At 60.6% G+C, this 113,774-nt stretch carries 96 protein-coding genes, 5 tRNA genes and 1 riboswitch (1 of these 102 running past the window's edge); of the genes, 48 read left to right on the top strand and 53 right to left on the bottom strand.

All coding sequences use genetic code 11. From position 1 onward, the window contains the following. Positions 1-79: 79 nt before the first annotated feature. The 8 genes from ABNP46_RS06185 to ABNP46_RS06150 form a co-directional block, all read right to left on the bottom strand. Positions 80-325: a hypothetical protein gene (locus ABNP46_RS06185; protein ID WP_349921538.1), complete on the bottom strand. Its 246-nt coding sequence runs from the start codon at positions 323-325 to the stop codon at positions 80-82. Positions 326-863: 538 nt separating this feature from the next. Continuing rightward, positions 864-1,271 (bottom strand): hypothetical protein, encoded by a 408-nt coding sequence (locus ABNP46_RS06180; RefSeq protein ID WP_349921537.1) that lies wholly within the window; start codon positions 1,269-1,271, stop codon positions 864-866. 15 nt (positions 1,272-1,286) lie between these two features. Next, positions 1,287-1,487, bottom strand: coding sequence for a hypothetical protein (locus ABNP46_RS06175; protein WP_349921536.1), 201 nt, complete (start codon positions 1,485-1,487; stop codon positions 1,287-1,289). 1,005 nt (positions 1,488-2,492) lie between these two features. Further along, entirely contained in the window at positions 2,493-2,894 is a 402-nt protein-coding gene (locus ABNP46_RS06170) for a YybH family protein (protein WP_349921535.1), read from the bottom strand. A 94-nt stretch (positions 2,895-2,988) separates the two neighbouring features. Continuing rightward, positions 2,989-4,263 carry a threonine synthase gene (gene thrC / locus ABNP46_RS06165; protein WP_349921534.1) on the bottom strand — a complete coding sequence of 425 codons (1,275 nt, stop codon included), beginning with the start codon at positions 4,261-4,263 and terminating at the stop codon, positions 2,989-2,991. Continuing rightward, positions 4,260-5,240, bottom strand: coding sequence for a homoserine kinase (gene thrB / locus ABNP46_RS06160; RefSeq protein WP_349921533.1), 981 nt, complete (start codon positions 5,238-5,240; stop codon positions 4,260-4,262). The genes thrC and thrB overlap by 4 nt, the downstream gene beginning before the upstream one ends. Positions 5,241-5,242: 2 nt before the next feature. Further along, a complete protein-coding gene (gene thrA, locus ABNP46_RS06155; protein ID WP_349921532.1) occupies positions 5,243-7,702 on the bottom strand; it encodes a bifunctional aspartate kinase/homoserine dehydrogenase I in 2,460 nt (819 codons plus the stop codon). A 271-nt stretch (positions 7,703-7,973) separates the two neighbouring features. Next, positions 7,974-8,666: a tRNA/rRNA methyltransferase gene (locus ABNP46_RS06150; RefSeq protein WP_349921531.1), complete on the bottom strand. Its 693-nt coding sequence runs from the start codon at positions 8,664-8,666 to the stop codon at positions 7,974-7,976. 194 nt (positions 8,667-8,860) lie between these two features. Between ABNP46_RS06150 and aceK the strand changes: the two genes are divergently transcribed. Further along, the gene (gene aceK, locus ABNP46_RS06145) at positions 8,861-10,588 is read left to right on the top strand and encodes a bifunctional isocitrate dehydrogenase kinase/phosphatase (RefSeq protein WP_349921530.1); all 1,728 of its coding nucleotides are present in this window, start codon (positions 8,861-8,863) and stop codon (positions 10,586-10,588) included. 109 nt (positions 10,589-10,697) lie between these two features. Here aceK and ABNP46_RS06140 read toward each other — a convergent pair whose 3' ends face one another. Next, positions 10,698-11,087 carry an META domain-containing protein gene (locus tag ABNP46_RS06140; protein WP_349921529.1) on the bottom strand — a complete coding sequence of 130 codons (390 nt, stop codon included), beginning with the start codon at positions 11,085-11,087 and terminating at the stop codon, positions 10,698-10,700. A 168-nt stretch (positions 11,088-11,255) separates the two neighbouring features. Between ABNP46_RS06140 and ABNP46_RS06135 the strand changes: the two genes are divergently transcribed. Next, positions 11,256-11,732 (top strand): hypothetical protein, encoded by a 477-nt coding sequence (locus tag ABNP46_RS06135; RefSeq protein ID WP_349921528.1) that lies wholly within the window; start codon positions 11,256-11,258, stop codon positions 11,730-11,732. A gap of 4 nt (positions 11,733-11,736) precedes the next feature. On the opposite strand, the gene ABNP46_RS06130 is transcribed toward ABNP46_RS06135, so the two are convergent. Both ABNP46_RS06130 and ABNP46_RS06125 read right to left on the bottom strand, forming a co-directional pair. Beyond that, complete coding sequence (locus ABNP46_RS06130) at positions 11,737-12,216, bottom strand: putative 4-hydroxy-4-methyl-2-oxoglutarate aldolase (RefSeq protein WP_349921527.1); 480 nt, start codon at positions 12,214-12,216, stop codon at positions 11,737-11,739. A gap of 57 nt (positions 12,217-12,273) precedes the next feature. Further along, on the bottom strand, positions 12,274-12,690 hold the full coding sequence (locus ABNP46_RS06125; protein ID WP_349921526.1) for a DUF3293 domain-containing protein: 417 nt from the start codon (positions 12,688-12,690) through the stop codon (positions 12,274-12,276). A gap of 377 nt (positions 12,691-13,067) precedes the next feature. Between ABNP46_RS06125 and arcA the strand changes: the two genes are divergently transcribed. Continuing rightward, on the top strand, positions 13,068-13,787 hold the full coding sequence (arcA, locus tag ABNP46_RS06120; protein ID WP_349921525.1) for a two-component system response regulator ArcA: 720 nt from the start codon (positions 13,068-13,070) through the stop codon (positions 13,785-13,787). A 172-nt stretch (positions 13,788-13,959) separates the two neighbouring features. Here the strand turns inward: arcA and ABNP46_RS06115 are convergent. Continuing rightward, positions 13,960-14,034, bottom strand: a tRNA-Gly gene (locus ABNP46_RS06115). Positions 14,035-14,137: 103 nt separating this feature from the next. Beyond that, positions 14,138-14,211: transfer RNA gene (locus tag ABNP46_RS06110), tRNA-Gly, on the bottom strand. A 201-nt stretch (positions 14,212-14,412) separates the two neighbouring features. Between ABNP46_RS06110 and cydD the strand changes: the two genes are divergently transcribed. The 4 genes from cydD to ABNP46_RS06090 all read left to right on the top strand — a co-directional run bounded on the left by cydD (position 14,413) and on the right by ABNP46_RS06090 (position 18,911). Further along, the gene (gene cydD / locus ABNP46_RS06105) at positions 14,413-16,194 is read left to right on the top strand and encodes a heme ABC transporter permease/ATP-binding protein CydD (RefSeq protein ID WP_349921524.1); all 1,782 of its coding nucleotides are present in this window, start codon (positions 14,413-14,415) and stop codon (positions 16,192-16,194) included. Beyond that, positions 16,187-17,947 (top strand): heme ABC transporter ATP-binding protein/permease CydC, encoded by a 1,761-nt coding sequence (gene cydC / locus ABNP46_RS06100; RefSeq protein ID WP_349921523.1) that lies wholly within the window; start codon positions 16,187-16,189, stop codon positions 17,945-17,947. Before cydD ends, cydC begins: the two co-directional genes overlap by 8 nt. 198 nt (positions 17,948-18,145) lie before the next feature. Beyond that, positions 18,146-18,520: an Rcs stress response system protein RcsF gene (gene rcsF / locus ABNP46_RS06095; RefSeq protein WP_349921522.1), complete on the top strand. Its 375-nt coding sequence runs from the start codon at positions 18,146-18,148 to the stop codon at positions 18,518-18,520. Between the two features lie 4 nt (positions 18,521-18,524). Next, positions 18,525-18,911, top strand: coding sequence for a DUF488 domain-containing protein (locus tag ABNP46_RS06090; protein WP_349921521.1), 387 nt, complete (start codon positions 18,525-18,527; stop codon positions 18,909-18,911). Positions 18,912-19,019: 108 nt separating this feature from the next. Here the strand turns inward: ABNP46_RS06090 and ABNP46_RS06085 are convergent, their stop codons facing one another. Further along, positions 19,020-20,015, bottom strand: coding sequence for an NAD-dependent epimerase/dehydratase family protein (locus ABNP46_RS06085; RefSeq protein WP_349921520.1), 996 nt, complete (start codon positions 20,013-20,015; stop codon positions 19,020-19,022). A 223-nt stretch (positions 20,016-20,238) separates the two neighbouring features. On the opposite strand from ABNP46_RS06085, the gene tsaA reads away from it, so the two are divergent. Beyond that, on the top strand, positions 20,239-20,943 hold the full coding sequence (gene tsaA, locus ABNP46_RS06080) for a tRNA (N6-threonylcarbamoyladenosine(37)-N6)-methyltransferase TrmO (protein ID WP_349921519.1): 705 nt from the start codon (positions 20,239-20,241) through the stop codon (positions 20,941-20,943). An 85-nt stretch (positions 20,944-21,028) separates the two neighbouring features. On the opposite strand, the gene ABNP46_RS06075 is transcribed toward tsaA, so the two are convergent. Genes ABNP46_RS06075 through ABNP46_RS06060 form a run of 4 tightly spaced genes read right to left on the bottom strand, consistent with a single transcriptional unit; the run spans position 21,029 to position 25,708 of the window. Next, positions 21,029-22,510 (bottom strand): HD domain-containing phosphohydrolase, encoded by a 1,482-nt coding sequence (locus tag ABNP46_RS06075; protein ID WP_349921517.1) that lies wholly within the window; start codon positions 22,508-22,510, stop codon positions 21,029-21,031. Between the two features lie 13 nt (positions 22,511-22,523). Next, complete coding sequence (locus tag ABNP46_RS06070; RefSeq protein WP_349921516.1) at positions 22,524-23,645, bottom strand: beta-ketoacyl-ACP synthase III; 1,122 nt, start codon at positions 23,643-23,645, stop codon at positions 22,524-22,526. A gap of 53 nt (positions 23,646-23,698) precedes the next feature. Further along, complete coding sequence (locus ABNP46_RS06065; RefSeq protein ID WP_349921515.1) at positions 23,699-24,865, bottom strand: vWA domain-containing protein; 1,167 nt, start codon at positions 24,863-24,865, stop codon at positions 23,699-23,701. After that, the gene (locus ABNP46_RS06060; RefSeq protein WP_349921514.1) at positions 24,866-25,708 is read right to left on the bottom strand and encodes an AAA family ATPase; all 843 of its coding nucleotides are present in this window, start codon (positions 25,706-25,708) and stop codon (positions 24,866-24,868) included. It lies immediately after the preceding gene. A 163-nt stretch (positions 25,709-25,871) separates the two neighbouring features. Here ABNP46_RS06060 and cysK point away from each other — a divergent pair, with 163 nt between their 5' ends. The 4 genes from cysK (at position 25,872) to crr (ending at position 29,863) form a co-directional block, all read left to right on the top strand. Then, complete coding sequence (gene cysK, locus ABNP46_RS06055; protein WP_349921513.1) at positions 25,872-26,840, top strand: cysteine synthase A; 969 nt, start codon at positions 25,872-25,874, stop codon at positions 26,838-26,840. A gap of 441 nt (positions 26,841-27,281) precedes the next feature. Next, complete coding sequence (locus ABNP46_RS06050) at positions 27,282-27,539, top strand: HPr family phosphocarrier protein (protein WP_005303128.1); 258 nt, start codon at positions 27,282-27,284, stop codon at positions 27,537-27,539. Between the two features lie 44 nt (positions 27,540-27,583). Next, positions 27,584-29,311, top strand: coding sequence for a phosphoenolpyruvate-protein phosphotransferase PtsI (gene ptsI / locus ABNP46_RS06045; protein WP_349921512.1), 1,728 nt, complete (start codon positions 27,584-27,586; stop codon positions 29,309-29,311). 42 nt (positions 29,312-29,353) lie between these two features. Further along, on the top strand, positions 29,354-29,863 hold the full coding sequence (gene crr, locus ABNP46_RS06040) for a PTS glucose transporter subunit IIA (RefSeq protein ID WP_042061931.1): 510 nt from the start codon (positions 29,354-29,356) through the stop codon (positions 29,861-29,863). 216 nt (positions 29,864-30,079) lie between these two features. Here crr and ABNP46_RS06035 read toward each other — a convergent pair whose 3' ends face one another. From ABNP46_RS06035 to ABNP46_RS06020, 4 genes are all read right to left on the bottom strand, one after another. Next, positions 30,080-33,832, bottom strand: coding sequence for an AAA family ATPase (locus ABNP46_RS06035; protein ID WP_349921511.1), 3,753 nt, complete (start codon positions 33,830-33,832; stop codon positions 30,080-30,082). Between the two features lie 4 nt (positions 33,833-33,836). Further along, the gene (locus tag ABNP46_RS06030) at positions 33,837-34,010 is read right to left on the bottom strand and encodes an exonuclease SbcC (RefSeq protein WP_349921510.1); all 174 of its coding nucleotides are present in this window, start codon (positions 34,008-34,010) and stop codon (positions 33,837-33,839) included. After that, a complete protein-coding gene (locus ABNP46_RS06025) occupies positions 34,007-35,233 on the bottom strand; it encodes an exonuclease SbcCD subunit D C-terminal domain-containing protein (protein ID WP_349921509.1) in 1,227 nt (408 codons plus the stop codon). Before ABNP46_RS06025 ends, ABNP46_RS06030 begins: the two co-directional genes overlap by 4 nt. A 118-nt stretch (positions 35,234-35,351) precedes the next feature. Beyond that, positions 35,352-35,780 (bottom strand): GNAT family N-acetyltransferase, encoded by a 429-nt coding sequence (locus ABNP46_RS06020; RefSeq protein ID WP_349921508.1) that lies wholly within the window; start codon positions 35,778-35,780, stop codon positions 35,352-35,354. Between the two features lie 180 nt (positions 35,781-35,960). Here ABNP46_RS06020 and rdgC point away from each other — a divergent pair, with 180 nt between their 5' ends. Further along, positions 35,961-36,872: a recombination-associated protein RdgC gene (gene rdgC / locus ABNP46_RS06015; RefSeq protein WP_349921507.1), complete on the top strand. Its 912-nt coding sequence runs from the start codon at positions 35,961-35,963 to the stop codon at positions 36,870-36,872. An 81-nt stretch (positions 36,873-36,953) separates the two neighbouring features. On the opposite strand, the gene ABNP46_RS06010 is transcribed toward rdgC, so the two are convergent. Continuing rightward, entirely contained in the window at positions 36,954-37,550 is a 597-nt protein-coding gene (locus tag ABNP46_RS06010; RefSeq protein WP_349921506.1) for a GDSL-type esterase/lipase family protein, read from the bottom strand. A 132-nt stretch (positions 37,551-37,682) separates the two neighbouring features. Here ABNP46_RS06010 and ggt point away from each other — a divergent pair, with 132 nt between their 5' ends. Together ggt and ybaL are read left to right on the top strand one after the other, a co-directional pair. After that, positions 37,683-39,464, top strand: coding sequence for a gamma-glutamyltransferase (ggt, locus tag ABNP46_RS06005; RefSeq protein WP_349922402.1), 1,782 nt, complete (start codon positions 37,683-37,685; stop codon positions 39,462-39,464). A gap of 360 nt (positions 39,465-39,824) precedes the next feature. Then, complete coding sequence (gene ybaL, locus ABNP46_RS06000; RefSeq protein WP_349921505.1) at positions 39,825-41,450, top strand: YbaL family putative K(+) efflux transporter; 1,626 nt, start codon at positions 39,825-39,827, stop codon at positions 41,448-41,450. 105 nt (positions 41,451-41,555) lie between these two features. Here the strand turns inward: ybaL and ABNP46_RS05995 are convergent, their stop codons facing one another. Beyond that, positions 41,556-42,857 carry a sigma-54 dependent transcriptional regulator gene (locus ABNP46_RS05995; RefSeq protein WP_349921504.1) on the bottom strand — a complete coding sequence of 434 codons (1,302 nt, stop codon included), beginning with the start codon at positions 42,855-42,857 and terminating at the stop codon, positions 41,556-41,558. A 369-nt stretch (positions 42,858-43,226) separates the two neighbouring features. Here ABNP46_RS05995 and ABNP46_RS05990 point away from each other — a divergent pair, with 369 nt between their 5' ends. The 5 genes from ABNP46_RS05990 (at position 43,227) to ABNP46_RS05970 (ending at position 47,672) form a co-directional block, all read left to right on the top strand. Then, the gene (locus tag ABNP46_RS05990; RefSeq protein WP_349921503.1) at positions 43,227-43,808 is read left to right on the top strand and encodes a hypothetical protein; all 582 of its coding nucleotides are present in this window, start codon (positions 43,227-43,229) and stop codon (positions 43,806-43,808) included. A gap of 192 nt (positions 43,809-44,000) precedes the next feature. Then, positions 44,001-44,990, top strand: coding sequence for a hypothetical protein (locus ABNP46_RS05985; protein WP_349921502.1), 990 nt, complete (start codon positions 44,001-44,003; stop codon positions 44,988-44,990). Positions 44,991-45,045: 55 nt separating this feature from the next. Next, positions 45,046-45,723, top strand: coding sequence for a C39 family peptidase (locus ABNP46_RS05980; protein WP_349921501.1), 678 nt, complete (start codon positions 45,046-45,048; stop codon positions 45,721-45,723). A gap of 67 nt (positions 45,724-45,790) precedes the next feature. Next, entirely contained in the window at positions 45,791-46,390 is a 600-nt protein-coding gene (locus tag ABNP46_RS05975; protein WP_349921500.1) for a hypothetical protein, read from the top strand. Positions 46,391-46,451: 61 nt separating this feature from the next. Beyond that, positions 46,452-47,672, top strand: a complete 1,221-nt coding sequence (locus ABNP46_RS05970) for a transporter (protein WP_349921499.1) — start codon at positions 46,452-46,454, stop codon at positions 47,670-47,672. Positions 47,673-48,067: 395 nt separating this feature from the next. Here ABNP46_RS05970 and ABNP46_RS05965 read toward each other — a convergent pair whose 3' ends face one another. Next, a complete protein-coding gene (locus ABNP46_RS05965) occupies positions 48,068-49,345 on the bottom strand; it encodes an NAD(P)/FAD-dependent oxidoreductase (RefSeq protein WP_349921498.1) in 1,278 nt (425 codons plus the stop codon). 49 nt (positions 49,346-49,394) lie between these two features. After that, positions 49,395-50,042: an HTH-type transcriptional regulator PuuR gene (gene puuR, locus ABNP46_RS05960; RefSeq protein WP_349921497.1), complete on the bottom strand. Its 648-nt coding sequence runs from the start codon at positions 50,040-50,042 to the stop codon at positions 49,395-49,397. A gap of 302 nt (positions 50,043-50,344) precedes the next feature. On the opposite strand from puuR, the gene ABNP46_RS05955 reads away from it, so the two are divergent. From ABNP46_RS05955 to ABNP46_RS05935, 5 genes are all read left to right on the top strand, one after another. Beyond that, positions 50,345-51,808, top strand: coding sequence for an NAD-dependent succinate-semialdehyde dehydrogenase (locus ABNP46_RS05955; RefSeq protein WP_349921496.1), 1,464 nt, complete (start codon positions 50,345-50,347; stop codon positions 51,806-51,808). A 231-nt stretch (positions 51,809-52,039) separates the two neighbouring features. Next, positions 52,040-53,341 (top strand): 4-aminobutyrate--2-oxoglutarate transaminase, encoded by a 1,302-nt coding sequence (gene gabT / locus ABNP46_RS05950; protein WP_349921495.1) that lies wholly within the window; start codon positions 52,040-52,042, stop codon positions 53,339-53,341. 234 nt (positions 53,342-53,575) lie between these two features. Next, positions 53,576-53,713, top strand: a complete 138-nt coding sequence (locus ABNP46_RS05945) for a hypothetical protein (protein ID WP_349921494.1) — start codon at positions 53,576-53,578, stop codon at positions 53,711-53,713. Continuing rightward, positions 53,713-55,056: an APC family permease gene (locus ABNP46_RS05940; protein WP_349922400.1), complete on the top strand. Its 1,344-nt coding sequence runs from the start codon at positions 53,713-53,715 to the stop codon at positions 55,054-55,056. The genes ABNP46_RS05945 and ABNP46_RS05940 overlap by 1 nt, the downstream gene beginning before the upstream one ends. Before the next feature lie 509 nt (positions 55,057-55,565). Next, positions 55,566-56,909: an APC family permease gene (locus ABNP46_RS05935; protein WP_349921493.1), complete on the top strand. Its 1,344-nt coding sequence runs from the start codon at positions 55,566-55,568 to the stop codon at positions 56,907-56,909. An 88-nt stretch (positions 56,910-56,997) separates the two neighbouring features. On the opposite strand, the gene ABNP46_RS05930 is transcribed toward ABNP46_RS05935, so the two are convergent. Further along, complete coding sequence (locus tag ABNP46_RS05930; protein ID WP_127464653.1) at positions 56,998-57,447, bottom strand: hypothetical protein; 450 nt, start codon at positions 57,445-57,447, stop codon at positions 56,998-57,000. A 304-nt stretch (positions 57,448-57,751) separates the two neighbouring features. Here ABNP46_RS05930 and ABNP46_RS05925 point away from each other — a divergent pair, with 304 nt between their 5' ends. The 4 genes from ABNP46_RS05925 (at position 57,752) to ABNP46_RS05910 (ending at position 64,070) form a co-directional block, all read left to right on the top strand. Next, entirely contained in the window at positions 57,752-58,900 is a 1,149-nt protein-coding gene (locus ABNP46_RS05925; RefSeq protein WP_103859023.1) for a Na/Pi symporter, read from the top strand. A 157-nt stretch (positions 58,901-59,057) separates the two neighbouring features. Continuing rightward, complete coding sequence (locus ABNP46_RS05920) at positions 59,058-59,528, top strand: FKBP-type peptidyl-prolyl cis-trans isomerase (RefSeq protein ID WP_349921492.1); 471 nt, start codon at positions 59,058-59,060, stop codon at positions 59,526-59,528. A 385-nt stretch (positions 59,529-59,913) separates the two neighbouring features. Next, positions 59,914-60,681, top strand: coding sequence for a DODA-type extradiol aromatic ring-opening family dioxygenase (locus tag ABNP46_RS05915; RefSeq protein ID WP_349921491.1), 768 nt, complete (start codon positions 59,914-59,916; stop codon positions 60,679-60,681). Between the two features lie 176 nt (positions 60,682-60,857). Beyond that, positions 60,858-64,070, top strand: a complete 3,213-nt coding sequence (locus ABNP46_RS05910; protein WP_349921490.1) for an ATP-binding protein — start codon at positions 60,858-60,860, stop codon at positions 64,068-64,070. A 74-nt stretch (positions 64,071-64,144) separates the two neighbouring features. On the opposite strand, the gene ABNP46_RS05905 is transcribed toward ABNP46_RS05910, so the two are convergent. Then, entirely contained in the window at positions 64,145-64,345 is a 201-nt protein-coding gene (locus ABNP46_RS05905; RefSeq protein ID WP_349921489.1) for a YbfA family protein, read from the bottom strand. A gap of 215 nt (positions 64,346-64,560) precedes the next feature. Between ABNP46_RS05905 and ABNP46_RS05900 the strand changes: the two genes are divergently transcribed. Next, positions 64,561-64,848, top strand: a complete 288-nt coding sequence (locus tag ABNP46_RS05900; RefSeq protein WP_349921488.1) for a hypothetical protein — start codon at positions 64,561-64,563, stop codon at positions 64,846-64,848. 58 nt (positions 64,849-64,906) lie between these two features. On the opposite strand, the gene ABNP46_RS05895 is transcribed toward ABNP46_RS05900, so the two are convergent. Beyond that, positions 64,907-64,980, bottom strand: a tRNA-Cys gene (locus ABNP46_RS05895). A 56-nt stretch (positions 64,981-65,036) separates the two neighbouring features. After that, positions 65,037-65,112: transfer RNA gene (locus ABNP46_RS05890), tRNA-Gly, on the bottom strand. A gap of 248 nt (positions 65,113-65,360) precedes the next feature. Here ABNP46_RS05890 and ABNP46_RS05885 point away from each other — a divergent pair. Further along, positions 65,361-68,798: an ATP-binding protein gene (locus ABNP46_RS05885; protein ID WP_349921487.1), complete on the top strand. Its 3,438-nt coding sequence runs from the start codon at positions 65,361-65,363 to the stop codon at positions 68,796-68,798. Positions 68,799-68,880: 82 nt separating this feature from the next. Here ABNP46_RS05885 and ABNP46_RS05880 read toward each other — a convergent pair whose 3' ends face one another. Both ABNP46_RS05880 and ABNP46_RS05875 read right to left on the bottom strand, forming a co-directional pair. Further along, a complete protein-coding gene (locus ABNP46_RS05880) occupies positions 68,881-69,933 on the bottom strand; it encodes an alpha/beta hydrolase (protein WP_349921486.1) in 1,053 nt (350 codons plus the stop codon). A 93-nt stretch (positions 69,934-70,026) separates the two neighbouring features. Then, positions 70,027-72,183 (bottom strand): TonB-dependent siderophore receptor, encoded by a 2,157-nt coding sequence (locus tag ABNP46_RS05875; protein WP_349921485.1) that lies wholly within the window; start codon positions 72,181-72,183, stop codon positions 70,027-70,029. A 218-nt stretch (positions 72,184-72,401) separates the two neighbouring features. Between ABNP46_RS05875 and ABNP46_RS05870 the strand changes: the two genes are divergently transcribed. Continuing rightward, entirely contained in the window at positions 72,402-73,277 is an 876-nt protein-coding gene (locus ABNP46_RS05870; protein ID WP_349921484.1) for a helix-turn-helix transcriptional regulator, read from the top strand. A gap of 368 nt (positions 73,278-73,645) precedes the next feature. Here ABNP46_RS05870 and ABNP46_RS05865 read toward each other — a convergent pair whose 3' ends face one another. The 3 genes from ABNP46_RS05865 to ABNP46_RS05855 form a co-directional block, all read right to left on the bottom strand. Beyond that, entirely contained in the window at positions 73,646-74,932 is a 1,287-nt protein-coding gene (locus ABNP46_RS05865; RefSeq protein WP_349921483.1) for an anaerobic sulfatase maturase, read from the bottom strand. 49 nt (positions 74,933-74,981) lie between these two features. Then, entirely contained in the window at positions 74,982-76,514 is a 1,533-nt protein-coding gene (locus ABNP46_RS05860; protein ID WP_349921482.1) for an arylsulfatase, read from the bottom strand. A gap of 577 nt (positions 76,515-77,091) precedes the next feature. After that, positions 77,092-77,181, bottom strand: a tRNA-Ser gene (locus tag ABNP46_RS05855). A gap of 350 nt (positions 77,182-77,531) precedes the next feature. On the opposite strand from ABNP46_RS05855, the gene ABNP46_RS05850 reads away from it, so the two are divergent. Further along, the gene (locus ABNP46_RS05850) at positions 77,532-78,449 is read left to right on the top strand and encodes a L,D-transpeptidase family protein (RefSeq protein ID WP_349921481.1); all 918 of its coding nucleotides are present in this window, start codon (positions 77,532-77,534) and stop codon (positions 78,447-78,449) included. A gap of 7 nt (positions 78,450-78,456) precedes the next feature. Further along, positions 78,457-79,443, top strand: coding sequence for a DUF481 domain-containing protein (locus tag ABNP46_RS05845; RefSeq protein ID WP_349921480.1), 987 nt, complete (start codon positions 78,457-78,459; stop codon positions 79,441-79,443). Positions 79,444-79,527: 84 nt separating this feature from the next. Here the strand turns inward: ABNP46_RS05845 and ABNP46_RS05840 are convergent, their stop codons facing one another. The 3 genes from ABNP46_RS05840 to ABNP46_RS05830 all read right to left on the bottom strand — a co-directional run bounded on the left by ABNP46_RS05840 (position 79,528) and on the right by ABNP46_RS05830 (position 82,076). Beyond that, positions 79,528-80,244: a MaoC family dehydratase gene (locus tag ABNP46_RS05840; protein ID WP_349921479.1), complete on the bottom strand. Its 717-nt coding sequence runs from the start codon at positions 80,242-80,244 to the stop codon at positions 79,528-79,530. Between the two features lie 251 nt (positions 80,245-80,495). Continuing rightward, a complete protein-coding gene (rlmF, locus tag ABNP46_RS05835) occupies positions 80,496-81,437 on the bottom strand; it encodes a 23S rRNA (adenine(1618)-N(6))-methyltransferase RlmF (RefSeq protein WP_349921478.1) in 942 nt (313 codons plus the stop codon). 150 nt (positions 81,438-81,587) lie between these two features. Continuing rightward, complete coding sequence (locus tag ABNP46_RS05830) at positions 81,588-82,076, bottom strand: C40 family peptidase (RefSeq protein ID WP_349921477.1); 489 nt, start codon at positions 82,074-82,076, stop codon at positions 81,588-81,590. A gap of 277 nt (positions 82,077-82,353) precedes the next feature. Between ABNP46_RS05830 and ABNP46_RS05825 the strand changes: the two genes are divergently transcribed. Both ABNP46_RS05825 and ABNP46_RS05820 read left to right on the top strand, forming a co-directional pair. Continuing rightward, positions 82,354-83,076, top strand: a complete 723-nt coding sequence (locus ABNP46_RS05825; RefSeq protein WP_349921476.1) for a 4'-phosphopantetheinyl transferase family protein — start codon at positions 82,354-82,356, stop codon at positions 83,074-83,076. Then, entirely contained in the window at positions 83,073-83,921 is an 849-nt protein-coding gene (locus ABNP46_RS05820) for a tetratricopeptide repeat protein (protein ID WP_349921475.1), read from the top strand. The genes ABNP46_RS05825 and ABNP46_RS05820 overlap by 4 nt, the downstream gene beginning before the upstream one ends. A 165-nt stretch (positions 83,922-84,086) precedes the next feature. Here ABNP46_RS05820 and ABNP46_RS05815 read toward each other — a convergent pair whose 3' ends face one another. Continuing rightward, the gene (locus ABNP46_RS05815; RefSeq protein ID WP_010634682.1) at positions 84,087-84,329 is read right to left on the bottom strand and encodes an Lpp/OprI family alanine-zipper lipoprotein; all 243 of its coding nucleotides are present in this window, start codon (positions 84,327-84,329) and stop codon (positions 84,087-84,089) included. Between the two features lie 223 nt (positions 84,330-84,552). Then, positions 84,553-85,206, bottom strand: coding sequence for a 3,4-dihydroxy-2-butanone-4-phosphate synthase (gene ribB, locus ABNP46_RS05810; protein WP_349921474.1), 654 nt, complete (start codon positions 85,204-85,206; stop codon positions 84,553-84,555). A 103-nt stretch (positions 85,207-85,309) separates the two neighbouring features. Continuing rightward, positions 85,310-85,468: riboswitch (FMN riboswitch) on the bottom strand. Positions 85,469-85,690: 222 nt separating this feature from the next. Here ribB and purU point away from each other — a divergent pair. Next, positions 85,691-86,530 (top strand): formyltetrahydrofolate deformylase, encoded by an 840-nt coding sequence (gene purU, locus ABNP46_RS05805; protein WP_349921473.1) that lies wholly within the window; start codon positions 85,691-85,693, stop codon positions 86,528-86,530. A 52-nt stretch (positions 86,531-86,582) separates the two neighbouring features. On the opposite strand, the gene ABNP46_RS05800 is transcribed toward purU, so the two are convergent. Together ABNP46_RS05800 and cls are read right to left on the bottom strand one after the other, a co-directional pair. Further along, the gene (locus tag ABNP46_RS05800; RefSeq protein WP_349921472.1) at positions 86,583-87,851 is read right to left on the bottom strand and encodes a DUF945 family protein; all 1,269 of its coding nucleotides are present in this window, start codon (positions 87,849-87,851) and stop codon (positions 86,583-86,585) included. A gap of 103 nt (positions 87,852-87,954) precedes the next feature. Further along, complete coding sequence (cls, locus tag ABNP46_RS05795; RefSeq protein ID WP_349921471.1) at positions 87,955-89,436, bottom strand: cardiolipin synthase; 1,482 nt, start codon at positions 89,434-89,436, stop codon at positions 87,955-87,957. Between the two features lie 96 nt (positions 89,437-89,532). Between cls and ABNP46_RS05790 the strand changes: the two genes are divergently transcribed. After that, positions 89,533-90,075, top strand: a complete 543-nt coding sequence (locus tag ABNP46_RS05790) for a DUF1439 domain-containing protein (RefSeq protein WP_349921470.1) — start codon at positions 89,533-89,535, stop codon at positions 90,073-90,075. 3 nt (positions 90,076-90,078) lie between these two features. Here ABNP46_RS05790 and ABNP46_RS05785 read toward each other — a convergent pair whose 3' ends face one another. Further along, a complete protein-coding gene (locus ABNP46_RS05785; protein WP_349922398.1) occupies positions 90,079-90,519 on the bottom strand; it encodes a GNAT family N-acetyltransferase in 441 nt (146 codons plus the stop codon). A gap of 625 nt (positions 90,520-91,144) precedes the next feature. Here ABNP46_RS05785 and ABNP46_RS05780 point away from each other — a divergent pair. Next, the gene (locus ABNP46_RS05780) at positions 91,145-92,542 is read left to right on the top strand and encodes an alpha-amylase family protein (protein WP_349921469.1); all 1,398 of its coding nucleotides are present in this window, start codon (positions 91,145-91,147) and stop codon (positions 92,540-92,542) included. A 152-nt stretch (positions 92,543-92,694) separates the two neighbouring features. Further along, entirely contained in the window at positions 92,695-93,456 is a 762-nt protein-coding gene (locus tag ABNP46_RS05775) for a lytic transglycosylase domain-containing protein (protein WP_349922397.1), read from the top strand. Between the two features lie 323 nt (positions 93,457-93,779). Here the strand turns inward: ABNP46_RS05775 and aqpZ are convergent, their stop codons facing one another. The 3 genes from aqpZ to ABNP46_RS05755 all read right to left on the bottom strand — a co-directional run bounded on the left by aqpZ (position 93,780) and on the right by ABNP46_RS05755 (position 96,369). Next, entirely contained in the window at positions 93,780-94,466 is a 687-nt protein-coding gene (gene aqpZ / locus ABNP46_RS05765) for an aquaporin Z (protein ID WP_349921468.1), read from the bottom strand. A 285-nt stretch (positions 94,467-94,751) separates the two neighbouring features. After that, positions 94,752-95,273, bottom strand: a complete 522-nt coding sequence (gene ruvC, locus ABNP46_RS05760) for a crossover junction endodeoxyribonuclease RuvC (protein WP_349921467.1) — start codon at positions 95,271-95,273, stop codon at positions 94,752-94,754. Between the two features lie 181 nt (positions 95,274-95,454). Beyond that, positions 95,455-96,369, bottom strand: coding sequence for a Gfo/Idh/MocA family protein (locus tag ABNP46_RS05755; protein WP_349921466.1), 915 nt, complete (start codon positions 96,367-96,369; stop codon positions 95,455-95,457). A 229-nt stretch (positions 96,370-96,598) separates the two neighbouring features. Here ABNP46_RS05755 and ABNP46_RS05750 point away from each other — a divergent pair, with 229 nt between their 5' ends. Continuing rightward, a complete protein-coding gene (locus ABNP46_RS05750; protein ID WP_349921465.1) occupies positions 96,599-97,102 on the top strand; it encodes a DinB family protein in 504 nt (167 codons plus the stop codon). A 35-nt stretch (positions 97,103-97,137) separates the two neighbouring features. Here the strand turns inward: ABNP46_RS05750 and ABNP46_RS05745 are convergent, their stop codons facing one another. Continuing rightward, positions 97,138-97,365 carry a hypothetical protein gene (locus ABNP46_RS05745; protein WP_349921464.1) on the bottom strand — a complete coding sequence of 76 codons (228 nt, stop codon included), beginning with the start codon at positions 97,363-97,365 and terminating at the stop codon, positions 97,138-97,140. A gap of 474 nt (positions 97,366-97,839) precedes the next feature. Between ABNP46_RS05745 and ABNP46_RS05740 the strand changes: the two genes are divergently transcribed. Further along, entirely contained in the window at positions 97,840-98,079 is a 240-nt protein-coding gene (locus ABNP46_RS05740; protein ID WP_349921463.1) for a hypothetical protein, read from the top strand. An 11-nt stretch (positions 98,080-98,090) separates the two neighbouring features. Then, on the top strand, positions 98,091-98,639 hold the full coding sequence (locus ABNP46_RS05735; RefSeq protein WP_349921462.1) for a hypothetical protein: 549 nt from the start codon (positions 98,091-98,093) through the stop codon (positions 98,637-98,639). A 117-nt stretch (positions 98,640-98,756) separates the two neighbouring features. On the opposite strand, the gene ABNP46_RS05730 is transcribed toward ABNP46_RS05735, so the two are convergent. The 4 genes from ABNP46_RS05730 to ABNP46_RS05715 form a co-directional block, all read right to left on the bottom strand. Beyond that, a complete protein-coding gene (locus ABNP46_RS05730; RefSeq protein WP_349921461.1) occupies positions 98,757-101,147 on the bottom strand; it encodes a YgiQ family radical SAM protein in 2,391 nt (796 codons plus the stop codon). A 145-nt stretch (positions 101,148-101,292) separates the two neighbouring features. Further along, positions 101,293-101,664, bottom strand: coding sequence for a hypothetical protein (locus ABNP46_RS05725; protein ID WP_349921460.1), 372 nt, complete (start codon positions 101,662-101,664; stop codon positions 101,293-101,295). A 97-nt stretch (positions 101,665-101,761) separates the two neighbouring features. Then, complete coding sequence (locus ABNP46_RS05720; RefSeq protein ID WP_349921459.1) at positions 101,762-104,944, bottom strand: efflux RND transporter permease subunit; 3,183 nt, start codon at positions 104,942-104,944, stop codon at positions 101,762-101,764. Beyond that, positions 104,944-106,008 (bottom strand): efflux RND transporter periplasmic adaptor subunit, encoded by a 1,065-nt coding sequence (locus ABNP46_RS05715; RefSeq protein ID WP_434476180.1) that lies wholly within the window; start codon positions 106,006-106,008, stop codon positions 104,944-104,946. Before ABNP46_RS05715 ends, ABNP46_RS05720 begins: the two co-directional genes overlap by 1 nt. Before the next feature lie 192 nt (positions 106,009-106,200). On the opposite strand from ABNP46_RS05715, the gene ABNP46_RS05710 reads away from it, so the two are divergent. Both ABNP46_RS05710 and rssA read left to right on the top strand, forming a co-directional pair. Continuing rightward, a complete protein-coding gene (locus ABNP46_RS05710) occupies positions 106,201-107,757 on the top strand; it encodes a sensor domain-containing diguanylate cyclase (RefSeq protein WP_349921457.1) in 1,557 nt (518 codons plus the stop codon). Between the two features lie 33 nt (positions 107,758-107,790). Continuing rightward, the gene (gene rssA / locus ABNP46_RS05705) at positions 107,791-108,660 is read left to right on the top strand and encodes a patatin-like phospholipase RssA (RefSeq protein ID WP_349921456.1); all 870 of its coding nucleotides are present in this window, start codon (positions 107,791-107,793) and stop codon (positions 108,658-108,660) included. A gap of 55 nt (positions 108,661-108,715) precedes the next feature. On the opposite strand, the gene ABNP46_RS05700 is transcribed toward rssA, so the two are convergent. Both ABNP46_RS05700 and ABNP46_RS05695 read right to left on the bottom strand, forming a co-directional pair. Beyond that, the gene (locus tag ABNP46_RS05700) at positions 108,716-110,077 is read right to left on the bottom strand and encodes a sodium-dependent transporter (RefSeq protein WP_349921455.1); all 1,362 of its coding nucleotides are present in this window, start codon (positions 110,075-110,077) and stop codon (positions 108,716-108,718) included. 198 nt (positions 110,078-110,275) lie between these two features. Next, positions 110,276-110,542 carry a helix-turn-helix domain-containing protein gene (locus ABNP46_RS05695; protein WP_010673503.1) on the bottom strand — a complete coding sequence of 89 codons (267 nt, stop codon included), beginning with the start codon at positions 110,540-110,542 and terminating at the stop codon, positions 110,276-110,278. Between the two features lie 258 nt (positions 110,543-110,800). Here ABNP46_RS05695 and ABNP46_RS05690 point away from each other — a divergent pair, with 258 nt between their 5' ends. The 3 genes from ABNP46_RS05690 to ompA (ABNP46_RS05680) form a co-directional block, all read left to right on the top strand. Then, the gene (locus tag ABNP46_RS05690; RefSeq protein WP_349921454.1) at positions 110,801-111,394 is read left to right on the top strand and encodes a hypothetical protein; all 594 of its coding nucleotides are present in this window, start codon (positions 110,801-110,803) and stop codon (positions 111,392-111,394) included. A gap of 303 nt (positions 111,395-111,697) precedes the next feature. Continuing rightward, a complete protein-coding gene (gene ompA, locus ABNP46_RS05685) occupies positions 111,698-112,717 on the top strand; it encodes a porin OmpA (RefSeq protein ID WP_349921453.1) in 1,020 nt (339 codons plus the stop codon). Between the two features lie 447 nt (positions 112,718-113,164). Beyond that, a protein-coding gene (gene ompA / locus ABNP46_RS05680) for a porin OmpA (protein WP_349921452.1) crosses the window boundary here: on the top strand, positions 113,165-113,774 show its 5' portion. The gene runs 392 nt beyond the window's last position; 610 of the gene's 1,002 nt are visible here — the first part of the coding sequence; its start codon is at positions 113,165-113,167; the stop codon falls past the right edge of the window.

The following is a 113,774-nucleotide window of genomic DNA, read 5'->3' as shown; positions in this document are numbered from 1 at the left end:
CCCGAGGTCGGCTGTTGGACATGAATAACGGCCATCACAGGGCTTTGCTCAAGGCCGCCGATCAACAACGGCCCCTGCATCACCACTCGCCGCGGGGATGACTCTTGTTTTTCGCCTCCACCATGGCGATCAGGATGGCCATGAGGCTCGATATCAGCATCAACACCATGGCTATGGGCAGCAAGAACAGGATGACATATGCCCCACCCAGAACCGACCCGTACAAGCCCGAAAACATCATCATCGGTAGTGGCGCCACCATTAACAGGGCGAGGTAAAAAAGGATCCTGGCGATCGCCAGCGGCGTCTTGAGGGACTGGGTCACTATCTTTCGGTACGGCCACATGATGGTTTGCTCCCTGCACTGTGGTTTTGTTGTTGTCAGTCGGCCGCGCCCATGGGAAGTCTGCGGCCTTGCTCGTCCATGATGGTTTTCAAGCAGCACCCTGATTAACAGCCGGGAGGGATAAGGTCAATAGGTCGAGAATCGCTGTATTTTCGCCCATGCACGCATTATCCCGCCTCTCTAACCCTTCACGATACAAGAGATCATCAGACCACCACTTATCAGCAGCAATCACTGCCTAATGACATAATGACCACGGGTTATTCTGCCATATCATCCGGGGCACTTGTGTGGGAGTACACTCTGTTGGCTTGCTTTTATTCAGGGTTTTTCGATGGAAGAGTATTTGATGACTCTGCGTCAGAGGTTTTTTTACCCACTCATTTTGCGCAGACCAGTCTTCGGTGATGGCAGAAACACATATAAAAAGCCGCCTTGGTCGCTATTCAGGAGTCGCGTCGCAAGGCGGAAAGTTCCAATAACAAAGTGTGCCAAAGAATGTTGGTGTTGGAAGTGCTTACTCTACCGTGACGCCCTCCAGTCGCCCCGATGAGTCCATATCAAAATCAACGACATAACCGGATTTTACCCAGCGGGTGCGCTCTTCATTAGCATGATGCCACCCTTTCCTGGCCATATAATCTACGGCCTGCCCCTGATATTTACCCGCAATATGCGAGTTAAGATCCCGCGCAACCTTTCTGACTGACTGCAGATATGCTGCCTCGTCGCTATCGGTAGCGTCTGATTCGACATCGTCCCTGTGATATCTGGGGCGACTTGAATCGCACTCCCCATTGGCTTCACTCAGCTGAGTACAACCCGATTTCTCCAACTGATCCCGGTATGCCTGGCTAATGGCAAATGCCGGCTGGGCAAGAAAGCCCGCGACACATGCCACCAATAAAAGAGAACTGTTTTTCATAAGTAATCCTTTATATCAGCGATACCAGCAACGGGAGCCATTATCGGCCTGGCTTGCATCGGGCAAAGTTCCACAATCCGGCAGTGTTACCCCATCGCGTGTAATCATCTCCGCGCCTTGTTGAGCACCATCATGTCCTCCCGGAGGGACTACGATGCAGCCCGCCAGAGACATCAGCAAGCTGGCAGCAGCCAGCATCATGACCCATTTTTTCATCAGCAAAACTCCATATGACATTTGTTGAGAAGATGTAGCGCTTGAGATTCATTCCGCGCCACGAACTTGTATCCATCAAACAAGAGACGCGGCGCATACAACTTGATTTTCCGTGCAAATGAACATTAACCAACTTGAATAAATATGAGAAGAGAAATGAACTGGTGTTTTATACCGTTTTATGACATTGAATTAATTTCATTTAATTTATTTAATCGATAAATTGTTAATGCATTATTTCATTTATCAGTTTAACTTGTTGGATGTTGATTAATATTACTAGAGCATTAACTTCAAACAAGAAATCGATTTCATTATTTTGTTATCAGATATTTAAAAACACAGAATTGGCACACATAAATGCATTGAAATGGTGCATATATTTGGGAATGATTTTTATTACTGCATTTCAGAATGTATCAAAACATTACCCATCAACATGAGAGCCCTTCTTCAATCAGGAGCGAAAAATATATCAACCCAAGCACCAATAACAATAAAAGACCCATTACACCAATATAATTGGCGTCACCCATAACTATTAATAATTTATATTTCGAAGTAGCGGCTGATGGTAACCATGTGATCGATGTTCATGACGTTACAAATAGAGACAATCAATCATCTATCGACACAGCAAGTTACCCTGACGAAATAAGGTGGCGACATCGCAGCACGAGTTTTCGGCAAGCCCACATCCCAGGATCCGCACCTGACTCAACCACATCCACGGCGAACGAGTGAAAGAAGAGTCGAAAAAGGCTGAATATAAGAACCAATGCGATGGATGGGATGGATGGATTGTCCTGCGCCACTTCGCCTTGTGCTCTGTGGCACCGCAGGAAACACACTCTCTGTTTGGCAGCTCTGGGGACGCTGCTGGCGGTAATGGCATAAGCCGTCTGAACCGATGACAGTGAGCGGCAGGGACAAAGGTTAGGCCGACACAGTGCATACCAGACCTTGGATGAGTCAAGCCTCATCAGGCATCTTGTGGCTGCACTCTTACAAGGCTGCCGCCAGCAGCGCAGTGCCGTAGGAGTTGTCGATGGTGCAGCGCCACTGCCCATCGGCTTCTTTGCGAAACACATAGGTGGCGCGGCGGGTTTCATCGATCCAATAGCCTTGCCCGTCCGGGTAACGCAGCCGGGTCTCCATGATCACCAGGGCATTGTCGGCCCCCTCGATCACCTCCATGGCGCCCTGAGTGACCTCTAGCTGCCCGTCAAAGTAATCCGAGATGGCCCCGAAGGCGCGGCGGATGGCGGGGATGCCGCGTACCACCATGCCGGGTTTGACCACCAGGGCGGCGTCCTCGGCGTAGAAGGCCATCAGGGCATCGAAGTCGCGCCGGGAGATGGCGGCGTCGCAGGTCTCGATAAGTGAACGTAGGGGATGCTGGCTCATGCTCTGCTCCTCAATCCTCTGGGTTAATCCAAGACGGTTTCAGCCTCTGCCCAAAAACAAACATCCCCCGGGGCCGGGGGATGTTTCAGGTCGCTTAACCGAGCAGGAAGGCCCGTAGCGGGGCGAACTCCGCCGGCAGGTTGTGGGACAACAGCGGCAACACGGCGTGCTTGGCGAGCGGTGCTGGCAAAGGCACATCCAGCCCCAGGATCTCGTCCACCGACTCCTTGAACTTGGCGGGATGGGCGGTGCACAGGAACACCCCCACTTCGTCTTGCCCAAGCTGCTCACCCAGCAGATCCCAGGCGATGGAGCCGTGGGGCTCGCACAAGTAGTCCAGCTGGTGCAGGCGTTTGAGCGCATCACGGGTCTGGACATCGTCACGCATGCCTGACCCTAAGGTTTCCAGCGCCCAGCCGTTGCGGCGGCACAGCTCCTCTACCCTAGGCCAGTTGTTGGGGCGGCTCACGTCCATGGCGTTGGAGAGCGTTGCGACCGTCTGGTGCGGCTCCCACTGGCCGGATTTGAGGTAGCGCGGCACGGTATCGTTGGCGTTGGTGGCGGCGATGAAGCGTTTCACCGGCAGCCCCAGCGCCTTGGCAATCAGACCTGCGGTCAGGTTGCCGAAGTTGCCGGACGGCACGCTGATGACCGCCTTGGCACGATCGGCTTTCGGCAGCTGGGCCACGGCCTCGAAGTAGTAGCAGACCTGCGCCAGCAGGCGGCTGATATTGATGGAGTTGGCGGAGTTCAGGCCGATGGCCTTTTTCAGCGCTTCATCGTCGAAGGCCTGTTTCACCAGCGCCTGACAGGCGTCGAAGTCGCCGTCGATGGCGATGGTGCGGATGTTGCCGCCCAGGGTGCAGAACAGCGCCTCCTGCAAGGGGCTGATCTTGCCCTTGGGGTAGAGGATGACCACCTCTATTCCCTCCAGCCCGTAGAAGGCGTGGGCCACGGCGGCGCCGGTATCGCCGGAGGTGGCGGTGAGTATGGTGATCTTGTCGTTGGTTCTGAACGCGGCCAGGCACTGGGCCATGAAGCGGCCGCCGAAGTCCTTGAACGCCAGGGTCGGGCCGTGGAACAGCTCCAGGGCATAGGTATTGTCTTTGAGCTTCACCAGGGGCGCGGGGAAGGTGAAGGCTGCGTCGATCAACTCACTCACTTTAGCGGCAGGTACTTCATCCCCCAGCAGGTGGCTGATGATGCGCACCGAGCGCTCGGCCAGCGGCAAGTCCAGCAAGGCATCCACATCGGCCAGCGGTTCCAGTTTCTCGGGGAAGAAGAGCCCCTGTTCACGGCCCAACCCCTGGCGCACCGCCTGGGCGAAGCTGACCTGTTCACTCTTGTCCTTGATATTGTAAAGATTCATAGCTCGCTTCCTGTTACCCGTGCCCCGGCCATGTCCAATTTGCAGACCCGGGCAAATCCATCTTCGTTCTGCACGAAATGTGCGTCCATCCAATCCTTCATGCGCTCGGCCTGGGCCAGATCCTTCATCACCACGAAGACGCTGGGGCCGGAGCCCGAGATGCCGGTGGCAAGCGCCCCGTTCTGGGCGGCCTGGGCCCGCACCTCGTTGAAACCCTCGATCAGGGCCGCGCGGTAGGGCTCGGCAATCACGTCTTTCAAGACGCTGGCGGCCAGCCCTTCCTGGCGGGTGTAGCTTGCATGCACGAAGGCCGCCAGTCGACGACCGTAGGTGAGGCAATCCTGACGGCGATACTGGGCCGGCAGGATGGCGCGGGCGGCGGCGGTGGAGACCACGGTGCCCGGGTAGCAGACCACCCAGTACCACTCCTCGAACACCGGAATACCCTGGCTGATGACGCCTGCTTCTTCCACGATCAGCTGCATACCGCCGAGATAGCAGGGGGCCACGTTGTCGTAGTGCACGGAGCCAGAGATACGTCCTTCCATCTCCCCCATCAGCAGCAGAAGATCGTGCTCACTCAGCGGGTTGTCGTGGAAGGCGTTGAGCCCCTCCAGGGCCGCCACCACGCTGCAGGCGCTGGAGCCCATGCCGGAACCCACCGGCAGGTTCTTCTCCAGCACCATCTCCAGCGGCCGCAGTGCCTTGCCCAGCTTGGCGAGCGCCTCGCCGTAGCCGACCCAGCAGTCGTAGAGGATGTTCTTTTTGGGATCGTCCGGCAACTTGTGGGCATAGCGCCCCACAGCCGACAGCTCAAACGGCACCTCTGCCGCCTTGACCTGGACACGATCCCCCAGGAGGGAGCCATCCACGGGGGCGAGCGCCGCCCCCAACACATCGAAGCCCACGCTCAGATTGGCGCTGGAGGCCGGGGCATAAGCCACTACACTGCGGCTCTGGTACATGTCTGAACTCATGCTTATAGCTCCTGCTTCCAGTTCTGGGTGCGCAGCACGTCGGCGAAGACACCGGCGGCGGTCACCTCGGTGCCCGCGCCATAGCCACGCAGCACCAGGGGGATGGGCTGGTAATAGGTGGAGAAGAAGGCGAGCGCGTTCTCCCCGTCCTTGACCTTGAACAGCGGTTCATCGGCGCCGACCGCCTTGATGGCGACCTTGCACTTGCCCCCCTCGATGGAGCCCACGTAGCGCAGCACCTTGCCTTCACGCTGGGCAGCCGCGAACTGGTCACGGAACCAGCCGTCTGCCTCCGGCAAACGGGCCATAAAGGCCTCCACGTCGCCACTGACGTCAAAGCCCGGCGGCAGCGCCTGCTCCACTTCCACGTCGGAGAGCTCCAGCGCCATGCCGGCCTCACGGGCCAGGATCAAGAGCTTGCGGGCCACGTCCATGCCGTTCAGATCGTCGCGGGGATCCGGCTCGGTGAAGCCGTTGCCACGGGCGATGCCGGTGGCCTCGGAGAAGCTCATCCCCTCGTCCAGCTTGCCGAAGATGAAGGAGAGCGACCCGGACAGCACGCCGTCGAAGGCGCGCAGCTTGTCGCCGGCCTTGATGAGGTTCTGCAGGTTCTCGATGACCGGCAGACCGGCGCCGACGTTGGTCTCGTACAGGAACTTGCGGCGAGTCTGGCGGGCGGTGCGGCGCAGCGCCTTGTAGTAATCGAGCGACCCGGTGTTGGCCTTCTTGTTCGGGGTGACCACGTGGAAACCGGCGGCCAGGAAGTCCGCATATTGGACGGCGACCGCTTCGCTGGAGGTGCAATCGACGATCACAGGGTTGATGAGATGACTCTCTTCCACCGCTTTTTTCACCGACTCCAGGCTGAAGCTGTCCCGGGCCTCCACCAGTTGCTCGCGCCAGTTGGCGAGGTTGAGACCATCCTTGTTGACCGCCATCTGGCGGCTGTTGGCGATGCCGACCACCCGCAGGCCGGTGCCCTGCTCGGCCAGCACGGGTTGCTGACGGGCAATCTGATCCACCAGGGCCGCACCGACGCCGCCGACGCCGACCACGAACAGATCGATGAACTGCTGGCTGCCGAAGAAGTTCTGGTGGCAGGCCTTGATGGCTTCCGCCACCTTGCGATCCCGCACCACGGCGGAGATGGAGCGCTCGCTCGACCCCTGCGCGATGGCGACGATGTTGATGGAAGCCTGGGCCAGGGAGGTGAAGAAGCGCGCCGCCATCCCTTTGGATGTGCGCATGCCGTCCCCGATGAGGGAGATGATGGCGAGATCGGTCATGATCTCGAGGGGATCCAGCAGCTGGTTCTTGAATTCCAGTTCGAACTCGCGCTCCAGCACCTTGCGGGTCTTGTCGCAATCGTAGCTGTGGATGCAGAAGCTGACGCTGTACTCGGAGGATGACTGGGTGATGAGGACGATGCTGACCCCGGCGCGGGAGACGGCGGAGAAGATCCGGCCCGCCATGCCCACCATGCCCTTCATGCCGGGGCCGGAGACGTTGAACATGCACATGCCGGAGAGATCCGAGATGGCCTTCACTTTCAGGTCATCATCCCCCTGCTCGACCCCGATAAGCGTCCCCGGCCCTTGCGGGTTGAAGCTGTTCTTGATGAGACAGGGGATGTGGAACTGGGCCACGGGGGCGATGGTTTTCGGGTGCAGCACCTTGGCACCGAAGTAGGAGAGCTCCATCGCCTCCTTGTAGGAGAGGGTTTTGAGCAAGTAAGCGTCCGGCACCAGGCGCGGATCGCAGTTGTAGCAGCCCTCCACATCGGTCCAGATCTCGCAGCACTCCGCATCGACACAGGCGGCCAGCACGGCGGCGGAGTAGTCGGAGCCGTTACGGCCCAGCAGCACGGTCTCACCCTTGTCGCTGCCACCGGTGAAGCCCGGCATCAGATAGAGACAATCGGAACGCAGGCCCTTGGCGGCGAAGCGCAGGCGGGAGGCCTCGATGTCGACGTGCGCCTCCAGATAGCCGCCGTCGGTGACCAGCAACTGTTCCGGCACGATGAGATCCAGTTCGAGACCACGTACCCGCAGCAGCTCGTGCATGAAGGCGATGGAGAGGTTCTCGCCCCGGCTCAGGATGCGGGCCTGCACGTTGTCCGGGCAGAGCCCGAGCAGCCGGATGCCCTGCATCAACCGCTCGACCTGATCCAGTTCGCTGGTCAGACGGGCCAGCAGGGCCTTGTCATCCAGGGCCGGATAGGCCGCCTTGAGCCCCGCCAGCAGGCGGGAGAAGATACCGTTGATCTCGAACAGGGTACTACTGGCATCCATGCCGCGACTGGTCTGTTCTACCAGGGCCACCAGATGATTGGTCACCTTGGCCGGGGCCGACAACACCAGGGCGACCTGGGACTGACCATGGGTGTTCACCGCGATATCGGCAACCCGTAGGAAACGTTCTGCATCGGCCAGTGACGACCCGCCAAACTTCAACACTCTCATCGCTTTCTCTCCCTGTATTTTTTTGCAAACCGACCGACAAATTGACCCGAAAATCATCCAACAAAAAGGCCCGTACTGGGTGGGTACGGGCCTTTTCTGATTTCTGTGCTTGTTCGTCAGCGCATCAACCGGCCCCAGTGCCACCTGTGGTGGTACCGGTAATAATGGTGGTGGTGATGACGTTGATGAATGACTGCATGACGAACACTCTTGAACGAAGCTGGCTTTTAGCAATACCGCGCCGGGCGATGGGCTGTCAACTTAAACCGCTTCACTCCTTGCGTTCAAAACGGCGAACGAGGTCTTTGCAGAGCAGATGCAGCATATTCAGATCCCGCTGCGGCAGCATGGGCACTCGGTCCATCACCCATTGATGCAGTTTTTCATCCTGCGAAACACCGAGTTCACCGAGAATTTCTGCTGTTTTTGATTTCAGTACCCGAACCTGTCCAAGGTTATCAAAATTTTCTGCTACGGCTTCGGGCTCATCCAGCAGCGGACTCATCTCGTAGGCATACAGCATGATCGCCTGCCCCAGGTTCAGGGAGGGGTAGCTCACCTTGAGGGGCAGGTAACTGATGAGATCCACCTGGGCGAGTTGCTCGTTGGAGAGACCCGACTCCTCGCAGCCAAACACGATGGCAACCTTGTTCAACGACGGTTTGGCACGGATCTGATCGCGGATCTCGGCCGGGGTGAGGTAGTGCTGATAACGGCCACGCTGGCGGGCGGTGGTGGCAATCACCAGATCCATGTCCGCGAGGGCCGCCTCCAGGGTATCGAACGCCTCGGCCTCGGTCAGGATCTCCTGCGCCCCGTGCGCCACCCAGCCCGCCTCATCCTCTTCATGCACCCGGCTCGCCACCAGGCGCATGGCATCGAAGCCCATGGTCTTCATGGCGCGGGCGGCGGCCCCCACGTTGGCGGCGCGGGCCGGTGCCACCAGTACAAAATAGAGTTTCATCGGGTTTTCTCCTGGAGGGGCCGCGGTCGAAAAGGGCGTGGGACCATCGGCAAAACAGGGGCGCAATCTACCGTTTATCCCCGAAAAATGCCACTTGAACGGATGTTTGAATGTTGCCATAGTGGCCCGATATGTGAACAAACTGCAGACAAGTGCAGACGCCATCGGATGGACAGATCACAAGGAAGAGAGAGATGCAGCAGCCATTGGAACAGGCGGTCGCCGAGACGATCTTGCAGCGCTTCGAGTCGTTTTACAGCCGCTTTCTCGAGATAACCCAGGGCAGCAAGAGCCGCTTCGAGAACAGCGACTGGCTGGGCGTCCAGCTCGCAGGGCGCGAGCGCATCCGCCTCTACGATCACCACGTGGGCGCCACCACGACCCAGATCAAGCAGATGATGGGCGAACAGTTGCCAAGCCAGGGACTGCTCAAGCAGGTGAAGGGGGCCTTCAGCGACCTGTTGCCCCAGTGCGAGAACTTCGAGGTGGCGGAGTCCTTCTTCAACTCCGTCTACCGTCGCATCTTCCGCCATCGCAACATCCGCGACGAGAACCTCTACATCCACCCCTTCGTGAGCCGGGGGGAACACCCGGATCTCGGCAGCCTGCTGCGAATCTATCGCACCGATCTGGCCCATTTGCCCCAGACCCTGAGCAAGCTGCTGGGGGATTACAGTTTCACCCTGCCCTATGAGGACAAACAGCGGGATATTGTCGACATCCACCGCCATCTGGCCGAGAACGGCCCGGCCATCTTGCACGAGGAACCCTTCGCCATCGAGCTGCTCAGGGAGGTGTTCTACCGCAACAAGGGGGCCTATCTGGTGGGGCTCATCCGGGTAAAAAAGGAGGTGCATCCCTTCATCCTGCCCCTGCTCAGCACCGGCCAGAGCATCTATGTGGATACCGTCATCTTCGAGCCCGAGCTCGCCTCCATCGTCTTTGGCTTCGCCCGCGCCTATTTCATGGTCTATGCCCCGGTGCCGGCCCTCTATGTGCTGTTTCTGCGCCAGATCATGCCCCGCAAGCCCGATTACGAAATTTACAACGCCATCGGCTGCCAGAAACACGGCAAGACGGAACTCTATCGCCACTATCAGCAGCACCTCGGCGAGAGCCGGGAGCAGTTCATCATCGCCCCCGGTATCAAGGGCATGGTGATGAGCGTGTTCACCCTCCCCTCCTACGACGTGGTGTTCAAGGTGATCAAAGACGAGTTCACGCCCCCGAAAGACGTGAGCCACGAGCAGGTGAAGGCGAAATACCGGCTGGTCAAGCAGCACGACCGGGTGGGCCGCATGGCCGATACCCAGGAGTTCACCAACTTCGAGTTTCCCCTCGATCGCATCTCCCCCGAGCTGCTGGCGGAGCTCAAGACGGTGGCCCCCTCTGCGCTGACCATCACCGCCGACAAGCTGGTGATCAAGCACCTCTACACGGAGCGCAAGATGATCCCGCTCAACCTCTACCTGGACAGGGCGGACGAGCAGCAGACCCGGCTCGCGCTGGAGGAATACGGCAACGCCATCAGACAGCTCGCGGCCGCCAACATCTTCCCGGGTGACATGCTGTTCAAGAACTTCGGCGTCACCCGCCACGGCCGGGTGGTGTTCTACGACTATGACGAGATCTGCTACATGACGGAGTGCAACTTCCGCCAGATCCCGCCGCCGCGCTACCCGGAAGACGAGTGGAGCGCCGAGCCCTGGTATTCGGTGGCACCGAACGACATCTTCCCCGAGGAGTTCGCCACCTTCCTGCTGCAAAAACCCCAGGTGCGGGAGATCATGATGCAACTGCACAAGGAGCTGTTTGATGCCAACTACTGGAAGATGCTGCAAAGCAACATCAAGGAGGGGGTATTCGAGGACGTCTATCCCTACCGGCGCAAGAAGCGGTTTCGCTTCCAGCGCGGGGGATGAAGAGGTCCGATAAGGCTCTTCACGAAATGCAAAGAGGGACGCTGCGGCGTCCCTCTTTGTGTGCACGACATGGCGGCCGGGTTGCGACAGCCATTGACGGTACCTCGACTTATTTCATCGCATCGAAGGTGAGCAGGGGTGCCTTGCTGGCATCACGCAGTACCAGCTGCTGACCCTTGATCTCGAAGCTCGCGACCTTCTCCAGGGCCTGCAGGTAATTCATCTCCTTGCCTGCCAGATCCCCCATGCACATCATGCGGGTCGCCCCCATGGGACCGAGAGCCAGTACGCCGTCCCCCTGCTGCTTGATGGCGCCGAAGTAGCGGTTGCAGCCGCCCTTGCCGGCCACCTTGTCCCCTGCCAGTTGCAAGGTGAAGGTATCGCCGCTCGCCCCTTGCAACTGCCAGGTCGATGCTTGCAAGCTAGCCAGATTGGAACCCGTTGCCATGGCGCAGCCTCCCAGGGCCAGGGCGGCCAGCAGGGTCAGTTTCTTGTTCATGAGATCGCCTCTTGATGAAGAAAATTAATGAAGACTCAGAGTGACCGGGCCTGTGTAGCATGAGTCGGGTGCCAATTTAAACTCTTTTATTGTGACGAAAGTAGCCTTTACAGGTAGAAGCGATGTGCCATGCTTGTAGTCCTGTTCGGACCCAGGGAGGGGAAACGAATGGTCAAATCTCTCGCCATCGCACTCGCATCTGCATTCGCGCTTTCGGCCCAGGCGGCCGACTGGAGTTTTCTCCAGGACGATACCGACAGCCAGCTCTACGTCAAAAGCTATTCCGGCGTACTGCTCGGTACCCAGACCCACCCCAGCGACAGCTTCGACATCTGGCTCATCAATACCGGCTATCAATATCCGCTTGAAGAGGACATCAGCCTCTACATGGAGGCAGGCCCCGCCCTCGGTGCCCGCAGCGATCAGGCAGGTTTCAACATCAGTTCCGGGGTGCGCTATCAGCTCTCCCCGTCCCTCAACATCGGCAGTCAGGTCAAGCAGCTGGAGACGAGCAAGCCCAGCACCCTGGTGGAGCTCAACAGCAGCCTGCTGCTGACGCCCCAGCTGGCGCTCACCGCCAACTACGGTGTCAGCGCCTTCAGCACGGAACAGTTCCTCATGCTGGGGCTCGGGCTGCATTTCTAGCCTTTCAGATCAGCCGGCTGGCACTCACCAGCACGCCGTTGAGATCGGCATAGACATAATTCCCCGGCGATATGGTCACCCCCGCGAAGGAGACGGTAGCATCGAGCTCGCCCAGACCACGCTTTTCCGTCTTGACCGGGCAGGCCGCCAGCGCCTTGACCCCGAGCGACAGGGTGGCCAGGGTGCCCACATCCCGCACTGCGCCATAGACGAGGATCCCCTCCCATCCCTGCTCCGCGGCCTTGATGGCCAGTTGATCCCCGAGCAGGGCACGGCGCAGGGAACCGCCACCGTCGATGACCATCACCTTGCCATGGCCCGGGCGATTCACCAGCTCCCGCACAAGGCTGTTGTCCTCGAAACAGGAAAGCGTCACCGCCTCCCCATGAAACAACGGCTTGCCGCCATAATCGCGAAACAGCGGCTCGGCCACTTGCACATTATCGAGGTGTTCATCACAGAGATCGGGCAGTAAATCCAGCATCATCGTCATCCTTCCATGGGTGAGTGATAAACACACAGGTGAGTCGCCATTCTTCCATCATGTCGGCGCTCTGACAATCCAGTGAGCGGCAAGGGGCCCCAGATAGCAGGGAGGCACATTCAGCAGCGCAGGCTCCAGCCAGAGTTCTCCCCGCTCGACCCGGTAGAGGGCATATTGTCCAAAGGCGGCCGCCAACCGGGTGGCATCAAGGCGAGAAGCGCGCAGCAGCCAGGACTCCTCCTGCCAGTTCTCATCAAGAGCACTGCCCCATACCGGCCCCATGGCAGGCAAGGTGCCGAAGCGATGGATGACACGCAGAAGAGCATGCTGACGACGGGTGTTGCGACGCCTTCCCACGGGCTGACTTCCCGGATTCCAGGCCGTGACGATGGCATAATCAGGCCAGTCCGGCGGCGAAAAAGGGGCAATAAAGCACACTTTTCTGTAGTTTTCCCACAAAGTCATGTCAACCATATGTTGCATCTCATTACATTTCATAGGGGCGAAAATGGAGCCAAGCCCAAGTATCATGCAGATAACTCAGGGTTTGACTTATATCAAGCCAGAGTTAAAAAGTTGCTATCTGACAGCAAAGAGTGTTGTTATGCGCCTGTTAACTGATAAAATGCAGCAACTTTTGCAATGGACTACCTTTCAGGGCACCGCTCAATCAGGCTTGTTGAGACCCCGTCTGTGGCATATGGATGTTTGCCGGCACAGTGACCAAATTCGCGATGATTCGACCCGATATTCATACCCAGGATGACGTAATAAATTTTCAGGGCCGGTCGGATAACGCCAAAGAGTGTTAAAATTTCGAAAATTAACTGATAAGAATCTGGGAATACTCAATGCAAACACCACACATACTGATCGTCGAAGACGAACTGGTTACCCGCAATACCCTGAAGAGCATTTTCGAGGCAGAGGGTTACATTGTGCTCGAAGCCAACAATGGCGACGAGATGCACCAGGCCCTGACCGCCCACACCATCAACCTGGTGATCATGGACATCAACCTGCCGGGCAAGAATGGCCTGCTGCTGGCGCGCGAGCTGCGTGAAGATGACAACATCGCCCTGATGTTCCTCACCGGTCGTGACAACGAAGTGGACAAGATCCTGGGTCTGGAGATCGGTGCCGATGACTACATCACCAAGCCCTTCAACCCCCGCGAGCTGACCATCCGTGCCCGCAACCTGCTGAGCCGCACCATGAACGTGGCTGCCGGTGGCGAAGAGAAGAAGCTGGTCGAGCGTTACCTGTTCAACGGCTGGGCCCTGGACATCAACAGTCGCGCCCTGGTCAGTCCGGCTGGCGACATGTTCAAGCTGCCGCGCTCCGAGTTCCGCGCCATGCTGCACTTCTGCGAAAACCCGGGCCAGATCCAGACCCGCGCCGAGCTGCTCAAGAAGATGACAGGCCGTGAGCTCAAGCCCCACGACCGCACCGTGGATGTCACCATCCGCCGCATTCGCAAGCACTTCGAGAGCGTGGGCGACACCCCGGAAATCATCGCCACCATACATGGCGAAGGCTACCGCTTCTGCGGCGAGCTGGAGCAGGAATAATCCCTGTTCGCCAGATCCCTGTGTGGTAAGAAGAGGCGCCGTTGGCGCCTCTTCTGTTTCCGGCGAGCCGTCGGTGGCTGCCTTGCACAGAGCCGCGGCAGCGAATGCCTGTCAGGCAAGGATGCGGCAAACAAAAAGCCCACTCGCAGGAGTGGGCTTTTTGCATGAAAGCTGGAGCGGGCAGCGGGAATCGAACCCGCATCATCAGCTTGGAAGGCTGAGGTAATAGCCATTATACGATGCCCGCGAGGCATCAAAGCTAGCAGTAAGTACCGGATATGGGGTCAACGTCAGGATGGCGTGCTAGGCAGAGGCAGGAACGAGACTGGCGCTTTATCAGGTCTTGAGATTGGAGCGGGTGATGGGAATCGAACCCACGTATGCAGCTTGGGAAGCTACCGTTCTACCATTGAACTACACCCGCGTCAGTGGCCTCTACTATATGCATTTTGCCGGCGAGCGCAATCACCACCCTGGTATTTTTTGCCGTAAATCAAGCTGTTCGACCAACTAATGAGCATGAAGTCTATTTTTCAGGCAACCGACTCCAGCCTCCCGCATCGACAAGGTTGCCAAGCCCTGGGGGCGACGATAGTCTTGCGCCACTCGTTTGAGGAGGGTGGTAATGGACAAAGGTACGCAGAAACATCTCTATGGCTGGTTGCGCAAGCAATCGAGCCATGGCCGACGCTGGATCGGTCTCTCCATCGGCCTGGGCCTGGGTCAGGGCATGCTGATGGTGGCACAGGCGTGGCTGCTGGCTACCCTGCTCCATGGCTTCATCATCGCAGGCAGCACCCCGGAGCAATCCATTCCCCTCTTCATCAGCCTGTTGCTGGTCACTGCTGCCAAGGCGCTGCTGGCCTATGGTCGTGAAGTGGCCAGTTTCAAGGCGGGCAGCGCGGTGCGCCTGGCCATCCGTGAACTGGTACTCACCCGCCTCGCCCGCCTCGGCCCCGCCTATATCCAGCGTCGCCCCGCCGGCAGCTGGGCCAGCCTGTTGCTGGAACAGATCGAAGAGATGCAGGATTTCTTCTCCCGTTATCTGCCCCAGATGGCGGTCGCCGTCTTCATTCCCCTGGTGATCCTGGTGGCCGTGTTCCCGGTCAACTGGGCCGCCGGCATCATCTTGCTCGGCACGGCTCCCCTGATCCCGCTGTTCATGATCCTGGTGGGGGTCGGCGCCGCCGATGCGAACCGCCGCAACTTCCTCTCCCTGGCGCGCCTCTCCGGCCACTTCCTCGACCGGCTCAAGGGATTGCGCACCCTGCAACTCTTCATGCGCACCCAGGCCGAGGGGGAAGCCATTCGCGATGCCTCGGAAGATTTTCGGGAGCGCACCATGGAGGTGCTGCGACTGGCCTTCCTCAGCACCGCCGTGCTGGAGTTCTTCGCCGCCCTCGCCGTGGCCCTGGTGGCGGTCTACTTCGGCTTCTCCTACATCGACCACCTGAACTTTGGCAGCTACGGCGTCAAGGTCACCCTGTTCACCGGCCTGTTCGTGCTCTTCCTCGCACCCGAGTTCTATGCACCGCTACGAGAGCTCGGTGCCCACTATCACGCCAAGGCCCAGGCCATCGGCGCCGCCGAACAGTTGCTGGAATTCCTGGAGGCCGAGGTCAGCGAACCCGCCTCCGGCACGGCCCCCTTCCATACCCGGGGACCTATCCGGGTTGAGGCCAGCGCACTCGAGGTATTAAGTGCCGAGGGCAAGGTACTGGTCGGCCCCATCGACTTCCAGCTGGAACCCGGTTCACGCACGGCCCTGGTCGGCATCAGTGGGGCGGGCAAGAGCTCCCTGGTCAATGCCCTGCTGGGCTTCACCCCCTACCGCGGTTCCCTCAGGGTCAACGGCCAGGAGCTCGCCGAGCTCGACATGGGCCAGTGGCGATCGCAGCTCGGCTGGCTCTCCCAGAGTCCCCAGCTGTTCCACGCTTCCTTGCGCGACAACCTGCTGCTGGCAAAGCCCACGGCCAGTGACGCCGAGCTCGAAGCCGTGCTCAAACGGGCGCAGGCTTGGGAGTTCGTACAGGAGAAAGGCTTTGACTATCGGGTCGGGGATCAGGCCGGCGGGCTCTCGGTGGGCCAGGCCCAACGCATCGCCCTCGCCCGCACCCTGCTCAAGACCACCCAGATGATGGTGCTGGATGAACCCACCGCCAGCCTGGATCGCCACTCCGAGCGCGCCATCATGAGCACCCTCGAGCAGGCGACGACGGGTCAGACCCTGCTGATGATCACCCACCGCCTCGATCAACTCAGCCAGATGGACAACATCCTGGTGCTGGAGCGCGGCCAACTGGTGGAGCAGGGCAGCTTCTCCTCGTTAAGCCAGGCAGCGGGCCCCTTCGCGAATCTGCTGTCGCAACACCAGTCCCAAGCCAATGGAGACTCTCTCGATGCGTGATCTGTTGCCCTTCCTGCGCCTCTATCGCCAGCACTGGCTGAGCCTCTCCACCGGTCTGCTGCTGGCCCTGGTGACTCTGGTGGCCGGCATGGGGCTCTTGTCCCTCTCCGGCTGGTTCCTCTCCGCCGCGGCCGTGGCCGGGCTGGCCGTCGCCACCCGCGACACCTTCAACTACATGACCCCGGCCGGGGGCGTGCGCTTCTTCTCCATCATCCGCACCGCCAGCCGCTGGGGAGAGCGGGTGGTGAGCCATGATGCCACCTTCCGGGTGCTGACCCGGCTGCGCGTCTGGTTCTGGCAAAAGCTCTCGCCGCTCTCCACCGGCACCCTGGCCAGCTTCCGCCAGACGGATCTGCTCAACCGGCTGGTGACCGACATCGATGCACTGGATCACGTCTACCTGCGCCTCATCACCCCCATAGGGGCGGCCCTGCTCAGTACCGCCGGTCTGGTGTTCTTCCTCTCCTTCTTCGACAGCGAACTGGCCCTGACCCTGGGAGCCATCTTGCTGGTCGGCATGCTGGCCCTGCCCCTGGTGTTCTACTTCCTCGGCCGCAAACCCGGTCAGGCCCTGATCGCCGAGAAGTCCCGCCTGCGTACCCGACTGGTGGACTACCTGGACGGCCAGGCCGAGCTGCAGATGTTTGCCGCCGCCCCCCAGGCCCTCGATGAACTGCAACAGGCCGAGCAGGCCCTGATCCGCGCCCAGGCCCGCATGGCCAGCGTGAGCGGGCTGGCCAATGCCTCCGTCCAGTTGCTGAGCGGCTGGACCCTGACCCTGATGCTCTGGCTTGCCGGTCACGGGGTCGGCGGTGCCATCCCGGATCCCATCACGGCGCTCATGGTGTTCGCCACCCTGGCAAGCTTCGAGGCCCTGTTGCCGCTGGCGGGGGCCTTCCAGCATCTCTCCACCAGCCTCACCTCGGCCCGTCGTCTCAACGAGATCCTGCAGGAGGCCAAGGCCCCGGAATGGGGTAGCGAGCAACAGCCTGCCACTGCGGGCAGCCTGCAGATAAACGACCTCACCTTCGCCTACCCCAGTGCCCATGCTGATGCAGACGCCAGTCCCGTGCTGCGCGGCTGTTCCCTGCAACTGAAGGCCGGGGAAAAACTCGCGCTGCTCGGCCAGACCGGCTGTGGCAAATCCACCCTGATGGGGCTGCTGACCCGGGAGTGGACTCCAGTGAGCGGGGAGATCCTGCTGGATGGCAAACCGCTGACCCATTACAGCGAAGAGGCGCTGCGGGCTTCCTTCTCGGTGGTGAGCCAGCGGGTACACCTCTTTGCCGATACCCTGCGCGGCAACCTCAAGCTGGCGGCGCCGACAGCCAGCGACGAGCAACTCGTCGCCGTGCTGGAGCAGGTGGGCCTCGCTGGCCTCCTGGACAACCCGGAGGAGCTGGCGGAAGGGGGACTGGATGCCTGGCTCGGGGATGGCGGTCGACCGCTCTCCGGCGGGGAGCGTCGTCGTATCGGCCTCGCCCGCGCCCTGCTGCACGACGCCCCGCTCTGGCTGCTGGACGAGCCCACCGAGGGGCTCGACAGCCAGACCGAGCGGGAGATCATGGCCCTGCTGTTCAGGTTGGGCGCTGATCGCACCCTGCTGTTCATCTCTCACCGCCTGCTGGGGCTGGAGCAGATGGACAGGATCGCCCTGATGGAAGAGGGGCGCATTCGCCTGTGCGCCCCTCACGCAGAGCTGCTGAGCGATGACTACTACCGCAGTCTGCACCAGCGGCTCGCGCCGGTCTGAATCCGTTAAGTGCAAAGGGGGGCATCATGCCCCCTCTCTACTTTTGGCAAGACGCCATTCTCATGACAACCTGCCGACCCCGATGTCGCGCCAGGCCAGCTCTTGGTCACCCCCCGTCCCGGTGGCTAAAAATGGGGCTGGTCGCCAGCCGCGACTGGCCCCTATAATGACCCCCTCACTGTTCAACAAGACATCGCCATGAAACGCCTGACTCTATTGCTGCTGCCCCTCTTCGCCTCCGGTTGCTCCTACTTCTCCTTCAACAGCAACCTGGACAAGGAAAACTTCGACGAGTACTTCAAGCCCGGGAGCGTGCGGATCTATGAACAGGGCGAGCTGGCCGATCTCAACTACCTCTATCTCGGTACCGTCGAGGGGGAATCCTGCCAGAGCGATGCCAACCAGGCGGTGCCGAATGCCGGTGAAGCCCGCACCCTGGCTCGCCGCCGGGTGGCGGACATGGGGGGCAACGGCGTGAGCTTTGACAAGTGCGCCGAGTTCAGCGATGTGCCGGGCTGCCTCAAGCAGGTGATCTGCTATGGCCAGGCGCTGAAAGTCGCCGAAGAGAAATAAGCCTGTGGCTCTCGCCGTCGTCCGTCTCGGCACCCCTCGCCTGCCCGGTGAGGGGCTTCGCATCGGCACGGTGCGTCGCCCGCCCCGGGGCGTGCCCAAAGCTGAATTTGCGAGCCAGGATTGGTACGACGTCTGGTTCCCCAACTTGGCTCCCAGCCCCGAGACCATGAAGCTCGGTCAGGGTGCCGAGACGCCGGCCCAGTGGGCCGCCTTCTGCAAACAGTACAAGGCCGAGATGACCACGCCGACGGCAAAGCACGATTTGGCCCTGCTGGCAGCGCTCTCCCACCACACGGATCTCTCGGTGGGCTGCTACTGCGAACATGAATCCCGCTGTCATCGCGGCATCCTGAAAGAGTTGCTGGCCGGCTGTGGCGCTGTCTTGCGCTAAATCCTGCAGTCCCATTGCAAAAAGAGAGGGCGCCCCATGGGGTGCCCTCTCTTTGATTCGGCTTTCCGGTACACATGGCGCCGTGCTCAGGCTGCAAGCATGACTTGCCTACTGCATGGCGTGTGCAGCCAGCACCCGTTGGCGCAGCGTCGCCTCCTCTTCAGCCGTCATGCCTGCGGCCTCCCCTTGCCCCCCTTCCGCCAGCCAGAGGGCGACATCCGCCACCGTCTCCTCCAGGGGACGGAAGTTGAGCCCTTGCACGATGGCAGCCTCGGCGCTGATCCGGCCATACCCCCAATACTCAGTCAGCTCGTTGGGCAGCAGGGTCGGATAGCTCTGCCAGGGCTCAACCCCGGCGGCCAGCAGCGCTGGCCAGGGTGCCCATTCGAATTGGATGGGCGACGCCGGGGCCAGACGGGCGGTAATACGCTCCACCCAGTCCCCCAGCAATATGCCGGGCTTGAGCAGGTTGAACACGCCCCCAAGGCGCTGCTCGGCGGCCCGCAACACGAATTCGGCGCAGTCCCGTACGTCCAGATATTGCAACCTGTCCTGCCCCTCCCCCGGCAGCAGCCAGGGGCCGCCCTGCTGCACTCGTCTCACCCACCAGGCAAGGCGACCCGTGTGATCCTGAGGGCCGCACAGGACGCCGGGCCGCAGGATGCAGAGTCGCTCCCCCCAGCGGGCCTGATACGCTTGCTCGCACAAGACTTTGAGGGGACCGTAGTCATCCGGCATCATCCCTTGGGGGATCTCGTGCAAAGGGGCCGACTCATCCATTCCGGGCCGGGCAAAGTCCCGGTAGACACTGATGGTGGAGATGAAGATGAGGCGCTCGCAGCGCCCAAGCAACGTCGCCGAGAGGCTGGCCGCCTGCTCGGGTCGATAGCAACAGGTATCGATGACCAGATCCCAGTACAGCCCCTCCCCGTGCAGGGCCCCGAGATCGCCATCCCTGTCTCCGTGCAGTTGCACCAGATCCCGCCAGTCCGGGTGCTGACGATGGCCGCGGTTGAACAAGGTGACCTCGTGGCCCCAGTCCAGCGCCAGCGCACTGAGATGGCGACCCAGAAATCCCGTGCCGCCGATGATAAGCAGTTTCATCCTGTGACTCCCTGTCAGCCATACCGGCGACCTTGAGCGTCACGGCCGGATGGCAATCGTTTTTCCTGCCCTTACCCTACGCAAGTCGACGCCAAGAGGCAGCCCCCAGCGGGCAGGGGTGGGACGGGGATCACTATGGTATCGAAGGAATGGGCGAAGCGGTGAGCCTGCGTTTTGGGACTGCTTGTGCTAAATTGCCGGGGTTTTTAGCCACGAGTGTGCCATGAAGTTCGAAATCGACACCCTGGGGATCATCCGTTCTCCCTACAAGGAGAAGTTCGCCATTCCCCGCCAGCCCGGCCTGGTCAAGTCGGCCCGTGCCCGCCTCGAGCTGCTGCCTCCCTACGATCAGCCGGACGTGCTGCGCGGCATCGAGCAGTTTTCCCACCTCTGGCTCAGCTTCGTGTTCCACCAGACCATGGCCCAGGGCTGGCACCCGACGGTGCGCCCGCCGCGCCTCGGTGGCAACGAACGGGTTGGGGTCTTCGCCACCCGCTCCACCTTCCGACCCAACCCGCTCGGCCTCTCTGTGGTCGAGCTGCACGGAGTGGGTCGTGAGCGCGGCAAGCTGTGGCTCGAACTCGGGGCAGTCGACCTGCTCGATGGCACCCCCATCGTCGATATCAAGCCCTACATTCCCTACGCCGACAGCCTGCCGGATGCCCGCGGCGGTTTTGCGCCGGATGCCCCCACTCCACCGCTGATGGTGAGTTTCAGCCAGGAGGCAGAACAACAGCTTGGTCAACTCGCCTCCCGCCATCCCGAGCTGCGCCAGCTGGTGAGCGAGGTGCTGGCCCAGGATCCGCGTCCGGCCTACAAGAAGGGCAAGCCCGATGAGAAAGAGTACGGGGTCAGATTGTTCGACCTGAACGTCAGGTTCCAGATAGCCGAACCAGAGTGCCTGGTGCTGGCCATCGCCCCCTGCTGATGGCCGTCCTGGTCAAGCACCCCGCTGAGTGACTGACGAAGGTGGGGCCTAGACCATGGCATGTGTTGCCACGCTCCAGGCCATGTCACTCATGGTCTCTGTGCTGGTCGGCAATCTGCTGGAAGCCGGCTTCACAAGCCAGGAACCCGTCGACCACGGCGGGATCAAAATGGCTGCCCCGTCCCTTGACGATGATCTCCCTGGCTTGTTCATGGCTGAACGCAGGTTTGTAGACTCGCTTTGAGATGAGGGCGTCATAGACGTCAGCCAGGGCCATCAATCGGCCTGAAATGGGGATGGCCTCCCCCTTCAACCCATTCGGATAGCCACTGCCATCCCATTTTTCGTGGTGGGTGAGCGCTATCTCCCGCGCCAGTCGCAGGAAGGAGTTGGAACCGAGCTGCGATTCGGCATTGGCCAGCGCCTCGGCGCCAATCGAGGCATGACGCTTCATGATGGCAAACTCTTCATCAGTCAGCTTGCCGGGTTTGAGCAAGATGGCGTCCGGGATGCCCACCTTGCCCACATCATGCAGCGGCGCCGATTTGAACAGCAGTTCGATGGTCTCTTGGTCCAGCGGGTATCGCGCGGGATCGGCCTGGCTCAAATGCTCCGCCAGCACCCTGACATAGTACTGGGTGCGGATGATGTGGGCACCGGTCTCGTTGTCCCGTGTCTCTGCCAGGGTGGCCAGACCGAGGATGGCCACATCCCGGGTCAGGTTGATCTCGTCGTTGCGCGCCTTCAGCTCCTCGATCATCTCGTTCGTGCTCGCGGCGATCAGACCAAACTCATCGTCCCGGGTCACGGGTATCCGCACCTCCAGATTGCCGTGCTGAACCTGCGCCATGGCCTGGATCTGATGGGTCAGGGAGAAGGCAAGATTGCGGCTGAACGCACGAATGATGAGCCAGAGATAGCCGAAGGTCACCACCATGATGAAGGCGACCTCTTGCAATATGTAGCGCTGGGCAAGACCGCGGGGCAAGTCGCTGCCAACCGTCACAAACCACTCCAGATCCTTGTTGATCAATAGAAAGATGACCCCTCCCAGCAGCGTGAGGGTGGCCAAGGCAAACAGGGAAAACTTGCGGGAAAACGCCATGGTCGACGACTGGGTCAACGCAAAAATGCCCTCTTTCTCACGCTGCCTGGCCAGCTCCCAATCCCGCTCGAGGGAGAGATCGGCGGCAACCAGAAAACCCAGGGTGAACATGCCGAGCAGGATCTTGAGGTAGCTTTCCAGGGGAAAGTTGCCAAAAAGCAATCCGTTATAGATGCAGAGCAGCACGGCCCCCAGCAGATAGATCCCAAGCTCCAGCCCGAAGCTGCTGAACTCCACCTCTGGCAGCGTCAGACGGTTGAGCAATATGTGGCGAGCGACGGCCATGATCCCGAACACAACCAGGGTGGGAATAAAAAGCTGGGCAAGGGTCAGGGTGTCCAGAAACGGGCACACCTGAAAGCCATACAGGCAAAAGAGCAGCAAGGCGACCCCGTGATGCAGGGTGCTGCGCCCCAGAGTCTTCTCCTGAACGTTATCCAAATCGACAGCGAGTATCGTCATATCACAAGATTCCTCACCCGCGCTCCAGCAGCAGGCTGCCTATCGAATAACCGGCACCGAAGGAGCAGAGCACACCCCGGGCGCCACTCGGCAAGTCCTGATTGAACAGGTGGAAGGCGATGATGGAGCCCGCCGAGCTGGTGTTGCCGTAACGGTCGAGGATCACTGGTGCCTCTTGCTGACTGGCATCGTGCCCCAGCAGCTTGCGGCCGATGAACTGGTTCATGGTGAGATTCGCCTGATGCAGCCAGAGTCGGTTCAGCTCCCCTGCCTGCCAACCCTGCTCGGCCAGCTGGCCGGCAATCTGATCGCACACCAATGGCAGCACCTCCTTGAACACCTTGCGCCCTTGCTGGCGAAACAGCTTGTCATCCCCGTAGCGGGTGCGCGGGCTGAAGCGGTTCAGGAAGCCGAAGTTGTTGCGGATATTGTTGGAGTACTGGGTCACCAGCTTGCTGGCCACCAGTTGCCAGGGGTTGGCCACCTTGCAGTCCTCGGCCCGCTCCAGCACCACGGCGGTGCAGGCGTCGCCGAAGATGAAGTGACTGTCCCTGTCCCGGAAGTTGAGGTGACCCGAGCAGATCTCCGGGTTCACCACCAGCGCCAGTTTGGCTGTGCCCGCAGCCAGCAGATCCGCCGCCGTCTTGATACCGAAGGTGGCCGACGAGCAGGCCACGTTCATGTCAAACGCCATGCCGGTCGCACCGAGGTAATGCTGCAGCTCGATGGAGAGCGCCGGATAGGGTCGCGGCATGTTGGAGGCGGCGACGATGACGAGATCGATCTCCCCCGGCTCGCGACCGGCGGCGATCAGCGCCTGCTCGGCGGCGGCCACTGCCATCTCCACCATGATGGAGGGCTTGTCGTCCGGGCGCTCCGGAAGCAGCGGCTGCATGATGTCCGGATCCAGCACCCCCTCCTTGCTCACCAGATAGCGGCTCTTGATGCCGGAGGCCTTCTCGATGAACTCGCAGCTTGAATGTTGCTTGGCATCGAGCTGACCCGCGTCGATGGCGGAGGCGTTCTCCTCGTTGTAGAGATCCACATATTGATTGAAGGCGGCCACCAACTCTTCGTTGCTGACGGCAAAGGGAGGGGTATAGAGGCCTGAGCCACTGATCACGATGGAAGTCATCTTTGCTCCTGGCCGGGTGCAATCCCGGCTTGTCTGTTTTGTAGGATGAGGGTTTATAGCCTGTCGATCGCCTCGGCGAGACCGGCCAGTGTCAGCGGGTGCATACGCCCGCCAATCAGGTCATTCATCAGCTTGATGGAAGGATGCCAGAGCCACTCCCGTCTCGGGAGGGGATTGATCCACACCAGCCTGGGGTAGTGCTGTTGCAGCCGGGCGAGCCATACCTGACCCGCCTCTTCGTTCCAGTATTCGACCGCACCACCGGGCCAGGTGATCTCATAGGGGCCCATCTTGGCATCCCCCACCAAGATCACCCGATAGTCGCTGCCATAGGTGCGCAGCAGACGCCAGGTATCGAAGCGCTCCTCGAAACGGCGACGGTTGTCCTGCCAGACGAAGTCATAGAGGCAGTTGTGAAAATAGAAGAACTCCAGGTGCTTGAACTCGTGGCGCAGGGCCGAGAACAGCCGTTGTACCTCGGCCACGTGGCTGTCCATGGAGCCCCCCACATCGAAGAACACCAGCAGTTTGATGCCGTTGTGGCGCTCGGGTCTGAGTTTCACATCGAGCCAGCCCTGACGGGCCGTGCTGCGAATGGTGTCATCGAGATCCAGCTCGTCTGCATTGCCCTTGCGCACCCAGCGTCTGAGCCTTCGCAGGGCCAACTGGATGGCACGCTGACCCAGGGGGGAGTCATCGTCGCTGAAGTTGCGAAAGTGGCGCGCCTCCCACACCTTGGCGGCACGGCCATGTTGCCCCTCGCCCCCCATGCGGATCCCTTCGGGGTGGAAACCGCCGTGACCGAAGGGGCTGCTGCCGCCAGTACCCACCCACTTGTTGCCACCGGCGTGACGCTCTTTCTGCTCTGCCAGCCGCTGATTGAGAGTCTCCAGCAACTTGTCCAGCCCCCCCAAGGATTGCAGCAGGGCTTTTTCCCCCGGGCTCAACAGCCGTGTGAGCTCCTGGCGCAGCCAGTCGTCCGGCAGAGACTCCGGCAACAAGGGACTGGCCTGCAGCCCGTCATAATACTCGGCGAAGGCGCGATCGAAGCGATCGTAGTGGGCCTCGTCCTTCACCAGCAGGCAGCGGGCGAGCAGGTAGAACTCATCCATGTCGAGGCTGGCGAGCCGCGCTGCCAGTGCCCCGTGCAAGTCCAGCAATTCGCGCAGGCTGCAGGGCAGCTTGTGACGGCGCAGATGAAGGAAGAAATCAACCAGCATTCAGCCGCCACGCCGCGCCAGGAAGGCCAGCTTCTCGAACAGATGCAAGTCCTGCTCCGTCTTGAGCAGGGCACCGTAGAGGGCCGGCACCAGCTTGCCCGGCTCCCGGGTCCGCATCGCCTCCGGGGAGATGCCATCGGCCAGCAGCAGCCGGATCCAGTCAAGGAGTTCCGAGGTGGAGGGTTTCTTGCGCAGCCCCTCCACCGCCCGCAGCTCGAAGAAGAGAGACATGGCTTCGTCCAGCAGCGCCGCTTTCAATCCGGGATAGTGCAACTGGATGATGGCCTGCATCTCGGCCTTGTCGGGGAAGCGGATGTAATGGAAGAAGCAGCGGCGCAGGAAGGCATCCGGCAGCTCTTTCTCGTTGTTGGAGGTGATGATGACCACGGGGCGCTGGCGCGCTTTCACGCGCTCGCCGGTCTCATAGACGTCGAACTCCATGCGATCCAGTTCCAGCAGCAGATCGTTCGGAAACTCGATATCCGCCTTGTCTATCTCGTCGATGAGCAGCACGGGCCGCTGCTCGGCAGCGAAGGCCTGCCACAGCTTGCCACGGCGGATGTAGTGATTGATATCCCCCACCCGGGGATCCCCGAGCTGGGAGTCCCGCAACCGCGCCACGGCGTCGTATTCATAGAGCCCCTGCTGGGCCTTGGTGGTGGACTTGATGTGCCAGGCGATGAGCTCGGCGCCAAGTGACTCGGCCACCGCCTCCGCCAGCACCGTCTTGCCGGTACCAGGCTCACCCTTGATCAGCAGCGGTTTCTCCAGCACCACGGCCGCGTTGACGGCCATGCTCAGCTCTTTAGAGGCGAGATAGCGATCGCTTCCTGCAAATCCCATGGTGTCCATTTCCTTGGTAGCACAAGGCCCGGGCTGGACCTCGGTAATAAAGAATAAGTTCTATATGTTGTAATAACATATTGTTATAACGATTCGTCACTTCTCATTCAGAAATCACAGGGTAATCTTGTTTCATCGCCTTAACAAACACAGGGATAGCACCATGAGCAAAATTTTTGAGGACAACAGCCAAACCATAGGCAACACCCCGCTGGTTCGTCTCAACCGTGTTACCAAGGGCCGCGTGCTGGCCAAGATCGAGAGCCGCAACCCGAGCTTCAGCGTCAAATGCCGGATCGGTGCCAACCTCATCTGGGATGCCGAAAAGCGCGGCGTGCTGACCAAGGGCAAGGAGATCATCGAGCCCACCAGCGGTAACACCGGCATTGCTCTGGCCTTCGTGGCCGCCGCCCGCGGCTATCCCATTACCCTAACCATGCCCGCCACCATGAGCCTGGAGCGCCGCAAGCTGCTCAAGGCCCTGGGTGCCAATCTGGTGCTGACCGAAGGCCCACTCGGCATGAAGGGCGCCATCGCCAAGGCCAACGAGATCCTCGAATCCGAGCCGGGCAAGTATGTGCTGCTGCAACAGTTCGAAAACCCCGCCAACCCGGAGATCCACGAAAAGACCACAGGCCCCGAGATCTGGGAAGCCACCGACGGTGACGTCGATGTGTTCGTGGCGGGCGTCGGCACCGGCGGCACCATCACCGGTGTCTCCCGCTATATCAAGCAGACCAAGGGCAAGGCCATCGTCTCCGTCGCCGTCGAGCCGTCAGAATCCCCTGTCATCAGTCAGAAACTGGCCGGTCAGGAGATCAAACCCGGTCCTCACAAGATCCAGGGCATTGGCGCCGGCTTCATCCCGGGCAACCTGGACTTGACCCTGCTGGACCGCGTCGAGCAGGTGAGCAGCGAGGAGTCCATCGAGATGGCCCGTCGCCTGATGGAAGAGGAAGGCATTCTGGCTGGGATCAGCTCTGGCGCCGCCGTCGTGGCCGCCGCCCGTCTGGCCGAACTGCCGGAATTCGAGGGCAAGACCATCGTCGTCATCCTGCCGAGCGCCGCCGAGCGCTACCTCTCCAGCGCCCTGTTCGCCGGGGTGTTCAGCGAGCAGGAACTGCAGCAATAATTGATCCCCTTACATCAAAACAACGGCGCTCTTCGGAGCGCCGTTTTCTTTATGAGCTAAACTCTGTAGCCGACAGTGTCAGACGACCCTTATTTTTTGGGGTAAAATAACAAATTCCGGGATGACAAAAAAAGCAGACATTCTGTGATAAATCTCATATCCTGTGCCCCGTCACGAGGTGATTCCCGGCTAGGTATCACAAGGTAACAAAGTGTTATTTTTCGTTATAAATTAATCTCAAGCCAGTACTGATGCGGCCTGTAGAGCGATAACGAAAAAGAGTTAGCCGGGGCGCTGAATACTGCACAGAAAATTGACCTGGATTAAACCATTGCAGGTCTTATTTCGTTACTTTACAACATATCCATACTGACACGGTGAGACTGGAAGCCTCAAAAGCAACCACCTCTCCACACAATATCAATAATATGGGGTGAAACCATGTACGAGAAGTCTGTTGTTATTACTGCTGAAAACGGCCTGCACACCCGTCCCGCAGCTCAGTTCGTGAAAGAAGCCAAAGAATTCCAAAGCGAGATCACTGTGGTCTCCGGTGGCAAATCCGCCAGCGCCAAGAGCCTGTTCAAGCTGCAGACCCTGGGCCTGACCAAAGGCACCAACGTGACCATCCAGGCCGACGGCCCGGACGCACAGAAAGCCGTTGAGAAGCTGGTTGCCCTGATGGACGAGCTGGAGTAATCCAGCTTTATTCCTCCCCCACAGTCGTTTTAATAGGAAGGATTATGATATCTGGCATTCTTGCGTCCCCCGGTATCGCATTCGGCAAGGCGCTTCTTCTGAAAGAAGATGAAATCGTTATCAATCAGGGCAAGATTTCTGTTGACCAGATTGACGCCGAAATCAACCGCTTCCTCGAAGCCCGCACCAAGTCAGCCGCACAGCTGGAAGCCATCAAGGTGATGGCCGGTCGCACCTTCGGTGAAGAAAAAGAGGCCATCTTCGAAGGCCACATCATGCTGCTCGAAGACGAGGAGCTCGAAGGGGATATCAGATCCTTCATCAAAGACAACAAGGCATCCGCCGACAAAGCCATCTACGAGGTGATCGAGCAGTACGCCAAGATGATGGCCGAGCTGGATGACCCCTATCTGCGTGAGCGCGCCACCGACTTCCGTGACATCGGCACCCGTCTGGTGAAGAACGTGCTCGGCATCGCCGTTGTCAACCTGAGCACCATCGACGAAGAGGTCATCCTGGTCGCCAAAGACCTGACCCCGTCCGAAACCGCTCAGATCAACCTGAAATACGTGCTGGGTTTCGTTACCGATATCGGTGGCCGAACCTCTCACACCTCCATCATGGCCCGCTCCCTGGAGCTGCCGGCCATCGTGGGGACAAACGATATCACCGAGCGCGTCAAGAATGGTGACGTGCTGGTACTGGATGCGATCAACAACCAGATCGTCCTCAACCCGACCGCCGAACAGCTGGCCAAGTTCAAAGAGCTGCAGGCCCAGTTCCAGGCTGAGAAAGATGAGCTGGCCAAGCTGAAAGACTTGCCCGCCATCACCCTGGACGGTCACCAGGTCGAGGTGTGCGCCAACATCGGTACCGTCAAGGATACCGAGGGTGCCATCCGCAACGGCGCCGAAGGCGTGGGTCTGTACCGCACCGAATTCCTGTTCATGGACCGTGATGCGCTGCCGACCGAAGACGAGCAGTTCAAGGCCTACAAAGAAGTGGCAGAGGCCATGCCGGATCAGCCGATCATCGTCCGTACCATGGACATCGGCGGCGACAAAGAACTGCCATACATGAATTTCCCGAAAGAGATGAACCCCTTCCTGGGCTGGCGTGCCGTGCGGATCTTCTTCGATCGCGCCGACATCATGAACGCCCAGCTGCGGGCCATCCTGCGTGCCTCTGCCTTCGGCAAGCTGCGCATCATGTTCCCGATGATCATCTCCGTCGAAGAGTTCCGCAGCCTGAAGGCCACCGTGGAGACGCTCAAAGCCGAACTGCGCGCCGAAGGCAAAGCCTTTGATGAATCCATCGAAGTGGGTATCATGATCGAGACCCCGGCTGCAGCCGTGATGGCACATCATCTGGCCAAGGAAGTGGATTTCTTCAGTATCGGTACCAACGACCTGACCCAGTACACCCTGGCCGTCGACCGTGGTAACGAGATGATTTCCGCCATGTACAACCCGCTGTCACCTTCCGTCCTGACCCTGATCAAGATGGTCATCGACGCTTCCCATGACAATGGCAAGTGGACAGGTATGTGCGGCGAACTGGCCGGTGACGAACGCGCCACCTTGCTGCTGCTGGGTATGGGTCTGGATGAGTTCTCCATGAGCGCCATCTCTGTACCGCGTATCAAGAAGCTTATCCGTAACACCAACTTCGAAGATGTGAAGGCAATGGCAGACCAGGCCCTGAGCTATGCGACCGCCGCCGAAATCGAAGCCTGTGTAGATAACTTTATTAAGCAGAAGGCAGTCTGCTAAGATCGCTGCAAACAGCGACAATCATCTCTAGGAGCTTTTACTATGGGTCTGTTTGATAAACTGAAGAAACTGGTTTCCGATGACAGCTCTGACACCGGTGGCATCGAGATCTTTGCCCCCCTGTCAGGTGAAATCGTACCGATCGAAGACGTGCCCGATGTGGTCTTCGCCGAGAAGATCGTCGGCGACGGCATCGCCATCAAGCCGGCTGGCAACAAGATGGTCGCGCCGTGCGACGGCACCATCGGCAAGATCTTCGAGACCAACCACGCGTTCTCTCTGGAATCCGACTCTGGTATCGAGCTGTTCGTTCACTTCGGTATCGACACCGTTGAGCTGAAAGGCGAAGGCTTCACCCGTATCGCCCAGGAAGGTCAGCAGGTCAAGCGCGGTGACACCATCATCGAATTCGATCTGGCCGTACTGGAAGCCAAAGCCAAGTCTACCCTGACGCCTGTGGTCATCTCCAACATGGATGAGATCAAAGAGCTGATCAAGATGACTGGCGCCGTGACCGTCGGTGAGACCCCGGTGATCCGCATCAAGAAGTAATGCGATCCTGGCCTCGCGCCAGTGACTGCAACAAAAAACCGAAGCCCTGGGCTTCGGTTTTTTTATGGTCCCGTGTCAGAGACCATCAACCATGTCAGCATAGATATCCACCCATCCGGCAACTGACCGCAGCAACACACCGCAAAACAAAAATACCCAATAAAAAACCCTGCCAGATCTTCATCCGGCAGGGTTGTGATGGCCGTCACCGCCGAGTCAGGGCAGGCATATCCGGCTCTCACCGCCGCCCAGGGCCTCGACCCTCACCTGCACACCGATGCGCTCCACCAGGGTCTGTACATGGGAGATGACGCCGATCTGGCGCCCCGCCGCCTGCAGGGAGTCGAGGCTGGAGAGCGCGAGATCCAGGCTGTCCGGATCCAGGGTACCGAACCCTTCGTCGATAAACAGTGATTCGACCTGGGTCTGGCGTGACGAGAGGCTGGAGAGGGCCAGCGCCAGCGCCAGCGACACCAGGAAGCTCTCGCCACCGGAGAGGGAGTCCACCGAGCGCACCTCATCCCCCATGTCGAGATCCACCACCTGCAACGCCAGATCCGTGCCGGGTACCCGCTCCAGCCGATAGCGGGGAGAGAGCTCGGCGAGCTGGGCATTGGCCTCCAGCAACAAACGCTCAAGGGTCAGGCTCTGGGCGAAGGTGCGCAGTTTGGCGCCGCTGGCGGAGCCGATGAGATCGCTGAGCTGCTGCCAGTGATCCGCCACCCCTTGCTGGCGCGCCAGCGCCGCTTGCAGGCTGCCCGCCTGCGCCTGCGCCGCCTCGGCCTGGGCCAGGGTGCTCTTGCACTGGAACAACTGCTCCTCCAGCTCGCGGCAACGGGCTTCGCTGATGATCAGGGATTGGCCGAGCGCCTCGACGGAGAGAGCGCAGAGCTCGCCGTGATGTTCGCGATAACGCTCGAGCTTGGCCTCCTCCTGCGCCTGCGCTCGCTGGCGTTCACCGAGTCGGGTGCGCGCCTCGGCCAGGGCCTCGTCCAGTTGCTGCAGGGCCGCACGTCGCCCCTTGAGATCCTCGGCGGAGAGAGCCAGCAGACGGCGCAATTCGTACTCGGCGATGCCGAGGTTGCTGGCATGGGCGGCCCAATGACCCAGCACCTCCCGCTGACGACGGCTGCTTATCTGCTTGTCCTGCTCCAGATGGGCCAGGCGAGTCTTGAGTTCGGTGTGTTTTTCCCGCAGGGCATGCAGAGCCTGGGTCGCTGCCTCCAGCTGATGGTTCAGCCCATGCAGCCGCTGCTGCCACTCCTCCTCCACCTCGGCTATGGGGCGCCCGGCAAGGCAGGCGTCTCGATTGGCGAGCAATCCTTGCCGCTGCAGCTCCCCTTCCTTGTAATCCCGTTCCAGCTTGTGCAGCAGTTCGTTCTGGCTCGCCGTCCGCGCCTCCTGTGCACTCAGCATGGGCGTCAGATTCGCCACCTCGGCGCCGAGCCGCTCCCACTCCCTCTGTCCCTGCAGGCAGGCCTCACAACTCTCTTGCCACGCCTGCCAGCGAGCCCCTTCGGCCCAGGGACGCCAGGGCTCTGCTCCCATCTGCCGATCCAGCCTGGCCTCTCCCTGGACCAGTCGTTGGCGCAGGCCCGCCTCCTGCTCTTCCAGCCCCTTCAGTTCGGCCTCCCACTCGGCCTTCTGCCGCGCCTGCTCGTGCCAGCGCAGCTCAAAGGCCTGCAGGCGGGTACCGAGCTGGGCGAGCTGCTCCCGCAAGCCCGCCAGCGCCTGCTGTCCCTGCCGGGCCTGCTGCAACTGCTGCTCATACGCCGCCAGGCGCTGCTCCAGCGACTCTCCCTCTGTCAGCAGCCGGGCCTGCAATTCGGCCCATTCAGCCGGGCTCGGGTTAGGCGGCAACGACAGCCCCGACAGGCGCTGCCCCCCGAGCTCGGCCCAGCGCTGGGCAAGTTGTTCGGATCTTGCCATCAGTTCAGGCCGTTGTTGCTGGCGGGCCGCCAGCTGGCGGGTCAGCTCGGCCTGCTCACTCCGCCCCTGGATATGCAAGTGATTGAGCTGCTCCCACTCCAGCGCCAGTTGACGGGCACGCTCCCCCTGCTGGGCCAGAATGCCCGCGACCTGGGGCTGGCTCTGGCGATAGGGATGGTCGGTTGAGCCGCAGAGCGGGCAGGACATCTCATCTTGCAGCTCATGGCGATGCTGCTCGAAACTGGCCACGGCCCGGGCCTGCTCCAGCGCCAAGCGTGCCTCGTCGCGCTGGATGGCGAGGCGAGTCAGCACGGGCTCCCGCTCGTCATGCAGGGTTGCGAGACGGGCGAGCTGCTGTTCAAGCTGACTCAATTCCTGGCAGAGACGCTCCAACTGCTCGCTGTGGCTGCGCCCGCTTCGGGCCAGCTCCAGCAACTGATGCACCCGCGCCAGTTGCTGGGTATCGGCCTGGCGCTGCTCCTGCACGCTGGCGACTCTGACATCCCACTCCTCGGCCAGCCGTTGATCGTGCTGCTGTTGCAGCCGGATCTGCTCCTGCTGCCAATAGTCCCGCTCCTGCTGCCCCTGCTCCAGATCGGCCTTCAACTCTCGCAGGGCCAGATCCCGCTGCTCATGGAGCTGACGCAGGCGCTGCAATTGTCCCCTGCCCTCTGCCCAATCCTGCATGGCAGCCAGCAGGGGTTGCCACTGGGGCGCCAGCGGGATCAGCGTCTTGCGCTCATCGAGCCAGTTAGCCCAGCGCTGGCGGCTCTCTTCCAGTGCCTGCACCTGCTCGCGCTGCTGCTGGCACTCCTGCTGCAACGCAACTTGCAGGGCCCGGGCCTGGGTGCCCTGCTGCTTGATCTCCAGCAGCAGGTCGGCTTTTTCCCTGATCCGGGTGTCGAGATCCTGAGCCCGTTTGAGTTCGGGCTGCATGGCCCCCCATTCGCGCTCGGTCGCACTCTTTTGTGCCAACAGTTGTTGCTCATGCAGCACGGCCTGCTGCTGCGCCTGTTCAACCTGGATCAACTCAGGCCCCAACTGGCCAATGAGCAGTGCTTGCTGCTGCAATTCACGTTCAAGACGCGCCAACTCGTCATGGTCGGCACGCGCCACCTGGGCCTGCTCGGCGCGGGTGAACTCTTCTCGCAAAGGGGCCGCCTCACGGTGAGCCTGCTCGACGGCGGCCAGTTCAGTCTGGCCGGCCTGACAAGCCTGACTCAACGCCGCGATGCGCTCGCCCAGATCGCGAAAATCCTGCAGCAACTGCTGCTGCTGGCGCTCGTGCTTGAGTTCGGTGGCAAGGCTCTGCTGGCGAGCGACCCACTCCTCGCGGGTCGTCTCGTCCATCAGGGGAACATCGCCGAGGCGCTGTGCCAGTGTGGCCAACGCCTGCTGCTCGGCCCGGGCCCGCTCATGGGTCTGGATGGAGATGGCGGAGTAGAGCTCGGTACCGGTCATGCGCTCCAAGAGCGCAGAGCGCTCGTCCGCGCTCGATTTGAGGAAGGCGGCAAACTCCCCCTGGGGCAGGATCACCGCCCTTCGGAACTGCTCCCAGGAGAGGCCCACCAGTTCGTCGATGCGATCCTGCAGCTCCCGCTTACTGCCGGAGAAGACCTGGCCGCTCTCGACATCGGTCAGGCTGCGCTCCTGAGCCTGGAAACGCCCCTCAGCGCGGTTGCGGGCACGGCGCACTGCCCAGCGAGCTAGGTAGCGGCGGCCGTCACAGCCGCGAAACTGCACCTCGGCAAAACTGCTGGCATGACCGCGACTGAGGATGCCGCGCACGTCGTTGGCCTTGAGTTTCTCCTCGTCATCGACCCGCCCCACTTCGGCCACGTGCTTGCGATTGGCGATAAAGCGCGGCATCTCGTCGTAGAGGGCAAGGCAGATGGCATCGAGCAGGGTACTCTTGCCCGCGCCCGTATTGCCGGTAATGGCAAACAGGCCGGCGGCGCCGAGGGCCCCCCGGTTGAAATCGATGGTGAACTGACCGGTCAGGCTGGCGAGGTTCTCGCCAGAAAGGGAAAGGATCTTCATGAGTTCACGCCTCCATCCATGGCAAGCCGATGTCGATCGTGCTCTTGCCCCCATCAGCCCGCGTGTTGCCGGTGATGGCAAACAGGCCGGCGGCGCCGAGAGCCCCCCGGTTGAAATCGATGGTGAACTGGCTGGTCAGGCTGGCGAGGTTCTCGCCAGAGAGGGAGAGGATCTTCATGCCTGCTCCTCCTTCACCTGCACCAGGATCTCTTCAAACGAGGACACCAGTTCGGGAGAGGGTTCCCCCTCGAACTGACGCTGATAACAGAGCCTGAACACCTCGGTGGGGGAGATCTCGTCCAGCCTGCGGCGACTCACCCCGTCGGCAAGCCCCTGACCGGAACCCTGATAGCGGGTGCTGATACGGGCCAGACGCACCGGCTTGCCCGCCATGGCCGCCAATACGCGCTCGCGGATCCGGGCCTCGGGTTTGGGCAGCAGCAGTCGCACCTCGAGGAAGGGTTGGGCCTCTGCGGGCAATGGAGGCACCTCGAGCGCCGCGATGGCGTCGAGCGCCTCATCGAGGGCGCTCTCCGGCAGCCGGATCATCTCCACCGCGCGGGGCACGGGGATCCGCTCCAGCCCGGCCAGTTTGCCCTCCTCCAGCGTCACTTCCAGCACCTGATGGTTGTAATTCGCCTCGGCGAGAGACAGCGGCAGCGGCGAGCCGCTGTAGTGCACCCCGGGCGCCGGGCTCTGGGCCAGATGCAGATGCCCCAGAGCCGTGTAATCGGCCAGGGCGAAGATGTCGGCGGGCAGGGCGTGCTGGTTGCCGCCGAGTACCCGCCGCTCGGAGAGCTCGGAGAGCTGGCCCGCCGCCAGATAGGCGTGGCCCATGGCGATCAGCCCCTGGCCGGGCTCACAGCGTGCCCGGCCGGCATCCAGCACGGCGGCATAAACCTGGCGAACCCCTTCTATCAACCTGTCCTGCCCCTCTTCCAGGCATTCGACCCGCAGATCGCTGCTGCGCAGGAATGGCACGGCGGCGCACCAGGTGGCAACCTTGCCCGTCTTGTCTTGCAGCGGCACCAGCAGACGTTCGGTTTCGAGCCGCCCCTCGGCGTCCCGGCTGATGCTGCCAACCAGGTGCAGATCGAAGGCACGCAGCAGCTCGTGGGGAGCATCCAGCTTGGAGGGAGAGTCATGATTGCCACCGATAAGCACCATATTGAGATGGGGCAGCTCGGCGCGCAGCCGCGCCAGGAAGCGATAGAGCTGTTGCCAGGCGCTGGCGGGAGGGTTGGCGGTGTCGAACAGATCGCCGGCCACCAGCAGGGCGTCTATCTGCCGCGTCTTGATGGTATCGGCCAGCCAGTCGAGGAAGGCATCGTGTTCGAAACGGCGCTCATGGCCATGGAGTTGATGGCCAAGGTGCCAATCGGCTGTGTGCAGGATCTTCATGAGAAAGCGGCTCGGATAAAGAGGGAGGTAGTCGCGCTACCCTGTGCAGACAGGATGCGGACAGCGCTCCCTTTTTTCAAGCAAGACAACCCGCTAAATCAGGGCACTAGCCTCGGTGTCAGAGGGCCGGACAAGACATCTTGTACTGCAGATGGCCCGTCAGGGGATCGGACACCTCATCACCGATGACGAAGCCATGGCGGCGATAGAAGCGCACCGCCGGCTCGTTCTCCACGAACACCCGGGTATGCAGCTCCCGACCCTGAGCCCTCACCTCCTGCAGCAAGGCATGGCCCACCCCTCGCCCCTGACGGTCGGGGCGCACGAAGAGGGCGGCCAGGAAATCCTCCACCAATGCCGTGAAACCGAGCAAATCCCCCCGCTCTTCAAACACCCAGATACGGGCATGATCGAGGTAGCGGGTGCGCAAGTCCTCCTGAGCCTGCCACCAGCAGGAAGCGTCGACGAAATCATGGGCCTGCAGGGAGGCCAGCAGCCAGATTTCGACGATCTCTTCCATGTCTTCCGGCCGACTCAGTCTCAACATTTTTTTATCCTTGTTAACAAGCTGAACACATGCAGTCTAGGGGAGTTTCCTGCTGATTTTGGGGAGCAATATGGTGCCCTGTGAGCATGATCATCCTTTATTTAGCGAGAATGATTGGCTGATCACAAAGCGCCTCTCTAGTACAATGCCGGCCGGACAATCTATGAGACCGAGGACGCCATGTGGTTTAAAAACCTGCAGATTTATCGCTTTACCCGCCCCTTCGAGCTGACCGCAGAGCAGCTGGAAACCCAGCTTGAGGCCTGCGCCTTCACCCCCTGTGGCAGCCAGGACATCTCTCGCTTCGGCTGGGTCAAGCCCCTTGGCAAATTCGGTTCCACCCTGACCCACGCGGCCGCTGGCCACCTGCTCATCTGTGCTCGCAAGGAAGAGAAGATGCTGCCGGGTACCGTGGTTAAGGAGATGCTGGCGGAGAAGGTTGAGGCCATCGAGTTCGAACAGGGTCGTGCCCTCAAGAAGAAGGAGAAGGAGGCGCTGAAGGAGGAGATCATGCATACCCTGCTGCCCCGCGCCTTCAGCCGCACCAGCCAGACCTTCGCCTGGATCAACCCCGCCGACAACCTGATGGTGGTGGATGCGGGCTCCGCCAAGAAGGCGGACGATCTGCTGGCGCTGCTGCGCAAATCCATCGGCACCCTGCCGGTGGTGCCGGTAGCCCTCAAGAATCCGCCCGAGATCACCATGACCGAGTGGCTCAACGAAGGCAACCTGCCCGCCAGCTTCACCCTGGAGGACGAGGCCGAGCTGCGCAGCGCCATGGAACACGGTGGCATCATCCGCTGCAAGCAGCAGGATCTGATGAGCGACGAGATCAAGAACCACCTGGCCAACGACAAGCTGGTGACCAAGCTGGCCCTGAACTGGGGCGAGACCCTGAGCTTCGTGCTGGGGGACGATCTCTCCATCAAGCGGCTGAAGTTCAGCGAAGAGCTGCGTGAGCAGAATGACGATGTCACCAGCGAGGATCCCGCCGCCCGTCTGGATGCCGACTTCGCCCTGGTGACCGCGGAGCTCGCCCAGTTCATCCCGGCGCTGTTCGCCGCCCTGGGTGGGGAAGAGCAATCCATCTGAGAACGCCGCCCTGACGACAGGATCTAGCGTAAAAAAACCGCCAGCTGGCGGTTTTTTCATGTCTCGCCGGCCTTCGCCGCACTAGAGGGCTCCGCGCTCCTGCAACAGCCCGTGCAGCCGCTCCGCCAGGGTTCGGTAGCCCTGCTCGTTGAAGTGCACCGCATCGGATTTGAGGGCCGGGCTGCGCAGCAACTCACCGATGCTCTCGTTGTCCAGCACCAGTCGGTACTGATCCGCCAGCTCCCCGTAGAGGGGCGCCCCATCGGCGAACAGGGACTTGCGGGGCACCCCCACCAGCAGCAACTGGGCGCCGCTGCCTTGTACCATCTCTATCATGGCGGCGAGATTGGCCTTGAGGGCCCCCTCCCCGCGGCCACGCAGGATGTCGTTGCCCCCCTCCAGCAAGATGACAAGCGCCGGCCTGTGCTGGGCCAGCAAAGCGGGCAACCTGGCTCTGCCCGCTTCACTGAGCTCCCCCGAGACGCCGGCGTTGATGACGGGGTGACCGCTCAGTGTCGCCAGCACGCTGGGGTAACTCTGGGCCGGGTTGACTCCGCGTCCCTCGGTCAGGCTGTCGCCGAAGGCCAGAATGGTTTCTCCTGCGCCCAAAGGCCTGAACTCGGACTCGCCACACCCGGCCAGCAGCAGACAGAGCAAGCCCATCACGGCATTTCTCATTCTTCCCCCTTGGCACCTGGCATTCAATCATTGATAGATTTGTAACCATATGAGCAGAAAGACAATCTTTCAATAGTGTTCAAGTTGTGACAGATTTCGATGGTTGAACAAGAAACCGACAAGGAGAGTGTCATGTCCCTCAAGCCCCTCGGCCTGCTGGTAGCCCTTGGCCTGCTCGCAGGTTGCGCCCCCCAGAGTGCCTTCCACTATGTGCCCCCCTCCCAGACCCTGATCGCCCCCGAGGCGGCCAGCGGCTGGACCGACAAGCCCGGCTGGCAGGGCCACGACTTCATGGTGGCCGCCGCCAACCCGCTGGCGGTGGATGCGGGCTACCAGATCGTCAAGGCCGGTGGCAGCGCCGTCGATGCCGCCATCGCGGTGCAGCTGGTGCTGACCCTGGTGGAGCCGCAATCTTCCGGCATCGGGGGCGGCTCCTTGCTGCTGGTGTGGGACGGTCAACAGGTCATGGCGGTGGATGGCCGGGAGACGGCGCCGGCGGCGGCCACGGATCAGCTGTTCATGAAGGACGGCAAGCCCATGGCCTTCTACGACGGTGTGGTGGGGGGGCGCTCCGTCGGCGTACCGGGCACGGTGCGCGCTCTGGCGATGGCCCATCATCGCTATGGCAAGCTGCCCTGGGCCAGCCTGTTTGAACCCGCCATCACGCTCGCAGAGCAGGGGTTTGTCATCAGCCCGCGTCTCGCCACCCTGATTGCCAAGGATCCCTATCTCGCGCGCGACCCCGAGGCCCGCGCCTACTTCTATCAACCGGATGGTTCCCCCAAGCCCGCCGGCACCAGGCTGACCAACCCGGCCCTGGCCAAGGTACTGAAGACCCTGGCCAATGAGGGGGCCGACGCCTTCTATCGGGGGCCGCTCGCCGACGCCATGGTGGCCAAGGTGCGTCAGCACCCCACCAATCCGGGCGTGCTGGCGGCGGCGGACCTCGCCAGTTACAGCGCCAAACTGCGGGACGGCCTCTGTTTTGACTATCGCCAGCGCGAGATCTGCGGCTTCCCCACCCCCTCCTCCGGCACCATCGCCCTCGGCCAGATCTTCGGCATGCTGGAGAGTCGGGACATGGCGGCCCTCAAGCCGGTGACCGGGCCTGACGGCAAGCTCGCCGCCTCCGCCGAGGCCATCCACCTCTACAGCGAGGCGGCGCGACTCGCCTTTGCCGACCGCAACCAGTATGTGGCCGACGGCGACGTCGTCTCCGTACCGGTGGCGGGCATGCTGGACAAAGGCTATCTCGCCGAGCGGGGCAGCCTCATCGGGCCGCGCTCCATGGGCGTGGCCAAAGCCGGCAATCCGCCCCAGGCACTCGCCCGTGGCCGGGATGCCACCCCGGAACTCCCCTCCACCAGCCATGTCTCCATCGTCGACAAGGCGGGGATGGCCATCTCCATGACCAGCTCCATCGAGGATGGCTTCGGTGCCAGGTTGATGGTGAACGGTTATCTGCTCAATAACCAGCTCACCGACTTCTCCTTCACCTCGGTGGATGCGGCCGGCCTGCCGGTGGCGAACCGGGTCGAGCCCGGCAAGCGCCCCCGCTCCTCCATGTCCCCCCTGCTGGTGTTTGACAAGCAAAATGGGGAGCTTGAGATGAGCCTCGGCTCACCGGGAGGCTCCGCCATCATCAACTACGTGGGCAAGGCGCTGCTGGGCACCCAGGACTGGGGACTCAATCTGCAGCAAGCCATCGACTTGCCGAACTTTGGCAGCCGCAACGGCCCCACCGAGCTAGAGCAGGGGCGAACCCCCACCACCGTCATCGAGGGGCTCAAGGCCAGAGGGCACGAGGTGGTGCTCAACGAGCAGACCTCGGGACTGCAGGGGGTGGAGCGCAACGCCAGCGGCTGGTTTGGCGCCGCCGATCCCCGGCGCGAAGGGGTCGCCAGGGGCGAATAACGACTCGCATATAACGTGGTCTTTCCATCACGACGAAGGCGGCCTGGGGCCGCCTTTCTATTCAACACGGCAACTCATCACCGATTGATTAAATCTGCCACGGGAAGAAGAAAAGACACCCTTTTTCTCCATAATAATTATGTTTATGCGCCTTTTATCTCAATTTACGTCTTAAACTTGGATAAGTGTTGTTCCAGGCAGATAAATACATTATTTTTCAATAGAAACGGCCACTGTTGTCCCCCAACTTCCTGCTTGCTGCGGCCAACACTGTCTCTTTCGCCCCCTGCTCATTGACAGCTGCCCTCTTCGCCACCAAGCGATCTGGTAGCCCCTGACTGCCATTAGCGAGGTGACGACATGGACCACTCACTCCCCCTTATCACGACCCTGGTTGGCGGCCTGGTGCTGGCCTATATCTTCGGCATGCTGGCAAGCCGCCTGCGCATTTCCCCCATGGTGGGCTATCTTGCCGCCGGGGTCATATGCGGCCCGTTCACCCCGGGTTATGTCGCCGATCTGCAGCTCGCCCCCGAGCTCGCCGAGATCGGGGTCATCTTGCTGATGTTCGGGGTCGGCCTGCACTTTTCCGTGAAAGATCTGCTCTCCGTCAAACACATCGCCATCCCGGGTGCCATCGTTCAGATAACGCTCGCGACCCTGCTCGGTCTCGGCCTCTCCCAGTTGCTCGGCTGGAGCATCACCGCCGGGGTAGTGTTCGGCCTAGCTCTCTCCACCGCCAGCACGGTAGTGTTGCTGCGGGCCCTGGAGAGCCGGGGCCAGGTCGATACCAACGAGGGGCGCATCGCCATTGGCTGGCTCATCGTCGAGGATCTGGTGATGGTGCTGGCACTGGTGCTGCTCCCCATCCTCGCCAACCTGCAACAGGGGGACGAGAGCCTGACCCTGGGTCATGTGCTGCGGGATATCGGTTTTACCCTGGCTAAGGTGGCCGCCTTCATCGCACTGATGGCCATCGGCGGTCGACGCCTCATCCCCTGGCTGCTGGCCCGCACCGCCGCCACCGGCTCCCGCGAGCTGTTCACCCTGGCCGTACTCTCCTGCTCCCTTGGCATCGCCTTCGGTGCGGTCAAGCTGTTCGGGGTCTCCTTCGCCCTCGGCGCCTTCTTCGCCGGAGTGGTGATGAACAGCTCCCACCTCAGCCACAAGGCCGCCAACGATACCCTGCCATTGCAGGATGCCTTCGCCGTGCTTTTCTTCGTCTCCGTGGGCATGCTGTTCGATCCCACCATTTTGCTGCGCGAGCCCTTGGCAGTGCTGGCGACCATCTTCGTCATCGTCTTCGGCAAGTCGGTGGCGGCCTTCGCCATCGTGCGGCTGTTCGGCCACAGCCAACGCACCGCGCTGACCATCTCCGCCAGCCTGGCCCAGGTGGGGGAGTTCTCCTTCATCCTGATGGGGCTCGGGGTCATGCTGGAACTGGTGCCGGATGTCGCCCGTGATCTGGTGCTGGTCGGGGCCTGCTTCTCCATCATGCTCAACCCTCTGGTATTCAACCAGGCCGAGCGCTGGCTGAAGCGCAGTCCGGAGCCACACGAGGTTCCTCCCCAGTGCGCCCTGCAGGGACATGTCGTGGTGGTGGGGGCCGAGGCCATCGGCAGCCATCTCATTCGGCAGTTGCGCGAGCAAGGGCGAGAGATGGTGGTGATCGACACGGAAGAGCGACTGCTGGAGCCCTGGCGCGCACAGGGGATCACCTGCCTCACCGGCCATCCTATCCAGCATGATCTGTTGTCGGTGGCCCTGCCCAATGCCAGCTGGTTACTGATCACCCTGGAAGACAGCCTGCTAGCAGGTGAAATCGCTGCGGCGGCGCGGGAACAGGGCGCCTTGCTGCGCATTGCCGCCTGTGGCCAGCAAACCGAAGAGGTGCATCATCTGCGGGTACGCGGAGTACATCAGGTTGTGCAGCAGGAAGAGGAGGTGGCGCGCCGCCTCTGTCAACTGGCGACTCAGCCGACCTGATCCCTCTCTATGCAGGCCATGTCAGCATGACATGAACCACGAATACAATCGCCCGGGTCAATAACCCGGGCGATTCATATGGTGACAGGCACATCCTCCAAGGAGTTACAGCAGATCGTGTTTGTCCAGCAGCCGATAAAGGGTCGCGCGGGAGATATCGAGCTGACGGGCGACCTCTTCCAGTTGATCCGGGAAACGAGCCAGGGTCTGCTGCAGGGCCTGGCGCTCTGCCGCCTCCCGCACCGCCTTGAGGGAACCATCCAGCAGCAGGGAGTCCATATTGGTCAGCTCCATGTCGTGGGCCTCGATATAGGGGCCGGAGCACATGACGGCTGCCCGCTGCACCCGGTTGCGCAGCTCCCTCACATTGCCCGGCCAGCCGTAAGACTGCATGGCCTGACGCGCCTTGTGGGTGAAACTCAGCACCCGCCCACCGCGCACCTCGGCCAGAATGTCATCAGCCAGCAGCTGGATGTCTTCGGTCCGCTCGCGCAGGGCGGGGGTGCGCAACCTCACCACGTTGAGCCGGTAGTAGAGATCCATGCGAAATCCGCCATTGGCGACCGCCTGCTCCACATCGATATTGGTGGCGGCAATGACCCTGACATCGACATTGCGAGACAAGTGGCTGCCCACCGCCTCTATGCTCTGCTCCTGCAAAAAACGTAGCAGAGTGGCTTGATCCTCCAGCGGCAACTCACCTATCTCGTCCAGAAACAGCGTGCCGCCGTCGGCCGCCTCTATTTTGCCTATCTTGCGGCTCTGGGCGCCGGTGAAGGCCCCCTTCACATGGCCGAACAACTCGGACTGGATCAGCTGATGGGACATGGCGCCACAATTGACGGCGACGAAGGGGCTCTCTTCCCCGAAGGTGCTGTAGTGCAGCTCCCTGGCGACCAGCTCCTTGCCGGTACCGCTCGGCCCCGTCACCAACACCGGCAGGCGACAATGCTGCAAACGCATGATCTGATCCCGAAGCTCCCGGATGGGGGAGCTCTCCCCTTGAATGAAGCGCAACTGTGCCGGCAACTTGGGCCGATGACGCCGGATAAGCTGTGCCATTCCCAGTGCATGTCCCAGGCTGTGGGCGAGCCTGTCCGGCTCGAGGGGAAAGGTGTGAAAGTCATGGAAGCAGGCGGCGAGCAGATTGCGCAGCGGCTCGCTCGCCAGGCAGTCCCGATGGATCAAGCCAATCCACAGGCTGCTGGCGTGATCGGCAATCAGGCTGTGCAGCGCCTCGTGCTGATCCGGTTCTATCGCCACCAGCACCAGCGGATAGTCATGCTCCTTCAGTTTCTTCTCTGCCACCGCCAGGGAGGCCGCCCGCTCGATTCGCCACTCCCCCTCCACCAACAGGCTTTCCAGCACGGCGCATGAGTTGATGAGTAACAATGCCGTTTCGGTCATATGGGAACCTCCACGAAGTGCCTTAAAAACGAGAGAGCCGGAGCATGATGCATCAGGCTCACTCTTTTTATTCTCGGAGACATATTAACGCTTTCAAATGACGCCCATCTCCCATCGCCAGACGATGTTAACTATAACTCATCCCATTTATAGACTAATGGCACCACAATAATGAGAACGTCATTTTATGAGTGAGAACGAATAAAGCCATTGATAAACAGTGTGTTAATGACGGGTATAAAAATTCGTCTCAACACTGAGACTTGATGACAATGAAGGCAATTAAAAAATTGTTAAAAATCAAATGATTATATTTTGGCACATCCATTGCTCTCTCTGATTTGCCCAAGTGGCAAATGGAGAAAAAGCATGAAGATTTATATTGCAGTGGCACTGTGTTCCCTTTCGGTATTGGCAAGCCAGGCCAGAGCGGAAAACCGCGTGGATCTGGGCTCGCAAGCATTGAGCAATATCCGGGGCGCCATGGGCGTCAATATGGTTTCCGGTGACAACAACCAGCAAGGCAACCTTGCCGCCATCACCATCTCCGGTCCGGCAGTCATTCAATTTAGCCAGCAAAATCAATCTACTACCAATCTCACCGGCCACCAGAGCGTGGCCATTCTGGGGTCGGCTCTCAGCCACAACCAAGGACTCGTCGGCATCAATCAGGGTGCTGGTGAGGCCAATCAACAGCTCAATGCCTTCGCCCTCTCCCTCAATGACGACAGCGGTATCGGGGTGGTGACCGACATCAACCTCAGCACCAGCGTCGCGACCTCTCCCTCTGGCAAAGGTTCAGCACCAAGCACCACCAGCATCTATCTGGATGACAACGCCCTGACAGGCACCAAAGGGGTCATCCAGGTGAACCAGGTCACGGGACAAGGAAACCAGGCAGTCAACATGGTCTCCTTGCCTCTGGCAGGCGCAGTAACGGTATCACCATGATGCCGCAGGGATTGGAAACCGGATCTGGTGACAGAGGATTGGCCGCTGGAACCGTCTTCCACAGAAAATTCAATGGAGAGACTCATTATGCGTGGACTTATCTATAGCTCATTAGCCGCAGCGGTCGTCATGGCAATGTCGGGCACCGCATACGCCGATTATCGCGGCGACAGAGATGAGACAGGGGCAACCTTGACCAAGAAGGTCAAGGCAGAAGTAGATGTCGAGTACGAAGGGGATGTGAGAGTCGGCGGCTACATCAATGTCAACAAGCTTGGCATGGCGGTAGTGGACAACCAGCAATCCAGCTCCATGATCGGTACTGCCAATACCAGAACCGATAACACAAGTAAAATCAATGGCTCGTTCCAGGGGGCATCCGGTAACGTCGGCGCCAACGTCGCGGCCGGTGACTCCAACGTTCAAGGCAACAGCGCAGCCCTGGCTGCCTACGACCAGGTCGATGCCGACGCTGAATTTGTCATGGGACGAAGTCAGCAACACGGAACCGCGGGTGGTTCCTCAGATGCCGAGATCTTCTCCGACCAAAGCGCCAACCACAACTGGACCAGTAATCAGGGACATCAGAACAAGGCAAGTGTCGGCGATGGTGCCTTCAAGGATGCCGCAGGCAACATCGGGGTCAACGTGACTTCAGGCTCTGGTAACGTGCAGGCCAACAACATGGCAGCCTCCGTTTCCACCGGCAACATGGCTGTCGCAACCGTCGCCAACAGCCAGAGCGTCTCCCAGAACCTGACCGAGAACAAGAGCCTCAGCGCCACCAAGACCGTGGACTACAACCCGATCTACCTCAAGCTCAAGGCTGATGGTGACTACAAGGGCACCAGCAAGCAGTCCAACGATGTCTATCCGGAAATCTGGCAAAGTGGGGATCACCCGGGTGGTGGCAATATGTGGGGCCACATCGACTACGACAATGAAGGTAAAAACGACGGCAAGTTCGAGTTCAAGGAAGAGGGGGATATCAAGCTCAGTGGTTATGCCACCGGCTACATCCCTGTGGTCAATACCTACACCAGTCGTGAGACCTTCAACCACGCCACTATCGATGGCGGCTCCTTCAACGGCGCCGTGGGTAACATCGGGGTGAACGTCTCTTCTGGCAGCAACAACCTGCAAGCGAACAATCTCTCGCTGGCTGCCGGATTTGCCAAATAACACACTGTGTGGGGGCCTTGATGCCCCCTTTTTTCCAGGGATTAAGGAGAGACAGATGCGCTGGCTACTGCTGTTGCTGTTTTGCCCCACGGCCTGGACCGCCACCCTGCCCATGGGAGAGCACCTCTCGGGATTGGGGGATCTCAACAAACCAGTACAGAGCCTGCTGGAGCGCAAGTACGCAAATATCGAGCGCCAGCATACGGATTTCAGCTGCGGCGCTGCCGCCGTCGCCACCATATTGCGTTACTCCTACGGTCAGGCAACCAACGAACGTTGGGTGATGGATGGCATGATGGCCATGGCCGACCCGGCGCTGGTCAAACGCTACGGTTTTTCCATGCTCGACATGAAGCAGTATGTGCAGATGCTCGGCATGCGCGCCCGAGGCTATCGCCTGAGTGATGCCAAACTGCGTGAAGTGAGAGTGCCCACCATAGTGCTGCTCAATATTCGTGGCTATCAGCACTTCGCCGTGCTGCGCGCCATCGACCGACATGATCGCGTCTACCTGGCCGATCCAGCCCTCGGCAATCGTGTCATCACGTTCAAAGAATTCAAAGATAGCTGGAACGGGATCCTCTTGGCCGTCATCGGCTCCGGTTACCGTGCGGATGCCCCCCTGGCCAATCCAGCCCCGCCACTTTCTGTCAGGGGCAAGGATGGACTTTTTGCCCCCCTCAACGAAACATCCTTGCTGGAATTCGGTTTCCAGTCCAAAGAGCTAATGTGAGGTCAACATGAACACCCGACCCGCTCTATGCCTCATCTGTAGCCTAGGTGGTGTTGCCTGCCCACTCATGGCTGCCTCTGACCCATTGGCGCTGCTGTCAGATCAGTTCGCGCCCGAGATGGCAGACGGCGAGCTGGCCAGTCAGCGGGGTCGCTACGTCACCCCTCGCGGGATCAGCTATTTCGGCATCGAATTCATTTCGACCCTGACCACGGCCCAGGCCCAGCAGACGGCAGCCATGAATCTGGCCCTGAGTGTGGTGCAGAATCAACCCAAGCTCGACATCCGGATCAAGGATGACGTCAAGACGGTAACCAGCACCCCCGAGAACGCCCCCATCCAGGGCTCGGGACTGGTGCAGGTGATGCAATTGGAAGGGGCCGGTAACAGCTCAGTCAACCAGGCCGGTATTGCACTGACAGCCCCCGTCATGACAGGGCAAACCGTCGCGATCGGCAGTTACGAGAGCCAAGGCAGTCTGGGCACCTCCAGTTATCGGGTTTCCGGCAATTATGCAGGGCTGCAGCTAAACTCGTCCGATGGACGAGTCCAATTGGAACAGAGCCTGAGAGGGACCGACTTCAGCCGAGGCCTGTTGCAACTCAACCGAGTCAAGGGTGATGGTTTTCAAACGCTGAATCAGACCAGGATCTGGCTCTCCCGTTAGCCCTGATGCATCCAGTGGACTTGTGTAATAGAAGGACAATAAACAACAAGGATGTGATGCGATGAAACAGTCTACCGTGCTGTTGCTTGCGCTGGCCCCAATCACCTGCTGGGGCGCAACCGCAGAGGAGGAAGCCCTACAACAACAGCTGGACCAGTTGCGTCAGCAACTGATCCAGCAGAATCAGGCACTCCATCAGTTACAGGCCCGACTGGAAGCGGTCAAGGCTGCCGGCGCCACGAACACCACGGCAGCCGCCACAGGCACTGTCGCTGGCGCCACCGCAGCCACCGCAGCCACCGCCCCACAAGATTCGGCGACTCGCCGCACCCCGGAAGCAGGCCGCAGTACCGAAGACCTGATGCTGGAGCAGCACAACGTCTTCGACCGGGCCTTGACTCTGGATTTCGGCCTCTCCTACCAGCATTACAATCGCAAGGATCTCGCCTTGCGTGGCTTCCTGGCGCTGGATGCCATCTTCCTCGGGGAGATCAATCTGGACAGGGTACGCTCCGATCAATGGACCGCGGATCTCGTTACCCGCTACACCCTCAACGATCGCTGGCAGTTGGAGCTCGCCATCCCCTATCTGTATCGCAACACCAACTATCAAAGCACCGGCAAGGAGAACTCCAGCCGGGACTTTGAGGAACAGAGCGTGAGTGATGGTGGCCTCGGCGATCTCAGCATGGCCGTCTATTATCGCGTCCTGGCCGAGGATGAAAACTGGCCGGATCTGGTGTGGAACTTGAGAGCCAAGGCCCCCACGGGCAAGGATCCCTACGGGATTGAATTCAACACCTCGGCATCGGGCAACCTCAATACGCCCAAAGAGCTCGCCACCGGTAACGGACTCTGGGAACTGTCCACGGGTTTCTCTCTGGTCAGAACGCTGGATCCCGCCATCCTGTTTGCCAACTTCAATTACGGTCATAGCCTCAAGCAAGACTTTGACGACATCTCCTATCTGCCGGGCAACCAACCTGGCAACATCCAGCTCGGCGACTGGTATGAATACGGACTCGGGGTCGCCTTTGCACTGAACGAGCGCTTCAGCCTCTCTTTCAACATCAATCAACGCATCACGCGGGAATCCGAGCAGGGCAGCGAAGGCTTCGACATGGAAAAAGTTACGGGGACCGATGCCAATGCCGCCAGCTTCGGCATGGGCTCGACCTGGGCCATCACCGACAACCTCTCCATGGCGGTGAACTGGTCTGCCGGTCTCACCACGGACGCACCGGACTACAGCATTGGACTGCGCTTCCCCTATCGTTTCTGATAGGCAGCGACCAGTGCTCAGTCACCACCAAGCTGTCGAGCCTGCCAACAACCCCTATGGCGCTCGACAAACAGGTCAAAACAGAGAGGGAGGCATATCGCCTCCCTCTGACTATCTATACAAATTATCCCTGAGCGACCTCAATCTACAGCAAGATGCATTCCGCGCCAGCGGGAGTTCAATCTCCCTCAGCACAGACCGCTCAAGGCATGGAACTCGTTGAAAACACATTGTCAATTCAACCATTCCCCGTCGCCCAGCATCGATTGCCGCCAGCTGGACTCCAGTTTCCAGGAGTGCCCAGCCAATCAGCCAATCAGCCAATCAGCCAATCAGCCAATCAGCCAATCAGCCAATCAGCCAATCAGCCAATCAGCCAATCATACCCTCCCGCCTTAAACCCCCAAGCGATCCCGCAGGGTATACCAGGCGGCACCGGCCGCGGTGAAGGGGATGCGGAACAGGCGCCCTCCCGGGAAGGGGTAGTGAGGGAGCTTGGCAAAAGCATCGAACCGCTCCGCCTGACCACTCAACACCTCGGAGAGCAACTTGCCCGCCAGATGGGTACAGGTCACACCGTGACCGCTGTAACCCTGCATGTAGTAGATGTTGTGGCCGATACGGCCGAACTGGGGCAGGCGTGACAGGGTCAGCAGGAAGTTGCCGGTCCAGGTGTACTCCACCTTGACGTCCGCGAGCTGAGGGAAGGTCTTGAGCATCTTGGGGATGATCAGCCGCTCAATGTCCGCCGGATCCCGCGCCCCGTAGACCACGCCGCCGCCGTACAGCAGGCGGTGATCACCGGTGGTGCGATAGTAGTCGAGCAGGTAGTTGCAATCCTCCAGGCAGTAGTTTTGCGGTAACAGGGAGCGGGCCCGTTCCTCCCCCAGCACCTCGGTGGCGATCACCTGGGTGCCGCAGGGCATGCTCTTGCCCGCCAGTTCGGGCACCAGGTTGCCGAGGTAGGCATTGCCCGCCACCACCACGAAGCGCGCCTTCACCGCCCCCTTGGCGGTCTTCACCAGAGCGGGCTGGCCCGGGGTAATGGCCGTCACGGCGGATTGCTCGAAAATCTTGCCCCCCTGGATGCGAATGGCTTCCGCCTCCCCCAGCGCCAGATTGAGGGGGTGGATATGGCCGCCCCGCTTGTCGAGCAGGCCACCGACGTAGCGATCGCTCGCCACCACCTCGCGCACCCCCTCTGCATCGAGCAGCGTCAGCTCCTCGTTGCCCCACCGCTGCCAGCGATCGTGCTGGGCCTTGAGCTCATGAAGCTGCTTCTCGCTCTCGGCGACGAAGACCCCCCCCTGCTGCAGATCGCACTGGATGTTGTAGCGCTTGATCCGCTCGCGGATGATGTCACCCCCCTCAAACAGCATGGAGCCGAGCAGCTTCGCCTGATCCGGCGGGCAATTCGCTTCTATGGTGTCGATGTCACGGCTGTAGGAGTTGACTATCTGGCCGCCGTTGCGACCGCTGGCGCCAAAACCGACACGGGCCGCCTCCAGCACCACCACCGAATAGCCCTTCTCCACCAGGTGCAACGCGCTGGAGAGGCCGGTGTAACCCGCGCCTATGATGCAGACATCGCACTCGAGCTGCTCGGTCAGGGTCGGATAGGGGGCATGTTGATTGGCACTGGCGGCGTAGTAACTGTTTACATGTTCGGTCATGATCCTTGCTTCCTTACCGGTTCTTTTCCAAATCAGAGGTATCAAAACATTAAAAACTGGCCGGGGTATGGGCGCTGACGATGCGACAGGTCTCCCCAGACGGGTTGCTGAAACTGTGGGGCTCGCCGGTGTCGATGACGTAACTGTCTCCGGCGCTGAGGCTGTAGCTCTGCCCGCCCAGGGTCAGGACCACCGACCCTTCCAGCACGGTTCCCACCTCCTCCCCCAGATGCTTGACCTGCCCCCCGGTGCCCGTGCCCGGGGCATAGGTCTCCAGCATGAAACCGAGTTGCCGCCGGTTGTTGCCGTTGTGCACCAGCCTCATGGAGACCCCCTGGCTGCCCAGTTCGATGAGCTGATCAGGCTTGATCACCACGCTCGGGCTGCGTCCTTCCTCTTCGGCGAAAAAGCGCGACAGGGGCAGCTCATAGACACTCAGCAGCTTTTGCAGGGAAGCCACCGAGGGGCTCACCTTGTTCTGCTCTATCATGCAGATGGCGCCGTGGGTCAGGCCGCTCAGCTCGGCGGCCCGCCGCTGGGAAAGCCCGAGCCGGCGACGGGTGGCGGCGAGCCGCTCTCCCATGCTCGGCTCCCCTCTTTCCTCGACCCGCTTGTCGTGCCCAGTTTCTGCGTCTTGCGGGGCAAGGGGATTGTCCGTCATGGCCTGCCATCTGGCCTCTCCGTGTGACTGCTGCATCGCCCACCTCCCTGTGTGCCGATCGAGTGCGCTGTTACCTGGTTAAAATAGTGGACCAACTCCGTCCCAGTGTTCGTTATCCTTCACAGGCCAAACTGTTCATTATTTTGCACAGCCGTTTCGATAAAAACCGGTAGAATCGTCCTGACAGCTCCATTTCTAGCATGTCACGTCCGATTTACTCAAATATATTTAACACTTGAAAAACATTTCGGCTCAATTTATGGTCGTTGTGTGCTTATTATTCTATACGGTGGCACCTGGGACAAGTCGGCCACCTGAACCCACAATCGAGGCTTCTTATGTCAGCATCACAACCCGTTCAGCCCTTGCTCAAGTCTCTTGCCTATATAGGTGGCCGCTGGTGCGAGGCCCAAGATGGTCGCCAGTTCGAGGTGCTGAACCCGGCCAACGGTCAGCTCATCACCCGGGTGCCGGACATGAACGAAGCGGATACCCGCCGTGCCATCGAGGCGGCGCATCAGGCGCAGGCCCCCTGGGCGGCCCTCACCGCCAAGGAACGCAGTGCCAGGCTATATGCCTGGTTCGAGCTCATCATGGCCAATCAGGACGAGCTCGCCCACCTCATGACCGCCGAGCAGGGCAAACCGCTGGCCGAGGCCAAGGGCGAGGTCGCCTACGGCGCCAGCTTCATCCAGTGGTTCGCGGAAGAGGGCAAGCGCGCCTATGGTCGCACCATCCCCGGTTTCTCCGGGGACAGACGCCTGGCCACCATCAAGCAGCCGGTGGGCGTGGTCGCCGCCATCACCCCCTGGAACTTCCCCATCGCCATGATCACCCGCAAGGCGGGCCCGGCGCTCGCGGCCGGGTGCACCATCGTCATCAAACCCGCCGCCGAGACCCCGCTCTGCGCCCTGGCCCTGGCGGCACTGGCGGAAACGGCGGGGATCCCGGCCGGGGTCATCAACATCGTCACCTCCCATCAAGCCTCGGCGGTGGGCAATGAGCTATGCAGCAATCCCAGGGTACGCAAGCTCTCCTTCACCGGCTCCACCCGCATCGGCAAGTTGCTGATGCGCCAGTGTGCCGACACCATGAAGCGCCTCTCCCTAGAGCTCGGTGGCAACGCCCCCTTCATCGTGTTTGACGATGCGGATCTCGACGCCGCCGTCACCGGGGCGCTGGCTTCCAAGTACCGCAACGCGGGCCAGACCTGCGTCTGCGCCAACCGCATCCTGGTGCAAGCCAGCGTCTATGACGCCTTCGCCGATAAATTGGCCGCCGCCGTGCGGGCCTTCAAGGTGGGGGATGGTCTGGGCGAGGGCGTGCAGATCGGCCCCCTCATCAACCCGGCCGCCGCCGACAAGGTGGCCAGCCTGGTCAAGCAGGCCGAGGCCGCCGGCGCCAAGGTGCTGGTCGGTGGCGAACCCCACGGCGCCGGCCCGCTCTTCTACAGCCCCACCATCCTGACCGAGGTAGCCAAGGGCAACCCCATTCTGGATGAGGAGATCTTCGGGCCCGTGGCCCCCCTGGTGCGCTTCGAGACCGAGGCCGAGGCCATCGCGCTGGCCAACGACACCCCCTACGGGCTGGCCGCCTACTTCTATGGCCGGGACATCGCCCGGGTATGGCGGGTAGCCGAGCAGCTGGAGTACGGCATGGTGGGCATCAACGAGGGGATCATCTCCACCGAGCTGGCCCCCTTTGGCGGGATCAAGGAGTCGGGGCTCGGCCGGGAAGGGGCCGCCGAGGGGCTGGAAGAGTACCTCGAGACCAAATATCTCTGCTTTGGCGGCATTCGCTGAGGCCAGTTCGGGGCAATGGCATCTATAGAAAAGATGCCTTAGGCACCAATCCATCGCTTTTATAGATAGAAAAAGGGGGAGATGGCCACCGTCTCCGTGAGCCAGAGAGGCTCGTCAGGGCACAGCCAGCCCCCACACCAGACATGTCGCCCTGCCCGTTGGCAGTGCGCGATTTGATTGATCGCCAGACGGCACAGGAAGATCCGGGGCAAGGCCCCTCAGGGAGGAAAGATGAGTCATTCACAGAGTAACGGGGCCCACAATCAGGCATGGCAGGCCCGCCGTGAAGCGGCCGTGGTGCAAGGGGTCGGTACCCTGCTGCCGGTCTTTATCGAGCGGGCGAAAAACGCCGAGCTGTGGGACGTGGAGGGCAATCGCTACATCGATTTCGCCTCCGGCATCGCCGTGCTCAACACTGGGCACAACCACCCCAGAGTGGTCGCCGCCGTGCGGGATCAGCTGGAGAAGTTCAGCCACACCTGCTTCCAGGTCACCCCCTACCCCGGTTATATCGAGCTGGCGGAAAAATTGAACGCCCTGGTACCGGGGCCCACCCCCAAGCGCACCCTCTTCCTCTCCACCGGCGCCGAGGCGGTGGAGAACGCCATCAAGATCGCCCGCGCCCACACCGGTCGCAGCGGCACCATCGCCTTCAAGGGGGGCTTCCACGGCCGCACCATGATGGGCATGGCGCTCACCGGCAAGGTGGTCCCCTACAAGACCGGCTTCGGCCCCTTCCCGGGGGAGGTCTATCACCTGCCCTTCCCCGCCGACTACCTGGGGGTGAGCGAGGCCGATGCCCTGGCCGCGCTGGATCTCTGCTTCAGCGCCGACATCGAACCGGCCCGGGTTGCCGCCATCATCATCGAACCCGTCCAGGGTGAGGGGGGCTTCTATGTCGCCAGCCCGAGCTTCCTGCAGGCCCTGCGCAAGATCTGCGACCAGCACGGCATCGTGCTCATCTGCGACGAGATCCAGACCGGATTCTGTCGCACCGGCAAGACCTTCGCTACCGAATACAGCGGCGTGGAGCCGGACATCATGACGCTCGCCAAGAGTCTGGCGGGGGGCTTCCCGCTGTCCGCCGTGGTGGGCAAGAGCGAGATCATGAACGCCGCCAAGCCGGGCGGCCTTGGCGGCACCTATGCCGGCTCCCCCATCGCCTGCGCCGCCGCCCTGGCGGTGCTGGAGGTGATTGAGGAAGAGAAGCTCAACCAGCAGGCGCTGGCCCAGGGGGAGCAGATCAAGGCCCGACTGCACCAACTCGCGGAGCGCTTCGACTGCATCGGCGATATCCGCGGCCCCGGTGCCATGGTGGCCATGGAGCTGGTCAAGGGGCGCGATGCCAGCCAGCCCGACCCGGATCTCACCAAACGCCTGGTGGCCGAAGCGGGCAAACGCGGCCTGGTGCTGCTGGCCTGCGGTGTGCGGGCCAACGTGATCCGCTTCCTGGCCCCCCTGACCGCCTCGGCGGCCATCGTCGATGAGGGCCTGGCCCTGCTCGAACAGGCGCTGACAGCCGCCAGCGCCTAGGTTGCTCACCAGCACCTCGCGTTTGTGCTAAAAAATGCGTTTTTTCCCCCTTGATATGCTTGTCAGGGGGGCATCACGAATGCACAATGCGCCTCCGCTTTCAAGGACCGTCCGCTCATCGCAGCCCGGTCTTTTTTTGCGGCAACCAAATCCATAACGAGGCCGGAACCGACCGGAAATGATAGCGAGATGGGCTGCCATCTCACGACACCCGCTTCTTGAGTGAGGAACACCATGGGGTATTTCACCGCTTTCCTGCCGGCCCGTGCCGGTCTGCGCCTGCCGTCTGTGCAATACATTGGCGCCCCCACTGCACAGGATGACCAGCAGGTTACCCTGATCCCCCCGGCCAAGGCAGAGGGGAACGCATGATGCATGCTCACCCCACCGGTCTGAAAAAAAGCCTCAAGCTGTGGCACGTGGTCATCATGGGCTTGGCCTATCTGACCCCCATGGCCGTGTTTGACACCTTCGGCATCGTCACCGAGATCACCGAAGGCCACGTGCCGACCGCCTACCTGTTCGCCCTCGTCGGCATGCTGTTCACCGCCATGAGCTACGGCCACCTGGTGCGCAAGTTCCCCTCGGCGGGCTCCGCCTATACCTATGCCCAGAAGGTGTTTCACCCCTATGTGGGCTTCATGGTGGGCTGGGTCTCCCTGCTCGACTACATGTTCATGCCGATGATCAACATGCTGCTGGCCAAGATCTACATGGAGGCCCTGTTCCCGGACGTAGAACCCTGGACCTACATCCTGGCCCTGACCGCGGTGATGACCTTCCTGAACCTGCGCGGCATCAAGCTGGTGGCGAACTTCAACAGCCTGATCGTCATGATGCAGTTCAGCATCATCGCCGTCTTCATCGGCCTCATCGCCTGGGGTGTCTATCACGGCGAGGGGCTCGGCACCCTCCAGAGCAGCCGTCCCTTCTTCTCCGAACAGATGCACCTGGTGCCCCTGTTCACCGGCGCCTCCATCCTCTGCCTGTCGTTCCTGGGTTTCGACGCCATCAGCACCCTGTGCGAGGAGACCCCCAATGCGGATCGGGTGATCCCCCGCGCCATCCTGCTGACGGCGCTCATCGGCGGCGTGCTCTTCATCTCGGTCTCCTACTTCCTGCAGCTGTTCTTCCCGGACATCTCCCGCTTCCAGCAACCGGATGCGGTGCTGCCGGAAATAGCTCTCTACGTCGGCGGCAAGCTGTTCCAGGCGGTGGTGCTGGTGTGCACCACGGTGGCGGTGCTCGCCTCCGGGCTCGCCTCCCACGCCGGGGTGTCGCGCCTGCTCTACGTGATGGGGCGGGATCGGGCCCTGCCGAGCCGCTTCTTCGGCTATGTTCACCCCAGGTGGCAGACCCCGGCCCTGAACGTGCTGCTGGTGGGGGCCCTGGCCCTCTCCGCCGTGTCGTTCGATCTCGAGATGGCGCTGGCGCTCATCAACTTCGGCGCCCTGGTGGCCTTTACCTTCGTCAACCTGGCGGTGATCGCCCACTTCTACCTCAAGCTCGGCCACAACAAGAGCCTGCGGGATCACCTGCTGTTCCTGGTGCTGCCCCTGTGCGGCGCCGCCTGCATCGGGGTGCTCTGGCTCAACCTGGAGCCTGCCTCCTTCGAGCTGGGGCTGATCTGGGCCGCCCTCGGCGCCCTCTATCTGCTGCTGCGCCTGACCATTTTCGGGGTCCAATTGCGCCAGCCCAAGACGGATGCCTCCTGAGCCATCCCCCTGCCCACAGAGCCCGCCCTATGCGGGCTCTTCTTTTGGATACCCTCCCCCCTGGCAGCCGCCATCGACCGTCCGGCCGCAGCCCCTGGTGCGCCCCGCTTTCGAGGTATCTGGCACAGGCAGCTACACCACCCTGCCCCCAGTCAACAAAATGCCCAAAAGCGGCCTTTTTTGCTTGTCACCCCCCCCCTCTGGGGGCACAATACGCCGCCCCTTGAGAGCCGATGTTTTTTGCAGCATCGGTTCTTTGCTTTTTGGGGGCACACCACCATTCACCAAGAGGCCGGACTTTGCGCCGGAATTGATATCGAGATTGCAACGCAATCTCCCGACGTTGTGAGGAAATACATGGGGCTTTTCACTGCTTTCCTGCCGGTCCCCGCTGGCATGTGCCATCCGTCTGCCGCCCAGACTGGCGCACCCTGTGTCCAGCGACGCGCTGCCGCGTCCCTGATCCCGTCCCCCTTCGCCTCCCGGGCGTGTGCAGAGGAGCAAGCGTGATGGCCGGTGCCAAGCTGCTCAAGACGCTCACCCTGTTCCAGGTGGTGGTGATGGGTCTGGCTTACCTCACTCCCATGGCGGTGTTCGATACCTTCGCCATCGTCGGCGACATCACCGATGGCCGCGTGGCCACTGCCTATCTGCTGGCGCTGGGCGGCATCCTGCTGACCGCCTTCAGCTACGGCCATCTGGTGCGCCGCTTCCCGTCGGCGGGCTCCGCCTACACCTATGCCCAGAAGGTGTTCAACCCCTATATCGGCTTCATGGTCGGCTGGTCCTCCCTGCTGGACTACATGTTCATGCCGATGATCAACATCCTGCTGGCCAAGATCTACCTGACCGCCATGTTCCCCGGCGTCGAGCCCTGGATCTTCATCTTCGGTCTGGTGACCGTGATGACCTTCCTGAACCTGCGCGGCATCAACCTGGTGGCGAACTTCAACGGCGTCATCGTCTTCATCCAGATCGCCATCATCCTCACCTTCCTCGGCCTCATCGGCTGGGGCCTGACCCAGGGTGAGGGAGCCGGCACCCTGCTCAGCAGCCGCCCGTTCCACGTGGAGTCCGCCAGCATGTTGCCGCTGTTCACCGGCGCCACCATCCTCTGCTTCTCCTTCCTCGGCTTCGACGGCCTGAGCTCGCTGTCTGAAGAGACCCCGAACGCCGGCAAGGTGATCCCCCGCGCCATCGTGCTGACGGCGCTCATCGGCGGCATCATCTTCGTCACCGTCTCCTACAGCCTGCAGCTGTTCTTCCCGGATCTGGCCCGCTTCAAGGAGCCGGACGCCGTGCTGCCGGAGATCGCCCTCTACGTCGGCGGCACCCTGTTCCAGAGCGTGGTGCTGGTGTGCACCACGGTCGCGGTACTCGCCTCCGGCATGGCCGCCCACGCCGGGGTGTCGCGCATCCTCTACGTGATGGGTCGTGATCGCATGATCCCGGAGCGGGTGTTTGGCTACATTCACCCCACCTGGCGCACTCCGGCCATCAACGTGCTGCTGGTGGGAGCCCTGGCCCTCTCCGCGGTGTCGTTTGACCTGGACATGGCGCTGGCCCTGGTGAACTTTGGCGCCCTGGTGGCCTTCACCTTCGTCAACCTCTCCGTCATCGGCCAGTTCTGGGTGCGCGAGAAGCGCAACAAGAGCCTCAAGGATCACCTGCTGTTCCTGGTGCTGCCGCTGCTCGGCGCAGCCACCATCGGGGCGCTGTGGATCAACCTGGAGAAGAGCTCCCTGGAGCTTGGCCTCATCTGGGCGGGACTGGGGGTGACCTATCTGTTCCTGCGTCTGGCGGTGTTCCGCATCCCCTTCCGTCAGTACGAGGAAGCGGCCGACGGCCAATAAGCCATCTCGATCGCAAGATGCAAAGAGGGGAGCCCACGGGCTCCCCTCTCTTGTTTGCACGACGCATCGCCCGCAGCCGGGTTTCCCCTCAGTAGGTGCCCGTCTTGCGCAGCACGGCGCGGCCCGCCGCCTTGGCGGGATCGTCCACCACGTTCTCGACGCGCTGCTGGGTGTTCTTCGCCTTGTTGTAGGTCTCGCCCACGCCGGCAGCCTCGGCAGCCTTGCGCTTGGCGTAGTCACCGGGATTGTCCACCGCATTCTCGACCCGTTGCTGGGTGTTCTTGGCCTTGTAGTAGGCGTCATCCACGCCGGTGGCCTGGGCCGCCTTGCGCTTGGCATAGCCAGCGGGATCGTTGACCGCGTTGTCCACACGCTGTTTGGCGCTCTGCGCGGAGCAATGGCTGTTGACCCCGGTCGCGCTGTTGACGGCCGAGCCGATCGCCACGTCTTTGGAGCTGCAATCGGAGGGCAGCACGGCGGCATGAGAGGAGAGAGAGGCCATCGCCAGGGGCAGGAGAAGAAGGGACCAATGTTTCATGACAGACTCGCAATTACTGATGAAATGACGAGGCAGTCTACTCCCATTGGCAGAGTGGCGGCACAGGATCCACCAGCAGATGGCACCCAGTCCGTCAGTTTCTAACGCATCCCTAAATTAAGCAGACCAATTCACTTAAAACAACAAAATAATCAGAATTAATCACTACCCCACCCATCTGGGTCAAAAATCCCGAGCCCCCTGTCATCAAATCATCATCAAAGTGTCACTTTGTCATATTTCTGTCATAGAGCACTGCTGTAATGCGCCCGTCCAATTCAACGCAGACGTCCCAAGAGGCACCATGCAAAGCAAACCGTCATCCCCGCAGACCCGCGCTACCGGCCCCCTGTTCAACTGGCTAGCGGTGATCACCTTTGTTTACCTGATCTTGGTCGCCGTCGGGGCCGTCTCACACGGCTTTAAAGGGTTCTCCGGCGGCGCCGAGGGCGCGGCCCAGATCTTCGCCTTCGCAAACAACCCCTTCGTCGCCCTGCTGCTCGGCATCCTGGCCACCGCCCTGGTGCAATCCTCCAGTACCGTCACCTCCGTCATCGTCGGCCTGGTGGCGGGCGGCCTGCCCATGAGCATGGCCATCCCCATGGTAATGGGGGCCAACCTCGGTACCACCATCACCAACACCATCGTCTCCCTCGGTCATATCCGTGACAGGGGCGAGTTCCGCCGCGCCTTCGCCGCCGCCACCGTACACGACTTCTTCAACCTGCTGGCTGTCTTCATCTTCCTGCCGCTGGAGTTGATGTTCGGTCTGCTGCAAAAGAGCGCCGAGTGGCTGTCCGGTCTGCTGATGGGCTCCGCCGACATGTCCATGAAGGGCATGGACTTCATGAAGCCCATCATCTCCCCCTCCCTGGATCTCATCGACAGCGCCGTCGCCTTCCTGCCAGGCAAGGGCCCCGCCATCGCCACCATCGTCATCGGCATTCTGCTGATCCTCGGCTGCGTCACCGCCCTCGGCAAGGTGCTGCAACGGGTCATGGTGGGTCGTGCCAAGGAGCTGCTGCACAAGGCGCTGGGCCGTGGTCCCCTGACCGGTATCGCCTCCGGCACCCTGGTGACCGTCATGGTGCAGTCCTCCTCCACCACCACCAGCCTGATGATCCCGCTGGCGGGCGGCGGCGTGTTCAACACCCGTCAGCTCTACCCCTTCACCCTGGGGGCCAACATCGGCACCACCATCACGGCCCTGCTGGCGGCCACCGCCATCAGCGGCGCCGGCGCACAGCTGGCGCTGACCATCGCCTTCGTGCATGTGCTGTTCAACGTCTTCGCCGTGGCGCTCATCTATGGCGTGCCCTTCCTGCGGGAATTGCCCATCAAGGCCGCCGAGACCCTGGCCCGGGTCGGCAGCGAGAACAAGCTGCTGGCGCTGGGTTACGTGGCTGGGCTCTTCTTCGCCCTGCCCGCCCTGATGATGGTGGCGGTCAAGTAAGGGAAGACGCTGTGCACCGAGGGGCAACATTCGAGTTGCCCCTCGTCGTTTGTCTGCCCGGTCACATCCTCCACGCTCCCGCTCGCCCTCTCCGGCCCGCTGGGATAAGATGCCGCTATCATTGCTCTCTTTGTATGACAGGGAATAGGGAAAACTGATGAAATTCATTCTGATAGCACTACTGGTTGCCGGGGTCGCCTACTACTTCTACTCCAGCGCCAACAACAAGAAGGTGGCGGCCGAGAACGTCCGGCTCGGAGCCGAGTTCCTTGCCAGCAACAAGGAAAAGCCCCTGATCACTACCACGGCCTCCGGCCTGCAATACGAAGTGCTGACTCCGGGCACAGGGTCGGTCCACCCCACCGCCACCAGCAAGGTGAAGGTGCACTATGAGGGCAAGCTGCTGGACGGCACCGTCTTCGACAGTTCGGTCGCCCGCGGTGAGCCCATCGAGTTTGGCCTCAATCAAGTCATTGCCGGCTGGACCGAAGGGGTACAACTGATGGTGGAAGGGGAGAAGACCCGCTTCTACATCCCCGCCAACCTGGCCTATGGCGACAGAGCCGCCGGCAAGCTCCCGCCGGGATCCGTGCTCATCTTCGACGTGGAGCTACTCGGCATCCAGTAACCCCGGGACAAGCTCCCACTGAGTGCCGTGCTCATCTTCGACGTAGAGCTGCTCGGCATCCAGTAACCCCGGGCAAGCTCCCATTGAGTGGCGTGCTCATCTTCGACGTGGAGCTGCTGGGGATCCAGTAACCCCAGGCAAGTGCCCACTGTTCTCTACCAGGCCAGCTCCGCTGGCCTGGTTTATTTCCCCTTCTCTGAACCCATACTCCCCGCCAGATCCCGGCCACTATCAATTAATAGTGAACAGTGCTTATACATATCACCAGATTGTTAACCATGATACTTGGGCAGATAATGACTTCAATGTCAGTGGCATCCTGTCCTGACCCCCTATCATGCGGTGGCGGCCGGTTGTGCCTACACCGCCAACCAGGAGTCTCATCATGGCTATCGCTCCCGTCTGGTTCATCTCCCACGGCGCCCCGGATCTGGTCTTGCGGGATCAACCGGCGACCCAATTTCTGAAAAGCCTGCGCCTCGAAGGGGTCAAGGGACTGGTGGTGATCTCGGCCCACTGGTTCAGCCGCACCGAGCTGCAGATCAACGTCGAGCCCAATCCGGCCCTGATGTATGACTTCTACGGCTTCCCGGAACCCCTCTACAGCATCCGCTGGCCTGCCAGCACTCCGGCCTGGCTGCAGGAGGCGGTGAACGATCAGTTGCTGCAAAGCGGCCTGCCCGCCACCCCGGTCAAGCGCGAGCTGGATCACGGCGTCTGGTCTCCCCTCTCCCTGATGGATCCGGCGAGCGAGCTTCCCCTTGTGCAGCTCTCCATCCCCGCCAGCCTCAGCCCGGCGGAGCTGTGGCGACTGGGCGAAGCGCTGCAAGCCCTGCGTGAACAGGGGATCGGCATCCTCGCCTCCGGCGCCATTACCCACAACCTGCGGGCCCTCGGGCCGGACGGCTCCCCGGTCCCCGGCTGGGCGAGCGACTTTGCCCACTGGCTGGAGCAGGCCATGGCCGAGGGGGATCGCCCCGCGCTGGAAGATTACCGGGCCCGCGCCCCGGGGGCCGTGGAGTCCCACCCCCATGACGATCACCTGCGCCCGCTGTTTGTGGCGCTGGGGGCGGCAGGGAGTGACAAGCCCTCGAAACTGCACGACAGCTGGGATTACGGCAGCCTCTACATGGGTGCCTACCGCTTCGGCTGACCCCGACAAGGGGGTCAATCATCTCTGCGCATGGCGGGTCACTCCCGCCATTTTTTTCCGTCGTTTTCGCCGATAAATGACTTAATAAGAGACTCATCGTGCTGAACTTCCGGTAGAATGCCCTCTTTCGGGTAATATCGACTGGCAAGGATGGCTGTCGCATTCCAGGTGGCATGATGAACCCTCTTCGATCACTGATCCTGCTCTGCCTGCTGTTCGCCCTGCCCGCGCAGGCGCTGATCCTGCACAGTCGCCACGATTTCCAGCCTGTCTATTCCCCGATGCCACCGGCCGAAGCACGCTGGTTGCAACAGACCCCGCAGTTGCGGGTCGGCATACTGCGCCACGACTACAAACCGTTCAGCATTCTCATCCCGGATGACCGTTTCGAGGGTGTATCAGCCGATTATCTCGATATCATCGCAAAATCCCTGAAAAAACCCCTGTCATTCACGGTGTATGCAGATAAAACCGCCATGCTGTCGGCCCTGCGCGAAGGCAAACTCGACATCGCCAATATCGGCAACCAGGCCCTGGATGAACAGGAGACCGGCATCAGCCTGAGTCGCCCCTATTTCAGCAGCACCCCCATCTTCTCCGCCCTCAGGCAGCGCCAGGGTCCCCTGCTGACCCCGGGTCAGAGCGTGGCCACCGTCGCCGGTTATGCGGATGCAGCCCAGTTCAAGCGCTATTACCCCACCCTGAAACTGGTGACCTATCCCTCCAACAAGGCGGCTTTCGATGCGGTCTTCTTCGGTCATCAGGACGTTTTGCTGAGCGATGCCTATGCCATGCGCTACCTCAATGGCGAACGCTTCGATCAGCTCAGAGCGCGCGGCGAAGCCCAATCCGGTCTTGCCCCCGGCGCATTTCGCTTCGCCGTCTCCAGCCAGGCCCCCCAGCTGCTGAACCTCATCAACACCACGCTGAAAGATCTCGGCGATCTGACCCGCTACTTCATCTTCAGCCAGTGGAGCGGCCCCATCCGGGATACGGTAGACAGCCCGGCCAACCTCTTTGATGCCGATGAACTCGCCTGGCTACGCCAGGCTCCCACCATCAAGGTCTGGCTGATGGACAACCTCTACCCCTATGGCGCCAGAGACTATGACGATCAGCTGACCGGCATGGCGGTCGCCATGCTGACCAAGGTGAGCAAGCGCACCGGCCTGCACTTCAACTTCGTCTCCTATCACTCGGAACAGCAATTGAGCGAGGCGGTCCGCCACGGGGAGGTCGATCTCATCGGTGCCATCTCCCGCCCCGTTGCCCAGCACTATGGCCTGCAGACAACTGCCCCCTATGCCGCCGACGACATCTACGTGATCCTGGCCCAATCGTCAGATGCCAGCATCCACGGCATGGGGGATCTGGCAGGTAAACAGGTGGGCATGACCCGCCACAATCCTCTCGCCAAGCGGCTTGGCAGCAGCCGACTCACCCTCACGGAAAGCGCGGCCGAGGCGATACGTTCACTCAAACTGGGGCGCCTCGATGCCGCCATCGTGCCGCTCTACTTCGCCCAGCACATGATGGGGAGCAGCGAGGCCCAACTGCGCATCACCGGCCCCGCCAGTGACGAGCCCATCCAGATGGGGTTTGCCGGCATGCCGCGCAACGCCATGCTGATGCAGATCCTCGACAAGACCATCCTCTCCATCTCGCCAAGCGAGCTGGCCATGATGAACTACGAGTGGCGCAACCGAACCCTGCCAGCGCCCAGCTTCATCGATCGCCATGCCCACTACCTCTACCTGCTGTTTGCGGCATTGTTCGGGCTGGCCCTGCTGCTGTGCTATCGCAACCGCATGCTCAAGCGGCTGGCGCAATCCGAGCAACACTCGCGCCATCAGCTCGAGGCCCATGTGCGTTTCATCGAGGCGCTGGGGGAGAGCCTGCCCCACCCCATGGTGGTGCGAAACAGGGATGGCCGGGTATTGATGTGCAACAACCGGTTTCTGACGCAGCTGGGCGCGAGGCGGGAGCGGGTGCTGGATCATGCCTTCGCAGAGGGGCTCGCCGGCTGGGTCAATGACGAAGACATCGCCGTACTGGAACAGGATTTTGCCCAGGTGCTGGCGACGGCCGAACCCATCTTCGCGGATCGCTTGTTCCATCAGGGGGAGCACTGCTCCGTCATCTATCACTGGATGGTGCCCTACTTCGATGCCGGGGGGGTCGTCAGCGGGGTGATCGATGGCTGGATAGACATCACGGATCGCAAGACACTGGAGGAGGACTTGCGCCTGGCCAAGGAGCAGGCCGATCGGGCGAGCCGTGCCAAGAGCGACTTCCTCGCCACCATGAGTCACGAGATCCGCACACCCATGCACGCCATCCTCGGCATGCTGGAGCTGGTCAGCCAGGATCCGGCCCTGAACCATCGCAGCGCGGAGCAGCTGAGCATTGCCTCGGAGTCGGCACACGGACTGCTGGATCTCATCGGGGATGTGCTGGATATCTCCAGCATAGAGGCGGGTCAGATGACACTGAACCCCGTTCCCTGCACCCTCAGCCCCCTGCTCTATTCGGTCTGCCGGGCATTCCAGGGCATGGCCGAGCACAAGGGGCTCGGCTATCGCGTCGAGATCGCCACCGACGCCCTGCCCCAGGTAGTCATGGATCCCCTGCGCCTGCGTCAGATCCTCTTCAACCTGCTCGGCAACGCCATCAAGTTCACCCATCAGGGAGAGGTGAGCGTCGCGGCAAGGCTGGATACCCACGGGCAGGATCCGCTGCTCCTTATCTCCATCCATGACAGCGGGGTAGGCATTGCCGCCGACCAGCTGCCGCGGCTGTTCACCCCCTTCTATCGCGGTCGCAGCGCCCAACCTCAGGAGGGGAGCGGGCTTGGACTCAACATCTCCCGCATCCTGTGCCAGATGATGGGCGGTGACATCAGGGTCGAGAGCACACTCGGGGCGGGCACCCGGCTCGAAGTGAGCATTCCCCTGCAACTGGCGCAAGCCCAGGTCATGCCTCCTCATCCCCTGCCCGCCGAGCAGGCCCCGATGGATCGCCCCCCCTTGCGCATCCTGGTGGTGGATGACAACCACACCAACCAGACCCTGCTGCGCCAGCAGCTCAAACACCTTGGACACCAGGTGAGCGTGCGTGGCAACGGCGCCGAGGCGCTCAGGGCCATCCACAGCAGCCACTTCGATCTCGTCATCACCGACTGCCAGATGCCGGTGATGGATGGATTCGAGCTGACCCGTCGCTTGCGGGCCTACGGCCATGATCTCCCCATCTGGGGCTTCACCGCCCATGCCCTGCCGAGGGAGCGTGAGCTCTGCCTCGCCGCCGGCATGGACGAGTGTCTGTTCAAACCCATCGGGCTGGCTCGTCTGCAAACGGCGCTCATGGGGATCACACCGCGTACCCCGTAAGCCTCTGGCTCGTCAGTGACAAACGCCCATAAAAAAAGAGAGCCTAGGCTCTCTTTTTTCATTCGATGCCGGGATCAGTAGAAGATCCGGTCTGCCTTTTCACTCATCTTGAGCCACACCGGCTTGGTGCTGGTCTTGTTCCAGATGCGATGCAGATAGCTGTAGAAGCGGGCACGATCGCTGCGAAACAGCATCACCGGAAAGGCCAGCACACCCACCAGCATGGCAAAGCTGCGACGAAGGATTATCTGAGTCAGAGAGAAGGGATGAAACATGATGAACACCTCACTGGTAAGACCACTGAACAAAGATTACGCCATAAATTGTAGGATTACTACACCATGAAGGCCATTTTTTTTATGAAAAAATGCCTTTTCAGGAGGTAAATGAAAGTCGGTTACATTTATTAACCAAAATACAACAAGAGTGGCAAAAGGCCGGGGCTGGTTCAGAGTTAATCAACGAGAGGAGCGACAAGGAGAAACAGGGTATGAAACTGGCAGAAGTGGCGATCCTGGGGGTGCTGGCGCTGCTGATCCGGGCCCAGTGGCAGGAGTGGGAGCTCAATCGCAATGACGCCATCGAGATCGCCTATCATGGCACCCCCACGGTCAGCCTGTGGCAATGTGGTCAGCTGAAACAAAAGATGGGCCAGCTGGGCGAACATTCGGCCGAGATGCAGTACCAGTTTCGCGGTCAGGCTATCGCCGATCTGGAGCGTTATCTGCAAAAGGAGTGGCGACTGCAGGGGTGCGATCAGTTGATTGCGGATCAGTGAAAACAGGTCAATCCGACCGAAGCGTTCTGGACAAGAAGATGAAAGCGATGAGGAGATATGGAGGCACGTTCCGGAGTCGAACCGGACTAAACGGATTTGCAATCCGCTGCATAACCGCTTTGCTAACGCGCCATGCTGCAAGACAAGTGTCTTGAGAGTGATGCTCATGCTTAGTGAACATGAGAAATTGGAGCGGGAAACGAGACTCGAACTCGCGACCCCGACCTTGGCAAGGTCGTGCTCTACCAACTGAGCTATTCCCGCCTGACTGCCTGATGCCAGTTACCTGACAACGAGGCGCATTATACGTACCCCGAGCCCGGGCACAACCCTTTTTTATGAGTTTCAGCGCTTTTGCCGACTGTTTGCTCAGGCTTTAAACGGCTTGCTCGAAAATCCCTCCAATCCTTGTGATCTGGCAGGCGAATCCGGGATAAAGTCATTGAAATAATTAGCCTTTAATCAGAAACTCACATGGCTTAGTAACTGGATTCTCAATTGAAAATCACAAAATGAAATGGACCTTCAGGCCTCGTGGGCTCAGACCGCAGCTGATGCTGGCGTTTTTCATGCTGGCCATGGTGCCCTTTCTGGTCATTACTCTCTTCTTCCTCTATAGCCACGGCAAGGATCTCACCACCCAGACCTCCAACCATCTGGTCTCGGTGCGCAACATCAAAAAGAGCCAGCTGGAAGATTACTTCGGCAACCTCAAAGAACAGATCACCAACTTCTCCCAGCAGGACTTTGCCGGCGACAGCATAGGCCGCTTCTATGGCTTCACCGGCGCCTTCGAAAAGCTCGGCACCACACCGCAAAGTGCCCGCGCCCGCGCCCAGGCCCGCTATGTGCCTGGCTCCTGGGACAAGCTGCAGCAGCCGGACAGCAAGCTGGTCATCGAGCCCTCCATCAGTGCCCTCATCCTGGCGGACGAGATGTATGGCCGGGTCCATCAGCGCTTCCACCGCGGCTACGCCGACATGGTGCGCAAGAGCAATTACAGCGACATCTTCCTGGTAGATCTCAACGGGGACGTGGTCTATTCCGTCACCAAGCAGCCCAACTTCGCCACCAACCTGCTCTCCGGTCCCTATCAGGCGAGCGGACTCGGCAACACCTTCGCCAAGGTCAAGCGCCGCCTCGACGGCGGCCAGCCACCGCGGCAGATCTTCGAGTTCACCGACTTTGGCCGCAACGAGCTGACCGGCAAGGTGGTCGCCTACCTGGCCGCCCCCGTCATGCAGTACGACGACGTGCGCGGCGTGGTGATCTTCGAACTGCTGCCGGACAAGCTGAACCAGATCATGGCCGAACGCGAGGGACTCGGGAACACGGGGGAGACCATCCTCATCGGCCCGGACAAGCGGATGCGGGCCGATGCCTGGCTGGCCCCGGAATTCAGCGTGGAGAACAGCTTCAGCCCCAACTTCAGGCCGCTGCAGACCCCGCTCATCCTCACGGCGCTTTCCGGCGAGCAGGGGGTAGGCCCCTTCCTCTCCTACCACGATGACGAGGTGCTGGCTGCCTATACCCAGGTCAAGGTGTTCGATACCGAGTGGGCCTTCATCGCCGAGATCTCCACCAGCGAGGCCTACTCCCCCATTCGCCAGCTGGAGACCCTGGTGATCCTGCTGGGAGCCGCCTCCCTGCTGCTGCTCATTTTGTTCTCCCGCTGGCTCTCCCACTCCATCACGGCGCCCCTGCGATCCCTCACCGCCGCCGCCGAGCAGGTGGCAGACGGCGCCCTGGATCACCCCATCACCATTCCCCGCACCGACGATGACATCGACCGCCTGGCCCAGGCGTTTCGTCACATGCAGCGCTCAGTGAAGGACAAGATCGAACTCATCGAACGCCAGACCCAGGAACTGCAACAGCAGGTCAAGCTGACCCACAGGCAGAACCAGAGCCTGCAACAGGCCGACAAACTCAAGGATGAGCTGCTCGCCAACACCTCCCACGAGCTGCGCACCCCCATCCACGGCATCAAGGGGATGGCGGAGTCCATGCTTGCGAGTCAGCAGAGCCTGACCGAGGGCCAGCAAAAGCAGCTCGGCCTCATCATCAAGAGCGCCGACGGCCTGGCCCGACTGGTAGACGATCTGCTTGACTATCACCAGATGCGCTACGGCCAGTTGGAGATCCACCCCCAGCCAGTCTCCTCCAAAGGGGTCATCCGGCTGGTGCTGGATCTCTGCCAGCACCTGGTGCAGGCCAAGCCCCTCACCCTGGTGGACATCAGCCCGGCCGAACTGCCCCCCGTGCTGGCGGACGAACAGCGCCTCGAACAGGTGCTCTACAACCTGGTGGGCAACGCCATCAAGTACACCCCCCAGGGCAAGGTGGTGCTGAGTGCCCAGGTCGAAGGCCAGTTCCTGCGCATCAAGGTGACGGACACCGGCATCGGCATCCCCCGGGAACACCTGGAGCACATCTTCGAGCCCCTGGTGCAGATGAACCCGGAGCTTGGCAAACAGGGGGCCGGGCTCGGCCTCTCCATCACCCGCCAGCTGGTCCACCTGATGGGGGGGGAGCTCAAGGTCGAGAGCGAGCCCAGCGTCGGCTCCACCTTCGCCTTCACCCTGCCCCTTGCCAGCGGCAAGGCGGGCAGCCTGACCCTGGACAGCCGCCAGATAGAGCATCAGCTGGTGCGCCAACAGCCCCTGATCCTGCCGGATTGGGAGAGCGACGATCTGCCTATCCCCCCCGAAGGCGCCCCCCTTATCCTGGTGGTGGACGACGAGCCCATCAACTTGCACATACTGCGCCACCTGCTGCAACCCTGCGGCTACCGCATCCTGCCGAGCAGCGATGGCCACGACGCCCTCGCCAAGCTGGCCCAGGAGCCGGTCAACCTCATCCTGCTGGATGTGATGATGCCGACCCTGTCGGGCTTCGATGTCTGTCGCCGCCTGCGGGAACAGCACCCCAAGGATCAATTGCCGGTACTGCTGCTCACCGCCCTCAACCAGCCAAAGGATATCGAGGAGGGCTTCAACGCCGGGGCCAACGACTACCTGGTCAAGCCATTCTGCAAGGAGGAGTTGTTTGCCCGGGTCAAGGCCCTGCTGGAGGCGAGCGCCGGTCGCGCCTCATTGGTGGAAAACCGCCTGCTCAAGCAAGAGATAGAGCACCGTCTGCGCCTGCAGGGACAACTCCATCAGGATCAGGAACGCTTGCTGGCTTTGCTCGGTGAGGGGGCCGATCCCATGGTCTTCATCGATCCCCGGGGTACTGTGCTGTTCGCCTCGCGGGTACTGGCGCGGCTGCTCGGCCAGGAGCCGGAAGCCATGGAAGGGCAATCCCTCGACGAGTGGCTGGCCACGCCGCTGGCCCGCCAATGGCCCGATCTGGATGAACAACAGGAGTGCTCCCTGAGCTTCCTGGTGGCCGGGCAGAAAGATGAGCTCAACGCCCGCGCCCTGCCCATCAGCCTCGGCGGTCAGAGTGCCTATGCCCTCACCCTCAGCAGCGATGCGAGCCCCGATGACAACCGGGTGATGGCGCTGGAGAATGCCCTCAAGAGTCTCTCCCGTCAGGCCATCATCGAGGATGGTCAGCTGCTGGGCGAGCTGAGCCGGCTCGGGGGGGAGTTCCGATCACTGGCCGACAACCTCATCCGCCAGCAGGATGACGAGCCCCTGCGCCGGGCCCTGGTGGACACCATGCACCTCACCCTGGATGCCTGGCAGCAGAGCACCGGCAAAGGCAAGATAGTGCTGGCGGAGAAGAGCAAGCTGTGGCGCGTCTACATGGACAGATCCAGCCCCCAGACCCGCACCCTCGACAAGTATCTGAGCCTGGACACCCTGCCCAAGGCGCCGCGCTGGAAGACGGTGGTGGCGAGTGCCGAGTACGTGCTCAAGCAGTGCCCCCTGAACGAGACCCAGCGCCAGAGTCTGCACCAGAGCACCCAGCTGCTGCGTCAGCTCGCAGGTCGCAAGGGGTGAGTCCTTCGCCCCATCTTTTTCCCCTCAATGAAAAAGCGCGCCTGTCTGGGCGCGCCTTTTCCACTCTGATCCAGTCTCCCTCTCAGTGGCCCTCTTGCTGACCGTAGTAGTGCTCGAGCAGGGCGCTGGCCTCCGTCGGTGAGATTTCCATCTGCGGCCAGCGGCTCGCCTTGTCCCGGATATCCTCCAGCCCCCCCTTCTCCGGGCGAAGCTGACTGCCGAGCTGCCGGTTCAGGGCGTCATAGCGGGCAACGACCGCCTGCCGGGTGAAATGACCAGGCGCGAGATCCAGTCGGTAACCCTTGAACAGCCACTGCAACCCTTGGTAGATCGCCGGGTGATAGACGCTGTGGTGATCCTCCTCCTCGAAATAGCGGCTGGTGACGTGCAGATTCGGGACGCTCTGCGCCGTCACCCGTTGGGCAAAGGTCTGCAAGTGATCCCGATGAAACTCGGAACGTCCAAAGCCCGGGGTGAAGGGGTTGTTGGCCACCGCGATAAACAGGGAGGCCGGGTGCTTGAGGGGCCGGGTCAGGGCGTGCTCGATGCGCTGATAGTTGTGGGGATAGTCGAACCAGAGGCTGGCATCGATGGAGAGGAAACCCTGAAACTGGCCTTCGTCTTTTGCCACCGCATCCAGGGTCAGCAGGCCGCCCAAAGAGTGGCCCACCAGCAGGGCGGGTGAGGTGGTGCGATAACGGCCGTCGATGAGCGGGCGCAGCTCCTTGGTCAGATACTGCATGAAGCGCGGACCGCCCCCGGTCTTGACGTAGCCGGCCCCCGCCGGCGCCCCGTTGGGCAGCGCCATGGTGTGGCTCGGGGTGTAGTCCCGCATCCGGTCGGTGTTGTGCACCGCCACTATGATGAGGGACGGGATCGCCGGATTGAGCCCGGCCCGCAGCGCCTGGGTGATGCCCGCCACCTCCAGCAGGAACTTCTCCCCGTCCAGGAGATAGAGCACCGGGAAGTGCTGATCCGGCTTTTGCGCATAGTCATCCGGCAGATAGACGCTGTATTGGCGGGTTTCGCCGAGCAGGGTGGAGTGATGGCTGAAGCCTTCGGCGTAGTGGAGCAGGTCTGCCTGGGCAGAAGAGAGACTGAGCATGGTGAGTAGTAGAGTAATGAGTCTTGTCATGGGATGGGTCATGGTCGGCCAGCCTTGGCGATCCGGCGCCGGACGATACAGGGAAACGGCAACAGGGCTTGTGGGCCCTGCTGCCGTCTGTCATCACAGCTTGTAGGTGAAACCTGCCATCAGGTTGGCTGGTTCGCCATACATGTTGAAGGTATTGGTGGATCCGACCCGGTAGAAGTACTCACGGTCAAAGATGTTGTAGACGTTCAGGGTCGCCTGCATCCTGTCGTTGATGTCGTAACGCACCGCCGCATCGAACAGGGCATAGCCTCCCTGATGGGTCTCGACCCCCTTCTGGTTGAAGGAGTAATCGCTCACCGCCGTCATCCCCGCCCCCAGATGCAGCCCCTGCACCCAGTCCGCCAGGTGGTAGTCGGTCCACAGCGAGAGGGAGTGACGCGGGATGGCATCGAATTTCGGGTTGTGATCGCCGGACTTCTCCTCGATGTCGGTGAAGGTGTAGCCGGTCATCACCATCCAGTTCTGGCTGAGGTAACCGGTCGCCTCCAGCTCCACCCCCTGGGTATCCACCTTGCCGGTGGCCCAATAGGTGTTGGTGATGGCGATGCCCTGATCGTCATAGGCCTGGGCGGCGATATTGCTGTCCTTCATCAGGAAGGCGGTCGCCCGGGTGTTGAGCAGGCCATCTCGCAAGGAGGACTTGATGCCCGTTTCCCACTGGCTCCCTTCCCGCGGTTTGAGCATGTTGCCGCTCTCATCCTGACTGGTCTGGGGCTTGAACACCTGGGAGTAGCTGGCGTAGAGCGCATGCTCGTCAGTCAGGTCATAGACGGCCCCGGCATAGGGGGTAAACTTGCCGTTGAACTCGCCGGACTCGCTGCTTTGAGCACCCGAACTCAGGGTGGTGCTGACGGTGTCCAGATCGTACCAGGAGACGCGGGCCCCGGTGATCACTGCCAGCGGTTCCAGCAGACGCCAGGTGACCTTGCCATAGAGACCGACTTCGGACTGCTCTTCATGGTCATTCTTGGTGTAGCTGTAGGTCGGTTTGGCCACCGTGGTCGGGTCGAAGTTGAACACGTTGATCTTGCCGATGTTGCGATTGGTGTAAGTCTGGGTGTCGGACTCATAGCGTTTGTAGTCAGAACCCAGCACAAACTCGCTCTTGTGGCCCAGCAAACCAAACATCTGGCTGTAGCTGGCATCAAATGCCATATTTTTCTGCTGGTTTGCCTGACCGTTGAACATCAGGCCGGTATTGCCGGCGGCATCCACCGGACCGTTGGTGAAGGTCTGCTCCAGGCGCATGTCGTGATCCATGTAGCGGGCCGAGATCTGGCCCACCCCGCCGTTGGCGAAGGCATGCTGGAGGGTCCCTCCCACATCCGTGGTGTCGGCGTCGAAGAAGTCCTCATCCGACCCCAGGTAGGTGCTGCGGCTGATGTCGAGCATGGTGCCGTCTTTATAAGCCGGCAGCCCGTTGGTGGGCAGGATGTCCTTGGTCTGATGCAGGGCATAGACGGAGAGCAGGGTGCGATCCGACAGATCGAACTCCAGGGTGCCGTAGTAGGTGCCGTTGTCGTTGTTGTTGTAGTCGACCTGGTTCTTGATGTCGGCGTTGGCCACCACGGCGCGACCGCGCAGGGAGCCCGCCTCGTTGAGGGCGCCCCCCAGATCCGCCTCCAGATAGTGCCGATCCCAGCTGCCATAACGGGCCGTGACCGAGCCGTTGAACTCGTCGGTCGGGCGCTTGAGCACCATGTTGATGACGCCCCCCAGCTCGCTGGTGCTGTTGAACAGACCGGAGGGGCCGCGCATGATCTCCACCCGATCCACCGCCGCCAGCGACGGCAGGGTACCGTACTTGCTTTGCAGGGGAGACGGCAGGCCGTTGAGGTTCACCTCATCGTACTCATAGCCGCGGGAGAAGATGGAGGAGCGGCCGCTATCGTTGACCATGGTGCGCAGGCCCGGCGTGTACTTGGCCAGATCGTCCACCGCGACGAAATTGCGCTCCTCGATATAGTCGTTGGTCAATACGGTGATCGACTGGGGAATGTCTTTGAGGGCGGCCGGGGTCTTGGTCCCGACCGTGGCCGAGTCGACGCTGTAACCCCCCGTCTCTTCCGACGAGGCCATCCCGTAGAGCGGGTTGCCATAGACAACGACGGTTTCATCCGGTGCGATATTCGCGGTTTCCGCCCTCGCGGGGGAAGCCACAGTGACAGCCAGAGCGGCAGAGACGGCCAGAGCCAGTGGACTGAGCGCTTTATCCTTAAAGACAACCATAGTAAGAGTGACCCCCAAACAGAGATGATAATCATTTTCATTTGATTTTGCGGGGGCTAATATAGCACCCAATCATCCGCCGTAGTTTTGCGGTGTGGTCATTTAATACTTCGAAATGGTCAAAGTTTCAGATGGTCGACGTGCACATGGCTGACTCAGTGGTCAGAGATACCAAGGTTAGAAAACGGGGTCTGTTTACCGGAAGAGTGGAAAACCTGATGATCCAGGATGGCATCCTCTTTCACAACAAAGACATCGTACACAAGGCCGACTTCGCCACCGAGCGGGAGCTGCCGCCGCAGCTCATCATCGCCCTCCCCCTCGAGAGCAAGGCCCTGATGACCTATGGCGCCACCCATCGCCTGCGAAGCTGCCGCTTTCACAAGTCAGACCCCATCGTCGCCACGGCCATCCTCTATACCCGGCCCGACAAGGTGCAGGGCGCAGCCAAAGCCCATGTACGCAGCCGCAGCATAGTGCTCTCCCTCAGCCTGCTCTGGCTTGAACATCATCTGGATGGCAAGCAGCGCGCCTCCTTCGAGCGCATCTTCAGCCATCACCTGAGCCGTTTCGACTGGTCCCTGTCACCGCACCTTGGCCAGATCGCGGAAGCCCTGAACCTCACCAGCAGTCAGAATGCCCCGGAGATGCTGATGCGAGAGGCGTTCGCCCTCACCCTGTGGGAGAGTCTGATGACCAACCTTGTGCAGGTGGCCCTGGTCTCGGGCCTCAGGCACAACGAGCAGCCGACCCGGCTGAAGATGTTGCTGATGGATGAGAAGGTGGACGAGATGACCCTCGCCGACATCGCCGATACCCTCGGCATGAGCATCTCCACCCTGCAGCGGGCGGCCAGAAAGGAGCTGGGGATGAGCCTGCAGCGCTACCTGCGTGAGCGCAAGTTGCAGGAGGCCAGGGCAAAACTCGAGGAACGCAGCCTCTCCCTGCAAGACGCCGCCGAGCTCGCGGGTTATGCCCATGTCGCGAACTTCATCACGGCGTTTCGAAAACTGTTTGGTTTCTCGCCAAACCAGTTCGTTCGGCAGACTCAGGACACAGGCACCCTCTCGCCGGTCACCACGCAGGATCACTAAAGCGCGAGGCCTGGGCATCCTGGCCTCCGGGCTGTTAACATCGGCTAATCATGCGTCTCGACGCTGATGATCATGCCGATGCTCATGCGATCGCCACGGGCCAACAGCCGCAAGCCGGGGTGACCCGCTCGATTGAAGATATGCTGTCAATGAGACGCGCATCCGCTTGCGCTCGCTCAAGCGGGCCCAGCAAGTGATGGGGATTGGTTATCTCTATGTGGAAAGGGCCCTGGCGCAACCCGGTTGATGGGGCAAGGAAGATTCACCATGTATCAATCAGGGAGCAGAAGCTGACTGGCTGAGTGAAAAATCATGGGGGCCTGCCCGGCCCCCGTTTGCTCATTGCTCCTGTGCTCAGCGCCGCCCGTCTATCTGGGAGACGGCTCCTGCAAGAGGGTCGCGATCCCCACCACCATGGGCTGGGCATAATCAAAGAAGGCCTTGATGCCCGGGCACAGATAGTTGAGGCCGAGCTCGCCGTCCGGTGCGCGCACTATCCGGTTCTTCGGGCACTCCCCCCAGCACAGCTTGAGATAGGGGCAGGCCTTGCAGTAGGCGGGCAAGGTCTCTTTCTTGCCAAACCCGAACGCCTGCTGGCGCTCGGAGAAGGCCATGTGGGCCAGCTTGGTGGTCGCGATGTTGCCCAGCTGATATTCGGGGTAGACATAGTGATCGCAGGAATAGATATCGCCGTTCTTCTCCACCGCCAATCCCTTGCCGCAAAACTCGGAGGTGACGCAGATCTGGGCGGGCATCCCCAGGGTCTGGGCCACCGCGGTCTCGAACAGGTTGACCTGTACCCGGCCCAGATCGTTGTTCACCCACTCCTCGAACACCGCGATGAGGAAACGGCCCCAGTCATCGGGATCCACCGACCAGTCCGTCACGATGGAGTCCAGATCCCCCGGCTTGGCCCGGCGGCTCCCCGTCACCGGGATGCTGTCATCGTGCCAGAACTGGGGCGCCGTCTTGGTGAAATCCACCGGTTCAACACAGGGGTTGAACTGGATATAGGTAGCACCGAGCTCGCGGGTGAGAAAACGATAGACCTCGAGGGGAAAGCGAGCGTTGGTGCGATTGACCGTGACCAGGGCATTGAAGGGCACCTGGAATTTCTTGAGGGCGGCCACCCCTTCCATCACCTTGTCGAAGGTGGGCTTGCCGCTGCGGGTCAAGCGGTATCTGTCGTGCAGTTCGCGCGGGCCGTCGATGGACAGCCCCACTAAAAATTGATGTTCCTTCAGGAACGCAGCCCATTTGTCATCGATGAGGATGCCATTGGTTTGCAGGTCGTTCTCGATGCGTTGACCCGCTTTCTTGTACTGCTGCTGTAACTTGACCACTTTATGGAAGAAATCCAGTCCCATCAGGGTGGGCTCCCCCCCCTGCCACGAGAAGACCACCTGCTCCCCGTCCTGGCTGTCGATGTACTGGCGGATAAAGTTTTCCAGCACCTCATCGCTCATGTGGCTATGGCGATCCTGGTGCAGCAGCCCCTCCTTGTGCAGGTAGAAACAGTAGGTGCAGTCGATGTTGCAGGTAGAACCCGTGGGCTTGGCCATTACATGGAAGCGGCGCACCCAGGCAGGTCCCTTGCCGGCATATTTCTCTGCTGATGCCAACGCTTTGATAGGCAGTGTGGTGCTGTGTTTCATATCATCCTTAAAGACGGGCGGGGAACTCCCCACCCGAATACGTCGATCATCAGTTGTTCTGGTTGTTGCCCTTCTCGATCATGGCACTCACATCGGAGACGGTGAAGCTGCCCGGTTTCTGACGTGGCGGGAACTCCTTGAAGCTCTGGATCATCTGCGCTGCGTATTTCTGGGCGCCGCCCAGCAGGTAGAGACGGTCGTAGAACCAGGCGTTGTAGCCCATGCCGTCCGAGCCTTTCTCCAGCGGATCCACTTCCAGATCGAAGATAAGCGGCGTACGCAGTTTGGTGAAGGGGTACTTCCACAGATCCAGACCAGTGTGCTCCTGGATCATGAAGTGAGCCTTCCAGCGGCCATAACGCATGGCCAGCAAGTCGCCATCATCGCTCCAGTAGAAGAACTCCTTGCGCTGACCTTCCCCCTTCCCTTGCAGGAAGTCGAGCTGGTTGTAGCCATCCAGATGCACCTTGTAGGTCATCTTGGCGGTCTTGTAACCCTTGAGCAGTTTTTCCTTGATCTCGGGCTCACCGGCCGCCGCCACCAGGGTCGGGAACCAGTCGTTGCTGCCGAAGATGTCGCTGATCACCGTCCCCGGCTTGATGTGACCCGGCCACTTGACCATGGCGGGTACCCGGAAGCCCCCTTCCCAACCGGTGTTCTTCTCACCACGGAACGGGGTAATACCCGCATCCGGCCAGGTGGCGGTCATGGGGCCGTTGTCCGTGGTGTAGACGACGATGGTGTTGTCTTCTATCCCCAGATCTTTGATCTTCTTCATCACTTCGCCGACGATGGCGTCATGTTCGACCATGCCGTCCGCATAATCCCCGAGGCCTGTCTTGCCCTGGTGATCCGGCTTGATGTGGGTCTTGTTGTGCATGCGGGTGGTGTTGAACCAGGTGAAGAAGGGTTTCTTGGCCTTGACCTGACGCTCCATGAAGTCGTTGTTGGCCGCCAGGGTCTCCTCATCGACGGTTTCCATCCGTTTCTTGGTCAGCGGGCCGGTATCTTCAATCTTGCCGTCGGCGCTGCTCTTGATGACGCCGCGCGGGCCGAACTGCTTGCGGTAAGCGGGATCCTTCGGATAGTCAGGATTCTCCGGCTCTTCTTCCGCGTTCAGGTGATAAAGGTTGCCAAAGAACTCGTCAAAGCCGTGGGCAGTGGGCAGGAACTCGTCCCGATCCCCCAGGTGGTTCTTGCCGAACTGGCCGGTGGCATAGCCCAGGTTTTTCAGCATCTCGGCGATGGTGGGATCTTCTTTCTGCAGACCTTGCGGTGCCCCCGGCATGCCCACCTTGCTCATACCGGTACGAAACGGCATCTGGCCGGTGATAAAGGAGGAGCGACCCGCGGTGGAGCTTTGCTCGGCGTAGTAGGAGGTAAACTTGGCCCCTTCTGCGGCGATCTTGTCGATGTTCGGGGTCTGGTAGCCCATCATGCCCTGGTTGTAGGTACTCAGATTCCAGTAACCGATGTCATCGCCGAAGATGACCACTATGTTCGGCTTGCCCTTGTCTTGTTCTGCCGCCGTGGTCGCGGCCTGCGCCGAGGCCGCCGTCGCGCCGAATGCCAGCGTCAACATGCTGGCAATCAACGTCCTTTTTGATGGTATTTTATTCAGCATTGCAGTGACTCCATGTCCATTGGGGTGGGTTTCAGTGCAATGATAACTTAATAATCTATAAGGGATTGGGTCAAGCCATAAGTAACAACGTTCTCTATAGGTTCACAAATTCTTCACCTGAATCCTCCTGACTGATAAAAACCTCAATGCAAGGACGACTTATCGTGAGCCATGGACCTCAAGCCTTCAGCACGATTGGTCACAAGTAACAATGAGTAATGGAGAGTCCTGATCCCCTTATGCGCACATTGCGTATTCCCGCGGTTGCGGCAAGCAGCCAGCCCCGAAAGATCACCAGTTTGGGCAAGTACGGCCACGGCCTGTCTATCTGACCAAGGAGGCAAGGTCACCGGTGGGGTTTGGGGTTTGGGGGGCGACGTCATGACCGATCGCAGTTGACCGCTTCAGTAAAGAACTTCAGTAGGAGCCTTCTCCTGGCTTTCTGACGATTCAGGATGCCTGCACAGCCAGGCGGCTGGCCGAACGGCCAGGGGCCCAGCAATAAAAAACCCAGCCTGGGGCTGGGTTTGATAAATGGCGGAGAGACAGGGATTCGAACCCTGGGTGGCATTGCTGCCACAATTGATTTCGAGTCAATCCCGTTCGGCCACTCCGGCATCTCTCCGCGGGCCCTCATAGTGGCCCAATCCGGGGCGAGAAATCAATGTAAATATCGTTGCAGATCAGACAACTGGCGATTTAAACGACAGTGATCACCCCAAAAATTGCCACGCAGAACCTTGTCAGGAGTTGTCTTCTCTCTTTCCCGTCACCATCTTGACCCTCCCTTCGCCAAGAAGAGCCGGGGAGATGACCCACACCCCCATGGCTGGGGCCCGGGAGAGTGCAGAGGCCAAGGCCAGACGGTGGCCGCTGCACGGCAGCAAGGCTGGTAATCCCCTGTCGATTGGTTAACAATCCCCGCTCATTTTCGGGGAGGGAAAGATCCCTCCAGACACACAGATAGGAAAAACCATGTTGTACACACGTATCGCCTCACTGTTGCTGGTCGCAGCCAGCCTCTGGGCCGCGCCGGCCTGGTCCAAAACCTATCCCCTCCCACCGGCTGACAGCCGCCTCATCGGTGAGCTGGAAGATTACATCGTGCAAGAAGGCGACCATCTGGAGCTCATCGGCAAGCACACCCAGATAGGCTTTCTGGCACTGCTCGAAGCCAACCCCGGGGTCGACCCCTACTTGCCCACCCCGGGCAGCCGGCTGACGCTGCCAACCCAGATGCTGCTGCCCGACGTGCCACGAGAGGGCATCGTCATCAACTTGCCGGAGCTTCGCCTCTATTACTTCCCCAAGGGCAAGCAGGAGGTCATGGTACTGCCCATCGGCATCGGTGACATCGGCCGCGAGACCCCGGAGATGACGACCACCGTTATCGCCAAGAACCCGAACCCGACCTGGGTGCCCGGCCCCATGGTGCGCAAGTCCTGGCTGGAGCAAAAGGGCATCGACCTGCCCGCCGTGGTGCCACCCGGCCCGGACAACCCCCTCGGCAAATTTGCCATGCGCCTTGGCTATGGCAACAAGGACTATCTGATCCACGGTACCAACAAGGACTTCGGGGTCGGCCTGCGGGTCAGTGCGGGTTGCATTCGCCTGCGTCCCGACGATATCGAGTTTCTGTTCAAGCAGGTCCCCATCGGTACGCCGGTGCGGGTGATCAACCAGCCGGTCAAGATGGCGGTGGAACCGGATGGCCGGCGCTGGCTGGAGGTCCACGCCCCTCTGTCCCGCACCGAACAGGAGTTGAACGACGGCGCCCCCCTGGTGCTCTCGGCCGAAGCCGAGCAGTTCGTTGCCGCTCCCGAGGTGGACAGCACACGGGTCATGACACTGCTCGATGAGAAGAACGGGCTGCCTCAGCCCGTCAGCGGCTGACACGGCGATGACGAGGCTCCTGACCGCCCTGCTCTGCTTGCTGGCAAGCAGCAGCGCAATGGCTGATATCCTCTGGATGCACAACGGGGATCGGCTGACCGGCACCATCGAAGAGATCACCGATGACGAGGTGAGCATCAAGCTGCCCTACAGCCCGGTATTGAGTGTCCGGCGCGATGCCATCAAGCGCTGGCGGCTGGACAAGCAGGAACAACCCAAGCCCCTGACCAAGACGGGGATCCCTCTGCTGGACTCACCGGACGAGCTGAACGCCTGGCTATGGACCGGCACGGCGGATCTGAACGTCAAGTTGAAGGAGAGCGACAAGAAGACCAACAACATCAATCTCAAGGCCTCCACCGAGGTGGCCAACCTGGATTGGCGTTACACCCTGGATGGGGAGTACATCTACGAGACCTCGAACAGCGTCACCGACAGCCACGAGTACAGGCTCAGCCCCAAGCTGGACTTCTTCTTCGATGCCAACTGGTTCCTGCGATCCTCCGTCGAGGCCGAGTATGACATGCTCGATACCAACTACCTGAACCTGAGCTACGCCACCGGGCCCGGCTATCGCTTCTGGAATGACAAACGACGGCGATTGGAGCTGATCGCCCAGCTCGGTCTGCAACGGGCCTACTTCACCCCGGATGAGTGGGTCTATTCAGACTTGTTCGACGAGCGCATCATCAACTACCCCGTGATCAACCTGGGATGGGACTATCGCCAGCCGCTCTCCCTGTGGCAACAGCGGTTCGAGCTGTTCAGCAAGGGTCACTACGAGAAGTTCATCGATCAGCCCTCCCCCTATCTCACCCGCAACCAGACCGTCAACGGCAACCTGGGGCTGAGGTATTACTTCAACGATCACCTGCGTCTCTCCTGGTCGAGCGAGCTGAGCTGGGATGACAGCTGGCTCGACTACGGCGGGATGCGGGAAGGTCTGGGGGACAAGGAGTGGCGCCATACCATCACCCTGGGCGCCAGCTTCTAGCCCGGATCGAATCGATACCTCCCCACAACGAAACAGGCCCACCGAAGTGGGCCTGTTTGCTTTCGCGTCAAGCGAAGCGGGGCATCAGAAGTAGATGCGGGTGAGGGACTCGATGACGCAGCCGGGGCGGCGGATGCCCTCGATCTCTATCTTGATCTCTTTGAGCAGCTCGAGGCCGCCCTTGATGGGGGTCACGCGCGCCAGCTTGGTGCGGGCGCGGATATTGCTGTCCACCTTGATGGGATACGGGAAGCGCACCTGCTCCAGCCCGAAGTTCACCACCATGCGGGCAGTCGGGAACTCGGGGGTCGCCTCATCCACCGAACCGGTCAACTGGGGCAACAGCGCCAGGGTCAGGAAACCGTGGGCGATGGTGGTCTTGAACGGCGACTCGGCGGCCGCCCGCTCGGGATCGGTGTGGATCCACTGGTGATCACCGGTCACCGCCGCAAACTGGTCGATCAGTGACTGGCTGACCTGCAGCCACTCACCGACATGGGTCTCTTCCCCGATCTTGCTCTGCAGTTCCACATAGAGGGCCGCCGCCTCGCCGCTCAGCTCGATGGCGTTCTCTTTGAGCACGGGTTGGCTGTTGACCGCCTGTGCCTGATTGGCGGCCTGTTGCTGCAGTTGCTGATCAGCCTGAAAGTCGAGCACCCGGCCCAACAGGGGATGCAGGTGTGCCTTTTGCTGAAACTCACGCCAATAGTCGCGGATCGCCGGAGAGAGCCAATCCTTGAGCTCAAAGGGGTGTTGCGCCAGAATTTCGCGCTTGTGCTTCAGAAAATCGACAACTTTCATGTGCGATCCCTATTCGATTCAATGCCTGTGAAGAGGTCTAACCAGTCCTATTTTATGAAAGTTTCACCCGTAAGTGCAAAAAAATCTCGGCGTACAACTGTACCGGGGCCGAAAGTGCCCACTAACTTGTGTCGAAGATCTCGCGCGGAACAGGCGGGAAAACGATTGACCAGATGGCAATATCGGAAGGAAAGCAGAGTGATGAAAGGGCGCCGTTTGGCCAGGTTTTCCCGCCAGCGCCCCGTTTTGATCTAGCGGCCCGACGCTGACCACCAGGCGACCCGACTCGCCTCATCCAGGAAGCTCCAGGCGAGGATCCGGCTGGTCTTGTTCCCTTGCGTCATCTCGAGCACCCGCACCTCCTTTGCCCCCACCCTGGCCAATGCCTTGTTGGCGGCCGGCAGGTTCTCTTTCTTGGAGACCAGGGAGCTGAACCAGAGACACTGGGCCGCGAAGGCCTGGCTCTGGGCAATCATGGTGGCGAGAAATGCGGCCTCGCCCCCTTCACACCAGAGTTCCGCCTTCTGGCCGCCGAAGTTGAGCACAGGCGCCCCAGCCTGCGTCTTGCCGAGGTTGCGCAGCTTGCGTTCCGTCCCCTTGCTGGCCTCGGCAAGGGAGGCATGGAAGGGAGGATTGCACAGCGTCAGCATAAAACGCTCCTTGGGACCCAGAATACCGCGAAATATCTGCTTGGCGTCCGGTTGATGCCGACACTCTATCTGGTTGCCGAGACCATTGCTGGCCGCCAGCAAGGTTGCCGCCTTGACCGACACAGGATCGATGTCCGACCCCACGAAACGCCAGCCATATTCGCGAGCCCCCAGCAGGGGATAGATGCAGTTGGCGCCGACACCGATATCCAGTACCCGTACCTTCTTCCCCGTGGGCACCTGCCCTGCGCTCTCCGCCAGCAAATCCGCCACCCGATGCAGGTAGTCCACCCGCCCGGGGATGGGGGGGCAGAGATAGCCCGGCGGCAGATCCCAGTGATGGATGCCGTAGTGCAGTGCCAGCAGGGCCCGATTGAGCGCCTTGACGGCGGCGGGATCGGCAAAATCCAGGGTCTGGTTGCCATGCTCGTTGACGAACACAAAGGGAAGCAGTGAAGGGGTACGCTGGCAGAGCGCATCGAAATCGTAGGGGGCCTGATGGCGATTGCGCGGATGCAGTCCGCTCTTGTGCTGGGTCTTCATGCTGGGGCGCCGAGGATCAAGGGGGCCACACTATAGAGAGTTGGCCGCCGAAAGTCTAAAAGAGGGCCATAAAAAAACCGGGCTCGCTGAGCCCGGTTCAAGTGAGGTTGGAAAAACAGTCCGTACTGCGAGCCGTTTGTCCAGCCTGACTCAGATTTCGATCCGGCGTGCTTGCCAGAACTTGCCGCGCCAGTAGGAATTGTCCAGTTTGGACCGGGTTACACCGGCACGGGTGGAAGCATGGATGAATTCACCGTTGCCCACGTAGATGCCTACATGATTCAGTCGTTTGTTGATCTTGAAGAAGACCAGATCCCCTTCCATCAGATCCTGCTTGGCGACGCGTGTGCCTTCGTGGACCTGGGAGCGGGTATCTCGCGGCAGTTCGATACCCACTGCGTTGCGGAATACCTCACGGGCGAAGGCGGAACAATCGATGCCACGCTGGCTGCTCCCCCCCATGCGGTAGGGTACCCCACGCCACTCTTTGTATACGGTCAGAATTTCGTTGACGTCCGGTGTTTGCGAAGGTTCCGGCTCAACCACGGGTTCCATCATGGAAACTTCAATCTTGCTCGCGACCTCGGGCTGGGGTGCTGACGCACATCCCACCATGCCGAGCGCGACCAACAGTAGCATCAGGTGGCGCAATCCCTTATCCCCACAAAAAGTAAAGAACATTGTTAAAATTCGACCGTGGACGGTAATTTATAAGGCAACAGCACCCGACTATATCCAAGAATCCTATCGAGGCAAGCGAAAATCCTAATCAACCTCACATTTTTGCAAGTAAATGCACGGTTTTTCATAATTAATGTGATCATGCCCAAACAATATACAATCCCGAAAGAGCCTATGGGGGCCCTGGAAAACTGAGGTTTATCGCTGCTTCGCCCTCTTTTTTAAGTGAAAAATTATGTTATCTGTGGATCTCTATTTGTTAAAACCCGCGTTTGTCGACACCAGGCAACTGAATATATTGCCGGCAGAACTCTCACCCGAAGAGGTCAGTCACTGGCAAGGGATCCGGCAACCCGGGCGCCAGCGGGAGTATCTACTCGGCCGGGTCTTGTTGCGCCGCCTGCTGGCCGAGCGACTCGGGTGCCTGGCGGCCGACTTGAAGTTTTTCACCCAGGATCACGGCAAGCCCGCCCTGCTCGGCCAACAGTGGCAGTTCAATCTCAGTCACAGCGGGGAGTGGCTGGTGCTGGCCCTCTGCCAGCAGGGGCCACTCGGGGTGGATATAGAGATGGGATCACGCCGACGCGCCACGCTCCCTTTGGCCGAACGTTTCTACGCGAGAAGCGAGTATGAGTGGCTGCTCGCCCTGCCAGAAGAGGAGCGGGATACGGCCTTCTATCGGCTCTGGTCACGCAAGGAGGCGGTGCTCAAGGCCCAAGGCAGCGGCATCGCCGCCGGGCTCGACAAGGTGTGTTTCCTGCCAGAGGAGGATTGGCGCCTCGATAACCGACTCGATGACAACGCCTATCAGGTGCAGGACTGGGCCCTTGATGGCGGCTGGCTCAGCCTCGCCGCCCCCACCTTACAGACCCGTGCCTACCTGCTGGATGCGTGCTTGAAATCCACGTCCCTGAACCCCATGTTAACTCACACCATTTTCCGAGAGTCAGCCTCATGATCGTCGACATCAATCCCCAGAATTTCCACGCCGAGCTGATCGATGCGTCCATGAAGAAGCCGGTCGTCATCTATTTCCACGCCCCCCAGATGCCCGAGTGCCAGGACATGACCCCGCTGATCGAGTCCCTGGTCGGCCCGGCCAATGCCGAAGTCACCCTGGCCAAGGTCGACATGAACGACCCCCAGCTGCAGCCCCTGGCCAGCCAGCTCGCCCTGCGCGCCCTGCCCGCCCTCGTGCTGTTCCATCAGGGCCGCCCGGACGAGCAGGCCATCCTGGAGGGTCCGCAGGATGAGGCCACGCTGCGCCAATATTTCTCAGCCTTTGCCCCCAAGGAAGAAGAGCTGCTGCTTGAACAGGGGAAAGAGGCGCTGGCGGCAGATGATGCGAAGACGGCCCATGCCCGGCTGAGCAAGGCGCACCAGCTTGCCCCCAGCCGCCACGACATCAGCCTGTGGCTGGCACAGGCGTCACTGGAATTGAATCTGCTGGAAGAGGCGCAGGCCCTGCTTGCCACTGTCCCCATGGTGGCTCAGGACGATCATTTCCAGACCCTCTCCTCCCGTCTGGCGCTGGCGCTGCAAGCCAGTGACAGCCCGGAGCTGCGCGCCCTGGAGCTGCGTCACAGTGAAAACCCGGGGGATGATACCCTCAGCCAGGAGCTGGCGGTGCTCTACAGCCAGGTTGGCCGGCAGGAAGAGGCACTGGCGCTGCTGTTTGACATTCTCAAGCGCGACATGGCCTTTGGCGATGCCAAGAAGACATTTCTCGACATTCTGACCACCATGGGAACCCATCCGGTGGCGCAACAGTATCGTCGCAAGCTCTACAGCCTGCTGTATTGAGATCGTGCAACCAAAGAGATGAAGGTGATGCCGAGCCATCGGCATTGCCTGCTCAACAGGGGAAAATGCTGGCCAGAACGGCCGAAAGACATGGAAAAAGCGGGAAAATCACAAATTTCAGGCAAAAAAAATGGCGCATTAACATGCGCCATTTTTTCGCATGGATTACTTCTTGTAGGAAGTAGCCATGTTGTCGATGCGCTGGTTAGCACGCATAGCTTCTTGCTTGGCTTCTGCAACATCAGCAGCGATCTTGGACTGATCAGCACGAACAGCGCTAACATCTTGAGCCAGTTGGTCAACTTTGTTAGACAGATTCTGAACGGAAGTTTCCAGTTCGCTGGTGTTTGCACAACCGCCCAGCAGAGCGGACAGACCAACAACACCTACCAACAACATTTTTTTCATTTTTAAAGCTCCCTTTAACTCGCCAGACGTTTAGCAAGCGGCGTGATTATGGCATAAAAAAATCAGAGTTTGGATAGGCCCCATCACAGATAAATACATTAAAACCCTCATTTTTTTTCAAACGTACACTTTCTGCGCAAATTTAAGTCAAAAATGAGTGCCCTGGATGAGGTTCGGACAAAGCGTAACCAAAAAATGTACTTATTTCAATTTCGTATGAAGCTCAAGCCGAACGCTCGGCCAATAACTGACGGTATTGCACCAGATCTTCAATAGTCAGTACCGGCATCTGGTGCAGACGACCAAATTCAACCAGATCCGGCAGCCTGGCCATGGAGCCATCGGCCTTGGTCAGCTCGCACAGCACCCCGAACGGTTTGAGCCCGGCCAACTGCATCAGATCCACGGTGGCCTCGGTGTGGCCACGGCGGGTCAGCACGCCGCCGGTGCGGGCTCGCAGGGGGAAGACGTGGCCCGGACGGTGCAGATCGGACGGACGCGCGCCATCGGCGATGGCGGCACGGATGGTGGTGATGCGATCGGCGGCAGAGACCCCGGTTGTCACCCCTTGCGCCGCCTCTATGGTCACGGTAAAGGCGGTCTGGTAGTGGCTGGAGTTCGCCTCCACCATCATGGGCAACTCGAGCTGGCGTACCCGCTCGTCGGTCAGGCAGAGGCAGACGATGCCGGAACACTCACGGATCATCATGGCCATCTGTTCGTTGGTCATGGACTCGGCGGCGAAGATGAGATCCCCTTCGTTCTCCCGATCTTCATCATCGGCCACCAGCACGCCGCGACCGGCACGCAAGGCTGCGAGTGCCGCTTCGACGCGATCGATGGGACCACCAAATTCACTGAGTAGAGACTGATTCATGGTAAGACTCCTAAATAAGACAAGGACCAGAATCAGGGCATGGAAAGGCAGACAGAGATAGGCATGCAGCGGCCAGCCCAGGGGGCATGACCGGCAATATCTGTCTTATCCTCTTTCATCCGGACTGTGACCGTCGGCTCCGGCATCTCACCGGATCTGCTGACCCCGAACCAGGTGGAAACCTGGCTCGGGCGCTCGCGGGCTCCCCGAGTCAAATCGGGATACCGCCGGTGGGGAATTTCACCCCGCCCTGAGAATAAGCGCAGACAGCGTAAAGAAAAAAAGCGCGGGATGCCAGCCAAAAACCCATCAAAGATCAAGGATGCCTCAAGGACCCCATCGCCAGAGCAAGGCGTGGCAAGGGCTCAGAGCACGCTGTCTTTTCGGATTTTATTTGTGGCATAGTGCGAAAAAAGAGTACCAACAAGAATGTGCCGCCAGCGCAGACTCAGGCGCCAACACCACAAACGGAATCATGACAGAGATGGAAAAGAAAATACTGCTGACCGACTGCCCCGATGCCAAGGGGCTCATCGCCAAGATCACCAACATCTGCTACAAGCATCAGCTCAACATCAACAAGAACGACGAATTCGTCGATCGCGAGAACAGCCGCTTCTTCATGCGCACCGAGCTGGAGGGACGCTTCAATGACGAGACCCTGCTGGCGGATCTCGACGACGCCCTGCCCGAAGGGGCCCAGCGTCGACTGGTCAAGGCGGGCAAGAAGCGGATCGTCATCCTGGTAACCAAGGAGACCCACTGCCTCGGCGACATCCTGATGAAGAACTACGCCGGCGCCCTGGACATGGACATTGTGGCGGTCATCGGCAACTACGACACCCTCGCCGAGCTCACCGGCAAGTTTGGCATCCCCTTCCACACCGTCAGCCACGATGATCTGAGCCGCACCGAACACGAGGCCAAGGTCCGGGCCCTCATCGACGGTTATGAGCCAGACTACGTGATCCTCGCCAAGTACATGCGGGTGCTGACGCCGAGTTTCGTGGAGGCCTATCCGTGCAAACTCATCAACATCCACCACTCCTTCCTGCCCGCCTTCATCGGCGCCCGCCCCTACCGTCAGGCGTTCGATCGCGGAGTCAAACTCATCGGTGCCACCGCCCACTTCGTCACCGACGATCTGGATGAAGGCCCCATCATCGAGCAGGACGTGATCCACGTCGGCCACACCTTCAGTGCCGACGACATGGCCAAGGCCGGACGGGATGTGGAAAAATCCGTACTGAGCCGGGCGCTGGAGCTCATGCTGGATGAACGGGTGTTCGTCTACGGCAACAAGACGGTGGTCTTCAAGTCATAAGATCCGCCGACAACAAAAAGGCTCCCGAGGGAGCCTTTTTCGTCGCTGACATTCACTGATGCAACGGCAGGCCGTTGATGCTCATCATGCCCTTGTCGAGTTTGAACTCGGCACTGAGCCCATCCTGCTCCGTCTTCAGATAGCCAACGCCGGTGAACTGGGCCAGCATGGGAGCCAGTTGCGGAACGGCCTTGCCCAACTTGTCGCTGAGTCTGGCGTGCAGCTGGCCGGAGAGGGCGTGCATCCCGGCTTCGCTCTCCATCAACTGTTGCAAGGAGGTCGATGCCAGTTTGGCCTCTCCCTGCACAGAAACGGGCTCGCCGTTGAGCTTGGCGCTGAGATCGGTCAGCTGCAGGGTGGCCCCCCGTTGCAGCAGCTTGTCCAGCGCCTGCCCGATGGCGGCGTCATCCGCCCGTTGGCCGCTCACCGCCTGCAATGCCTGATAACCTTCCAGATCCAGCCCCTTCAAATCCAGATCCAGCTTGCCCTCGGTCAGAACCAGGCTGTCACTCTCGTTCTCCAGATTGAGGGTCGCCACCTTCATCTGGTAGTTGCTGGACAGGGTCTGGGCATCATCGCCGGCAATCTGGGTCGCCGTGGTCAGCCCTTTCAGGCTGATCTTGACGCTCTCGGGCATGGACAACGAGAAGGCGGACAGGGTCGCATCGCTGCGGGGGGAGAGCCAGAGCCCCTGGATCTCGGCCAGATCGGCGCTGCCCTTGAGATCCGCCAGTACCATGTCCATCTTGCTCTGGGCCTCGTGGAAGGTCATCCCCTGCCACTGGAAGGTCATGTGACCGTTACCTTCAAGATCGCCGCTGTAAGTGCCGTTGAGGGGCAGGACACTGAGCTCGTTGAGCCCTTCTTTCACCTTGAATTCCCCGATCCAGAAGCGGCAGCTGTTGCTCATGGTCCAGAGGCTGCTGGCGGATTCCGCCCCCAGTTGCCATTGCTGCATGCCGAGCGCGGTGAAGACGGGCGCCAGGGTCCCCTTAGCGGTATCCAGCAGCAACTGACTCTTGATATAGAGCGGTAGGATACGGTTATCGAAATTGAGCTGCATCTCGATGGGATCGCTCCCCGCCAATTGAGGATCGAGGGTGGCCAGTGCCTGCGGCGTCACCACCACTTTCAACACACCGTCACGGCTGAACAGGTTCTCGCTGCTCGGCAACCAGGTCAGCTCGACCCCGGTCTCCTGGGTCGCCTTGGCGATCTCCTCGGCCAGCATGCGATCGAAGGTCTGTCCGGTATACCAGCAGGCACCCAGCCCACCCGCCACCACTGCCGCACCCACGGCCAGGGCCACTCTCTTCTTCATGTCTGTTTTCTTCTCCAAAGGCGCATGGGCGCAACTCTACGGGGCGAACGGGGCAAGAAGCAAGGGGCTTCCCGGCCCAGGTCCATGTTTTGCAGGTGTCAGATCAAAGCAAGGGGCTGAACAGGTAGAAGATGTTCTCCAGCAGCTTCTTGTACCAGGGGCGGGCCCGCCACTGGGTCAGTGACATCGGCGTCGCCTCCCGCATATAGCCTTGCACCAGCTGCGTCATCTCGGCCACGAACACCGGGTTGTCGACGAGCAGGGTGATCTCGAAGTTGAGCCAGAGGCTGCGCCTGTCGAGGTTGACCGTCCCCACCAGGGCGAAATCATCGTCCACCAGCACGCTCTTGGTGTGCAGCAGACCGGCGTCATAGCGGTAGATCTCGACCCCCGCCTCCAGCAGCTCTTCCATGAAGGCGTTGCAGGCATGATTGGCCATCAGGGAATCATTGCGCGCCGGCAGCACCAGTTGCACCAGTACGCCACGGGCCGCCGCCGAAGAGAGCGCCGCCGCCAGCGGATCGTCCGGCACGAAATAGGGGGTGGTCAGCACCAGATGATGTCGCGCCTGATAGATGGCCAGCAGCAGACTCTGCTGGATGCAGTCGCCACCGACGAAGGGGCCGGAAGGAATGAGCTGGGCGCGATAGTCGGTCTGTGGCCAGGCTTCGGGCTCGTGTTGCAGGCTGTCGAGCAGCCGCTCACCGGTTTCCATCTCCCAATCAGATACAAACGTGGACCACATCAGGGGCACCACGGGGCCCTGCACCCGGATCATGATGTCCACCCACTGACCGACCCCCGCATTCTGTTTGAAGAAGCGGGGATCCACCATGTTCATGGAGCCGGTATAACCGACCTTGTCATCGATCACCACCAGCTTGCGGTGCATGCGCAAGTCCTGGCGCTGGAACGGGATGCGCCAGGCACCGACCGGTAGTACCTCGACCAGCTTGACCCCGGCCTTGCGCAACTGCTTTGGCCAGGCGGAGCGGAAAAAGCCCTTGCTGCCGACGGAATCGAGCAAGACGCGACAGTCCACGCCGCGCTGCGCCACCTCGATCAGGGCCTCGCACACGGCGTCCGCATCTCCGCCCGGGTGCCAGATGTAGAACTCCAGGTAGCAGGATTGGGAAGAGCCGCGAATATCGCGCACTATCTCCTGCAAGATGTCGCCGGGTTTGTGCAGCAAGGTCATCTGGTTGCCGGAGAGCATGGGCATGGCCAGCCGCCCCTGGATGAGATCGTGCAGCGGCTGCGCCTTGCGGCTCACCTCGCTGCAGTGCTCGGGGAAGAGGCGCGCCAGCTGGCGGATCCAGATGGCGTAAGGACGATACATGGCCTGGGCCCGCTCGGCCCGTTTGCGGCCCAGCCTGACCTCCCCAAACAGCACGTAGAAACCGACCCCCGCGAAGGGGATGGCATAGATGAGCGCCAGCCAGGCCAGGGAGACGCCGATGGGGCGCCGCTTCATCACGACCCGCAGCGAGACCCCAGCGACGATCACGGTGTGAAAGAACAGCAGCAACCAACCGAGAAAGCGGGTGAACAACAACTGGATGTCGTATTCCAGACCGTCGAGCAAGGCGACTCCTTGAAACTGTGAGCAAAGGGGGTGGGCAGATCCCACGAGGCCAGAATGGTATGCTGTAGAACAAACCCATTCTATCAGGTCGTTAGCATGATCCTGCAATCAATGCTGTTGAGTCTGGCCATGTTAGGCCAAGGCTCATATGACATCAGTGAGCAGCAAATAAATCAATACCTGCAATCCCAGGTACAAGTGGACAAACAGCTGGAGCTGCCCGGCATCATCAAGGCCCACGTCAAGCTCGAGCAGAGCGATGTGCAGATAGGTCGCCAGGCACCGGACACCGCCAGGGTATTTGGCAAGGGCAAGCTGAAGATAGCCCTGCCGGACAACACCGAATACGATGCGCTGCTGAACATGACCTATGAAGCCAGGCCCCGCTATGACAAGGCCCAGAGCGCACTCTTTCTCGACAACATGAAGTTGATTGACTACAAGCTGGAGCCGGCGGCGGCGGAGCAGAAGTTCGGTTTCATGCTGAGGATGCTGCTGCAGAGCATGGAGAAACGGCTGGAGACCCAGCCCGTCTACAAGCTGGATGACAAGGATCCCAATCAGGCCTGGCTCAAGGACAATCTTCTGGGGCTGGAGCTGTCACCGGGCAAGATCCACCTGCTGACCAAGTCCCAATGACCCTCAGTTGTAGATAGTGGGCATGGCCTCGCGCACCAGCAGATCGATCTGGTAACCCTGTTCGCGCTGCTGGTGATAGAGAGTATGAAGGGGCCCTTCCAGCTCATGCAGAGGCAGGTGGGCGAAACCGGCCTTGAGATAGAAGGGCTTCTCGAACGGCAGGGCATGGCAGATCACCGGCTTGTCCTGCAGATCCGCACAGGCCAGTTGCAACAGGCGGGAACCCAGCCCCAGAGATTGGTAATGGGGCAGCAAGCGGAAGCCACACAGGTGGTAGTACTCCTGCTCATCGCGCAGGCGCACGGCTCCCACCAGCCAGTGAGCATCGCGTACCACGAAGATCCGCTCGGCCAAGTCCGGCACATAGTGGGAGAATGTCGTCTCGTAGTAGTCTCTGATGAGGGAAAGATCCGCATCACAGTACTCTTCGAAGCGAAGCTCCATCGCTCGCTTGCTGATCACACCCATGTCACCCTTGGCCACCCAGGCCCGCTCCTTTCATTCATCGTCCTGCCCCGGTCAACAGATCAGACCAGCGCAACAGCAAGATAACATGGCTTTAACTTACAAAGAAGCCAGTATCCTGCTGACAATGGGTTGTATTTGTTCATGAAACCGCGTCCTGACCGAGTCGGCCTGACACCCTTTCCATCCTACCCATTTCAGGGAGGCATACCATAACCCAGGTCACAAGGCGCGGATATGAAAAGGAAAGGATCTCCATGAACCTCCCCCACCACTGCTTCTCCCTGATTGCACCCCATTGAACCGCTCACAATGACTCCAGGCATTAGGCAGAGCAGTCTGAACATAACCATCCAGGCTTTCCCAGCGCCGCTGGACGCGGCTCATGTCGCTCAGGATGAGGCGACCATGACCTGAACGGCCCTCCCCGGATGACAACAAACACAGTAATGACAAGGCCCCGGCGGTTTCATGCAGGCCGTCACAACTCCCGCGGCTACGCCTTGACCCTGCTCACAAAACAACCATCGCAAAATTGCTGCCGATCGGTCTGGATGGGAGGCTTTGGGTGCCCATTCGGGTATCCAGACAAGGACAGACAATAATGAAAAACACAGCGGGAATCATGGTGATCGCAGGCATGCTGATCGCCCCACTGGCGCAAGCCGATGTCATACTGCACGCCTTCAACTGGCAATACAGCGAAGTCACCGCCAAGGCCGATCTCATCAAGGACGCGGGCTACAGGCAGGTGCTCATCTCGCCGCCCCTCAAGTCCTCGGGCAACGAGTGGTGGGCCCGTTACCAGCCTCAGGATCTGCGACTCGTCGACAGTCCGCTCGGCAACAAGCAGGATCTCGAGCAGCTGATCGCCGCCATGCAGGCCCGCGGCATCGCCGTTTACGCGGACGTGGTGCTCAACCACATGGCCAACGAGAGCTGGAAGCGCAGCGACCTCAACTATCCTGGCGCGGAATTGCTGGGGCAATATGCTGCCAACCCTGATTACTACGGCAGACAACGACTGTTTGGCGACCTGGGGCAGAACTTGCTGTCGGCCTCCGACTTCCACCCCGAGGGCTGCATCACCGACTGGAGCGATCCCGGCCATGTCCAGTACTGGCGGCTGTGTGGCGGCGCCGGCGACAAGGGGCTGCCGGATCTCGATCCCAACAACTGGGTGGTGAGCCAGCAACAGGCCTATCTCCAGGCGCTCAAGGGGATGGGGATCAAGGGCTTTCGGGTCGATGCGGTCAAACACATGAGCGATTACCAGATCAACGCCGTGTTCACCCCCGAGATCAAGCAGGGCATGCACGTGTTTGGGGAGGTGATAACCTCCGGAGGGGCCGGCAGCACGGATTACGAGCGCTTCCTCAAGCCCTACCTCGACAACAGCGGCCAGGGCGCCTATGACTTCCCGCTGTTCGCCTCCCTGCGCGGGGCGCTCGGCTACGGCGGCAGCATGAACCAGCTGGCGGATCCCGGCGCCTACGGCCAGGCCCTGCCGGGCAGCCGGGCGGTCACCTTCGCCATCACCCACGACATCCCCACCAACGATGGCTTCCGCTACCAGATCCTGAACCCGACCGACGAGAAGCTGGCCTATGCCTATCTGCTCGGTCGGGATGGCGGCTCCCCCCTGGTCTATTCGGATCATGGCGAGACCCAGGACAAGGATGGCCTGCGCTGGCAGGACTACTACCTGCGCAGCGACCTCAAGGGGATGATCCGCTTCCACAATGCCGTGCAGGGTCAGCCCATGCAGCTCATCGGCAGTGGCGACTGTTTCGTGCTGTTCAAGCGCGGCAAGCAGGGGTTGGTTGGCGTCAACAAGTGTGACTACGAGCAGGAGTATTGGCTCGACACCGCCAAGTTCGAGCTGAACTGGTATCGCAACTACAAGGACGTGCTGGATCAGAGCGCCGTCATCAATGTGCAGAGCCAGTGGGTGAGGGTCGCCATCCCGGCACGCAGCGCCCGCCTCTGGCTGCTGGAGTAAGCAGGCAAGCACCTTGTCCGAGGCCGCCACTGCGCGGCCTCATTTTTGGGTTTTTCTCGCACCGCGCCACACCGCGGGCTTGTTCTGCCCATCCTCTGATGCTTTACTCAACGGGCGACCAAGGCTTAAGGAGCAAGCCGTTGAAAGCATGGATCTTGCTGGGAGCCCTTCCCCTGATTTCCCTCTCTGTCTGGGGCCAGATGCCATCACCGGCCGAGGTGGTGATCCTGACGACCGAGACCCCCCCCACCATCACGGTGAAACCCGTGGCTACGGTTAAACCAGCACCCGCCGCCGTCTCTGCCCCTGAGCCCGGCCCTGAACTGGCCAAGGCATCGGCCCCGGCGCAGCGCCAGATCCAGGTCTACAAGTCGGTGCAAAAGAACGGGGTGATCCGCTACTCCGACATCATGCCGGATCAGGGTCACTACGAGCTCCTGCAGTTCAACGACTGCTACGCCTGCGATCCCGCCTCCAAGGTCAACTGGCGCACCACAGGCCTCTTCCTCTACGACTACGCCAGCACCATCAAGGCGGCGGCCAAGACCTACAGCGTGGATCCCGCCCTCATCCGGGCGCTCATTCACGCCGAGTCCGCCTTCAACCCTTTGGCGGTCTCCCGCAAGGGGGCCATGGGGCTGACCCAGCTGATGCCCGCCACGGCCCGCGAGCTCGGGGTCGGCAACGCCCTGCTGGCGGAGCAGAACATCTTCGGCGGGGTGAAGTACCTGGCGGGGTTGCTCAAGCAGTACGACGGCAATATCTCCCTAGCCACCGCCGCCTACAACGCCGGTGCCGGCGCCGTGCAAAAACACGGCGGTATTCCGCCCTATGCTGAAACCCGCGCCTATGTGGAGCGGGTCAAGCTGCTGCACCAGCGCTATCGGGATATGCTGCACGCCCAGGGCCTGTAAGCCCTTAGCAAGACAAAAACACGGCGGCATTCCGCCCTATGCCGAGACCCGCGCCTATGTGGCGCGGGTCAAGCTGCTGCACCAGCGCTACCGGGATATGCTGCACGCCCGGGGCCTGTAAGCCCTTAGCAAGACAAAAGCACGGCGGCATCCCTTCCCATCCACCATGCAGAGACCCGCGCCTATGTGGCGCGGGTGCCCTCACTGCCCCGCACCGTTTGTGTTCTCCGTGGTCCGTCACGGCCAGCCCATATTTTCACTGCCCCAGAAAAAACAAAACACGCCCGAGGGCGTGTCGATAGCACACGTTGACTGGCAACGGCTTACTCTTTCGTGGCGACCACGCGATAGGCCAAAGCACCCAGAATGCCACCGACGATCGGCGCCACCCAGAACAACCACAGCTGGCCGATGGCCCAGTCACCAACAAAGAGGGCAACCCCAGTGCTGCGCGCCGGGTTGACCGAGGTGTTGGTCACCGGGATGCTGATGAGGTGGATCAGGGTCAGGCACAGGCCGATGGCGATGGGGGCAAAACCGGCCGGAGCACGGCTGTCGGTGGCACCCATGATGACGAACAGGAAGAAGCCGGTCATCACCACTTCACACACCAGGGCCGCCAGCAGGCTGTAACCGCCCGGGGAGTGCTCGCCATAGCCGTTGGAGGCAAAGCCACCCGCCAGATCGAAACCGGCCTGGCCGCTTGCGATCAGATAGAGCACGGCTGCGGCGGCGATACCGCCCAGCACCTGGGAGACGATGTAGGGCAGCACGCTGGAGGCCGGGAAGCGGCCACCCGCCCACAGACCCACGGTAACGGCCGGGTTCAGGTGGCAACCTGAAATGTGGCCGATGGCATAGGCCATGGTCAGCACGGTCAGACCGAAAGCCAAGGCCACGCCCAGCAGACCGATCCCCACGTTCGGGAAAGCGGCGGCCAGCACGGCGCTGCCACAACCCCCCAGTACCAGCCAGAAGGTACCCATAAACTCAGCTGCAAAAGGTTTCACTCTTATCTCTCCCGCGATGGACGTTGATATGAACGCAAGGCTCATACGGACACTGTTATTCAACAGGCGCCATATTATGGGAGTGTGACAGGGGAAGGCGAAATGGGCGGTTTGAGAGACAAATTGTGATTAGTGTCACAAGTTATTGATTAATTGAGATGATTATCGTCAAGCCAAGACCTTGTTCACAAAGAAATTTTGGATTGGGTGCGACAGATAATGACTCAATCGGGATAAGTCTGACAGAACGGAGCCATCCACCAAGGGCTGGCTCCGGCATCCGGCTTAGCGGTAGCGACCGCGCACCGACCCCGTCGCCCGCCCCGCCATCCGGATCAGGCTCTGCTGGGTATGGAAGTGGCAGAGCGCCACCCCGAGGGCATCCGCCGCATCCGCCTGGGGAGTGGCCGAAAGCTTGAGCAGATGGGTCACCATGTGTTGTACCTGCTCCTTGGCGGCGCCACCGGTGCCCACCACCGCCTGCTTGATCTGGGTCGCCGAGTATTCGCTGACCGGCAGCAAGGCGTTGACCGCCGCGACGATGGCGCTGCCCCTGGCCTGACCAAGCTTCAGGGCAGAGTCCGCGTTGCGCGCCATAAAGACCCGCTCGATGGCGAACTCGTTTGGCTTGAACTGGGTGATAATCTCGCTCACCCCGTCGTAGACTTGCTTCAAGCGTGACGGCAGCTCGCCCAGATCGGTGCGAATGCACCCCGATCCCAGGTACTCCGCCTTGCCGGCCACGATGCGGATGACCCCGTAACCGGTGATCCGCGAACCCGGGTCTATCCCCAAAATAATGCTCATAGATTCGCTATCGCTCTGAAGGCCGTCTCTGGTCGCCAAGATAGCAAACAAGCCGGCGCTTGGCTCGCACGGCGGGCCCCTTCCCCCGCCGACTGCACAGGGAACCGTCATCCCATACAGTGCTATGGCGATTATTTCACCATTCGTCCCGCACTAACCGGCACAGCAGACCCGGAGCGGGTCACTTGCCCGCCATCGCCACCAGTCGCTCGGCCAAGTGATGGCTCTGCAAATAGCTCTCGACAAGCCGCCCATCGGCGCGGCCCGCTGCAATCTGCCCATACCAGTGATCGAGCATCGCCACGAAGCCCCGGCTCGCCAGCGTCGGCTGCCAGTCGTCGGGGGCCAAGGTCTGCACGGTTTTATCGCGGGCCAAGGTGCCCCGGGTGCAGTTCTCGATATGCAGGGAGAGGTTGTCGCCATAGGCATCGATGCGCTCCTCGGTGATGCCGGCGCTGCGGTTCATGCTGCCGCTCACCGCCGTCTGCCCGCTCTGCCAGGTGACGCTCACCCCGGCCAGCTGCTCGGGCTGCTGGGGGCTTCGCCGAAGCACCGCATGGAGATCCCCGTCAGGCGCGCCGCCATAGAAGCAGAGGCTGTCGAGCACATGGATGCAGTCGTCGAACAGGAACTGACGCGGCAACCCAGGCAGGGCATGCCTGTGCTTCTGCCAATGGATCTCGGTGAGTGGCTGATTATCTGAACGGGCGGCGCTCATGGCGGGCAGATAGCGGCGGTTGAAACCCACAAACAGCGGGCAATCCTTCGCAATGGCGAGGTCGGCGAGCGCTTCCACCTCGGCGTAATCAAAACAGAGCGGCTTGTCCACGAAGGTGGGGATGCCCGCTTGCAGGCACTGGCGGGCCAGCGCGAAGTGCACAGCGGTGGCTGCGTGGATCATCACGGCGTCCGGGCGGCTCGCCAGCAGCGCATCCACCTCGGTGAAGCACTCGGCAATGCGATACTGGCGGGCCAATTTGCCCAATACCTCCGGGCTGCGGGTGCAGAGCAGCGGGGTGACTCGCTCATCGCTCGCGAGCAGCGGCAGATAGGCTTTCTGGGCGATATCACCAAGACCTACGAGGGCAATGCGCATGGGAACTCCTTGCCTAGTTGTCTGATAGTAGGGGACCAGAGCAGCAAGGTAACACGTCCCCGCCCCTTGGCGAACCGGGCAAGACCCCGGATGGGAGGCGCTTCACAGCTCCCTGATCTGCAAGGAAAAACAGGCGAAGATCTGAAACGGGCAGCGGGGGCCGAGATTCCCAAGTCACCGGCGTCTGGCTAAGATGAGCGCTTCACGTGATACCCCATCAAGGAAGACCATGAGCACTTCGACCCTTCACTCTCTGTTTCGCTACAAGGCCTGGGCCGACGGTGAACTGCTGGATGCCCTCGCCATCCTGGACTCGCAGCAATATGCCGAGGCGCACCACACGGCCCTTCGCATCTTCAACCATATCCATGTGGTCGATGCCATCTTCAAGAGCAATCTGCTGGGAGAGCCTCACGGCTTCAGTGCCACCAATACCCTGGAGACGCCGACCCTGGCTGAATTGCACAGTGCCATCGGCAAGCTGGATGCCTGGTATCTGGATTACGTTGCAAACCTTCGACAATCAGATGGCGAGGCCGTGCTCTCGTTCAACTTTGTGGATGGGGACAGGGGACAGATGAGCCGCGCCGAGATGCTGCTGCACCTGGTGACCCACGGCGGTTATCACAGGGGAACTATCGGGCGGCTTCTGGTGCAGTGCGGCATCACGCCGCCGCGGGATACCCTGACCGCCTTCCTGCATCGCAGCGAACCCGAACGTCGCGGCGGCTAAGCAATAAATAAAACGAGGGCGACCCTTGTCGCCCTCTACTCTGGGGATTTGACCTGCTCTCTGGCATCGAGCCACTTGCCGACTCTGGCTCCGAGCTCGGAGCAGATCATGGCGCTGATCATGGCCCCGATCATCCGGTTCATATCGGAGATCTCTTTTGCTTCAAGGAGCAGGGGCGCGATCAGGTTAAAGGCAATAAGCCCCATCACCAGCCCGAGCCCGCTGCCCACCTTCTCCCTGCGGGATCGCATCTTTAACGCCATCTGATTGCACCTGTTGGAGTGAGATAAAGAGGCACCTATCGCCCCTGCCGATCTACCCGGCAAGATAACAAAGCCACCCCCGATGGGGACAGTCATCTTTTGGGGAAATGAAAATAGCCACATATGCCCTTTCAAATCCATTTGCTGATCCAGTTCAAAAAACTATGAAATTCTGATGGTTACAGCATTTTAAGGCTCGCTCAGAAAGTTTCGTTTGGCTCACCATAGCCATCCAGAACCTGTTGAACTGCGATGGGTTGCTGCCAGCTCGGGTCAAGGGAGTATATTGGAAGCTGTAATCCACGGGCGGTAGCGTGAGATTTGGTGACGTTACGCCTAATACAAAAAGGTGGGTGTCCCAGCGTCCTACCCTCCGATGCCATATCGGCTCTTGAAGCTGGCTGAGGGGCATGGGTAATCAGGTCAAGACATGTGGAATATCTGAATCCTTCATCAAACACGAGAAATTTAAGAATGACAAAATCACCACAAACAGTAACAGATATTGCACCTAATACCCCCCCTACTTGCTTTGTTATTATGCCTATTTCAAATCAGCCTGGATATGATCCTGACCACTTCACCCTTGTTTATCAAGACATAATAAAACCAGCTATTGAGTTAGCTAATATGATTCCTGTTAGAGCAGATGAAACAAAAAACACAAATCTCATACAACTAGACATATTAAAAACGTTATCGCTTCAGATATAGCAATTTGTGATATGAGTGCCAAAAACCCAAATGTTTTTTATGAGTTAGGTGTGCGGCAAGCATTTGATAAACCAACCGTTTTAATGATAGACGATTCAACCGGAGCACCATTTGACGTTTCAAGTCTACGATACGTAAATTATAGCAAAGGAATGAAATATCGTGATGTCAAGGTTGCAATAGCAAAATTAGCTGAGACTTTAAAGGATACATACGCCAAACGTGCGGATAAAAATGAAATAAACTCATTGATTAGATTGTTAGAATTAACTTCACCAGCCCAACTTGGTCAAGCAGATCTAAGCGCGGAAGCAAAAGCAAATCTTTTGAATGAGTTACAATATTCAGAAATAATGAATGCAATACAGCGCATACAACAAGAACAAATGATGCTTTTAAATGAAATTAAATACCCTGCACCATCTAATTTCGACAGGGAATATAATAACATTATCGAAACAAATAAAATCAAAATTACTAAAAGAGACATTGATGAATATTTTAAAAGAACACTGAAGAATAATAATGAATCATTTGTAAGCGAGTCTAAAAATACATAACCGATATAAATCTAAAAACAGTCATAATCAAACTAAAAAACATATCCGAAGTAGCCATAAAAAAGGCGACCATCTGGTCGCCTTTTTCTTTTCTATCGCCTTGCTAATCAGCAAATATCACCGCGCCGGTCGCTTGGCACCATTGTCGTTGGCCGCAGGCTTGCCGCCTTGAGTAGCGGGTTTGGCACCCGGCTTGGCAGAGCCGGCACGGGTCGGGGCCTTGCCCTTGTGAGCAGGTTTGCCGGTCGGTTTACCCTGACTTGCGCCCTGCCCAGCCCCCTGTGCGGCAGACTTGCCGTTACCCAAGCCTTTCTGGAGCTGAGACCTCACCGGCTTGCCATTGCCCGCCTTGCCGCCGTTTCTGCTGGCCGCCGGGGCATTGCCTGCGCCAGCCCCGTTACTACGCTGATGGGTGATGGCACTGTGGCGGGTCAGGGCCGGTTTCAGGCCTTTGTTGCGGCTGCGCTCGGCCTTGGCCTCGCCGCGCCCTTCCGGCGGCACCAGGCAGTCGGGGCCGTTACCGATGAGGTGACCCTTACCCATCTCGAGAAGAGCCTCGCGGATCATGGGCCAACCAGCCGGATCGTGGTAGCGCAGCAGCGCCTTGTGCAGGCGACGGCGACGCTCCCCTTTCACCACGAACACGTCCCCACCCTGGCGGCTCACCTTGTTGAGCGGGTTTTTCTCGGTGTAATACATGGTGGTGGCGTTCGCGAGCGGCGACGGGTAGAAGTTCTGCACCTGATCCAGCTTGAAGCGGTTCGTTTTTACCCAGAGCGCCATGTTCACCATGTCCTCATCGGTCGTGCCCGGGTGGGCGGAGATGAAGTAGGGGATCAGGTACTGCTGCTTGCCCGCCTCTTTGGAGTACTTGTCGAACAGCTCCTTGAAGCTGTAGTAGCTGCCCATGCCCGGCTTCATCATCTTGGAGAGCGGGCCCTCCTCGGTGTGCTCCGGCGCGATCTTGAGGTAGCCGCCGACGTGGTACTTGGCGAGCTCCTTGATGTAGCGCGGATCTTCCACGGCGATGTCGTAGCGCACCCCGGAGGCGATCAAAATCTTCTTGATCCCCTTCACATCCCGCGCCTTGCGATAGAGATCGATGGTCGGGGTATGGTCGGTGTCCATGTGCGGGCAGATGGTCGGCCAGACGCAGGAGGCGCGGCGGCAGGTCTGCTCGGCCTTGGGGCTCTTGCAGCGCAGCTTGTACATGTTGGCGGTGGGACCGCCGAGATCCGAGATGACACCGGTGAAGCCCGGCACCTTGTCGCGGATCTCTTCGATTTCTTTGATGATCGACTCTTCCGAGCGGCTCTGGATGATGCGCCCCTCGTGCTCGGTGATGGAGCAGAAGGAGCAGCCGCCGAAGCAGCCACGCATGATGTTGACCGAGGTCTTGATCATCTCGTAAGCCGGGATCTTCTCGTTGCCATAGGCCGGGTGTGGCACCCGCTGGTACGGCAGACCGAACACCCCGTCCATCTCGTCGGTCTCGAGCGGGAAGGCGGGCGGGTTGACCCAGATGATGCGATCGCCATGAGCCTGGGCCAGAGCGCGGGCGCAGCCGGGGTTGGTCTCGTGGTGCAGGATGCGAGACGCATGGGCGTAGAGCACCTTGTCTTCCTTCACCCGCTCGAACGCCGGCAGCTTGACGTAGGTCTTCTCCCAGGGCTTTTGCTTCGGTGGCTGCACCAGCACGGGCTTGGCCTCCTGCTCTACCGGCGCCGTACCCTCGTCGTCAGAGCAAGGCGCCCCTTCCATATAGGGGTTCATGATGGGATCGATGCGGCCGATCTGATCCAGCTTGCTCGAATCCACCCCGCGCCATTCGGGCAGCGGCTCCTTGCGGATCACCGCGGTGCCGCGGATGTCCTGCATGGTCTCCATGGTCTCGCCGCCTGCGATACGGTGCGCCACCTCGATGAGCGGCCGCTCGGCGTTGCCGTAGATGAGGATGTCGGCCTTGGCGTCGATGAGGATGGAGCGGCGTATGGTCTCGGACCAGTAGTCGTAGTGGGCGATGCGGCGCAGGGACGCCTCTATGCCACCGATGACCACCGGCACCTCTTTGTAAGCCTCCTTGCAGCGCTGGGTGTAGACCAGGGTCGCACGATCCGGCCGCTTGCCACCCACGTCGCCGGGGGTGTAGGCGTCGTCGTGGCGCAGCTTCTTGTCGGAGGTATAGCGGTTGATCATGGAGTCCATGTTGCCCGCGGTCACCCCGTAGAAGAGGTTCGGCTTGCCCAGACGCATGAAGTCATCCTTCGATGACCAGTCCGGCTGGGCGATGATGCCGACCCGAAAGCCCTGGGACTCCAGCATGCGGCCGATGACCGCCATGCCGAAGCTCGGGTGATCCACGTAGGCGTCACCGGTCACCAGCACGATATCGCAGCTGTCCCAGCCGAGCTTGTCCATCTCCTTGCGAGACATGGGCAAGAAGGGCGCCGTGCCGTAGCACTCGGCCCAGTAGCGGGGATAGGAGAAGAGAGGGGTAACCGGCTGCATTTTGAACACCTGGAACAATTCGGGTCGCGCATTATACCGGGCACATCAGCCCGGATCGATGGCTTTTTGCCCCCACCATTCGCAGGGTCAGCCCGGGAAGCAGGGCGTCTCTCGCAGGCTGCCCCTCCTCACGGGCCGCGAGAATCTACCCCAGCGGGCGGGCGAGTGCGAATCGGTGATGGTGGCGCAGCAGCAGCTGATAACCCCCCAGCAAACACCAGATGAGGGCGGGGATCAGAAAAACCGGATGGGTCGAGAAGCGCAGCATCAGCACACCGAGCAGGATCAGGGCGAAGGGACGGCTCTCGTAGAGCCAGTGAGGCCAGCTGCGCTGATGGGGCTGGCGCTGCTTGTCCTGGCGGCGATGGGCACCGCGCCTGAACCAGACGAGGGAGCCGGCAAGGTAGAGGGCCAGCCCCGCCAGCAGCAGGGTTGACTGCCCGGCGAACCCCAGCAAGCATAAACCGCTGCCCAGATACAGGAAAGGCAGCGGCTCGTAGATCACGGATGGCAACATGATGGGTGGTCTCGATATTGAGCTGGTCACATAGTAACCACCTCACATCAGGGAGCCACCCTCTTTCGCCATCCCGACCCCAGATGGGGGGCGCGCACTAGGCGGTCGGCTTGTCTCTGGTCGTCGGCGACGCTGGCGTCTGGTCGAGCTGCGTGGCCGCCTCGGCAGTCGACGGCGCCTGCGCCATCACCACCAGCTCCCCCGCCAGCGCCGCGTTCACCTGTTGATCCCGCGCCCCCGTCATCCCCGCCCGCTTGGCCAGCAGGTGGTAGATGGCGGGCACCATCAGCAGGGTCACCAGGGTCGCCAGGGACAAGCCGAAGAACACCACAGTCCCCACGGCCATCCGGCTCTCGTACCCCGCGCCCATGGAGATCATCAGGGGCACGGCGCCGATGATGGCGGTGAGCGAAGTCATCAGGATGGGGCGCAGACGGCGCACCGAGCCTGCGATGATCGCCTCCTCAAACGTCTCCCCCCGCTGGCGCAACTGGTTGATGAACTCGACGATGAGGATGCCGTTCTTGGTCACCATGCCGATCAACATGATCATGCCGATCTGGCTGTAGATGCTGAGCTCCTGCCCGGTGAGCCAGAGCCCCAGCAGGCCGCCGAAGATGCCAAGGGGCACGGTCACCATCACCACGGTCGGGGTCACCAGGCTCTCGAACTGCGCCACCAGCACCAGATAGACCACCAGCAGGGCTAAGCCAAACACCAGCGCCATCTCGCCCTGGTTGTCGCGATAGTCCTTGGACTCGCCGGCGTAGTCCACCGACATGCCGGTGGGCAGATGGTCGGCGGCCCAGCCATCGAGGAAGTCGAGCGCCTCCCCCAGGGTGTGGCCGGGGGCCAGATCCGCGGTGAGGGCGATGGCCTTCTGGCGCTGGTAGTGGTTCAGGCGCTGGGGGCTCGCCACCTGTTTGATGGTGGCCAGCGTCGATAGGCTCACCATCTCGCCGCTCGCCGCCTTCAGATAGATGCGGCTGATGTCGGAGATGCCGTTGAAGTCGTTCTGGTTCGCACGCAGGTAGACGTCATACTCCTCCCCCCTGTCCACATAGGTGGTCTGGCTGACCCCGCCGAGCAGGGCCTGCAGCGAACTCGCCACCGTGGAGACCGGGATGCCGAGCTGGCTGGCCCGATCCCGCTCTATGGTCACCTGCAGCTCCGGGGTCTTCTCGGCGTAGTCGAGATCCGGTGCCAGCATCAGGCCGCTCTGGCTCGCCGCCTGTTGCAGGGCCAGGCCCTGCTGGTAAATTTCTGCGTAATCCGAACCCTGCAGCACGAACTGCACGGCGGCGGTGGAGCCCCCCCGGAACCCGGGCTGGAAGGTGCGGATCATCACATCCGGAATGCCGGCGAGGCGACCGCTCAGGGAGCGGCCGAACTCGGTGGCGGTCTCGTCCCGCATCGCCCAGTCGGTGAGCTGGATGATGGCAAGACCGGTCTGATCCCCGCCGCGCCCGAATGCCGGGGTGCTGAAGCTCACGGCCTGCACCACGCCCTTGCCGAGCAGGGGCATGATGGCGGCTTCGACCTGTTCCATGTTGCGCTTCATCCGCTCGATGCTGGTGCCTTCCGCCCCTTTCACGAACACATAGAGCACCCCCCTGTCCTCGGTCGGGGTCAGGCTCGCCGGCAACTTGCCAAACAGGGCGCCGATGCCGCCAAGGCAGAGCAGCAGCACCAGCGGCGTCCAGACGGAGCGGCGCAGCACCCAGCCCAGCAGGCGCCGGTAGTGCGACTCCACCCAGCTGAGGCCCGCGTCCAGCCTGGCGGTAAGGGGATTCGGCTTGTCTACGGCGCGCATCAGCCAGGAGCCCATGGCCGGGGTCAGGGTCAGCGCCACCAGGGAGGAGAAGAGCACGGCCAGCGATAGCAGGATGGCGAACTCGGTAAAGAGCCGCCCCACCATGCCATCCATGAAGGCGATGGGCACGAACACCATCACCAGCACGGCGGTGGTGGCGATGACCGCGAAGCCCACTTCCCGGGTGCCATGCCAGGCGGCCATCAGGGGGGATTCCCCCCGCTGCAGGTGGTGATGGATGTTCTCCACCACCACGATGGCGTCATCCACCACCAGACCGATGGCGAGAATGAGCGCCAGCAGGGTGATGAGGTTGATGGAAAAACCGAGGTACCAGGCGCCGATGAAGGCGGAGATGAGGGAGACCGGCACCGTGATGGCGGGGATCAGGGTGGTGCGCCCCTGCCCGAGGAACAGGTAGAGCACGGCCACCACCAGCAGGGCGCAGATGGCGAGGGTCTCGTACACCTCGTGGATCGCCTGCTTGATAAAGATGGTGGAGTCATAATCCACTTCCAGACTGGCCCCTTCTGGCAGAAAACGCTGCATTTCAGTCATCTTCCGCTCGATCCCCTGGGCCACCGCGAGGGGGTTGGCGGTGGACTGGGCGACGATGCCGATCCCCAGACTCTCGCGACCGTTGCGCTGATAGGCGCTGTCTTCGTTCTTGGCCCCCACTTCCACGTCGGCGATGTCCGCCAGATAGATGCTCTGACCGTTGCTGGCGGTTGTCACCGGCAATGAGCGGAAATCCTCGGCACTGTGATAGAGCCGGGCAATCTGCACCGCCATGGTCATGCTGTTGTTGCGAATTTCCCCCCCCGGCAGCTCGATATTCTCCCGCTTGAGGGCATCCTGCACATCCGCCACCGTGATGCCACGGGCCGCCATGTCGGCGGGGCGCAGCCGCACATACATCACCTGGCTCAGATCCCCGGAGAGGGAGACCTCGCTCACCCCGTCCACCAGACTCAGGGAGTCCACCAGCATGCGGTTCGCGTAATCCGTCATGGCGGTGCGATCCATCTGGGTGCTGCTGAAATTCAGCCAGATGGCCACGTCCCCGTTGCCGTTGTCCTTGGTGACCATGGGTTCGTCCACCTCATCCGGCAGCTTGGGCCGGGCACGGGAGATGGCGTCGCGCACATCCGAGGTACCCTCCAGCATGTTCCAGCCGAGATTGAACTCCACGGTGATCATGGAGCGCCCCTTGCGGGTCACCGAGTTGATGTTCTTGATGCCGCTGATGCCGGAGAGCTGATCCTCGATGGGCTTGGTGACCTGGCTCTCCATGACCTCGGGGGCGGCCCCGTCATAGGTGGTGGTGATGGAGACGGATGGCGTCTGCACGTCCGGCATCTCCCGCACCGTCAACTTGCTGAACGCCACCAGACCAAACACCGTGAGCAGGGCGCTGATGACCACCGCCACCAAGGGGCGGCGTACTGACATATCGGAGAGCCACATCAGCCTTTCACCTCAGCCAGATCCTGCACCAGGGCACCGTCACGCAAATTGACCAGCCCCTCCACCGCGATGCGATCCCCGACGCTCAGCCCCTTGATCACCCACACGTCTTCGCCGTGGGTATCGCCGAGCTCCACCGGGATGCGTTTGACATGGCCGTCCGCCTCCAGGCGATAGACATAGCGCAGCTCACCGGCGTACTCCACCGACTGGGCCGGGATCAGGGTCATCTTCTGGGCGGGCAGGGAGAGATCCACGTTCATCAGCATGCCGGGCCGCAACTGCCCGCTGGCATTGGGAAGAATGACTCGGGCCTTGATGTTCTGGGTCTCGCTGGAGATGCGGCTGTCCAGGGTTTCCAGCACGCCGGAGAAGGATTGATCCGGCCAGGCGGAGCTGGTCGCCGTCACCGTCATGCCGGGCTTGAGCAGGGAGAGATAGCGCTCGGGCACGGCCAGATCGAGGCGAAGCTTGGCCAGTTCATCGAGGTGCAGCAAGACATCGCCGCTGTTGACCAGGGCCCCCTCGCTCAAGTCGATGAGGCTGACGGTGCCGTCAAAGGGCGCCGTCAGGGTGCGCAGAGAGAGTTCATAGCGGGCCGCATCGACCCGGGCTTGGGCCTGGGCGACGATGGCCTCCTGCCCCTCCAGCTCGGAGGTGGTGATGGCCCCGCGCGCCACCAGTTTGCGCATGTCCCGCAACTTGCGGCTCTCGTCGCGCACGCTGGCGCTCTGTTCGGCGAGCTCCGCCTCCTGCTTGCCCGTATCCAGGGCGATCAGCGTCTGCCCCTGCTTGACCTGCTGGCCGGAGCGCACCGCGATATTGACGATACGACCGGTCACCTCGGGGCTCACCACCACGGAGCGGTTGGCCGCCAGCTTGCTGACCAGCTTGATGGAGGGTTCGGCCAAGCTCTGCTTGACCGTCTCGGCGCGGATGCTGAGGGCTTTTGGCTGATGCACGCTGACCGGCCCGGGTTGCCGTGCATACCAGGCCGCTGCCGCCAGCAGCAGGAGAAGGGGAAAGAGCCACAGCCAGATGCGCATTTTCATCAAACGATCCATGAATTAAGAGAATGAGAGAGATACTTCATCAATGATGGCACCATGTTACCCCCTGAATATGCCGTGACTATGTAGAAATGTGACAAATCGTAACGGCGATGACTAACGGCCATCAAAATGACATCCAACAAAGATGCGCCGGGTTTTGTGCCTTACACTGATGAGCCACAACTCAGTAGTTCCGGTGCGTTTATGTCCAGATTGAGCCAAGCCTTCGCCAGGTACCGTCTGCAGTGGTTGCTGCTGGGCCTGAGCAGTCTCCTGCTCGTTCTCTCCTTGCTGCACACCTTCAACCAGATCACCGATGTAAACAGCCGCGATACCCACCACATGGCCGCCGAACTGCGATCCCAATTCCAGGAGATGGAGGCCTTTCTGGAATCCATGCGGGGCCAGGCCGAGGAGCGTCTGCGCAGCCACCCCCAGTCAATCCTCTCCCGCCACCTCTACCAGTCCCTGCGCGTCGATGGTGCACGGCAGATAGCCCTCGATCAGGTGCCTGCCGACCTCCCCCCCGCCCTCATCGGCAACCTGACGGGGCTTGGCCCACTGCCGGCACCGGGTAGTGAGCGGGAAGATCTCTTCCACCTGGCGCTGAGCCTCTCTCCCCTGCTCTCCACCGCCAGCAAACTGCTGGACGGCGAGGTGGCCTGGATCTACTTCACCGGCATCGACAACTTCATCTACCTCTATCCCTGGGTGCCCTCCAGCCGGTTTCACTTCGATCCGGCCATCTATGACAAGCCATTCTGGCAGGATGTGCTAATCCAGCAGTCGCCGCGGTTGCACGTCAGCCTCTCGCGCCCGTATCAGGACTTCGCCGGCCGAGGGCAGATGATTACCCTGTCCCAACCCATCGTTAAAGGTCAAAAAGTGGTGGGGCTGCTCAGCATCGATATATTACTCGAAAAACTCGACCAGGCCCTGCAACAGCCCGCCCCCCAGCTGGGCACATCGTTTCTGGTCAACCAGCACGGGCAGCTGCTGGCCCGCAGCCAGCCCGGTGAGGCCCCGCTGCGCTTCAATGTCGACCAGGGCAGCGACTATCAGTGGCAACAGGGGGCCTTTCAGCTGACCCAGGCCATTCCCGATACCCAGCTCGTCCTGATCCATCGCATCCCGCCATTCTCCCTGTTCAAGGCGCTGATCTCCCAGTCGGTCACCGCCCTCGTCACCCTGCTCTGCCTGGTGATAGCCACCCTCTCCAGCCTCCGGGCCATGCGCCTCAATCAGCGTCTGAAATACCTCTCCCGCCACGATGCGCTCACCGGGGCCTTCAATCGCCACCACTTCGCAGCTCTCGAGCAGAAATGGGCCCGAAGCGGCGCCCACACCACGGGGGCCATCATGTTTGATTGCGACCATTTCAAACGGGTCAACGACACCTTTGGCCACGGGGTTGGCGATCAGGTGCTGATCCAGCTGGTCCGCATCACCCAATCCCTGAAGAACGTGGGCAATACCCTCATCCGTTGGGGCGGGGAGGAATTTCTGCTGCTGGTGAGCGACGAACACGCCTCCCTCGCAGATCTGGTGGAGCAGCTCAGGATCGCCATCGCCGATCACCCCTGGACGGAGATTGCCACCGGGCTCAGCGTGACGGTCAGCCTCGGCCATCACCGCCAGCGCGCAGGCATCAGCTTGCACGAATCCATACGCCGAGCGGATCACGCCCTCTACCGCGCCAAAGCCAATGGCCGCAATCGCAGCGAAACCTGGCAGGATGACGACCAGCAGAAGCAGGAGTAAGCTGGAGCCTTCATTCATCCAAGGAGACGCACTGTGTCACGAAAACCCCGTCTGGGACTGGCTCTGGGCAGCGGCGCTGCCCGGGGCTGGGCACACATAGGCATCATACGGGCGCTGGAGCGGCTCGGCGTCAAACCGGATCTGGTGGCGGGCTGCTCCATCGGCAGTTTCGTGGGCGCCGCCTATGCCGCCGGCGAGCTGGACAAGCTGGAGAGCTGGGTCCGCGGCTTCACCCGTTTGCAGGTGATGGGGCTGCTCGATCCCGCCCTCTCCGGTGGCCTGTTTCGCGGTGACAAGGTGTTTGGCATCGCCGCCAATCACTTAGGCGATCCCCCCATCGAGAGCCTGCCCATCCCCTTTGCCTGCGTCGCCACCGAGCTCAACACCGGCCGGGAGATCTGGCTGCAAGAGGGGCCACTGCGCCAGTGCGTGCGCGCCTCCTGCGGCATGCCCGGCGTGCTCACCCCTACCCGCATCGATGATCAGTGGCTGGTGGATGGCGCCGTGGTCAACCCGGTGCCCATCTCCCTGGCCCGCGCCATGGGGGCCGAGGTGGTGATCGCCGTCAACCTCAACGCCGACATGCACCAGCCCTGGGCTGACGACTCCGACGAACCCGCCCAGGGCGGCTTGCTCAGCCAGTGGCTGAACCGGGGAGAACGCGAGCCCAGCACCCCGGGCATGTGGAGCGTGATGACGGGCTCCATCAACATCATGCAGGAGCGCATCACCCGTGCCCGCATGGCCGGTGACCCCCCGGAGATCCAGCTCTGCCCGCGCCTTGGCAGCTTCTCCATCATGGACTTCCACCGGGCGAGCGATGCCATCAACGAGGGGGAGGCCTGCGTCGAGCGCAATCTGGAACAGTTGAAGGAAGAGCTCTCCCGCCTCAGGATCCTCTGATCCCCCAAGAAAAAGAGCGCCCGCAGGCGCTCTTTTTTCATCTCTCCAACTCGCCTCAGAACAGGCCCAGCCCCTTGAGCATCACCACCAGGATCAGCAGTGGTGAGACGTAACGGATGATGAAGAAGAGGGGTTTGAGGATCCTTATCTCCAGCTGGCCGTCGTTGGTCAGGGCCATCTCCATGCGCTCGAAGCCCCAGACCCAGCCGACGAACAGGCAGAGCAGTATGCCGCCAAGGGGCATGAGCACGTTGGAGGAGAGGTAATCGAACAGATCGAAGACTGTTTTGCCGGCGATCTGCACGTCCGCCAACGTGCTGTTGGAGAGGGCGCAGGTCGACCCCACCGCGCCCAGTACCAGCAAGTTGATGAGCGTCGCCTTCTTGCGGCTCATGTGGAATCGCTCCGACAGCACCGAGACCGGCACCTCCAGGATGGAGAGCATGGCGCCGGTGGCCGCGATGGCGGAGAGCACGAAGAAGAGCACCATGAACAGGTGACCAAACGGAATGCTGGCAAACACCGCCGGAATGGTGATGAACAAGAGGGAGGGTCCGGCCGAGGGCTCGAAACCAAAGGCGAATACCGCCGGGAAGATGGCGATCCCCGCCAGCATGGAAACGAACAAGTCCGCGCACATCACCCGCACCGTGGTCAGCGGGATATGCTGATCGTCCCGGAAATAGCTGCCATAGGTCATCATGCAGCCCATGCCGATGGAGAGCTTGAAAAATGCCAGCCCCATGGCGGTGAGGACTACGCCGGCGGTGATCTTGGAAAAATCCGGAGAGAACAGAAAACGCAGCCCCTCGCTCGCCCCCGGCAGGGTCAGGCTGCGCAGACCGATGATCAGCAAAAGGATGAAGAGCACCGGCATCAACCGCTTGGTTACCGCTTCTATCCCCTTGGCGACCCCCATCAGCAAGATGCCCCCCATCAGCGCCAGCACCAGCCACTGCCAGAGCAGGCTCTGCAACGGGTTGGCGATCAGTGCCCCGAAGGCCGCCCCGGTGACCTTGGGATCGGTGGAGAGGATGGAGCCGTCGATCGCCTTGAAGATGTAGGCAAACACCCAGGCCGCCACCTCGGAATAGAAGGACATGATGAGGAAGGCCGCCGTCACCCCCATGGCCGCAATCAACCACCAGGGTTGCCCCTTTGGCGCCAGCTTGATGAGCCCCGTCACCGCATCGGATTTTGCCTGACGCCCCAGCATGATCTCGGAGATCATCACCGGCAGTCCCACCAGCAGGGTGGCGATGACATAGACCAGCAGGAAACCCGCACCGCCATTCTCGCCAGTCAGATAGGGAAACTTCCAGATGTTGCCAAGACCCACGGCCGAGCCCAGGGTGGCGGCCAGAACGCCGAAGGTACTGGTGAAGCCATCTCTGGCCTGGTGGGTGGTGTGACTCATGCTCGTCTCGCTGTATGTATCCCGGGAAGGCCCCGTTCAAAGAGTCGGAATTCTCTGAAAATAGCGCCAGCGAGCAAGGAGTTTTGGTTTAAATCACTACTTGGAACACAGTAAACAGGATTTAATTAATACAGAATTGAAAATGATGGATAAAAAAATGCCGCCCCGTAGGCGGCACTTTCATCTCGGCTCAATCACTCAAGCCTTGGCAATGTCGTCCGGACCGATCTGACCGATTTCGGCGACTTTCTTGTCGGCCAGCAGCCAGAGGGTGAACTTGTGCAGATCCGGGTGGTGAGCCAGGGCGACCAAGAAGGCGCCACCAACTTCACGATAACCCAGTTCATAGTTTTTCAGGGTGGTGGGGGGGACACCCAGCAGATCGGCAAACTTGGGACGGCTCAGGCCAACCGCTTCGCGGATCTGACGGATCTTCTTGCCAACAGTTACGATGTTTGAATTCATGTGTTCCATACTCCGTTTGGCGGATTGACTCCACCTTTATTTTTCGCGACGACTCGTAGTCAAGTGTATCAGTTTTGAACGGACTCGTTATGGTCGAGCCTCTATCTTTAATCAGCGTCTTTCGACGACAACCCTAACAAACATCGGGGATGGTAATCGCTGTGCCGCCTCAGGTAAACAGTCTCGAAGAGAAACCTTTATGGTTGCCATGGTCATCCCCCGTATAATCCGCCAGTTATCCCTTTAAGAGTAATCAGCATGGTTTTCCCCGGTATAATCTCCCGTCTCCACCCCGATTCAGACCCCAGCAGCCTGCCTCGCCAACTCCATCAGGGCCAGCAGAGCCGGGCTGAGGCTTTTTGGCTGCCCGCCTCCTTGCAAAGCGAGGCGGCATCGGTATTGGCGGCCCTCTCAGACAAGAGCAGCCTGTATCTGGAGCAGCCCGCCGCCGTGCCCCTGCGCAGTCACGATGGCGTCTTGCAAGAAGATGGCAGCCTGCTGCTTGGCAATGGCCATCGCATGACACTCGCCTGCGAGATGGGGGACGGGGGGATCGTCCCCGAACAGGCTCTTGGCGAGATGACGGCCTGGCTGGAAGCGGGACATTTTCATTTCATCTGTTCAGCTGCAATTCAACCAGTGGCACGGGCCATTCTCAATATCTGGCCCCTCGACCCCTATCTCGCCCGTCATTTTTTGCTCAGTTTCACACCCTTGCAGTGCGAAGCAACTGAGGCCGACTATCTGGCGGTATTTGCAGCGAGGGAATTGGGGACAACCTCCGAGAACAGCTGGGTTCAGGCCTATTTGAAGCTTGAAAAGAAACTGCACCGTGCCTACTTGGATCACTAATTAATTCTGATAAACAGCCAGTTATCCCTACGACACAATCTGCCCTATCGATTATCTGTGAGCTTGATCATGTTTTGAAATGGGCTTAGAGTGCGCCACGTCATCGGAATGACACGGCTGTTTGTAGTGGAACGCTCATTGGTGACAATGCGAACCATTCACATGTGCACCCAAATGCGTGCCTCCTGGAAGGAACCGGGATCCCTGCCCGATTCAACCATCGTTAGTCGGCAGAGCCAGCAGCTTACATAAATTAAAAAGTGCGAAGCACGTCATACGTGCCATCTCAACGAGGATAATTTTATGATGAAAATGGCTCCTTCCCTGATTGCCATCGCTATGGCTACCATGGGTGCAACCGCAGCGCACGCCGCTGATGATTTCTACTTCGGTGCCGGTGTTGGTGCTACCCACTTCAACGGTCTGAACAAGATCGAAGGCGTGACCAACGGCGAAGAAGACGCAACTGCCGTCAACGTATTCACCGGTTACAACTTCAACGAGTACTTCGGTTCCGAGCTGGGCTACCAGTACACCGGCCGTGGTAACACCGATGGCAACCGTTACGAAAGCCAGGGTGCCACCCTGTCCGGTATCGCTCGTCTGCCGCTGGGCAACGACTTCTCCCTGTTCGCTGAAGGCGGCGCCTACTGGGGCCACACCGACGGTATGGGCACCAGCGATACCAAAGTATCCCCGCTGGCTGGCGCCGGTGTGACCTACAAGGTCAACGACGCTCTGGATCTGCAAGCTCGTTACCGTTACATGTGGGACGTGGCTGCTCTGGAAGCCGGTGGCGTGAGCTACAAGGCCAACCAAAGCATCGCGACTCTGGAAGCCGTATACCACCCGTTCCGTTCTTCCTACGTAGAGCCGGCTCCGGCTCCGGTTGTTGAAGAAGCTCCGGCTCCGGCTCCGCAAGTTGTCGAGAAGAACTTCGCCCTGAACTCCGACGTGCTGTTTGCCTTTGGCAAAGACACCCTGAAGCCGGAAGGTCAGGATGCCCTGAACGCTCTGTACCAGCAGATCGTTGAGTTCCAGCCGAAAGACGGCAGCGCCGTTGTTGTTGGTTACTCCGACCGTATCGGTTCTGACGCCTACAACCAGAAGCTGTCCGAAGCTCGTGCCCGCACCGTTGCCAACTTCCTGGTCAGCAAGGGTATGGCTGCCAGCAAGGTTGCCGTTGAAGGTCGTGGCGAAGCCAACCCTGTCACTGGCACCAAGTGCAACAGCGTCAAGGGCAAGAACGAGCTGATCTCCTGCCTGGCTCCGGACCGTCGTGTAGAAGTGCGCGTCTCCGGCGTTCAAGAAGTTCAGCAATAATCTGATTTCATTCAGATAATGCAAAAAGGGGGATGCCACGGCATCCCCCTTTTGCTTGTCTGCGTCTGGCCCTGCTCTGGCGTCAGCTTCTGTCTTATCTCCGTGGCGCCATGATTGCGTCAGCTTTCCTGCCACTCGGCCCCCCGCTCCCGTCTTCCTCACCACGCCATCACTTGTTGCTTATCTGTTCAGAAACTTGATCATCCCGAGTCAAAAGAATACAGTTATTCGGCTTGTAAGACATTGGATGAACTATTAAAAGTGCTTAAAGCCCGGTTAGTTGTCCATGGAGTTAAGGCTTCATGAGAATCCTGGTTACCATCCATTTTTTATTCAGGCCGCCCGTGATCACCTCACGGAGTCGCAACATGAAGTGTCATTTGCGATCGGTATAACAAAAGAGTGCGCAGTACGCCCATAGCACGGCAACTCAACGAGGATAAAATGATGAAAATGAAAATGGCACCAACCCTGATTGCTCTGGCTATCGCAGCCATGGGAACTTCCACCGCCCAGGCGGCCGATGACTGGTACACCGGTATGGGTGCTGGTTGGGCTTATGGCCACGATCTGGACAGCTTCGGTCTGGATGCGGACAAGGACGCTACCGCCCTGTCCCTGTTCGGTGGTTACAACTTCACCGAGAACTTCGGTGCCGAGCTCGGTTACCTCTATGCCGGCAAGGCCGGTGTGGATGGCGTCGACTTCAAGACTCAGGGTGCGACCCTCTCCGGTATCGCTCGCCTGCCCATGGGTGACATCTTCTCCGTCTTCGCCGAAGGCGGTGCCTACTTCAACCACGTCAACGGCAACGGTGACAGCGACAACGGCACCTCCCCGCTGGCGGGTCTGGGCCTGAGCGCCAAGCTCTCCGATCTGCTGGATCTGCAAGCCCGTTATCGCTACATCTGGGATCTGGGTGACGAGCAGAAGACCTGGAAGACCGACATGAGCGTCGCCACGCTGGAACTGGTGATGCACCCGAACCGCAAGGCCTATGTGGCACCTGTCGCTGCACCGGCGCCGGAACCCGTACCCGAGCCCGTCGTGGTCGACA

Origin of the sequence: Aeromonas veronii, from assembly GCF_040215105.1 — a bacterium.
Lineage (GTDB): Bacteria > Pseudomonadota > Gammaproteobacteria > Enterobacterales > Aeromonadaceae > Aeromonas > Aeromonas veronii_G.
The sequence above is the reverse complement of the archived record's forward strand: the minus strand, read 5'-3'. Positions and strand labels throughout refer to the sequence as shown.

What these genes read in the sequence shown, in the direction of transcription:
- ABNP46_RS06180 (WP_349921537.1), bottom strand. Translation starts at nt 1,271, where the DNA reads ATGAAAAACAGTTCTCTTTTATTGGTGGCATGTGTCGCGGGCTTTCTT.
- ABNP46_RS06175 (WP_349921536.1), bottom strand. Translation starts at nt 1,487, where the DNA reads ATGAAAAAATGGGTCATGATGCTGGCTGCTGCCAGCTTGCTGATGTCT.
- ABNP46_RS06170 (WP_349921535.1), bottom strand. Translation starts at nt 2,894, where the DNA reads ATGAGCCAGCATCCCCTACGTTCACTTATCGAGACCTGCGACGCCGCC.
- thrC (WP_349921534.1), bottom strand. Translation starts at nt 4,263, where the DNA reads ATGAATCTTTACAATATCAAGGACAAGAGTGAACAGGTCAGCTTCGCC.
- thrB (WP_349921533.1), bottom strand. Translation starts at nt 5,240, where the DNA reads ATGAGTTCAGACATGTACCAGAGCCGCAGTGTAGTGGCTTATGCCCCG.
- thrA (WP_349921532.1), bottom strand. Translation starts at nt 7,702, where the DNA reads ATGAGAGTGTTGAAGTTTGGCGGGTCGTCACTGGCCGATGCAGAACGT.
- ABNP46_RS06150 (WP_349921531.1), bottom strand. Translation starts at nt 8,666, where the DNA reads ATGAAACTCTATTTTGTACTGGTGGCACCGGCCCGCGCCGCCAACGTG.
- aceK (WP_349921530.1), top strand. Translation starts at nt 8,861, where the DNA reads ATGCAGCAGCCATTGGAACAGGCGGTCGCCGAGACGATCTTGCAGCGC.
- ABNP46_RS06140 (WP_349921529.1), bottom strand. Translation starts at nt 11,087, where the DNA reads ATGAACAAGAAACTGACCCTGCTGGCCGCCCTGGCCCTGGGAGGCTGC.
- ABNP46_RS06135 (WP_349921528.1), top strand. Translation starts at nt 11,256, where the DNA reads ATGGTCAAATCTCTCGCCATCGCACTCGCATCTGCATTCGCGCTTTCG.
- ABNP46_RS06130 (WP_349921527.1), bottom strand. Translation starts at nt 12,216, where the DNA reads ATGCTGGATTTACTGCCCGATCTCTGTGATGAACACCTCGATAATGTG.
- ABNP46_RS06125 (WP_349921526.1), bottom strand. Translation starts at nt 12,690, where the DNA reads ATGGTTGACATGACTTTGTGGGAAAACTACAGAAAAGTGTGCTTTATT.
- arcA (WP_349921525.1), top strand. Translation starts at nt 13,068, where the DNA reads ATGCAAACACCACACATACTGATCGTCGAAGACGAACTGGTTACCCGC.
- cydD (WP_349921524.1), top strand. Translation starts at nt 14,413, where the DNA reads ATGGACAAAGGTACGCAGAAACATCTCTATGGCTGGTTGCGCAAGCAA.
- cydC (WP_349921523.1), top strand. Translation starts at nt 16,187, where the DNA reads ATGCGTGATCTGTTGCCCTTCCTGCGCCTCTATCGCCAGCACTGGCTG.
- rcsF (WP_349921522.1), top strand. Translation starts at nt 18,146, where the DNA reads ATGAAACGCCTGACTCTATTGCTGCTGCCCCTCTTCGCCTCCGGTTGC.
- ABNP46_RS06085 (WP_349921520.1), bottom strand. Translation starts at nt 20,015, where the DNA reads ATGAAACTGCTTATCATCGGCGGCACGGGATTTCTGGGTCGCCATCTC.
- tsaA (WP_349921519.1), top strand. Translation starts at nt 20,239, where the DNA reads ATGAAGTTCGAAATCGACACCCTGGGGATCATCCGTTCTCCCTACAAG.
- ABNP46_RS06075 (WP_349921517.1), bottom strand. Translation starts at nt 22,510, where the DNA reads ATGACGATACTCGCTGTCGATTTGGATAACGTTCAGGAGAAGACTCTG.
- ABNP46_RS06070 (WP_349921516.1), bottom strand. Translation starts at nt 23,645, where the DNA reads ATGACTTCCATCGTGATCAGTGGCTCAGGCCTCTATACCCCTCCCTTT.
- ABNP46_RS06065 (WP_349921515.1), bottom strand. Translation starts at nt 24,865, where the DNA reads ATGCTGGTTGATTTCTTCCTTCATCTGCGCCGTCACAAGCTGCCCTGC.
- ABNP46_RS06060 (WP_349921514.1), bottom strand. Translation starts at nt 25,708, where the DNA reads ATGGGATTTGCAGGAAGCGATCGCTATCTCGCCTCTAAAGAGCTGAGC.
- cysK (WP_349921513.1), top strand. Translation starts at nt 25,872, where the DNA reads ATGAGCAAAATTTTTGAGGACAACAGCCAAACCATAGGCAACACCCCG.
- ABNP46_RS06050 (WP_005303128.1), top strand. Translation starts at nt 27,282, where the DNA reads ATGTACGAGAAGTCTGTTGTTATTACTGCTGAAAACGGCCTGCACACC.
- ptsI (WP_349921512.1), top strand. Translation starts at nt 27,584, where the DNA reads ATGATATCTGGCATTCTTGCGTCCCCCGGTATCGCATTCGGCAAGGCG.
- crr (WP_042061931.1), top strand. Translation starts at nt 29,354, where the DNA reads ATGGGTCTGTTTGATAAACTGAAGAAACTGGTTTCCGATGACAGCTCT.
- ABNP46_RS06035 (WP_349921511.1), bottom strand. Translation starts at nt 33,832, where the DNA reads ATGAAGATCCTTTCCCTTTCTGGCGAGAACCTCGCCAGCCTGACCGGT.
- ABNP46_RS06030 (WP_349921510.1), bottom strand. Translation starts at nt 34,010, where the DNA reads ATGAAGATCCTCTCCCTCTCTGGCGAGAACCTCGCCAGCCTGACCAGC.
- ABNP46_RS06025 (WP_349921509.1), bottom strand. Translation starts at nt 35,233, where the DNA reads ATGAAGATCCTGCACACAGCCGATTGGCACCTTGGCCATCAACTCCAT.
- ABNP46_RS06020 (WP_349921508.1), bottom strand. Translation starts at nt 35,780, where the DNA reads ATGTTGAGACTGAGTCGGCCGGAAGACATGGAAGAGATCGTCGAAATC.
- rdgC (WP_349921507.1), top strand. Translation starts at nt 35,961, where the DNA reads ATGTGGTTTAAAAACCTGCAGATTTATCGCTTTACCCGCCCCTTCGAG.
- ABNP46_RS06010 (WP_349921506.1), bottom strand. Translation starts at nt 37,550, where the DNA reads ATGAGAAATGCCGTGATGGGCTTGCTCTGTCTGCTGCTGGCCGGGTGT.
- ggt (WP_349922402.1), top strand. Translation starts at nt 37,683, where the DNA reads ATGTCCCTCAAGCCCCTCGGCCTGCTGGTAGCCCTTGGCCTGCTCGCA.
- ybaL (WP_349921505.1), top strand. Translation starts at nt 39,825, where the DNA reads ATGGACCACTCACTCCCCCTTATCACGACCCTGGTTGGCGGCCTGGTG.
- ABNP46_RS05995 (WP_349921504.1), bottom strand. Translation starts at nt 42,857, where the DNA reads ATGACCGAAACGGCATTGTTACTCATCAACTCATGCGCCGTGCTGGAA.
- ABNP46_RS05990 (WP_349921503.1), top strand. Translation starts at nt 43,227, where the DNA reads ATGAAGATTTATATTGCAGTGGCACTGTGTTCCCTTTCGGTATTGGCA.
- ABNP46_RS05980 (WP_349921501.1), top strand. Translation starts at nt 45,046, where the DNA reads ATGCGCTGGCTACTGCTGTTGCTGTTTTGCCCCACGGCCTGGACCGCC.
- ABNP46_RS05975 (WP_349921500.1), top strand. Translation starts at nt 45,791, where the DNA reads ATGGCTGCCTCTGACCCATTGGCGCTGCTGTCAGATCAGTTCGCGCCC.
- ABNP46_RS05970 (WP_349921499.1), top strand. Translation starts at nt 46,452, where the DNA reads ATGAAACAGTCTACCGTGCTGTTGCTTGCGCTGGCCCCAATCACCTGC.
- ABNP46_RS05965 (WP_349921498.1), bottom strand. Translation starts at nt 49,345, where the DNA reads ATGACCGAACATGTAAACAGTTACTACGCCGCCAGTGCCAATCAACAT.
- puuR (WP_349921497.1), bottom strand. Translation starts at nt 50,042, where the DNA reads ATGCAGCAGTCACACGGAGAGGCCAGATGGCAGGCCATGACGGACAAT.
- ABNP46_RS05955 (WP_349921496.1), top strand. Translation starts at nt 50,345, where the DNA reads ATGTCAGCATCACAACCCGTTCAGCCCTTGCTCAAGTCTCTTGCCTAT.
- gabT (WP_349921495.1), top strand. Translation starts at nt 52,040, where the DNA reads ATGAGTCATTCACAGAGTAACGGGGCCCACAATCAGGCATGGCAGGCC.
- ABNP46_RS05945 (WP_349921494.1), top strand. Translation starts at nt 53,576, where the DNA reads ATGGGGTATTTCACCGCTTTCCTGCCGGCCCGTGCCGGTCTGCGCCTG.
- ABNP46_RS05940 (WP_349922400.1), top strand. Translation starts at nt 53,713, where the DNA reads ATGCATGCTCACCCCACCGGTCTGAAAAAAAGCCTCAAGCTGTGGCAC.
- ABNP46_RS05935 (WP_349921493.1), top strand. Translation starts at nt 55,566, where the DNA reads ATGGCCGGTGCCAAGCTGCTCAAGACGCTCACCCTGTTCCAGGTGGTG.
- ABNP46_RS05930 (WP_127464653.1), bottom strand. Translation starts at nt 57,447, where the DNA reads ATGAAACATTGGTCCCTTCTTCTCCTGCCCCTGGCGATGGCCTCTCTC.
- ABNP46_RS05925 (WP_103859023.1), top strand. Translation starts at nt 57,752, where the DNA reads ATGCAAAGCAAACCGTCATCCCCGCAGACCCGCGCTACCGGCCCCCTG.
- ABNP46_RS05920 (WP_349921492.1), top strand. Translation starts at nt 59,058, where the DNA reads ATGAAATTCATTCTGATAGCACTACTGGTTGCCGGGGTCGCCTACTAC.
- ABNP46_RS05915 (WP_349921491.1), top strand. Translation starts at nt 59,914, where the DNA reads ATGGCTATCGCTCCCGTCTGGTTCATCTCCCACGGCGCCCCGGATCTG.
- ABNP46_RS05910 (WP_349921490.1), top strand. Translation starts at nt 60,858, where the DNA reads ATGAACCCTCTTCGATCACTGATCCTGCTCTGCCTGCTGTTCGCCCTG.
- ABNP46_RS05905 (WP_349921489.1), bottom strand. Translation starts at nt 64,345, where the DNA reads ATGTTTCATCCCTTCTCTCTGACTCAGATAATCCTTCGTCGCAGCTTT.
- ABNP46_RS05900 (WP_349921488.1), top strand. Translation starts at nt 64,561, where the DNA reads ATGAAACTGGCAGAAGTGGCGATCCTGGGGGTGCTGGCGCTGCTGATC.
- ABNP46_RS05885 (WP_349921487.1), top strand. Translation starts at nt 65,361, where the DNA reads ATGAAATGGACCTTCAGGCCTCGTGGGCTCAGACCGCAGCTGATGCTG.
- ABNP46_RS05880 (WP_349921486.1), bottom strand. Translation starts at nt 69,933, where the DNA reads ATGACAAGACTCATTACTCTACTACTCACCATGCTCAGTCTCTCTTCT.
- ABNP46_RS05875 (WP_349921485.1), bottom strand. Translation starts at nt 72,183, where the DNA reads ATGGTTGTCTTTAAGGATAAAGCGCTCAGTCCACTGGCTCTGGCCGTC.
- ABNP46_RS05870 (WP_349921484.1), top strand. Translation starts at nt 72,402, where the DNA reads ATGATCCAGGATGGCATCCTCTTTCACAACAAAGACATCGTACACAAG.
- ABNP46_RS05865 (WP_349921483.1), bottom strand. Translation starts at nt 74,932, where the DNA reads ATGAAACACAGCACCACACTGCCTATCAAAGCGTTGGCATCAGCAGAG.
- ABNP46_RS05860 (WP_349921482.1), bottom strand. Translation starts at nt 76,514, where the DNA reads ATGTTGACGCTGGCATTCGGCGCGACGGCGGCCTCGGCGCAGGCCGCG.
- ABNP46_RS05850 (WP_349921481.1), top strand. Translation starts at nt 77,532, where the DNA reads ATGTTGTACACACGTATCGCCTCACTGTTGCTGGTCGCAGCCAGCCTC.
- ABNP46_RS05845 (WP_349921480.1), top strand. Translation starts at nt 78,457, where the DNA reads ATGACGAGGCTCCTGACCGCCCTGCTCTGCTTGCTGGCAAGCAGCAGC.
- ABNP46_RS05840 (WP_349921479.1), bottom strand. Translation starts at nt 80,244, where the DNA reads ATGAAAGTTGTCGATTTTCTGAAGCACAAGCGCGAAATTCTGGCGCAA.
- rlmF (WP_349921478.1), bottom strand. Translation starts at nt 81,437, where the DNA reads ATGAAGACCCAGCACAAGAGCGGACTGCATCCGCGCAATCGCCATCAG.
- ABNP46_RS05830 (WP_349921477.1), bottom strand. Translation starts at nt 82,076, where the DNA reads ATGCTACTGTTGGTCGCGCTCGGCATGGTGGGATGTGCGTCAGCACCC.
- ABNP46_RS05825 (WP_349921476.1), top strand. Translation starts at nt 82,354, where the DNA reads ATGTTATCTGTGGATCTCTATTTGTTAAAACCCGCGTTTGTCGACACC.
- ABNP46_RS05820 (WP_349921475.1), top strand. Translation starts at nt 83,073, where the DNA reads ATGATCGTCGACATCAATCCCCAGAATTTCCACGCCGAGCTGATCGAT.
- ABNP46_RS05815 (WP_010634682.1), bottom strand. Translation starts at nt 84,329, where the DNA reads ATGAAAAAAATGTTGTTGGTAGGTGTTGTTGGTCTGTCCGCTCTGCTG.
- ribB (WP_349921474.1), bottom strand. Translation starts at nt 85,206, where the DNA reads ATGAATCAGTCTCTACTCAGTGAATTTGGTGGTCCCATCGATCGCGTC.
- purU (WP_349921473.1), top strand. Translation starts at nt 85,691, where the DNA reads ATGGAAAAGAAAATACTGCTGACCGACTGCCCCGATGCCAAGGGGCTC.
- ABNP46_RS05800 (WP_349921472.1), bottom strand. Translation starts at nt 87,851, where the DNA reads ATGAAGAAGAGAGTGGCCCTGGCCGTGGGTGCGGCAGTGGTGGCGGGT.
- ABNP46_RS05790 (WP_349921470.1), top strand. Translation starts at nt 89,533, where the DNA reads ATGATCCTGCAATCAATGCTGTTGAGTCTGGCCATGTTAGGCCAAGGC.
- ABNP46_RS05785 (WP_349922398.1), bottom strand. Translation starts at nt 90,519, where the DNA reads ATGGAGCTTCGCTTCGAAGAGTACTGTGATGCGGATCTTTCCCTCATC.
- ABNP46_RS05780 (WP_349921469.1), top strand. Translation starts at nt 91,145, where the DNA reads ATGAAAAACACAGCGGGAATCATGGTGATCGCAGGCATGCTGATCGCC.
- ruvC (WP_349921467.1), bottom strand. Translation starts at nt 95,273, where the DNA reads ATGAGCATTATTTTGGGGATAGACCCGGGTTCGCGGATCACCGGTTAC.
- ABNP46_RS05755 (WP_349921466.1), bottom strand. Translation starts at nt 96,369, where the DNA reads ATGCGCATTGCCCTCGTAGGTCTTGGTGATATCGCCCAGAAAGCCTAT.
- ABNP46_RS05750 (WP_349921465.1), top strand. Translation starts at nt 96,599, where the DNA reads ATGAGCACTTCGACCCTTCACTCTCTGTTTCGCTACAAGGCCTGGGCC.
- ABNP46_RS05745 (WP_349921464.1), bottom strand. Translation starts at nt 97,365, where the DNA reads ATGGCGTTAAAGATGCGATCCCGCAGGGAGAAGGTGGGCAGCGGGCTC.
- ABNP46_RS05740 (WP_349921463.1), top strand. Translation starts at nt 97,840, where the DNA reads ATGACAAAATCACCACAAACAGTAACAGATATTGCACCTAATACCCCC.
- ABNP46_RS05735 (WP_349921462.1), top strand. Translation starts at nt 98,091, where the DNA reads ATGAGTGCCAAAAACCCAAATGTTTTTTATGAGTTAGGTGTGCGGCAA.
- ABNP46_RS05730 (WP_349921461.1), bottom strand. Translation starts at nt 101,147, where the DNA reads ATGCAGCCGGTTACCCCTCTCTTCTCCTATCCCCGCTACTGGGCCGAG.
- ABNP46_RS05725 (WP_349921460.1), bottom strand. Translation starts at nt 101,664, where the DNA reads ATGTTGCCATCCGTGATCTACGAGCCGCTGCCTTTCCTGTATCTGGGC.
- ABNP46_RS05720 (WP_349921459.1), bottom strand. Translation starts at nt 104,944, where the DNA reads ATGTGGCTCTCCGATATGTCAGTACGCCGCCCCTTGGTGGCGGTGGTC.
- ABNP46_RS05715 (WP_434476180.1), bottom strand. Translation starts at nt 106,008, where the DNA reads ATGGATCGTTTGATGAAAATGCGCATCTGGCTGTGGCTCTTTCCCCTT.
- ABNP46_RS05710 (WP_349921457.1), top strand. Translation starts at nt 106,201, where the DNA reads ATGTCCAGATTGAGCCAAGCCTTCGCCAGGTACCGTCTGCAGTGGTTG.
- ABNP46_RS05700 (WP_349921455.1), bottom strand. Translation starts at nt 110,077, where the DNA reads ATGAGTCACACCACCCACCAGGCCAGAGATGGCTTCACCAGTACCTTC.
- ABNP46_RS05695 (WP_010673503.1), bottom strand. Translation starts at nt 110,542, where the DNA reads ATGAATTCAAACATCGTAACTGTTGGCAAGAAGATCCGTCAGATCCGC.
- ABNP46_RS05690 (WP_349921454.1), top strand. Translation starts at nt 110,801, where the DNA reads ATGGTTTTCCCCGGTATAATCTCCCGTCTCCACCCCGATTCAGACCCC.
- ompA (WP_349921453.1), top strand. Translation starts at nt 111,698, where the DNA reads ATGATGAAAATGGCTCCTTCCCTGATTGCCATCGCTATGGCTACCATG.